Below are 112,261 nucleotides of genomic sequence, written 5' to 3'. Positions count from 1 at the left end.
GCGCCTGTTCCCAAACATACCGAAGATCCAGTTGTCACCCCGTTCCGATCCGGTACCTACCCGTCTTTTTTTCGTAAGCACCCCCGATCCAGCCGATTCCGTCTCAGAGGGCATACATGGTGAGTGTTCAATCGCCTCCCGGTGGCCGTGAACTTCCCTACGCACGCGTTCTGTTGGTGCCGTTCATACTGATGTGCGCGGCGACGGGGGCCGCCGTCGCCGTGCTCACCGGGCCGGCCCGGACCGCCGTCGGCTGGTGCGGGGCCATCGCCACGGTCCTGGTGACCGCCGTCGCGGCCGTGGCGGTCCACCGCGAACGCGCCCTGCGTGCGCTGCGCGCCGACTGCGCGGAGCGCACCGCCTTCCTGGAGCGGCGGATCGCCTCGCAGAACGACGACCTCGACTACCTCCGCACCGAGATCGTGCCCAGGGCGGTCGCCAAGCTGCGCGAAGCCATCTCGCCCGGACAGGTGCTCACCCAGCTCGTCGACGGCACCCCGGAGTTCCGCGGGATCCCCGACGCGCAGCGCCGGTTGCTGAAAACCGTGCTCCAGGTCATCGACCGTGAGATCGCGCGGCGTGACTCCGCGCTGCGCGCCTTCGTCCACATCGCCCGCCGCGTCCAGGCCATCGTCCACCAGCAGGCCAACGAACTGCGGGAGATGGAGGAGGACCACGGCCTGACCCCCGAGGTCTTCGACGACCTGCTGCGCCTCGACCACGGCAACGCGCTCATCGGTCGCCTCGCCGACTCCATCGCCGTCATCGGCGGCGGCCGCCCCGGCCGCAAGTGGCCCCAGCCCGTGCCGCTGTACAGCTGTCTGCGCGGCGCGATGAGCCGGATCCTGGAGTACCGCCGCATCGAGCTGCACTCCATCGCCAAGGTGAACATCAGGGGCGAGTCGGTCGAGCCGATCATCCACGCCGCCGCCGAACTCCTCGACAACGCCACGCGCTACTCGCCGCCCAACACCAAGGTGCACGTCACCGCCACCGAGGTGCAGACCGGTGTCTGCGTCGAGATCGAGGACGGCGGAGTCAGCCTCAGCGGGGAGAGCCGCGCCAAGGTCGAGAGGATGCTCGCCGAGGCCCAGGCCGGAGTGGACGTCCAGCAGCTCGGTGAGGCCCCCCGCCTGGGTCTTGCGGTCGTCGGCCGCCTGTCGTCCATGTTCAACATGGAGGTCTCGCTGCGGAAGTCGGCGTACGGCGGTGTCCGCGCCATCCTCGTCGTCCCGAACGACATGACGACCACCGACCCCGCCCCCGGACAGGCCCACGGCGTCGGCATCACCTCCATTCCGACCCTGGACAACGACGGCGTCGAGGGGCCCAAGCGCAAGGAGAAGCCCCGCCGCCCCACCACCGGGCCCCGGGTCCCGGAGCGGCTGTCCCTGGAGGACGACGTCCCCGTGGTCACCGAGTGGACGGCGGGCGGCCTGCCGCAGCGCCGCAGCCGGGTGAAGATCCCGCTGAGCCAGCAGATCGCCGAGGCGGCCGCCGCGGAAGCAGCCGCCCAGGCCATTCAGGCCAGGAGCCACGCGCCGGTCAGGCCCGAGCGCGAACGCAAGAAGAAGGACGAGCCGCCGCCCGGCATGTGGGTGGAGGCGTTCTTCGCCGGTCTCAAGGCCGACCCGGACCCGAACGCCTTCTCCTCCGGGCCGCCCGACGACGACGCGCACGCAACCACCAGCACCGACGAGCCGGCCGCTGCCCAGGCCGACGACGAGGGGGACCCGAAGTGATCCAGCAGCGAGGCAACCTGGACTGGTTGCTGAAGGAACTCGCCGACGGCGTGCCGGGCATCCACCAGATCGTGGTGCTCTCCGCCGACGGGCTGCGCATCGCCCGCCACGGCGGCGACCCGGACGCCGCCGACCGCGTCGCCGCGGCCTGCGCCGGACTGCAGAGCCTGGCCGGGGCGGTCGCGGCCGAGATGCCGGACAGCGACGGCCGGATGCGCATGGTCATCATCGAGATCGACGGCGGCTACTTCTACATGATGGAGGCCGGCCCGAACGCCTATCTGGCGGTGCTCTCCGACGTGGTCGCGGAGGCCGGCCTGATGAGCAACCGCATGCGCGATCTCGTCGTCCGCATCGGCGACCACCTGACGAGTCCGCCGCGACGGACCGGGCAGACCGTATGACTCCTCCGCAACGGCGCCGGCGCCATCCCCGGGAACAGCCTCCCCCGGAGCCTGTCACCGAAGGCGGCGCGGCGGAAGGCGAGGGGAAGCAGCCCGAGCGGCTGTACATCCTCGCCGGCGCGGCCGACGGGGGTGAACGGGCCCCCATCGACCTGGTCACCCTGATCGTGACCAGCGCCGACCCGCCGCCCGCCGCCACGCCCGAGCAGTCGGCCCTGCTCCGGCTCTGCCGGGCCCCCCTGTCCGTGGCCGAGATCTCGGCCTACCTCAGTCTGCCGTTCAGTGTGGTGACCATGCTGATCACCGACCTGCTGGCGGCCGAACTGGTCCAGGCGCGCGCCCCGATCGTCCGGCAGGCGGTGCCCGACCGTTCCCTCCTCGAAGCGGTGATGCATGGACTTCAAAAGCTCTGACACCGTCCCGGGGCCGCCCCCCGAGGACCACCTGCCGCATACCACGCAGGCCGCGGTCAAGATCGTCATCGTGGGCGGGTTCGGGGTCGGCAAGACCACCATGGTCGGTTCCGTCAGCGAGATCAGGCCGCTGACGACCGAGGAGACCATGACCCAGGCGGGCATCGGGGTCGACGACAACTACGGCTCCGACAGCAAGACGGCCACCACCGTGGCCATGGACTTCGGCCGGATCCGCATCACCGAGCAGCTGGTGCTGTACCTGTTCGGCACCCCGGGCCAGGAACGCTTCTGGTTCCTGTGGAACGGCCTGTTCGAGGGCGCGCTCGGCGCCGTCGTCCTCCTCGACACCCGCCGCCTCGAGGTCAGCTTCGATGTCATCGGCCGGCTGGAGGAGCGTGGCGTGCCCTTCGTGGTCGCCGTCAACTCCTTTCCCGACGCGCCTCGTTACCCCATTGAGGAGCTGCGCGGGGCACTCGACCTGCCCGTCGAGATCCCGATCATGGAGTGTGACGCCCGGCGTCGGGCCTCCAGCCGCGAGGTCCTGATGACGCTGGTGCGCTTCCTGCACTCCCTGGCGATGCGCCGCGCGCCCGTGTGAAGGCGCCCGCGCCCGCCGCGTGAAGCGCCCGTGCCGACCGCATGAAGGCGCCCGCGCCCCCGTGTGAAGGCGATCGCGACCGCTTGAGCACGCCCGCGTCGCCGTCCCCCTGTTCCGTGCCCATTCCCATCTCCACCTCGACCCCAAGACACAGGTTCGACCTGACGTTCCGGAGCGACCATCGTGACGCCTGAATCCCCCTCCCCGACCGGCAGCGACCACACCGGCACGGACGCCTCCTCGGCCGTCCCGCCGCCCGGCTGTCCGGCCCACGGCCTCGGCCCCGGCGGAGTGCGCCGGCTGTACGGTCCCGAGGCGGAGGACCTGGGAGCCCTGTACGAGAAACTCCGCGCCGACCACGGCCCCGTGGCGCCCGCGCTGCTCCACGACGACGTGCCGATCTGGGTCGTGCTGGGGCACGCGGAGAACCTGCACATGGTGCGCAGCCCCGCGCACTTCACCCGTGACAGCCGCATCTGGGCCCCGCTGGTGAGCGGCGAGGTCAAGCCCGACCACCCGCTGACGCCGCACTTCGCCTGGCAGCCCATCTGCTCGCACGCCGAGGGCGACGAGCATCTTCGGCTGCGCGGTGCGGTCACCGGCGCCATGTCGACCATCGACTACCGGGGACTGCGCCGGTTCATCAACCGCGCGACGCAGTACCTCGTCAACCGCTTCTGCGAACAGGGCCGGGCCGACCTCGTCGGCCAGTTCGCCGACCACCTCCCGATGGCGGTGATGTGCGAGGTGCTCGGCATGGGCGAGGAGTACAACGACCGGATCGTGCACGCCGCCCGCGACATGCTCAAGGGCACCGAGACCGCGATCGCCAGCAACCAGTACATCGTGGAGGCCCTCGGCCGGCTCGTCGCCCGCCGCAGGACCGATCCCGACGACGACTTCACCACCCACCTCATCAACCACCCGGCCCGGCTCACCGACGACGAGATCAGGGAGCACCTTCGGGTGGTCCTGATCGCCGCCTACGAGGCCACCGCCAACCTCCTCGCCAACGTGCTGCGGATGATCCTCACCGATCCGCGGTTCCGGGCGCAGCTCAGGGGCGGCCAGATGACGGTGCCCGAGGCGGTCGAGCAGTCCCTGTGGGACGAGCCGCCGTTCAGCAGCATTCTCGGCTACTTCGCCAAGCAGGACACGGAGTTGGGCGGGCAGCGCATCCGCAAGGGCGACGGACTGCTCTTCGCCATCGCGCCCGGCAACGTCGACCCGCGGGTGCGGCCCGACCTCTCGGCCAACATGCAGGGCAACCGCTCCCACCTCGCCTTCGGCGGCGGCCCGCACGAGTGCCCCGGCCAGGACATCGGGCGTGCCATCGCCGACACCGGCATCGACGCCCTGCTGACGCGGCTGCCCGACCTGGAACTCGACTGCGACGAGGACGAGTTGCGCTGGACCGCGTCCATCGCGTCGCGGCACCTGGTGCAACTGCCGGTGCGGTTCCAGCCGAAGCCGCCGCAGGACGTCACGCAGCAGCCGTCGCTGCGGCCGGAGCCGGCACAGCGCACCGACTGGGAGATCACGACGGCGTCCGCTGCCGGGAGCGCCACCGCCGTCCCGGACCCGCTGCCGGCTCCGCCCCCGCCGCCGGCCGCCCCGCCGGCGCCCTCCGAGCCGGCCGCCGAGCCGCGGCCCCGGCCGGGACTGTGGCGCCGGGTGCTGCACTGGTGGCGGAGCCGCTGAGCCGCTACCCGGCCCATGCCTCGTAGGAGGACCAGGCCTCGAGCACCCGCTCGCTGACGAAGCGGTGCGCACGTCCCGTGACCGGATCGGTGAACTCCAGCACCCGCGCCAGCAGTTGCAGCGGGCGCCGGAAGTCACCGGCCGGCGCGGGGGCGGCCACCACCGGATACAGCGGGTCTCCGATGATCGGCAGGCCCAGCGCGTTCATGTGCACGCGCAGTTGGTGGGTCTGCCCGGTGTACGGAAGCAGCCGGTAGCGGCCGAGCCCGGCGCGGTGCTCCAGCAGTTCGATCAGGCTGACCGCGTTGGGCTCGCCCGGCACCTCCCGGGCCGTCATCACCCCGCGCTCCTTCACGATGCGGCTGCGCACGGTGCGGGGCAGGGCGGCCTCGGGGTCGTACGGGGCGACGGCCTCGTACTCCTTGGTGACGCGCCGGTCCCGGAACAGCGACTGATAGGCGCCGCGCTCCTCGGGCCGGACGGTGAACAGCACCAGCCCGGCGGTGAGCCGGTCCAGCCGGTGTGCGGCGGTCAGTGTCGGGATGCCCAGGTCGCGCCGGAGCCGGGCGAGCGCGGTCTCGGCGACGTGGCTGCCGCGCGGGGTTGTGGCGAGGAAGTGCGGCTTGTCGGCGACGACGACGTGCTCGTCCCGGTACACCACGTCGACCGGATACGGCACACGCGGCTCGTCGGGCAACGCACGGTGGAACCACACATACATGCCCGGCACATAGGCCGCGTCCGGGGCGACGGGCCGTCCGTCCGCCCCCACGACGTGCCCCGCCTCGAGCATCCCGTCGATCACCCCGTCCCCGGCCGCGAGCCGGGCCACGAGATGCTCCCGCACGGTGGCCCATCCCCCGTCGAACGGCAACCGCACCCGCACGGGATCGACCCCGCTGCGCTGCGGCAGGGGAGAGGGCGGGGTACGGGGTCGGCGTCTCATGGGGCTCCAGCGTACGAGGCGGCCGGAGCGGGGCGCGAAGGCCCAGGGCCTCTCGTGTGGATCAGGCCCGCGAGCCCGGCATGATCCGAACGAGAGCCCTAGGCGGTCGCCTCCTGCACCGCCGCCTCCAGTACGGGAGCGGAAGCGGGGGTCCGTCTCCGGTACGCCCGGTAGGCGGCGCCGGCTGCGACCGTCGCCGTGAGGAACAGCAGCGTGAACCACCGGAAGTACCAGTGCCCGCCCGTGGGGTCGTACACCGCGGCTCGGGGCCAGGCCAGGTTGACGGTCATCAGGAGGCCGTAGACAAGGGCGAGGGCGTTCACGGGAATGCCCCAGCGGCCCAGCGAGAACAGCGGGGCCCCCGCCTCGTCCGTGCCGCCGGCCGGGAAGCCGCCGCGCAGGCGCCTCAGCAGCAGGGGGCCCGTCACCATCGCATAGGCCAGGTACAGCATCACGATGCAGGTGGTGCCGATGGCCAGGAAGGCGTCCGGGGAGACGAAGTCGAGGAGCAGGAGGGCGGCGGCGAGCACGCCGACCACCAGGGCCGGCGCGCTCGGCATGCCCGTGCGCGGGTTGACCCGCGCGAGCCGCCGCGCGAACGGCAGCCGGCCGTCTCGGGCCATGGAGAACAGCATCCGGCAGGCCGCCGTCTGGATCGCCAGCGTCGCCACCGCGATCGCCACCACCACGTCGGCGAGCAGCACCCGGCCCACCCCGTCGCCGAGGCTGCTGGTCAGGACATAGCTGAGACCGTCGGTGCCGAGCCGGCCGTCGGTCAGGCTCGGTGCCGCGAGAATGCCGCCGAGGACGATGAGCCCGCCGAGCAGGCCCGCCGCGCCGAGCGCGGTCAGGATGGTGCGCGGCGCGGTGCGGCGCGGGTTGTGGGTCTCCTCGCTCATCTCGCCGGCGCTGTCGAAGCCGATCATCACGTACGCCGCCGTGAACGACCCGACGAGCAGCGCCCCGAGCAGCCCGCCCGTGCCGGAGCCGGTGTGGAAGGTGATGCCGGGGGAGCGCCGGGAATGGGTGAGCAGCAGCACGACGATCAGGCAGGCGCCGATGATCTCGGCGGTGACCCCGATGCGGTTCACCGCGGACATCACCCGGTTGTCGACGACGTTCAGGAGCGTGGTGAGCACGAGCAGGATGACGCCGAGGACCGCCGCGTTCGCCGCGCCGGTGGGCGAGGTGGGTGACGGGTCGCCGCCCACCAGCTGGAAGCCGGACCACAGCGGCGGCATCACCATCTGCAGGGCCAGCGCCGCCGCGGCGACCACCACGATCTGCCCGATGACCATGATCCAGCCGGCGAACCAGCCGAAGGCGGCGTTCGACAGCCGTGAGGACCACTGGTAGACGGCGCCGGAGATCGGGTAGCGGGCGGCCAGCTCGGCGAAGCACGCGGCCACCAGCACCTGGCCCGCCATCACCACGGGCCAGGTCCAGAAGAAGACGGGCCCGCCGAACGCGTACCCGAACGCGAAGAACTGGAAGACGGTCGTCAGGACGGAGATGAAGGAGAACCCGGCCGCGAAGGAGGCGTACCGGCCCAGGCTGCGGTGCAGTTCCTGGCGGTAGCCGAAGCGCGCCAGGTCGGCGGCTCCCTCGGGGCCCGGAGGGTCGGGGCGGACGTCGGCGGGGGCGGTGCTCGTCATGGCGGCAACCTGCTTTCGCACTGCGCGCGAGAGTTCCTGTCGGGCGACAGAAATTGCTGTCGGGCGACCGAACGTAGGGAGCACCTGTTTCACCGGCGTCACGCCGGGGTGTCGGGGTGGGACCCAAGTCCTCACGCCCTCGCGAGAGCACCGCACGACAAGGCGGCGGCACCCGGGCATCCCCGGGGTGCCGCCGCCTTGGGTGTCCGGCCGCCGTGTCCTACGCGGCGGACGCGCCCTCCTGCTCCGCCTCTATGCGCGCGTTCCACTCCCGCTTCGACGCCTGCCAGCCGTCCTCGTTGTGCCCGAGGCGCCAGTAGCCGGAGATGGAGAGGTCCTCGCGGGGGATCCGGTGCTCGACGCGCAGCAGCCGGCGCAGTTCCTTCACGAAACCGGCCTCGCCGTGCACGAACGCGTGCAGTCGGCCCTCGGGGAACTCAAGCGCCCGTACGGCCTCGGTCAGTGCCGCGCCGACCGGCCGGTGCCCGCGGTGCAGCCAGACCACCTCCACATCGGAGTCGATCTTCTGCTCCTCCTCGGGGCCGGCCACCTCCACGAACGCGTGCACCCGGGCGCCGTCCGGCAGTGCCTCCAGGGCCGCCGCGATCGCGGGCAGCGCGCTCTCGTCACCGGCGAGAAGGTGCCAGTCGGCGCTCGCGTCCGGGGCGTAGGCGCCGCCCGGCCCCATGAACCGCACGGTCTCGCCCGGCTGCACCCGCAACGCCCACGGGCCGGCGAGCCCCTCGTCGCCGTGGATCACGAAGTCCAGGGTCAGCTCACGGTGCTCAGGATCCCAGGCGCGCACGGTGTACGTCCGGGTCACGGGCCACTGCTCGCGCGGCAACTCCTCGCGGATGCGCTGCAGGTCGAAGGGTTCCGGATAGGTGACGCCCTCGGCAGGGGGGAAGAGCAGCTTCACATAGTGGTCGGTGCAACCGCCCGCCGCGAAGTCGGCGAGCCCCTCGCCGCCGAGCACCACCCGCTGCATGTGCGGGGTCAGCCGCTGCGTGCGGACCACCTGCGCGGTGTGGGCCCTGCGCGCCTTGCCTGCGGGGCGCTCTGCCATGACGGCCTCCCGGTTCCCTGAGTTAGGTTCACCTAAGTTAGCATCTCCCGCCCGTCAACACCTCATTCCCGACTCTCCCCTGAGAACGGGATGACACTTCCTCCCGGAACCGTCACGCCCCCAGCGTGGTGAGCAGCCGCCTCAGTGAGCCGCCCAGACCCCAGCGGGCCTGAAGGGCGTCCAGTGCGGCCGGGTCGCGCGGCGTGCGCGGCAGCGCCGTGTCGACCTCCGGCAGCGGTACGTCCTCGGCGACCCGGACGACCGAGGGCGCGACCGCGACATACGGCCGGGCCTCGGCGAGCCGCTTGCGCTGGGCCGGTGTGAGCTTCGAGGCCGGGTCGTCGACCGCGGCCATGATCCCGGCCAGGTCGCCGAACTCGGCGAGCAGCTTCGCGGCCGTCTTCTCACCGATGCCTGCGACACCCGGCAGCCCGTCGCTGGGGTCGCCCCGCAGCAGCGCCAGGTCCGCATATCCCCGCCCGTCCACGCCGTACTTCTCGCGCAGCGCCGCCTCGTCGGTGAGCTGCAGCGTGCCGACGCCCTTGACCGGGTACAGCACCCGCACCCCGCGCGCGTCGTCGACCAGCTGGTACAGGTCGCGGTCGCCGGTGACGATGTCGACCGGACCCTTGGCGCGCGCCGTGAACGTGCCGATCACGTCGTCGGCCTCGTACCCCGCGACCCCCACGCGCGCGATGCCCAGCGCGTCCAGGACGTCCTCGATCACCGGCACCTGCGGGGACAGCGTGTCCGGCACCTCCTCCACGTCCGGTTCCGCCTCGTGCGCCTCGGCCACGCGGTGCGCCTTGTAGGAGGGGATCAGCTCCACCCGCCAGTGTGGGCGCCAGTCGGCGTCCATGCAGGCCACCAGGTCGTCGGGGTGGTGGTCCTTCACCAGGCGGTCGATGAAGTCGAGCAGCCCGCGCACGGCGTTCACGGGCGTGCCGTCGGGAGCCTTCATCGACTCCGGCACGCCGTAGTAGGCACGGAAGTACAGCGAGGCGGTGTCGAGGAGCATGAGCCGTCGAGTTCTCTGCGTCACGTTCCGCATCATGCCGTACGGCGCCGACAGTGCCCCTTCCGTGGGCATGCCGTGCACATACGTGGCAGAAGTAAACGCCTTGTGAACTGGGCCACCCTTGCGTTTGGCCTTGACGACCGGGGGCAGGGGCGCCTCGAAGCGATGCCGGTTGCAGTTTCAACGTTTGCAGCGGCTCGGAGGCTTCGAGACGAGAGGTACCTGTGTCTTCCAGGCTTGAGACCGAGCACCTGTACAAGGTGTTCGGCAGACGACCGGATCGGGCGGTGGAACGGCTCCGGCAGGGGGCCGACCGTGAGGAACTACGCGCCGACGGGACCACCGCGGCTGTGATCGACGCGTCCTTCACGGTGGAGCCGGGCCAGATCTTCGTCGTCATGGGCCTGTCCGGATCCGGCAAGTCCACGCTGCTGCGCATGCTCAACGGCCTGCTCGAGCCGACCGCCGGACACGTCCGTTTCGACGGCCAGGACCTCACCGCCCTCGGCCCCCGTGAGCTGCGCGAGGTCCGCGCACGGAAGATCAGCATGGTCTTCCAGCACTTCGCGCTCTTCCCGCACCGCAGCGTCCGCGAGAACGCCGCGTACGGCCTGGAAGTGCAGGGCGTGCCCCGCGCCGAGCGCCTGAAGCGCGCCGACGAGGCGCTCGCCCTGTGCGGCCTGGCCGGCTGGGAGAAGTCGTGGCCCGACGAGCTGTCCGGCGGCATGCAGCAGCGCGTGGGCCTGGCCCGGGCGCTCGCCACGGACGCCGACCTGCTGCTGATGGACGAGTCGTTCAGCGCGCTCGACCCGCTGATCCGCCGCGACATGCAGGACCAGCTGCTGCAGCTGCAGCAGACCCTGAAGAAGACCATCGTCTTCATCACCCACGACCTCAACGAGGCCATGCGCCTGGGCGACCGCATCGCCGTGATGCGGGACGGCCGCATCGTGCAGATCGGCACCGCCGAGGACATCCTGGTCCGCCCCGCCGACGACTACGTCGCATCCTTCACCCAGGACGTCGACCGCTCCCGGGTGCTCACCGCTGGCGCGGTCATGGACACCACGGTCACCGGCGACGACCCGGGCTGCGGCTGCGAGACCGCGACCCCCGACACGCCGTTCACCGAGTTGTGCGCGATCAGCGCCCGGCTCTCCCATCCCGTCGGGGTGGTCGACGAGGGCAACCGGCTCATCGGTGTCGTACCGCGGGAGCGGCTGGTGGGCTTCCTGGGCAACGAGGCCGCCGACCCCGCCCCCTGCGACAACAGGCGCGACGCCCACGGCGGGAAGGCGGTCGCCCGTGCCTAGGATCCCGTTCGGCGACTGGGTCAACTCCCTGGTCGACTGGCTGCTGCACCACATGGCGTGGCTGTTCGACTTCTGCAAGACCGTCTTCCTGGGCGCCTTCGACGGCATCAACGCCGTCCTGCAGGCACCCGAGCCGCTGCTGCTCGCGGGCATCTTCGCCGTGATCGCGTTCTGGCTGCGCGGCACGGCCGCCGGTGTCCTCGCCTTCGCCGGCTTCGCCTTCATCGACTCCCTGCGACTGTGGGACGACGCGATGGTGACCCTGTCGCTCGTCCTCGTGGCGACGCTCATCGCGCTCGTCGTGTCCGTGCCCGTCGGCATCTGGGCGGCCCGCTCCAGCCGGGTCGGCGGCCTTGTGCGGCCGGTGCTCGACTTCATGCAGACGCTGCCCGCGATGATCTACCTCATCCCGGCGATCCTGTTCTTCGGCACCGGTGCGCCCGCCGGCATCGTGGCCACCCTGATCTTCGCCCTCGCGCCCGGCGTCCGCATGACCGAGCTTGGCATCCGCCAGGTCGACAAGGAGCTGGTGGAGGCCGCGGAGGCGTTCGGCACCACCCCGCGCGACACGCTGCTGCGCGTCCAGCTGCCGCTCGCCCTGCCGACCGTCATGGCGGGCGTCAACCAGGTGATCATGCTGGGTCTGTCCATGGCGGCCATCGCCGGCATGGTCGGCACCGGCGGCCTCGGCGGCGACGTGAACGAGGCCATCGGCCAGCTCGACGTGGGCCTCGGCTCCGAGGCCGGTGTCGCCATCGTCATCCTGGCGATCTACCTGGACCGCATGACCAGCGCACTCGGCACCCAGGTCTCCCCGCTGGGCCGCCGCGCCGCCGCCCGGCTGCGCGCCGCGCGGGGTCTGAAGATCTGGTCCTACCGGCCCCGGCCCGCCGTGGCCGTGATCGGGGTGGTCGTGCTCGCGCTGGTCGCCGGCGGCATGGGCGTCTTCGCGGGCGGAGGCAAGTCCGCCACCGCCGCCGACGCGCAGAACGTCGGCCAGGGCAAGAAGATCACCATCGGCTACATCCCCTGGGACGAGGGCGTCGCCTCCACGTTCCTGTGGAAGGAGGTCCTGGAGCAGCGCGGCTTCCAGGTCGACGTCAAACAGTTCGACGCCGGTCCGCTCTACACCTCGCTCGCGCAGGGCGACATCGACTTCGAGACCGACTCCTGGCTGCCCACCACGCACCAGCAGTACTGGAAGAAGTACGGCAGCCGGCTCGACGACCTGGGTTCCTGGTACGGCCCGACGTCGCTGGAGCTGACCGTGCCCTCCTACATGAAGGGCATCGACTCGCTGGAGGACCTCAAGGGCAAGGCCGCCACCTTCGGCGGGAAGATCACCGGCATCGAGTCCAGCGCCGGTGAGATGAGCCTGCTCAAGAGCACGGTCCTCAAGAAGTACGGCCTGGACAAGGAGTACCAGGTCGTCGACAGCTCCACGCCCGCGATGCTCGCCGAGCTCAAGCGCGCCTACGGGCAGAAGAAGCCGGTCGTCGTCACGCTCTGGTCGCCGCACTGGGCGTACAACGACTACGACCTGAAGAAGCTCAAGGATCCCAAGGGCGCCTGGGGCAAGGGCGACTCGGTGCACACGCTCGCCCGCAAGGGCTTCGCCCAGGACAACCCGGTCGTCGGGACCTGGCTGAAGAACTTCAAGATGGACGAGAAGCAGCTCACCGGCCTGGAAGCGGATATCAACAAGGCCGGGAAGGGCAGGCAGCAGGACGCCGTGCGGGCCTGGCTGAAGAAGAACCCGGGCGTCGTCGACAAGCTCGCCCCGGTGCAGAAGTCCGCGGCCGGCAGCCCGGCCGAGGCCGAGCGGCCGCTGAACGTCGCCTGGTTCCCCTGGGACGAGGACGTCGCCGTCACCTACCTGTGGAAGAACGTCCTTCAGCGGCGCGGCTACCGGCTCGACCTGAAGCAGATGGACGTCGGCCCCGTCTACACGGGACTGGCGAGCGGCGACCTCGACCTCAACTTCGACGCCTGGCTGCCGTACGCCCAGAAGAACTACTGGGACAAGACGAAGGACAGGCTCACGGACCTGGGCACCTGGTACCAGCCGACCTCCCTGGAGATCGCCGTGCCCTCCTACGTCAAGGACGTGAAGTCCCTGGAGGACCTCAAGGGCAAGGCGAGCACCTTCGACGGAAAGATCATCGGTATCGAGCCCGGCACCGGGGAGATGAACCTGCTCAAGACGAAGGTCCTGCCCGGCTACGGCCTCGACAAGGAGTACCAGGTCGTCGACGGCTCCACGCCCGCGATGCTCGCCGAGTTGAAGCGCGCCTACGCGCAGAAGAAGCCGGTCGCCGTCGTCCTGTGGTCGCCGCACTGGGCGTACAGCCAGTACGGGCTCACCAAGCTCGCGGACGACAAGAAGCTGTTCGGTGAGGGCAACACGATCCGCACCATCGCCGCCCGGGCGTTCCCGGACCGGTACCCGCAGCTCACCAAGTGGATCAGGAACTTCAGGATGAGCGAGGCGGAGCTGGGCAGCCTGGAGAGCGAGATCAAGAACCGCGGCCAGGGCCATGAGGAGGCCGCCGTGGCCGCGTGGGTGCAGCAGCACCCGGACATCGTGCAGCGGATGACTCCGCAGTGACCCGCCCGTAGTGCTCCGGGAGGACACCCGGAGCACTCCCAGGACCGCGAGCCGCCCGGCGCCCTCACCGCGCCGGGCGGCTCCGTACTCCCGTACTCCCGTACTCCCGTACTCCCGTACTCCCGTACGAGCGCCGTACGAGGCCGTACGAGAAAAAATCCGGTCAACCCCGCAACGGCCCAATTCGCCGATCGTGACCGTAGGGCTCTCTTCCCTGACCGGTCCACGACGCATCCGGCACCTCGCGCGGGGCGCCAGACGCTCCTGGTCAGCCCTTTTCTGGCAGGTGAGCGCGGCGTGCGCGGGGAGGCGGGACCGCTCGTCCGGTGGCGCGAACCCTGGCCTTCACCACTCTTGTATATGACACCGATGTGACGGGCGCATGAAACGGTTTGCCGAACATGCGTAGGGTGCAGACAACTCAGAAGAAGCAGTGGACCGACGAGCGAGGGAGGGAGCCGGAGCGATGGGCGACCACAAAGAGCAGCCCCTTCGGGTGGGCGCGGCCGTACGGCGGCGCCGCCGCGCGCTGGAGCTCACCCTCGCCGTCGTGGCCGAGCGCAGCGGCCTGTCGGTGCCTTTCCTGAGCCAGGTGGAGAACGAGCGGGCGCGTCCGAGCCGGCCCTCCCTGGAACGGATCGCCGACGCCCTGCGCACCACCGCCGTCGACCTGCTGGCTGCGGCGGACCCTGCGTGCAGCGTGGACGTGCTGCGCGCCGACGACGAGGCGGTGCCGCCGGGGCAGGCCAGAGTGCGCCCGCTGGTGCGCGGGCACCACCAGCTGCACGCGATGGAGTTCATCGGGGACCACGACGAGGGACGCGAGTTCCAGCACCGCAACGACGAGTTGATGTACGTCGTCGAGGGCGCCGTCGAGATAGAGGCGGAGGGCCGGGCGCACCGGCTCGGGCGAGGGGACACGCTGTACCTGAGCGGGGGAGTGCGGCACCGCTGGCGGGCGACCGTCCCGGACACCCGCGTGGTGGTGGTCGCGGTCGCGGACCACATCGAGGCGGTCGAGGACCGGTCGCGCCGCCGCTGACCTGCTTGCCGTCACCGCCGGGGTCCGAGGAGGCAGGATGCGGGTCGTCTCACTGGTGCCGTCGCTGACCGAGGCCGTCACCGCCTCCGTGCCGGGCGTCCTGGTCGGCGCCACCGACTGGTGCACCCACCCGGCGGACCTCGACGTCGTCCGGATCGGCGGCACCAAGAACCCGAAGGTCGACCGGATCATCGGGCTCGCCCCCGACCTGGTGCTCGCCAACGAGGAGGAGAACCGCGAACCGGACCTCGCCGCCCTGTGTGAGGCGGGCCTGAACGTCCTGGTCACCGAGGTGCGGAACGTGCCGCAGGCCTTCCGCGAGCTGGAGCGGGTGGTGGCGGCGTGCGGCGCGCCGACCCGGCCCCGCTGGCTGGACGAGGCGGAGGCGGCGTGGTCACGGCTGCCGGAGCCGGGGGCCCGTAGGACCGCTGTCGTCCCCGTCTGGCGCAGGCCCTGGATGGTGCTGGGCCGGGACACCTTCGCCGGGGACGTCCTGGCCCGGCTCGGCGTCGGCAACCTGTACGGGACGCACCCGGAGCGCTATCCGAAGGTTCCCCTTCAGGAGCTGCGGGACGCCGCCCCCGACCTGGTGGTGCTGCCCGACGAGCCGTACCGCTTCACCGCCGACGACGGTCCGGAGGCGTTCGAAGGGCTGCCGTGCGCGCTGGTCAGCGGGCGTCACCTCACCTGGTACGGGCCCTCGTTGACCGAGGCGCCACACGTACTCGCCCAGGCGCTGCGAGCAGCTCGCCGCTGACGACGCCCCGGCCGGTCCGGACGGCGGCCACGGCCCACGCGGCGACGAGCAGCGCGTACAGGCCGACCGCGAGCCCGTCGAAGGCGGCGAGCCCCGTGCGCCGGGCCAGCGCCTCCGCTCCGGTGACGCAGGTGCCGACCGGGAACGTGAACGCCCACCAGGTCATGGCGAAGCCCATGCCCTGCCGCAGGGCCCGCGCCACCAGCGCGGCCGCGAGCGCCAGCCACAGCAGGGCGAATCCCATGACCGGGACGCCGTACAGCACGGCGAGGACGGCGAAGCCCTCGGCGTACGGGGCCGGCACGGCGCCGTGGGCGGCGGCGTCGGAGGCGGTGCCGACGGCGGTGGTGGACTGGCCGAGCGGGCCGAGCACCAGGAACAGGGTCGGTGTCAGGGGCAGCGGGAGCGGTCCCGAGGTGATGAGCCGGGTCAGGATCGGCGGCAGGGTCACGAGCGTGGCCAGCAGGCTCAGCCCGAACAGCGCGAGACAGGCGAGCAGCAGCGTCTCGCGGGGCCGGCCGGCGGGCAGGTGGGGGACCAGCAGCGGTCCCTGGGCCGCGGAGACCATGGGAGCGACCAGGGGCAGCAGCCACACGGGGCTCGCCTGGTCCGGCTCGATGCGGTGCCGGGCGACCATCAGATACGGCACGGCGACGGCGGCGACGAGACCGATGACAGTGCCTGCGGTGAACAGGACGGTGTCCACTGCGATGGCGGGGCCCGCCCCGATCCAGTCCCGGCCGACGGCCAGGGTGGCGCCGCCCACCGCGAGCAGGGCCATGGCCAGGCAGCCGTAGAAGGGGGCCACGGCGGGGTCGAGCAGATGGGCGCGGGCCTGGTCGCGGTGGTGGACCCAGTGCAGGGTGCGGGCGACGAGCAGGGCCGCGAGCAGGGCCGACGCCAGCGCCCAGACAGCCGTGCAGAGGGTCCGCAGTCCGGCCACGTGCACGGCCCCGGGCAGACCGGCGCCGGCGGTCGCCACGATCGCGGTGCCCATCACGGAGGCGTACCAGTTCGGTCCGAGGTACCGGACGGCGGGGGCACGTCGGGAGCGGGCGGGCAGGGGGAGGGCGCTCCTGACGGATCTCCGTGAGAAGGACCCTGGGGGCTGGGCTGCAGTGACCATGGATGCACGGTCCCGCCGGGCAGAGGCCGGCACCAGGGATCACGCCTCTATGTGGGCATAAGCTGTGTTTATGGCTGAGGGTGTTGAGGCGGGGCTTCCGGGGGCGGGTCTGGCGCATCGGGTACCGGATCTGGGTGCACTGGAGCTATTGCTCGCGGTGGCCCGGCTGGGCAGCCTGGGGCGGGCCGCGCGGGAGCTGGGGATCACCCAGCCGGCGGCCAGCAGCCGGATCCGCTCGATGGAACGGCAGCTCGGGGTGGCGCTGGTGGACCGTTCGCCCCGGGGTCCCGGCTGACCGCCGCGGGGGCGCTGGTCACCGACTGGGCGCGGCGGATCGTGGAGGCGGCGGAGGCGTTCGACGCGGGGGCGCAGGCGCTCCGGGGCGGCGGGACTCACGGCTGCGGGTGGCCGCGAGCATGACGATCGCGGAGTACCTGCTGCCCGGCTGGCTGATCGCCCTGCGCGCCCAGCGGCCCGACACGGCGGTGTCGCTGCTGGCCGGGAACTCGGCGGCGGTCGCGGAACGGCTGCTCGCGGACGAGGCCGACCTGGGCTTCGTGGAGGGACTCGCCGTACCGACGGGCCTGGACGAGGCGGTCGTCGCCCGTGACCGGCTCATCGTGGTGACGGCGCCGGGGCACCCGTGGGCCCGCCGCCGCAGGCCGCTCACGGCCGGGGAACTGGCCTCGACCCCGCTGATCCTCCGCGAGGAGGGCTCGGGCACCCGTCAGGTCCTGGACGCGGCCCTGGGCGGCCTCGCCCGCCCTCTTCTCGAACTGTCGTCCACCACCGCGGTGAAGGCCTCGGCGGTGAGCGGCGCGGGCCCCGCGGTCCTCAGCGAACTCGCCGTGGGCGAGGAGCTCTCGGCCCGCCGCCTGGTGAGCGTCCCGGTCGACGGCGTACGCCTGGACCGCGCGCTGCGAGCGGTATGGCGCACCGGACACCGTCCGACGGGCCCGGGACGGGACCTGCTGGGGCTGACGCGGCATAGAGGGCAGGGCTGACGCGGGACGGAGGCCAGGGCTGACGGGGAGTCAAGCGCCTGGGCTGACGCGGGACGGAAGCCGGGCTGACGCGGGGACGAGGCCAGGGCTGACGCGGGATGGAGGTCAGGGCTGACGGGGGAGTCAAGCGCCTGGGCTGACGCGGGACGGAGGCCAGGGCTGACGTGGGAGACAAGCGCCAGGGCCGACGGGACGGAAGCCGGGCTGACGCGGGGACGAGGCTGGGGCTGACGCGGCATGGAGGCCAGGGCTGACGGGGGAGTCAAGCGCCTGGGCTGACGCGGGACGGAAGCCGGGCTGACGTGGGGACGAGGCTGGGGCTGACGCGGCATGGAGGCCAGGGCTGACGGGGCAGACAAGCGCCTGGGCTGACGCGGGACGGAGGCCAGGGCTGACGCGGGAGTCAAGCGCCTGGGCTGACGCGGGATGGAGGTCAGGGCTGACGGGGAGTCAAGCGCCTGGGCTGACGCGGGACGGAGGCCAGGGCTGACGTGGGAGACAAGCGCCAGGGCCGACGGGACGGAAGCCGGGCTGACGCGGGGACGAGGCCAGGGCTGACGCGGCATGGAGGCCAGGGCTGACGTGGGAGACAAGCGCCTGGGCTGACGCGGGATGGAGGTCAGGGCTGACGGGGGAGTCAAGCGCCTGGGCTGACGCGGGACGGAGGTCAGGGCTGACGGGGGAGTCAAGCGCCTGGGCTGACGCGGGACGGAAGCCGGGCTGACGCGGGGACGAGGCCAGGGCTGACGCGGCATGGAGGCCAGGGCTGACGGGGCACCACAAGCGCCTGGGCTGACACGGGACGGAGGCCAGGGCTCACGCGGGAGACAAGCGCCTGGGCTTGACGCGGCCTAGACCCAGGCGGACGCCGCCTCCACCAGCGCCCGCATCACCCGGACGTCCTCGCCCATCTCCGGGTGCCACTGCACGCCCAGCACCCAGGCGGCACCCGGCACTTCGACCGCCTCCGGTGTGCCGTCCTCCGCGTACGCCGAGATCACCAGTCCGTCCCCGAGGCGGTCCACGGCCTGGTGGTGGTAGGTCGGGACCGACACCGACTCCGGCGCCACCTCGCCGTAGCGCGTGCCCGGCACCGGCTTGACCCTGTGCCCGCCGAACGCGCCGACCTGGACGACGTGACCGTCGAGGTGCTGCACGAGTGTGCCGCCCAGGGCCACGTTGAGCAGCTGCATCCCGCGGCAGATGCCGAGCAGCGGCGTGCCGGACGCGAGCGCCGCCCCGATCAGCGCCAGTTCCCAGGCGTCCCGTTCTGGCGCGGGCGGCCCGGTCCGCGGGGAGCGCTCCGCACCGTAACGGGCCGGGTCCACATCCGGGCCGCCCGCGATCACCACACCGTCCAGCCGGGCCACCGTCGCCGCCGCCTGCGCCGGATCGTCCGGCGGGAGCATCGCGGCGAGCCCGCCGGCCCGCTGTACCAGCCGCGGATAACCCGCCGGCAGCAGCGCCGCCTCCAGCTCCCAGACGCCCCAGCGCGCCCCGGCCTCCAAATACGTGCTCACGCCGATCAGCGGCCGTCCGGTCATACGGGCCTCCCAGAGCTCCAATGGTCAACGGTATTACCTTTGTGAGGGCGGTGCTCAGGCCAGGAAGCCCCGCAGCAGCGCCGCCGTCCCCGCGCAGTGCTCCCGCATGATCTCCCGCGCCCCGTCGGCGTCCCCGTCCAGTACCGCCTCCACCAGCGCCTCGTGCTGCCGCTGCGAGTGCTCCAGGTTGCGCACCAGCAGCGGGATGCAGTCCAGCAGGTCGTTCACCGAGGCCCGTACGGCCGCGTACTGCGCCGTCAGTGACGGTGACCCGGCGAGCTCCGCCAGTGTGAGGTGCAGCAGCGTGTCCAGGCGCCGGTACTCCGTCAGCGGCGCGTCCTGGGTGCGGACCAGGGCTTCCCGCAGCCGTGCCGCCTGCTCGTCGGTGAGGCCGTGCGTCGCGCACAGGCCCGCCGCCCCCACCTCCAGCACCTCACGGAACCGCAGCACGTCCTCGATGTCGACCCTCTCGATGCGCCGGCGCAGCTCGTCCTCGCCGCCCGCGTCCACGCGCGGCAGGACGAACGTGCCGCCGTAGCGCCCGCGCCGCGACTCGACGAGACCCTGGTCCTGGAGGACCTTCAGCACCTCGCGCAGCGTCACCCGGCTGATCCCCAGCCGCTCCGCCAGCTCCCGCTCTGCGGGCAGCCGCTCGCCGCCCGGCACCAGCCCCAGGCGGACCACCTGGAGGATCTGCTCCAGCGCCTCCTCGAAGCCGTTGCCCGCCCGCACCGGCCGCAGCACCGGCGTCAACCGGTCCCGCACGCCGGCGGCGAGGCCGTCGCCTTCCGCCTGCGACATCAGGCCGTGCCCCCTTCCCAAGCAATGGTTCTCGGAAATACCTTATGACTTCCGGCGGACCCGAAGGAGACCTCCCGTGGCAGACCGCACATCCCCGCTCGGCCTCGAGGAGCTGCACGCCCTCGTAGCGGGCGGCGAGATCGACACTGTCGTCCTGGCCTTCCCCGACATGCAAGGGCGCCTCCAGGGCAAGCGGTTCGCCGCGCGCTTCTTCCTCGACGAGGTGCTGGAGCACGGCACCGAGGGCTGCAACTACCTCCTCGCGGTCGACACCGAGATGAACACGGTCGACGGGTACGACATGTCCTCCTGGGACCGCGGCTACGGCGACTTCGCCCTCCACCCGGACCTGAGCACCCTGCGCCGGGTGCCCTGGCACGAGGGCACGGCCATGGTCATCGCCGACCTCGCCTGGAACGACGGCTCACCCGTGCTCGCCGCCCCCCGCCAGATCCTGCGCCGCCAGCTCGAGCGCCTGGCCGCCCTCGGCTACACCGCCCAGGTCGGCACCGAGCTGGAGTTCATCGTCTTCAAGGACACCTACGAGCAGGCCTGGGACGCGAACTACCGGGGCCTGACCCCGGCCAACCAGTACAACATCGACTACTCCGTACTCGGCACGGGCCGTATCGAGCCCCTGCTGCGCCGCATCCGCAACGAGATGGCCGGCGCCGGGATGACCGTCGAGTCCGCCAAGGGCGAGTGCAACCCCGGCCAGCACGAGATCGCCTTCCGCTACGACGACGCCCTGGTGACCTGCGACCAGCACGCGATCTACAAGACCGGAGCCAAGGAGATCGCCGCCCAGGAAGGCGTCTCGGTCACCTTCATGGCGAAGTACAACGAGCGTGAGGGCAACTCCTGCCACATCCACCTCTCGCTCGCCGACGAGCACGGCCGCAACGCCATGGCCGGCGGGCCCGGCGATGCCGGCGGGATGTCGGAGGTCATGCGGCACTTCCTCGCCGGACAGCTGGCGGCCCTGCGCGACTTCTCGCTGCTGTACGCGCCGAACATCAACTCCTACAAGCGCTTCCAGCCGGGATCGTTCGCCCCGACCGCGGTCGCGTGGGGGTACGACAACCGCACCTGCGCCCTGAGGGTGGTCGGCCACGGACGCTCGACGCGCTTCGAGAACCGGGTCCCCGGCGGCGACGTCAACCCGCACCTCGCCGTCGCCGGTCTGGTCGCGGCCGGACTGCACGGCATCGAGCAGAAACTGGAGCTGCCCGAGCCGTGCCCCGGCAACGCCTACACCGCCGAGTACGCGCACGTGCCCACCACACTGCGTGAGGCCGCCGAACTCTGGGAGAACAGCGCACTCGCCAAGGCGGCTTTCGGCGACGAGGTCGTTGCGCACTACAGCAACATGGCCCGCGTCGAGCTGGCGGCCTTCGACGCCGCGGTGACCGACTGGGAGCTGCGCCGCTCCTTCGAACGCATGTGAGGGGTTCTTTCGTGCCGAACGTCGTGTCGAACGAGCTCGATCTGCAGGTGCTGAATCCGGCCACCGAGGAGGTCGTCGCCACCGTCCCCGCCGCCACCGCGGCCGACGTGGACACCGCCGTCGTACGGGCCGCGCGGGCGCAGTCCCGGTGGGCGGCGCTCCCACCCGGCGACCGGGCCCGGCTGCTGCGACGGTTCGCCGGTGCAGTAGACGAACACCGCGAGGAACTGGCCGAGTTGGAGGTCCGCGAGGCGGGACACACGATCGGTAACGCCCGCTGGGAGGCCGGCAACGTCCGTGACCTGCTCGACTACGCGGCCGGCGGAGTGGAGCGCCTGACCGGGCGCCAGATCCCCGTCCCCGGCGGCCTGGACGTCACGATCCTCGAACCGCTCGGTGTCGTGGGCGTCATCGCACCCTGGAACTTCCCGATGCCGATCGCCGCATGGGGCACCGCCCCGGCGCTCGCGGCGGGCAACGCGGTGCTCCTCAAGCCCGCCGAGACGACCCCGCTCACCGCCCTGCGCCTGGCCGAACTGGCCCTGGAGGCGGGCCTGCCCGAAGGACTGTTCCAGGTGCTGCCCGGGCACGGTCCCGTCGCGGGCGCCGCGCTCGTCGAGCACCCGGGCGTGGCGAAGATCGTCTTCACCGGGTCGACGGCCGTGGGCAAACAGGTGCTGGCGAAGGGTTCGGCCCTGCTCAAGCGCGTCACTCTCGAGCTCGGCGGCAAGAGCCCCAACATCGTCTTCGCCGACGCCGACCTCGAGACCGCCGCGGCCACCGCCCCCATGTCGTTCCTCGACAACTCCGGCCAGGACTGCTGCGCCCGTACCCGCATTCTCGTCCAGCGCTCCGCCTACGACCGTTTCCTCGACCTGCTCGCCCCCGCCGTCGAGTCCGTTCTCGTCGGCGACCCGGCCGACGAGGACACCCAGGTGGGTCCGTTGATCTCCAGGACCCAGCTGGAGCGCGTCCGCTCGTACGTCCCCGCGGACGCCGAAGCGATCCGCGGCAAGGCACCCGAGGGGCGGGGCTTCTGGTACCCGCCGACCGTCCTCACCGGCGTCGACCCGCACGCGCGCGTGGCCGTCGAGGAGGTCTTCGGCCCGGTCGCCGTCGTCCTGCCCTTCGAGGACGAGGTCGACGCGATCCGGCTCGCCAACGACACGCCGTACGGGCTCTCCGGCTCCATCTGGACCCGGGACGTCGGCCGCGCGCTGCGCGTCTCCCAGGCCGTCCGCGCGGGCAACCTGTCCGTCAACTCCCACTCCAGCGTCCGCTACTGGACCCCCTTCGGCGGCTTCAAGCAGTCGGGGATCGGCCGCGAACTCGGCCCGGACGCCCTGACCGCCTTCACCGAGACCAAGAACGTCTTCATCAGCACGGAGGGCCCCGCACAGTGACAGCGACCTCGCAGACCCCTGACCACATCTGCCGCCGCCTGATCGGCCGCACCGCCGTCGTCACCGGTGCCGGCAGCGGCATCGGTCTCGCCAGTGCGCGCCGCCTCGCCGCCGAGGGCGCGCACGTCGTCTGCGGCGACATCGACGAGACCCGCGGCAAGGCCGCCGCCGAGGAGGTCGGCGGGCTGTTCGTGAAGGTCGACGTCACCGACCCCGAGCAGGTGGAGGCACTGTTCAAGGCTGCCTACGACACCTACGGGTCCGTCGACGTCGCCTTCAACAACGCGGGCATCTCCCCGCCCGACGACGACTCCATTCTCGACACCGGCCTGGAGGCCTGGAAGCGCGTCCAGGAGGTCAACCTGACCTCCGTCTACCTGTGTTGCAAGGCCGCCATCCCCTACATGCGGCGCCAGGGCAAGGGCTCCATCATCAACACGGCCTCGTTCGTGGCCCGGATGGGCGCGGCCACCTCGCAGATCTCGTACACGGCCTCCAAGGGCGGCGTCCTCGCCATGTCCCGTGAGCTGGGCGTGCAGTTCGCGCGGGAGGGCATCCGGGTCAACGCGCTGTGCCCCGGACCGGTCAACACCCCGCTTCTGCAGGAGCTGTTCGCCAAGGACCCCGAGCGGGCCGCGCGCCGTCTGGTGCACATCCCGGTCGGACGGTTCGCGGAGGCGGAGGAGATCGCCGCGGCGGTCGCGTTCCTCGCCAGCGACGACTCGTCCTTCGTGAACGCCACCGACTTCCTGGTGGACGGCGGAATCGCGGGCGCGTACGTCACGCCCCTGTAGCGGGCCTCGGCCCCCGTGTCCCAAGGTCACGGCGGCATCAGGGCGGCACCGGCGCCCGGGGCCGGTGCCGGTGGTCGCGTCAGAGGAAGGTGTGCCCCTCGCCGCGGTACGTCGGCACGGTCGCCGTGACCCGGTCGCCCTCGACCAGGTGGAGCGCGTCGAAACGCTCGCACAGCTCGCCCGCCTTGGCGTGCCGGAACCACACCTTGTCGCCGATGAGCAGGTCGTCGGCGGCCGAGCCCAGCAGCGGCGTCTGCACCTCGCCGGGTCCCTCCTGCGGGTCGTACTTCAGCCCCTCGGGCAGATACGGCACGGGCAGCCGGTCGGGGCCCGCGGCGCCCGACGCGGGGTAGCCGCCGCCCAGCACGGTCACCACCCCGACGCCCGGCCTGCGCACCACCGGCTGGGCGAACAGGGCGGCCGGACGGCCGCGGAACGAGGTGTAGTTGTCGAACAGCCGCGGCTGGTACAGCCCGGAACCCGCCGCTATCTCGGTCACCGCGTCCTCGGCGGCCGTGTACTGGACGCTGCCCGTGCCGCCGCCGTTGACGAACTCCAGGTCCGGCGCCACGTCCCGGACCGCGCGCACCACTTCCGCGCGCCGTCGGCCGATCTCCCTGCGCGCCGTGGCCTGCATCAGCCTGATGGCCCGAGACCGCACCGGACGCCCGGCCACCGCGTCGCCCACACCCGCGATGTGGCCCTCGTACGCCATGATGCCCACCAGCCGGAAACCGGGCGTACGGACCACCGTGCGGGCCGTCTCGGCGACCTGCTCGGGGGAGTGCAGCGGCGAGCGGCGCGCGCCGACGCGGACCCGGCCGCCGAGCAGCTTCAGCGAGGTGTCCAACTCCAGGCAGACGCGCACCTCTTCGGTGCCGCCCCGGCGGGCGTCGTCGATGAGGCGCAGCTGGGCCGGGTCGTCGATCATCACCGAGACGGCGGCGGCGAGCTTGGGGTCGCCGGTCAGCTCGGCGAACGCCTGGCGGTCGGCCGAGGGGTAGGCCAGCAGGACGTCGTCGAATCCGGAGCGGGCCAGCCACAGGGACTCGGCGAGCGTGAAGGACATGATGCCGGCGAAACCCTCCCGGGCGAGCACCCGTTCGAGCAGAGCGCGGCAGCGTACGGACTTGCTGGCGACCCGGATCGGCTTGCCGCCGGCCCGGCGGAGCAGGTCGTCGGCGTTAGCGTCGAACGCCTCGAGGTCCACGATCGCGACAGGGGCGTCGAGATGAGCGGTGGCCCGGTCGTAGCGGGCCCGGTCTGCGGCGCGGGCAGTCATGGACGCAGCCTGCCAGATGCGATTACCGCAGGGTAGGGGGACGATCCGGGCAGATGCCGCCGGTGACCTGGACCGGTTCCCGTTCGACGCGGATCAACCCGTAGAGTGACGCGCACGTGGGCAAGCGGCTGCTCCGCTCGGGCGCGTACGCCTGGGATGGGCGTCCGCGCGCGCGGGTATGTCTGCCCAGGACGGGCCGGCGTCCGCACCACGCCTACCGGCCGTCCGCCTGGGCGGTCGAACACCCGGGACGTCCCGGGAGGCCCGGCTACAGCGAAACGGGGGGTGCATGAGCACGGAAGCGCACCGCGCCTCCATCCCTCCGCGCCCCTCGACCCCGCCCCGCCCGGCCACGCAGCCGGGTGACCCCGTGCCCCCGCGCCGTCCGTCGACGGCACCCGACGAGCCGGCGACTGCGCCCCGCCCGACGACGCGCTCCGACGCCTCCGTGCCACCGCCGCGCCCGTCGACGCCGCCGGGTGTCCCGCCCGCGGGGTCGAACGGCACCTCCGCGCCCGGAGGCGACCGGCCTCGGCCGACGCAGCGCGACGGCTCCGCCGGAACGATCCCGCCCCGCCCCGGGCAGCCGCCCGCGCCGGCACCCCGCCCGGTCCGCAGGCCCCGGCCGAACCGCGGCGAACTCCGCCTGCCCGTACGCCCTTCCCGCCGCCCCGCCCCGCCCCGAGCAGCCCCCGGACGCGGCCCGCGGCCGGGTCCGGCGCCGCCAGGGCCCCGGTGCCGCCCGGCGCGGACGACTTCTTCGGCCGTTCCGCCGCGCAGGGCGGCTCTCGCCGGCCGGACACGGCGGAGGCCCCCGGGCACTCCGCCGCGGCCGGGCACCCGCCCCGTTCCGGTGCGGGCCGTCCCCCGGCCGGTCCCGGTGCGGTCGATGCGTCCGCCGGGACCGGTGCCGTCGCGCGGCCGTTCCGGCTCGGCGCGGGAGTGCCCCAGCGGCCCGCCGGCGTCTCCGAGGGCGCATCCGGTGGTGACCGTGAACCGTCGGCGCGGCCCGCCCCGAGTCCCGCCGGCACGCGGACGTCCGATCCGACCCGCACGCCGAGACCCCGGGTCCGCCCCGCCGGTGGCCACCGCACGCTTCCCCGACGCGCCCCCGGTCGTCGGCGCCGCCCCCGCCGCGGACGCCCCCGGCATCGTGGAGACCACCGCGCGGCTGCGCCCCGTCCAGCCGGCGCGGCCCTTCGTGACCCTCGCCCAGCCCGATACCCGCGGTGTCGAACCCCCCAGGCCGCGGCTGCACTTGAGCGCCCGCGTCCGGCCCCGGGTCGCCGCGTCCGCCGCCTGCCTCGTCCTCGGGCTCGGCCTCATCGGCGGTGCCGTGACCGGCAGTTGGCTCACCGGTGACGACTCACCGGACGGTGCGCGGGGTGCGTACGCCGTCGCCGGGACCCTGTGGCACAGCGTCCCCGTCGACCGTCTCTTCCCGCCCACCGTCAACGGCCCGGGCGCCGGTCCCGGCGGCGCCGACCGCATCTGGACCCGTGTCGCCGTCGCCCCCGACACCGGCTGCACGGACGCCTTCGACCCCCTCCTGCGCAAGGCCCTCGCCCCCGTCGGGTGTCTGCGCCTGCTGCGCGCCACCTACACCGACGCGACCAGCAGTCAGGTCACCACCGTCGGACTGCTGTTCACCCGGGCCGACGCCGCCGCCATGGGCGCCCTCGCCAGCCGATTCAAGGACGAGGGCCTGGACCGCCGCACCGACCTCATGCCCCGCCCGTACGCGGCCGAGGGCACCGTCGCGGCGGGCTTCGGCGACGCCCAGCGCGCGTCCTGGACGATATCCGTCCTCACGGACGCCCCCGTCGTCGTCTACGGCGTCTCCGGCTTCGCCGACGGCCGCACCGTCACCGAACCCGAGCCGGCCGAGAACGCCATGAAGACGGGTGCCACCACGGCCCCCGCCCAGGCGGGGCTCGGCAACGACGCGGCCGGCCTCGCCGACCGCATCGAGGCGGCCCTGCGCAAGACCTTCACCTCGGCCACGGAGAAGTCCTCATGAGCGCCCGCACGACCGGCGCGCGCCTGCTCACCCCCCTCATCGCCGCCGCCCTCGCCCTGCTGCCCGCCACCGCCGCCCACGCCGACGGCATACGGGCCCAGGAGTGGGCCCTCGACGCCCTGCACGTCCAGCAGGCCTGGCAGACGACCAAGGGCAAGGGCATCACCGTCGCCCTCCTCGACACCGGCGTCGACGACACCCACCCCGACCTGGTGGGCAACGTCCTCCCCGCCAAGGACCTGGTCGGCTTCGGCGCCCGGCGCGGCGACCCCGCCTGGGCCGTGCACGGCACCGCCATGGCCGGCATCATCGCCGGCCACGGCCACGGCATCGACGACTCCGACGGCGTCATCGGCGTCGCCCCCGAGGCGAAGATCCTCCCCGTGCGCGTCATCCTCGAGGACGGCGACCCGGCCCGTACGAAGGCCCGCAACACCCGCGGCAACGCACTGGCCGAAGGAATCCGCTGGGCCGCCGACCACGGCGCCGACGTCATCAACCTCTCCCTCGGCGACGACTCCAGCTCCGCGCACCCCGAAGCGGCCGAGGACGAGGCGATCCAGTACGCGCTGAAGAAGGGCACGGCCGTCGTCGCCTCGGCCGGCAACGGCGGCGAGCACGGCGACCACACCTCCTACCCGGCCGCCTACCCCGGCGTCATCGCGGCCACCGCCGTCGACAGCGACGGCACTCGCGCCTCCTTCTCCACCCGCCGCTGGTACGCCACGGTCAGCGCCCCCGGCGTCGACGTCGTCATCGCCGAACCGGACCGCAAGTACTACGAGGGCTGGGGCACGAGCGCTGCGTCCGCCTTCGTCTCGGGCGCCGTGGCGCTCATCAAGGCGGCCCATCCGGGACTCAGCCCGGCCCAGATCAAGCGGCTCCTGGAGAAGACGGCCCGCAACCCCCCCACCGGCGGCAGGGACGACTCCCGCGGTTTCGGCTTCATCGACCCCGCGGCAGCCATCAAGGCGGCGGCCGCCCTCAGACCGGACAACCTGCACCCGGCGGCGTACGGCAAGGAGTACTTCGGCTCCGGCCCGGACACGGCCGGCGCCGCCTCGGACTCACCGGGCTGGGCGGGTTCCCTGGCGGGCGCCCTGGGCGTGGCGCTGCTGGTGGCTTCGGTACTGCTGTGGAGAAGCCGCAGAAACGCCGGGTAGGCGACCCGCTGTGCCGCGGCGCTCTCACCCGAAGACGGCCACGGCCGCTCGCGCCGCGGCCTCCACCACCGAAATGCCCTTCTCCTTCGTCGAGTTCCCGTCGGACAGCGCCGCCACCAGGAAGTCGCGCCCGCCGGCCGTGACCCGTCCGATGCTGTTGACGTCCCACAGCCGGGTCGTGCTCCGCGCCAGCCATCCGTTCTTCAGCGCCCACGCGGAGCCGTCCGCCGCCGCGGAAACCCCCCACCGCTGATCCTCGGCGATGTCGCCCATGAGCCCCCGCAGGAAGGACCGCGAGGCCCCGCTCAGCTGCGAGTCGTCCTCGAACACCTGCCGGAGCAGGGTCAGCTGGTCCGCCGCCGTGGTCTGCGTGAGCCCCCACAGCGCGCCCTCACCACCGACCGTGTCCGTCAGGCCGAAGCGCTTGTTCGCGCTGTCCAGGCCGTCGGCGCCCCCGATCGCGGTCCACAGTTGCGACGCGGACGCGTTGTCGCTGTTCTCGATCATCGCCGTGGCGTACGCCTTCTCCTGCACGGTCAGGTGCCGGCCGGCGTCCTGCGCCTGGAGCAGCAGCGCCGCCAGGATGTCCACCTTCACGATGCTCGCCGTGTCGAAGGTGCCGTCGCCGTACGCGGCGCTCTCCCCGGAGTCCATCGAGAGGACCGCCACGGCCGCGTCCGCCGTGTCCTCGACGGCCACCGACGCCATCGCCCGCTTCAGCAGCGCGTCGCGGTCCATCGAGGGTTCCGCGGCAGGTTCCACCGATGCCTCCTGGCTCGACGAGGCCGACGCCGAGGGCGTCACCGACGACGCCGACGATACGGCGTCCGCGTCGGCGTGCGCCCGCTCCCTCAGGTAGACCGTCCCCGTCGCCGTACCGCCGGCCACGACGGCTGCCGCCAGCGCCGTACAGAACAACGACCGGCGCCGGCGGGCGCGGGCGCGGCGGCGACGGCGGGCTCTCGAGGACTCCATGGCCGCCGATGGTCTTCACCCGTGCTGTGCACGCCGTGGGACGGGCGTGAGAGGTGTGTCAGGAGACGCTGAGAAACCGGTGAGAGCGGTGACCGCCGTGCCTCAGGGGCGGCACGACTCCGGTGAAGACCCCCCGATAGGGTCGGTGACCGTGGCGAACAAGAACATTCCCGACTCCGGCTTCTCCGACGACGACGGTTCGGCCGACCCCCGGCTGAGCGCGGCGCTCGCCGCCTGGGCCGAGGACCGCACCGCCGTGGGGCCCGTTCTCGAGGCGCTGAAGGGCGCACGGCTCCTCGTCCCCGTCGTCGCGGTCCTCGGCGAGGTGGAGGAGGACGAGAAGGGGCTGCGCCGCGAGAAGACCAGCGAGATGGCCGTACCGACCCTGAAGGCCGGCGGCCGCACCGCCCTGCCCGCCTTCACCTCAACCTACGCGCTGGCCCGCTGGGATCCTGCGGCCCGCCCGGTCGCCGTCCCGCTGCACCAGGCCCTCCAGGCCGCCGCGCACGAGAAGGCCGACACGATCGTGCTGGACCTGTCCGGGCCGGTGCCGTTCGAACTGACCGGCCCCGCGCTGCTCGCCCTCGCCGAGGGCCGTACGACGACCGACCCGCTCGCCGATCCGGCCGTCACCGGCGCCGTACGGTCTGCCGTGGCCGCCGAGCCCGCCGTGCGGCGCGCCTACCTCGGCCCGGGCCGGGCCGACGGCATCCTCGCGCTCGTCCTGGACCCGGCGGCGGACCCGGCCCAGGCCGCACGCGCCGTGGCCGAGCGGATGGCCGCCGACGACACACTGAGGGCCCGCCTGGTGCGCGGCCTCGACCTGGCAGTCCTGCCGGCCGGAGCGACGCCTCCGGGCGAGCCCTTGTTCGTGCGTTCGTGACGATCTTCGTACGGTCGCGGGTAGGCGCTAGCCGTAGATCGGCCCGGTGTACTTCTCGCCCGGGCCCTGGCCCGGCTCGTCCGGGACGACGGACGCCTCGCGGAACGCCAGCTGCAGCGACTTCAGGCCGTCGCGCAGCGGAGCCGCGTGGAAGGAGCTGATCTCCGTCGCGCTCGCGTCGAGCAGCCCGGCGAGGGCATGCACCAGCTTGCGGGCCTCGTCCAGGTCCTTGTACTTGTCGCCCTCCTCGGTGAGACCGAGCTTCACGGCGGCGGCGCTCATCAGGTTGACGGCGACCGTCACGATCACCTCGACCGCGGGCACCTCCGCGATGTCGCGGGTCATGGCGTCGAAGTCGGGCTGCGCGGCGGAATCCGGGGATTCCGTGGGGGCCTCGGATTCCGAGGGGGAGGTGTCACTCATGCACCACACGATAGGTGCCGGACGTGCGTTCGCCTGAATTAGCCCTGGCCGACCGAAGCTGCTAGCCTTGACTGACGACCGGCCGGACACCTGGTTGCCCGGCCCACAAGTGGAGGCTCCGATCTCCCACCTGGCCGCCCCGTGGGGCGGCGGGTCACCGGTCAGGCGGCCACCACCGTTCCGTACGGACGGTGGAGTCGCCCGAAATCGCGCCCCGCGGTCCACCGCGGCGGTGCTCCGGAAGGTTCGGAGTCCCGCCTGTGTACCGTCCGGGGCATTTTTCATGCGCCGTGACGGTTGGTCCTTATGTCAACCCAGACATATACGCGGCCGTCCGCCAGGCGGCCGTAGGTGCTACCGAGGAGGATCCATCAGCGCCGAGCCCCGCATCAACGACCGGATTCGCGTTCCCGAGGTGCGACTTGTCGGTCCCAGTGGCGAGCAGGTCGGCATCGTGCCGCTTGCCAAGGCCCTGGAGCTTGCGCAGGAGTACGACCTGGACCTGGTCGAGGTCGCGGCGAACGCCCGTCCGCCCGTGTGCAAGCTCATGGACTACGGGAAGTTCAAGTACGAGTCGGCCATGAAGGCCCGTGAGGCGCGCAAGAACCAGGCGCACACGGTCATCAAGGAGATGAAGCTCCGGCCGAAGATCGACCCGCACGACTATGACACCAAGAAGGGTCACGTCGTCCGGTTCCTCAAGCAGGGCGACAAGGTCAAGATCACGATCATGTTCCGTGGCCGCGAGCAGTCCCGCCCCGAGCTGGGCTACCGACTGCTGCAGCGTCTCGCGGAGGACGTCCAGGACCTCGGTTTCGTGGAGTCGAACCCGAAGCAGGACGGCCGCAACATGATCATGGTTCTCGGTCCGCACAAGAAGAAGACCGAGGCGATGGCCGAGGCCCGTCAGGCGCAGGAGGCCCGCAAGGCGTCTGCGAAGGCCAACCCCGGCCGCTCGCAGAACCCCGCCGACGCCGAGACCGCCGAGGCCCCGGCCGAGGCATCCGCCGAGGCCTGATCCCGGGGCGTGAGCCCCGGGGGAGCCGGACGTACGGACGTACGACCGCCGCTGGGCGGACGTACGGACCCCGGAAAGCCCGGGACGCCAGTCCCAGGATGTAACCGATACAAGAGCGACGCTCCATCGTGCCCGGTTTAACGACCGGGCACCGGAGCGCCACCGACGAGGAGAGAACGGCGCTATGCCGAAGAACAAGTCGCACAGCGGTGCCAGCAAGCGCTTCAAGGTCACCGGCTCCGGCAAGGTGCTCCGTGAGCGCGCCGGCAAGCGCCACCTGCTCGAGCACAAGTCGTCCCGTCTGACGCGTCGCCTCACCGGCAACGCCGAGATGGCCCCGGGTGACACCAAGAAGATCAAGAAGCTTCTCGGCAAGTGACGCCACGGCGCTTGATCTTCTGATCAGTCCGCGCCGTACGTACGTCAGGACCGGGACCCAATCGTTTCGGGCCGTGTGAGGACCACCACGGCCCCGCTACAAGGAGTTAACAAGTGGCACGCGTCAAGCGGGCAGTCAACGCCCACAAGAAGCGCCGGGCGATCCTCGAGCAGGCCTCCGGCTACCGCGGTCAGCGTTCGCGCCTGTACCGCAAGGCCAAGGAGCAGGTCACCCACTCGCTGGTCTACAACTACAACGACCGCAAGAAGCGCAAGGGCGACTTCCGTCAGCTGTGGATCCAGCGCATCAACGCCGCTGCCCGCGCCAACGGCATCACCTACAACCGCTTCATCCAGGGTCTGAAGGCCGCGAACGTCGAGGTCGACCGCAAGATCCTCGCTGAGCTGGCCGTCAACGACGCGGGTGCGTTCGCCGCGCTCGTCGAGGTCGCGCAGAAGGCCCTGCCGTCGGACGTGAACGCGCCCAAGGCCGCGTGACGCCACGGCGCCGCGCCGGCTTCAGCCGGATGTGAACCGGACCCGCAGGCTTACGACGGCCTGCGGGTCCGGTTGTGTCTGCCCCCTGCGAGCGCCGGTAAGCGACGCCCCCCCGCGATACGGCACGACACGCTGCGCGTCGCGACGCCCAGTTCGGCACCTCCCCGCACTGCCTTGAGGGCGTGAGGGTCCCAGGTCCGCCGTCGTGGCTGGGAGCCGTCGCGGCGGAAAAGAGGCCGGCTGTCACGCCACAGAAACCCCTGAGCTTCCGAAAGTGAACCGCATGCCCCCCGCCACCCCCGAGCTCATCTCCCCCCGCTCCCCCCGCGTCGGCGCCGCGCGGCGGCTGGCGAAGCGGAACTTCCGGGGCAAGGAGCGGCTGTTCCTCGCGGAGGGGCCGCAGGCCGTACGGGAGGCCGCGGCGCACCGCAGCGGGGGCACGGCGACCCTCGTCGAGCTGTTCGCCACCCCGGAGGCGGCGGAGCGGTACCCGGACATCGTGGGGGCGGCCCGGGACGCCGGCGCCCGCGTCCACCTCGCCGCGGAGCAGGTCATCGCCGACATCTCCACCACCGTGACCCCGCAGGGCCTCGTCGGGATCTGCCGGTTCCTGGACACCGACTTCGACGCGATCCTCAGGGCCCGCCCCCGCCTGGTCGCGGTCCTCGCCCACGTGCGCGACCCGGGCAACGCCGGCACCGTCCTGCGCTGCGCCGACGCCGCCGGTGCCGAGGCCGTCGTCCTCACCGACGCCTCCGTCGACGTGTACAACCCCAAGGCCGTCCGCGCCTCCGTCGGCTCCCTCTTCCACCTGCCCGTCGCCGTCGGCGTCACCGTCGAGCGGGCCGTGGCCGGGCTCAAGGACGCCGGGGTGCGCATCCTCGCCGCCGACGGCGCGGGCGACCACGACCTGGACGACGAGCTCGACAAGGGCACGATGGGTGGGCCCACCGCCTGGGTGTTCGGCAACGAGGCATGGGGGCTGCCGGAGGAGACGCGGGAGCTGGCCGACGCCGTGGTCCGTGTGCCCATCCACGGAAGGGCCGAGAGCCTGAACCTCGCGACCGCCGCGGCCGTATGTCTCTACGCGTCCGCCCGTGCACAGCGCGCCCCCGGAGGGTGCCGCTCCGTCACTCACGGCTAGTAGGGTGGCGGGCTCGGGGCCCACGGCCTGACGAGAGGTGGGTACGGGGATGAGGGTCGGTACGAGCAGAGCACCGGAGGCACGGGACGCGCACCGCGCGCCCGGGTCCCGGCACGGCGATCTCGCCGAGCTCGCCATCGACCCGGACGACCTCCCCGACGGGCTCGTGATCGCCGACGAGCACGCGCGCGTCATCTGCTTCAACGCCGCCGCCGAACGCATCACCGCCGTCCGCGCCGCCGACGCCCTCGGACAGCGGCTCGACGGAGTCCTGCCATTAGAAGATCTCGAGGGGCGGCGCTGGTGGCAGCTGACCGACCCCTACGGGGGGCTCACGATCCGCGTACGGCAGCCGGAGCGCAACCTCCTGCTGCCCGGGGGGCGCGAGGTCCTCGTGTCCGCGCGCTATGTGCGCGCCCGCCCCACCGGGCCCATCCGTCGCGTGGTCGTCACCCTCCGCGACACCGAGGCCCGCCGCCGCACCGAACGCAGCCACGCCGAACTGATCGCGACCGTGGCCCACGAACTGCGCTCCCCGCTCACCTCCGTCAAGGGCTTCACCGCCACCCTCCTCGCCAAGTGGGAACGCTTCACCGACGACCAGAAGCGGCTCATGCTGGAGACCGTCGACGCCGACGCGGACCGGGTCACCCGGCTCATCGCCGAGCTGCTGGACATCTCGCGGATCGACTCCGGACGGCTGGAGGTGCGCCGCCAGCCCGTCGACATGGGAGCGGCCGTCGGACGGCACATCCAGGCCTACGTCGCCTCCGGGCAGCCCGCCGACCGTTTCCTGCTGCGCATCGAGCAGCCCCTGCCCGCCCTCTGGGCCGACCCCGACAAGATCGACCAGGTGCTCAGCAACCTCCTCGAAAATGCCGTGCGCCACGGGGAGGGAACCGTCACGATTGACGTCACGCCCTCGGTGTCGCCCCGCGAAGGTGAGGACACCGGCACGTCGGTCACGGTGAGCGACGAGGGCCCCGGCATCCCGGAGGAGTCCATGAACCGCGTCTTCACCCGCTTCTGGCGGGGCAGCAAGCGCGGGGGCACGGGCCTCGGGCTCTATATCGTCAAGGGCATCGTCGAGGCCCACGGCGGCACCATCACGGTCGGCCGCGCCCGCGGCGGCGGCGCCGAGTTCCGATTTACGTTGCCCGTGGGGGCACCGGCTTACCTGGCCTGAGCAACCCACGGGCGCATTCACTTTCCCCAGCCCCGTTAGACTCGGCCATTGGCACCTTTGCGTCCCAATATCCGGAGACGACTCGTCCACGAGTCGGTGACGGGGACCGTCAGCCAGCCAATCGGAAGCACGGGAAGAGATGTCGGCACCCAATAAGTCGTACGACCCTGTCGAGGTCGAGGCCTTGAAACCGGAAGAGATCGAGCGCATGCGGGACGAGGCGCTCGCCGCCTTCGCCGCCGCGGACTCCCTCGACGCGCTCCACGAGGCCAAGGTCGCCCACACCGGCCCCACCTCGCCGCTGGCTCTCGCCAACCGCGAGATCGGCGCCCTGCCCCCGCATGCCAAGGCCGACGCCGGCAAGCGCGTGGGCCAGGCCCGTGGCGCCGTGAACAAGGCCCTCGCCGGCCGCCAGGCCGAACTCGAGGCCGAGCGGGACGCCCGCGTGCTGGTCGAGGAGTCGGTGGACGTCACGCTGCCCTACGACCGCGTGCCCGCGGGCGCCCGCCACCCGCTGACCACGCTCTCGGAGCGCATCGAGGACGTCTTCGTGGCCATGGGCTACGAGGTCGCCGAGGGCCCCGAGGTCGAGGCCGAGTGGTTCAACTTCGACGCCCTGAACATCGGCCCGGACCACCCGGCCCGCGGCGAGGCCGACACCTTCTTCGTGCAGGCGCCCGACGGCGGCTCGGAGTCCGGTGTCGTGCTGCGCACCCACACCTCGCCCGTGCAGATCCGTTCCCTGCTCGACCGCGAGCTGCCGGTCTACGTGATCTGCCCCGGCCGCGTGTACCGCACCGACGAGCTGGACGCCACCCACACCCCGGTCTTCCACCAGGTCGAGCTGCTCGCCGTCGACGAGGGCCTGACCATGGCGGACCTGAAGGGCACGCTGGACCACATGGTCCAGTCGCTGTTCGGCGAGGGCATGAAGACCCGGCTGCGGCCGAACTTCTTCCCCTTCACCGAGCCGTCCGCCGAGATGGACATGGTGTGCTACGTCTGCCGCGGCGAGTCCGTCGGCAACCCCGACCGGCCCTGCCGCACCTGCTCGTCCGAGGGCTGGATCGAGCTCGGCGGCTGCGGCATGGTCAACCCGCGGGTGCTCACCGCCTGCGGCGTCGACCCGGAGAAGTACAGCGGCTTCGCCTTCGGGTTCGGCATCGAGCGGATGCTGATGTTCCGCCACAACGTCGAAGACATGCGAGACATGGTCGAGGGTGACGTCCGGTTCACCCGGCCGTTCGGGATGGAGATCTGATGCGGGTCCCGCTTTCTTGGCTGCGGGAGTACGTCGACCTGCCGGCGACGGAGACCGGGCGCGATGTGCAGGCCAAGCTGATTTCGGCCGGCCTGGAGGTCGAGACCGTCGAGCAGCTCGGCGCCGACCTCACGGGTCCGCTGGTCGTGGGCCAGGTGCTGACCATCGAGGAGCTGGAGGGCTTCAAGAAGCCGATCCGCTACTGCACCGTCGACGTCGGCAAGGCCAACGGCACCGGCGAGCCCCAGGAGATCGTCTGTGGCGCCCGTAACTTCGCCGTCGGCGACAAGGTCGTGGTGGCCCTCCCCGGCGCGGTCCTGCCCGGCGACTTCGCGATCGCCGAGCGCAAGACGTACGGCCGGATGTCGCGCGGCATGATCTGCTCCAGCGACGAGCTGAACATGGGTGACGACGGCACCAAGGGCATCATCGTGCTGCCGCCCGGCACCGAGGTCGGCAAGGACGCCGTCGAGCTGCTCGAGCTGGTCGACGAGGTGCTCGACATCGCCGTCACCGCCAACCGCGGCGACTGCCTCTCGATCCGCGGTGTCGCCCGCGAGACCGCCATCGCCTACGGCCTGCCGCTGCGCGACCCCGCGCTGCTCGACGTGCCGGCGCCGAACGCGTTCGGCCACCCGGTGAAGATCTCCGAGCCCCTCGGCTGCGACCGCTTCACCGCCCGCACGGTGACCGGCGTCGACCCCGAGGCCCGCTCCCCGATCTGGCTGCAGCGTCGGCTGCAGAAGGTCGGCATGCGCCCGATCTCGCTCGCCGTCGACATCACCAACTACGTGATGATGGAGATCGGCCAGCCGCTGCACGCCTACGACCGCAAGCTGGTCCAGGGCACGATCGGCGTGCGCCGGGCCGAGGAGGGCGAGAAGTTCACCACCCTCGACGGCGTGACGCGCACCCTGCACGCCGAGGACCTCGTCATCACCGACGACCGGGGCCCGATCGGCCTCGCCGGTGTCATGGGCGGCGCCAACACCGAGATCGCCGACCTCCCCCAAGCTCTCGACTCCGCTCGAGCAGGGGAGACCCCCATCGACCTCGAGAACGCCACCACCGAGATCGTCATCGAGGCCGCGCACTTCAACCAGGTCTCCATCGCCCGCACCGCGCGCCGTCACAAGCTGTCCTCCGAGGCGTCCCGCCGCTTCGAGCGCGGCGTGGACCCGCTGGCCGCCTCCGCCGCCGCCCAGCGCACGGTCGACCTGCTGGTGCTGCTCGCGGGCGGTACCGCCGACGCGGGCGTCACCGAGATCATCGCGCCGTCCGCCCCGCACACCATCGCCATGCCGGCCGACCACCCGGACAAGGTCGCGGGCGTGCACTACGGCCGCGAGACCGTCGTACGCCGCCTTCAGGAGGTCGGCTGCGACGTCTACGGTCAGGACGAGCTGATCGTCACCGTGCCGTCCTGGCGGCCGGACCTGGCGGAGCCGAACGACCTGGCCGAGGAGGTCATCCGGCTGGAGGGCTACGAGAACCTGCCCTCCACGCTGCCCAAGCCCCCGTCCGGGCGCGGTCTGACCCACCGGCAGCGGCTGCACCGCCGCGTCGGCCGGGCCCTGGCCGGGGCCGGCTACGTCGAGGCGCCGACCTACCCGTTCGTCAGCGAGCAGGTCTTCGACCAGTTCGCTCTGGAGGCCGACGACCCGGCCCGCCGCGTCGTCAAGCTGGTCAACCCGCTCAGCGACGAGGAGCCCGCGCTGCGTACGACGCTGCTGCCGGGCCTGCTCGGCGCGCTGCGCCGCAACGACGGCCGCGGCTCGCACGACCTGGCGCTGTTCGAGACCGGGCTGGTCTTCCACCCGCGCGAGGAGCGGCGTGTGGCCGCCCACCTGCCCGTCGACCGGCGTCCCACCGATGAGGAGATCGCCGCGCTGACCGCCGTGCTGCCCGAGCAGCCGCGCCACGTGGCCGTCGTCCTGGCGGGCGCCCGCGAACAGGCCGGCTGGTGGGGCAAGGGCCGCCCGGCCGACTGGGCGGACGCGATCGAGGCCGCCCGGACCGTGGCCCGAGAGGCCGGGGCCGAGCTGATCGTCCGCAAGGGCCAGTACGGTCCGTGGCACCCGGGCCGCTGCGCCGAGCTCGTGGTCGTCACGGACGGCGCCGAGCGGGTCGTGGGCCACGCGGGCGAGCTGCACCCGCGCGTCGTGAAGGCGCTGGGGCTGCCCGAGCGCACCTGCGCGACGGAGCTGAACCTGGACGCCCTGGAGGCGGTCGGCGACGGCACCCCGCAGGCGCCGGGCATCTCCACCTTCCCGGTCGCCACGCAGGACGTCGCGCTCGTCGTGGACCAGCCGGTGCCGCAGGCGGAGGTCGAGGCCGCGCTGCGCGAGGGCGCCGGTGAACTCCTCGAGTCCATCCGGCTGTTCGACGTCTACGAGAACGAGGAGCAGCTGGGGGAGGGGCGCAAGTCGCTGGCCTACGCGCTGCGCTTCCGCGCGGCTGACCGGACGCTCACGGTGGACGAGGCGTCGGCTGCGCGCGACGCGGCCGTCGCGCTGGCCGCTGAGCGCACGGGAGCAGTGCTGCGGAGTTAGTTCCGCGGAGGAGCGCCGGGGACGTGGGTAAGGGCCCCCACCAGAAGGTGGGGGCCCTTCCGGTACAGCCCCGAACCCCTTGGGGGCGCACCCCTTTTGGGACACGGCCACGCCGTCCGCCGGCCACGGAGTGTCGGGCAGGCAGCCGGTCGGACGGCGTGGAGGGGCCGCCGCACTGTACGAGGGGGAGCCGGCGGCCCGGCCGGCCTCTTGCGAGGGGTTTCAAGTCAAGCGCCCGGAAACTCTCCGCGACAGCGCACGCACAGCCCGGATTCGCGCACTCCGTTCACACCCCGTGTGAATCGGTTCGCACTACCCTGGCGAAACCGAGCCACCGGAGTGCACCCATGCAGCCCAACACTCTGCTCGACGCGATCCTCGACGAGGCCGGAATATCCCACGCGGGACTGGCCGCGCACGTCAACCAGGCGGGGCGGGCACGCGGCCTCGCTCTCAGATACGAACACACGGCCGTGGCGCGGTGGTTGAAGGGCCAGCGCCCGCGCGGCCAGGTGCCCGACCTGATCTGCGAGGTGCTCGCGGCCCGGCTGCACCGCCCGGTGACCCTCGACGACATCGGCCTCGGCGTGCCGGGCGAACCGGCCGCCCCCCACGGCTCCAGTCTCTCCGGTTTCGTCGAGCGCGCCACCGCCCTGTGGCGCTCCGACGAACAGCAGCGCCCCCACATCCTGGGCGCCCCGGCCGTGACCGGAACACCCGCCGTGATGCCCGTGTGGGAGTGGGAGAACCCGCCGGAGGACGTGGACGTCTCCCGCGGTGGCCGCCACCGGGTCACCCCGGCCGACATCGACATGCTGCGCGCGGCCCGCGCCCACTACGAGCAGATGTACCGCAAGGCCGGCGGCATAGCCACCCGTGCCCGTATCGTCGGCTTCCTCAACGCCGAGACGGCACCGTTGCTGCGCGGCGGCTACACCGATGCGATGGGCCGCCAACTGCACCGTGCCACCGGGGGACTTGTGGCGATCGCCGGTATCTGCGCGTACGACTCCGACGCCCACGGTCTCGCCCAGCGCTACTTCCACCAGGCCCTGCGCCTGGCCAAGGCCAGCGGGGACCGGGGGCTCGGCGCGTACGTCATAGCCCTGCTGGTCAACCAGTCGCTGTTCATGAGGGAGTACCGGCAGGCCGTGGCCTTCGCCGAGGCCGCACTGCGCGCCGCGGGCAAGCAGATCACCCCGGCGCTCGCCTCGGACCTGTACGCGATGCAGGCGAAGGCGTACGCGCACCTCGGGGACGCGTCGGGCGCGCTGTCCTGCATCCGGCGGGCCGAGTCGGCCGCCGAGCGCATCCGGCGCGGTCACGAACCGGACGAGACCGGCTACGTCCAGCCCGGCCTCGTCAACGTCCAGGTCGCCGAGGCGCTGCTCAGCCTCGGCGACCTGACGGCGGCCGGGGAGCACGCCGCGGCCGCGGTGGGCACGCCCGCGCACGACCGGGGCCGGGTGCACCGGCTCGCCATGCTCAGCCAGATCGAACTGCGCCAGGGCAACGCCGACAAGGCGGTGGCCACCGCGGTGGAGATGGCGGAGCGGGCGCGTGGAATGGAGTCCATGCGCCTGCGCGACAGACTCCGGGCGGTGCGCGAACACCTCGTCCGCAGCGGCTGTGCCGGAACGGCCGAGGCCGCCGAACTCATCGACGGGGCCCTGCGCGTACCGCTGTAGTCACCGCCCCACCCACTGCATGAGAGCCGCGCGATGTCCGTCGGCGCGGACGACTGCGCCCGCCGCTGCGCCGGGCGTGCGCCGCTGTGAGCCTGCTGAGTCGCCGCTCCTGCTGCGATATTGCCCCTTACTCGGCGGAAGGTGGCAGAACCATGCAGTGGACGAAACAGAACGAACAAACTGTGTATGCAAACCGCTGGTTCAGCGTCAACCTGGCGGATGTCGAACTGCCGGACGGCCGGCACCTCGACCACTTCCTGATACGGCTGCGGCCCGTCGCCGTGGCCACCGTCGTCAACGAGGCCAACGAGGTGCTGCTGCTGTGGCGGCACCGCTTCATCACCGACAGCTGGGGGTGGGAACTCGCGGCGGGCGTCGTCGAGGACGGCGAGGACATCGCCGACGCGGCGGCCCGTGAACTGGAGGAGGAGACCGGCTGGCGGCCGGGACCCCTGCGCCATCTCATGAGCGTGGAGCCCTCCAACGGACTCACCGACGCCCGGCACCATGTCTACTGGGCGGACGAGGGCGAGTACGTCGGGCACCCCGTGGACGACTTCGAGTCGGACCGCCGGGAATGGGTTCCCCTCAAACTCGTGCCCGACATGGTCGCCCGTGGGGAGGTCCCGGCCGCCAACATGGCGGCCGCGTTACTGCTTCTGCATCACCTCAGGCTGGGGCAGGACGCGATGCCCTGAGCCCCGTGCGGCAAGGCCCTAGTGGCCCAGGGCCTGCCAGACCGCCACGACGAGCGCGCCCACCGCCGTGAGGGCGGCGACGGCGGGCAGCGGCCAGCGTGCGTGTTCCAGCGTGATGAGGCGGGTGTGCAGTTCGTCCAGCTCCTTGGCAGTCTCCTCGGTGCGATGGCTGAGCAGCGCCAGCCCACCTTCGACGCGTGCGTAGGCCACGTCGAGTCGGCGGCGTAACTCTGCGAGTTCTCCATGGACGACGGGATGCTCGGGATCGGCGGTCACAAGTCCGCTCCTTTCCGTAGTCGTCTCACATCCCTTGCATGCGCATGCTGAGTCAACTCGCCTGGTGGGCGCGTGAGGAGAGTGTGCGAGCGGCATATGCGGGTCCGGCGCGCACACTCCGTGTGAATGGCGTGGGCCCGGCACCGTCCCACGGTGCCGGGCCCACGCGTACCAGGTCTTGACGCTGTGTAGTCAGGAATAGGTGTAGAAGCCCGAGCCGGTCTTGCGTCCCAGTCGGCCCGCCTCCACCATCCGCTGCAGCAGCGGGGGAGCGGCGTACAGGGGCTCCTTGTACTCGTGGTACATCGAGTTGGCGATCGAGACGACGGTGTCCAGCCCGATCAGATCGGCGAGCTTCAGGGGGCCCATCGGGTGGGCGCAGCCCATCTCCATGCCGTTGTCGATGTCCTCGCGCCCGGCGATGCCCGACTCGAACATACGGATCGCGGACAGCAGGTACGGCACCAGCAGCGCGTTGACGACGAAGCCCGAGCGGTCCTGGGCGCGGATGGCGTGCTTGCCGAGGAGCTTCTCCGTGAACAGCTGGGCCCGGCTCAGGGTGCCCTCGGAGGTGGTGAGCGCCGGGATCAGCTCGACGAGCTTCTGCACCGGGGCCGGGTTGAAGAAGTGGATGCCGATCACCTGGTCCGGCCGCGAGGTCGCCACGGCCAGCTTCACCAGCGGGATCGAGGAGGTGTTGGAGGCGAGGATGGCGTCCGGGCGGGTCACCACCTGGTCGAGCACCTGGAAGATCTCGGTCTTCACCTGCTCGTTCTCGACGACGGCCTCGATCACCAGGTCGCGGTCCGCGAACTCGCCGAGGTCGGTGGTGAAGGTGAGGCGCGCCTGCGTCGCCTCCCGCTCCTCCTCGGAGATCTTGCCGCGCTCGGCCGCCTTGGACAGTGAGTTGAACAGGCGGGTCCGGCCGATCTCCAGGGCCTCGCCGGTGGTCTCGGCGACCTTCACGTCCAGTCCGGCGCGGGCGCACACCTCGGCGATGCCCGCGCCCATCTGGCCGCAGCCCACCACTCCGACGCGTTCGATGTCGGTCACATCGTCCCTTTCGCTGATCTACGGCTGTGGCAGGTCCGATCGGGTTCCGGTCGCCTGCTCCGATCGTGCACGTTACTCCCAAGTATCGATGATCGATCGTCCGGGTGGGAGCATGCTGGGGCACCGGAACGATCCGTGACGAGGCGGGTCCGCAGAGTACGGGGGTGTGCCGATGGGCCGGTTGTCACGCCGGGCGTTCACGGTGGCCGCGCTGGCGAGCCTGGTCACGGCGGGCGACGCCGCGGCCGCACCGCGGGGCGCGGCGGCCGGGGAGATGCGGGGCATGTGGCTGGCCTGCGTGGCCAACCGCGACTGGCCCTCGCGTCCCGGTCTGACGGCGTCCGCGCAGCGCGCCGAGCTGTGCGCCCTGCTCGACGTGGCCGTGCGGCGCCGGCTGAACACGGTGTTCTTCCAGGTGCGCCCCACGGCCGACGCCCTGTGGCCCTCCCCGTACGAGCCGTGGTCCCAGTACCTGACCGGCGTCCAGGGGCAGGACCCCGGCTGGGACCCGCTCGGCACGGCCGTCACCGAGGCGCACGCGCGGGGCCTGCAACTGCACGCCTGGTTCAACCCGTACCGGATCGCCCTGCACGCCGACCTGTCCCGGCTCGCCGCCTCGCACCCCGCCCGCAGGAACCCCGACTGGGTGGTGGCCTACGGCGGCAAGCTCTACTACAACCCCGGACTGCCGGAGGTCCGCGCCTTCGTCGAGGACGCGATCCTGGACGCCGTACGCCGCTACCCGGTCGACGGCGTCCACTTCGACGACTACTTCTACCCGTACCCGGTCGCCGGGGAGGACTTCGACGACGACGACGCGTACGAGGAGTACGGCTACGACTTCCCGAGCCGGGCCGCCTGGCGCCGGGACAACATCGACCAGCTGGTGCGCGAGACCGCGCGTCGTGTCCGGCAGACCAGACCGCCCGCGAGCTTCGGTATCAGCCCCTTCGGGGTGTGGCGCAACGCCGGCACCGATCCCCGCGGCTCGGACACCCGGGCCGGGGTGCAGACCTACGACGACCTGTACGCGGACACCAGGACCTGGGTGAGGTCGGGATGGCTGGACTACGTCTGCCCGCAGATCTACTGGAACATCGGCTACGCCGCCGCCGACTACGCGCGACTCCTGCCCTGGTGGGCAGGTGTCGTCCAGGGCACGGGCGTACAGCTGTACGCGGGTGAGGCGCTGTACAAGGCCGGTGCCGCGGCCGAGCCCGCCGCCTGGCGGGACCCGGCCGAACTCTCCCTGCACCTCACTCTGGCCAGGCGTTACCCACAGGTCCGCGGGCATGTCTTCTTCGCCGCCAAGGACGTTGCCCGGGACCCGATCGGCGCGATGACGCGGGTGGTCGCCGATCACTACCGGCAGCCGGCGAAGCCCCCGCGCTGAACACGGTCCCTACTGTCCGATCGGCCGGCCGGCGTCCTCCTTGTGGCGGATCTCGGTGTCCGGGCCGGGTGAGCACACCCCTTCGTGCCCGTCCTGGAAGCGGACCCGGTACGGCGGGTTGCCGTCCGCGCCCATCACTTCGACGATCTCGCCGACCTTGTCGTGCTGTCCGACGATCCTGCCGTGCTGCACCAGCTTGTCGCCCACAGTTGCGCGCATCTGTTGGGCCCTCCTCGTCGCGTTGCGGGAGTATCGGTCCCATTTTCAGGCGGCTCGCCTCCGGTCATACAGCCCCTTCGGCTCACTCGCTGCGGCCGCGAGCCGCGGCCGGTGGCGCCGGTCGTCCCGGTCCGTCCCCCGCCCCGGTCAGCCCCGCGCCCGCTGGGTGACCGCGATGCACACGAGGACCGCGGCGGCCGTGAGCGGTGCGGCCGGGGTGAGGTGCTCACCGAGGAGCAGTACCGACCACACCAGTGTGAGCAGGGGCTGGGCCAACTGCAACTGACTCGCCTTGGGGATGCCGATGCCGGCCATGCCCCGGTACCAGACGACCAGCCCGAGGAACTGCGATCCGGCCGCCACCCACAGCAGCCCGGCCACGCTGTGCGCGGTGAGGTGGACCGGCTCGTACGACAGCGCCACGGCCGCGGCGGGCACGGTGAGCGGCAGGCACAGCACCAGGGCCCAGCCGATGACCTGCCAGCCGGGCATGACCCGGGCCAGCCGGCCGCCCTCGGTGTAGCCGGCGGCGCAGATCAGCAGGGCGCCGAAGAGGTAGGCGTCCGCGCCGGTCAGCGCGCCGCCGCTCTGCTGCACGGTGAACGCGATGACGGCGGCGGCGCCGGCGAGGGCGGCGAGCCAGAAGGTGCGGGACGGCCGGGTGCGGACGCGCAGTGCGGAGAGGAGGGCGGTGGTCAGGGGGAGCAGCCCGACGACCACGGCGGCGTGCGCGGTGGTCGAGGTCTTCAGGGCGAGGGTGGTCAGCAGCGGGAAGCCGAGCACCACGCCGGCCGCGACCACGGCGAGCCCCGCCCAGTGGGCCCGCGCGGGCACCGGGACACGGAGTGCCAGCAGGCACCCGCCGGCGATGAGGGCGGCGAGCACACTGCGCGCGGCCACGAGCGACCAGGCGCCGAATCCCTCGAGTCCCCAGGCGGTGGCGGGGAAGGTGAGCGAGAAGGCGACCACGCCGAGGGCGGCCTGGAGGGTGCCGGTGCGGCGGCGGGCCGAGTCGGCCCCTGTGACCGCCGCGGTCACTGCTATCGATGTGGGGGCAGTAGCGCTATCCTGTGTCCTCATGCAAGAGAGTAGCAGCGTCTCCGACCTGGCGAAACGCCTACGACCCGAGCTGAAGCGCTACTCGCCGGGGGAGAAGCTGCCGTCCAGCCGTGCGCTCGTCGACCGGTTCCGGGTCAGTCCGGTGACCGTGTCGCGCGCGCTCGCCCTGCTGGCCGCCGAGGGGCTGGTGGTCACGCGCCCGGGAGCCGGGGCCTTCCGGGCGGAACCGCGTGCGGCGGCCCCGGCCGTGGGGGACACCGCCTGGCAGGAGGTCGCGCTCAGCGCCGATGCCTCCGCCGAGCTCGTGCCGCGCAGCGTCGACGCGTCCGGAGTGGTCGTCTCGCTGGCCGCCCCGCCCGCCGGTGTCATCGAGTTCACCGGCGGCTATCTGCACCCCTCACTGCAGCCCGAGCGGGCCATGGCTGCGGCCCTCTCCCGCGCCGCCGCCGCCCCGGCGTCTGGGCCCGGCCGCCCGTCGAAGGCGTCGCCGAACTGCGCGAGTGGTTCGCGCGGGGCATCGGCGGCGCGACCACCGCCGCCGACGTGCTGATCACCGCGGGCGGCCAGTCCGCGCTGACCACCGCGCTACGGGCCCTCGCGCCGCCCGGCGCCCCCGTCCTCGTCGAGTCGCCCACCTATCCCGGCATGCTCGCCATCGCCCGCGCGGCGGCCTGAGGCCCGTACCCGTGCCGGTCGACGCGGACGGGGTCAAGCCCGCCCTGCTCGCCGACGCGTTCCGCGCGACCGGCGCCCGTGTCGTCGTCTGCCAGCCGCTGTTCCAGAACCCGACCGGCGCGGTCCTCGCCCCCGAGCGCCGACGCGAGGTGCTGCGCATCGCGCGCGACGCCGGAGCGTTCGTGATCGAGGACGACTTCGTCCGCCGACTGGTGCACGAGGACGCCGGTCCCCTGCCGCCCCCGCTGGCCGCCGAGGACCTCGACGGCGTCGTCGTGCACGTCAACTCCCTCACCAAGGCGACCTCGCCCAGCTTCCGGGTCGGAGCCCTGGCCGCCCGCGGCCCTGTCCTGGAACGGCTGCGCGCCATCCAGATCGTCGACACCTTCTTCGTGCCACGCCCCCTCCAGGAGGCCGCGCTGGAACTCGTCGGCTCGCCCGCCTGGCCGCGCCATCTGCGCGCCGTCGCCGCAGAGTTGAGGCACCGCCGCGACACGATGACCGCCGCCCTGCGCCTGCACCTGCCCGAACTCGCCCTGCCGTACATCCCGTCCGGCGGCTACCACCTCTGGGCACGCCTGCCCGAGGGCACCGACGAGTCCGCCCTCACGGCGGGCGCCCTGCGCGCGGGGGTCGCGGTCACCCCCGGCCGCCCCTACTTCAGCGCCGAACCCCCGGCCCCGCACCTGCGGTTGAGCTTCGCGGCCGCCGCGGGGGAGGGGGAGATCACGGAGGGCGTACGCCGCCTGCGCACGGCCTGCCACGAGGTGTTCCGGACCCGGTAGCGATCGCCATCCGTCCGAATTCGTTCGACAGCACCGCCCCGACCTGCGAGTCTCCCGTCATGACGGCCACCACCGACGCGCCCGGCCTCCCGGACGGCTACGAATTCTCCGCCGACTCCGCCCGGATCGACATCGACCGCACCCACCGCTGGCTCGCCACCGACGCGTACTGGGCGATCGACCGGCCCCGGGACAAACACGAGCGCGCCGTCGCGAACTCCCTCAACTTCGGGGTGTACGACGCCGTTTCGGGCGAGCAGGTGGCGTACGCTCGCGTGGTGACCGACGAGGCGTCCTTCGCCTGGCTCTGCGATGTCTACGTCGACCGTTCGGTACGCGGCAAGGGCATCGGCACCGCCATGGTCGGTGCCGTCCGCGACCAGCTCGCTCCGCTCGGGCTGCGCCGCGTCCTGCTGGCGACGAGCGACGCGCACGGGGTCTACGCCAAGCTCGGGTTCGAGCCGCTCGACCGGCCGGACCAGTGGATGGTGCACCGGTTCGACCCGTCGAACCCGGTCCGTGCGTGACGTCGGCGATACCCTTGGTAACTCCTGAGTAATCCCTCTTGACCTGCGCAGTTGCGCGCCCGACGATCGCCGCATGCATCTTCGGGTCACGTTCGTCGCCGCCGCGCGCAGTTCCTCGCTGCTCGCGGAGCGCTTCGAGGACGACCGGCCGCTGGACCAGGCCGGCTGGGACGAGGTGCAGCGTGTCGCCCCCGACCTGGTGCCGCTGGCGGCGGCCGAGCTGCGCTACTGCTCGCCCACGCCACGCAGCCGGGCGACCGGGGACGCGCTCGGGTACGCGCCGCTGGTGCAGCCGGCGCTGCGGGACTGCGACATGGGCCGCTGGCGCGGCTTCACGCTGGGCGAGGCGATGGCCCGGGAGCCCTCGGCGGTGGACGCCTGGCTCGCGGACCCGCGCTCCGCGCCGCACGGCGGTGAGTCGCTGCTGGCGTTCATCTCCCGCGTGGGCGGCTGGCTGGACACGCGCCCCGTGGAGGACGGCAGCCGTATCGTCGCCGTGGCGGAGCCTTCGGTGGTGCGGGCGGCCCTGGTGTACGCGCTGAGGGCGCAGCCGTCGTCGTACTGGAACATCGACGTCCGCCCCCTGTCGACGGTGACGCTGGCCGGGCACGGAGGCCGCTGGAACCTGCGCCTGGAGGCCCTGTCACATCAGCGCGTCTGACGTTTGGGAGGCCGGCGCTCGCGTGTAGTCGGTGGTCAGGAGCAGGTCCTTCGCGGGCCCGCCGACCCGCCACACCGTGCGCCAGTGGTCCTCGTCGTACACGGTGAACTCGCCTCGGTAGCGGTCCGCCGCGCACGGGTGCTCGGCGACGTGGTGACCGGTCGTGAGGTCGAGGTGGTGGAAGGGGCGGCCGTCCGCGAACGCGACGTCCGAGGTGCCCGGCGAGGCGCCGGGCAGGAACAGCAGCGTCCGCTCGGCGGGCCGGGACGCACCCTGCCAGAGGAAAGTGCCGGACTCGTGGTGCAGCAGCCCGCCGCCCTCCCTCGGTGAGAACACCGTCGTCCCGCTGAACCGGCCTTCCTCGCCGCTCGCGAGGTCCCGCACGGTGCGCTCCACGTGCCAACGCCCGGCCAGATGGGCCAGTACGTCCTCGACCGGCCAGAAGGTGTCCACCGCCATGGCTCTCTGTCCTCCTGTCCTTGCACGCCCCATTGACGCGATCATGCCGCCTCTCTATCTTGCCGTTCGAAGTGCTGACTTCTCCGGTGACGCCGCGAAGCGGACCCACATGGGCGGCGGCAGCTGGAGCATCCAGGACGGCCAGTACGTCCAGACGGACACCGCCGCCGAGAACACCATGGTGCAGGCCGGCGACCCCTCCTGGCACGACTACGACCTGCATGTGAAGGCCACCAAGAAGTCCGGCAAGGAGGGCTTCCTCGTCGCCTTCGGCGTCAAGGACACCGGGAACTACTACTGGTGGAACCTGGGCGGCTGGGGCAACACCCAGTCCGCGGTCGAGCAGGCGGCGGACGGTGGCAAGTCCACGCTCCTCTCCAAGCCGGGATCCGTCGAGACCGGCCGGGCCTACGACATCGACATCAAGGTCAGGGGCCGCCAGGTGACCCTGTACCTCGACGGTCAGCAGTGGGGCGGCTTCACCGACGACAAGCCGGCCGAGCCGTTCCGCCAGGTCGTCACCCGGGACGCGAAGACCGGTGAGCTGGTCGTCAAGGTCGTCAACGCCCAGGACGCGGCCGCCCGCACGGCGACCGACCTCGGCGGCGCGAAGGTCGCCCCCGGGCCCGGGTGACGACGCTCGCGGCGGCGCCCGACGCGGTGAACACCGAGTCGGACACGCCGGTCACCCCGGTCACGTCCACCTTAAGCGGGGTCGCCGACAGGTTCACCTACACCTTCCCGGCGGACTCGATCACCTTCCTCAGGATCAAGCAGAGGTAGCCGCGGCCTGTGCGGGCTGCTGCCCCGGCGGCAGCAGCCCGCGCTCGGCGAAGACCTTCTTCGCGGCGAAGGTCGCGTTCAGCGCCTTCGGTATGCCGCAGTACACCGCCGAGTGCAGCAGGGCCTCGACGATCTGCTCGGGGGTGAGGCCCACGTTCAGTGCCGCGTTCACGTGCACATCGAGCTGGGCCTCGCAGCCGCCGAGCGCGGTGAGCATGCCCAGCGTCACCAGCTGGCGGTCGCGCGGGGCGAGCCCGGGCCGGTCGTAGATCTCACCGAAGGCCCAGGAGACGATCTGGTGGCCGAGCTCGGGACTGATGTCGGCGAGCGAGTCGACGACCCGCTGCCCGGCCTCGCCGTCGACCTTCTTCAGGACCTCGAGACCGCGGGCGAAACGCTCGTCACGGGTGGTGCTCTCGCTCATGTCCGCTCATCCGTTCCCGGCTGCGTGGGCATGTCGCCCAGCAGCCGTTCGTAGTGGTCGATCTTGTCGTCCAGCGCGGCCGCGTTGCGGCGCAGCGTGCGAATCCGTTCCGCCAGCCCCGCGCGGTGCTCCCGCAGCATCGCCAGCCGGTCCGCGACCGTGTCGTCCCCCTGCGCCCGCAGCTGCGCGAAGCGCTGCATGTCGGCGATCGACATGCCCGTCTCGCGCAGCCGCAGCAGGAACTCCAGCCAGGCCAGATCGGCCGCGTCGTAGCGCCGCTGGTTGCCTGTGGTCCGGCCGACCCGCTCGATCAGGCCCGCCCTCTCGTAGTAGCGCAGGGTGTCGTGCGAGAGGCCGGTGCGCTCCGCGACCTGGGCGATGGTCAGGGTCGGTTGCCGATCCTGCGGGAGGGGTTGTCCGCTGGTCATGACAAGACCGTAGAACCTGGAGCGTGCTCCAGGTCAAGCGATGGCCGCAAGCGGTGGGTGTACATGTGGTCGTAGGCGCATCCGGCCACACGGCTCGTCACGGACCCGATCTCCAGGATTGCATAAACGTGCGGCGATACGTATAGTCATGCCATCCAGGAGGAGGTTCCATGACGGTACGTGCCGCAGTCGCCGGAGCGAGCGGATACGCGGGCGGAGAGGCTCTGCGTCTGCTCCTCGCGCACCCCGAGGTGGAGATCGGCGCCCTCACCGGCAACTCCAACGCCGGCCGGCGGCTCGGTGCGCTGCAGCCGCATCTGCTGCCCCTGGCCGACCGGGTGCTCGCCGAGACCACCCCCGAGGTCCTCGCCGGGCACGACGTCGTCTTCCTCGCCCTGCCCCACGGACAGTCCGCCGCCGTCGCCGAGAGGCTCGGGCCCGACGTCCTCGTCATCGACATGGGCGCCGACTTCCGGCTGAAGGACCCGGCCGACTGGGAGAGCTTCTACGGCTCCCCGCACGCCGGTACCTGGCCCTACGGCCTCCCCGAACTGCCGGGTGCCCGCGCTGCGCTGGAGGGGTCCAAGCGCATCGCGGTACCCGGTTGCTATCCCACGGCCGCCTCCCTGGCGCTCTTCCCCGCGTACGCCGCCGGGCTCGCCGAGAACGAGGCCGTGATCGTCGCCGCCTCCGGCACCTCCGGCGCGGGCAAGGCGCCCAAGCCGCACCTGCTGGGCAGCGAGGTCATGGGGTCCATGTCCCCGTACGGCGTCGGCGGCGTCCACCGGCACACCCCCGAGATGATCCAGAACCTCAGCGCGGCCGCCGGAGAGCCGGTCACCGTCTCCTTCACGCCCACCCTCGCGCCGATGCCCCGAGGCATCCTCGCCACCTGCACCGCCAAGGCGCGGCCCGGCGTCACCGGCGAGTCCCTGCGCGCCGCCTATGAGAAGGCCTTCGCCGACGAGCCCTTCGTGCACCTGCTCCCCGAGGGGCAGTGGCCGGCCACCGCGTCCGTCTACGGTTCCAACGCCGTTCAGGTGCAGGTCGCGTACGACGCCGCCACGCACCGCATCATCGCGATCAGCGCCATCGACAATCTGACCAAGGGCACCGCGGGCGGTGCCGTGCAGAGCATGAACATCGCGCTCGGCCTCGACGAGACCACCGGGCTTTCGACGATCGGAGTCGCACCGTGAGCGTCACGGCAGCCAAGGGATTCCAGGCTGCGGGCATCGCCGCCGGAATCAAGGAGAACGGCAACCCGGACCTGGCCCTCGTGGTCAACACCGGGCCGCGCCGCGCCGCCGCGGGCGTCTTCACCTCCAACCGTGTGAAGGCCGCGCCCGTGCTGTGGTCCGAGCAGGTCCTCAAGAGCGGCCAGGTCTCGGCGGTCGTCCTCAACTCCGGCGGCGCCAACGCCTGCACCGGCCCCAAGGGCTTCCAGGACACCCACGCCACCGCCGAGAAGGTGGCCGAGGTGCTCGGCCGCGGCGCCATCGAGGTCGCCGTCTGCTCCACCGGCCTCATCGGTGTGCTGCTGCCCATGGACAAGCTGCTCCCGGGCGTGGAGACCGCCGCCGCCCAGCTCTCCGAGCACGGCGGCGAGAAGGCCGCCATCGCCATCAAGACCACCGACACCGTCCACAAGACGTCCGTCGTGACGAAGGACGGCTGGACCGTCGGCGGCATGGCCAAGGGCGCCGGCATGCTCGCCCCGGGCCTCGCCACCATGCTGGTCGTCCTCACCACCGACGCCGACCTCGACAGCGAGACCCTGGACAAGGCCCTGCGCGCCGCCACCAAGGTCACCTTCGACCGTGTCGACTCCGACGGCTGCATGTCCACCAACGACACCGTGCTGCTGCTCGCCTCGGGAGCGTCCGGGATCGCCCCCGGGTACGACGAGTTCGCCGAGGCCGTGCGCGAGGTGTGCGCCGACCTCGGCCGGCAGCTCATCGGCGACGCCGAGGGCGCCAGCAAGGACATCAAGGTCGAGGTGATCAACGCCGCGACCGAGGAGGACGCCGTCGAGGTGGGCCGCTCCATCGCCCGCAACAACCTCCTCAAGTGCGCCATCCACGGCGAGGACCCCAACTGGGGCCGCGTCCTGTCCGCCATCGGCACCACCCGGGCCGCGTTCGAGCCCGACCAGCTCAACGTCGCCATCAACGGCGTGTGGGTGTGCAAGAACGGCTCGGTCGGCGAGGACCGCGAACTGGTCGACATGCGCTACCGCGAGGTCCACATCGTGGCGGACCTCGCCGCCGGCGCCGAGACCGCCACCATCTGGACCAACGACCTCACCGCCGACTACGTCCACGAGAACAGCGCGTATTCCTCATGAGCGACACTTCTCCCAAGTCCGGCACGACGCGCAAACACACCGCGCTGCCCAAGGCCGAGATCCTCATCGAGGCGCTGCCCTGGCTGACCCGCCACCACGGCAAGATCGTCGTCATCAAGTTCGGCGGCAACGCGATGGTGAACGAGGAGCTCAAGGCCGCGTTCGCGCAGGACGTCGTCTTCCTGCGGCATGCCGGACTGAAGCCGGTCGTCGTGCACGGGGGCGGCCCCCAGATCAGCGCCGCCCTCGACCGGCACGGCATCGTCAGCGAGTTCAAGGCGGGCCTGAGGGTCACCACCGAGGACGCCATGGACGTCGTACGGATGGTGCTCGCCGGGCAGGTGCAGCGCGAACTGGTCGGGCTGCTCAACCAGCACGGCCCGTTCGCCGTCGGCCTCACCGGCGAGGACGCGCACACCATCACCGCCACCAAACACACGCCCGAGATCGACGGCGAGTCCGTCGACATCGGACGGGTGGGCGAGATCACCGAGATCGACACGGGCGCGATCGAGGCACTGCTCGCCGACGGCCGTATCCCGGTCGTCTCCTCCATCGCCCGCAGTCAGGACGACGGACATGTCTACAACGTCAATGCTGATACGGCGGCTGCGGCACTCGCTGCGGCACTGGGCGCCGAAACCCTCATGGTCCTCACCGACGTCGAGGGCCTCTACGAGGACTGGCCGAACTCCGACGAGGTGATCAGCCGCCTGACCGCCTCCCAACTGGAAAAGCTGCTGCCGGAGTTGTCCTCCGGCATGGTGCCGAAGATGGAGGGCTGTCTGCACGCCGTGCGGGGCGGCGTCCGCACTGCACGCGTCATCGACGGCCGGGTACAGCACTCGATCCTGCTGGAGATCTTCACCGACGAAGGCATCGGCACGATGGTCGTGCCCGACGAGAAGCCGGACGAACAGGGGGAGTCGTGAGCAATGAGGAACTGACCGCGCGGTGGCAGGGCGCGCTCATGAACAACTACGGCACCCCGCGGCTGCCCCTCGTCCGCGGTGAGGGCACCCAGCTCTGGGACGCCGACGGCAAGCGGTACCTCGACTTCGTCGGCGGCATCGCGGTCAACGCCCTCGGTCACGCCCACCCCGCGGTCGTCGAGGCCGTGAGCAAGCAGATCGCCTCCCTCGGCCACGTCTCCAACCTGTTCATCGCCGAGCCGCCCGTCGCCCTCGCCGAACGGCTCCTTCAGCTTTTCGGCCGCGACGGCAAGGTCTTCTTCTGCAACTCGGGCGCCGAGGCCAACGAGGGCGCCTTCAAGATCGGCCGGCTGACGGGCCGCCGGCACATGGTCGCCACCCAGGGCGGCTTCCACGGCCGCACCATGGGCTCCCTCGCGCTGACCGGTCAGCCCGGCAAGCAGGAGCCGTTCCTGCCGCTGCCCGGCGACGTCACCCACGTCCCCTACGGCGACGCGCAGGCCCTGGCCGCCGCGGTCACCGAGGAGACGGCACTCGTCATCATCGAGCCCATCCAGGGCGAGAACGGGGTCGTGGTCCCGCCCGCCGGCTACCTGAAGGCGGCCCGCGCGATCACCGCCGCCACCGGGGCGCTGCTCGTGCTCGACGAGGTGCAGACCGGCGTCGGCCGTACCGGGCATTGGTTCGAGTACCAGGCCCACGAGGGCGTCCTGCCGGACGTCGTCACCCTCGCCAAGGGACTCGGCGGCGGGCTGCCGCTCGGCGCCACCGTCGCCTTCGGCCGCGCCGCCGAGCTGCTCCTGCCGGGCCAGCACGGCACGACCTTCGGCGGCAACCCCGTCGCGTGCGCCGCCGGCCTCGCCGTGCTCGACACCATCGCGGGTGAGGGCCTGCTGGAGAACGTCAAGCGGCAGAGCGAGAAGCTGCGGGACGGAATCGAGTCGCTGGGCCACCCGTTGATCGAACATGTCCGGGGCGCGGGCCTTCTGCTGGGTATCGTGCTCACCGAGCCGCTCGCGCCACAGGTGCAGCAGGCGGCTCAGGACGCCGGCCTCCTGGTGAACGCGCCCGCCCCGAACGTCGTACGGCTGATGCCGCCGCTGAACCTCGGCGACGACGAGGTGCAGGCGTTGCTCCAGGCGCTTCCCGGTGTCCTCGAGGCAGTGCACCCAGTGAATGGGGACGGACGATCCGGAGAATGAGACGACGATGAGTCAGGCGCAGGACCACGAGCACACGGGGCCTGCCGTGCCGCAGACCCGCACCGCACGCCACCGCCGGATCGTGGACATCCTCAACCGGCAACCGGTGCGCTCCCAGAGCCAGTTGGCGAAACTCCTCGCCGACGACGGGCTGAGCGTCACGCAGGCGACGCTCTCCCGGGACCTGGACGAGCTGAACGCGGTGAAGATCCGCAACACCGACGGCGACCTGATCTACGCGGTGCCGAGCGAGGGCGGTTTCCGCACGCCTCGCGCGCCGCTGGGGGGGTCGGCCAAGGAGGAGCGGATGCGACGGCTCTCGCAGGAGCTGCTGATCTCGGCGGAGGCCTCCGCGAACCTCGTGGTCCTGCGCACCCCTCCGGGGGCCGCGCAGTTCCTGGCGTCGGCGATCGACCAGGCGGAACTGCACGACATCCTGGGGACGATCGCGGGGGACGACACGGTGCTGCTGATCAGCCGGGAGCCGACGGGAGGGCAGGCGCTGGCGGACCACTTGCTGCGGCTGGCGCAGAACGGGCACTGAGCCCGACGCAGCTGCGGGCAGTCGTGCCTCCCCCAGTGCCTCGACGGACTGGGGACCCCAGGCGCGGCACGGGTGGGCGCTGGGGATCCCCCTGTTCGAAGAGCTTGAGGGAGGCTCCGCAGGCGCGGGCATGCGAAACCCGCCCCGGCCGGCCCCGGCCGGGGCGCCCCAGTCCCGATGCTCACCCCAGGCGCGCGGCGAGACCCCCCGTGCACCGCACCTCGTCACCGGCGGTGATCAGCAGCGCCTCCACGTCCGGCAGTGACTCCAGCCACGCCAGCCCCGCCCGTGACCCCATCGCGAACGCCGCCGTGGCCCAGGCGTCCGCCCAGGTCAGGCTGGGGCCCACCACCGTCACCGCCACCAGGTCGGTCACCGCGGAGCGCCCCGTGCGCGGGTCCACGATGTGCGCGCCGCGCTCCGCGGTCCCCGAGGTGGCCACGGCCAGCTCCTCCACGCCGGCCGCGGACACCACCGCCGCCAGCCCGCCGGGCCGCAGCGGGTCCGACACACCGACCCGCCAGGGCCGGTGCGGTTCCGGCATGCCGTACATCTGCACGTCCCCGCCGCCGTTGACGCTCACCCCGCTCGCCCCGGCCGCCGCCAGCCGCCGGGCCGCGCGCTCCACCGCCCAGCCCTTCACGATCCCGGTCGGATCGATCCGGCCACCGAACCGGGTGCTGAACCAGCCGTCGCTGATCTGCTCCGCCTCCGCTCCCAGGGCGAGCACCTCGGCGACCTCCGGGTCACAGTCCTCCACACTCACCTCACCGCGGGCGAGCCGCGATATCTGGCTGTCCTCGCGGTAGGGGCTGAACACCTCGTCCACCCGGTGGAGATGGGCGATCGCCTCCTCCAGCGCGGTCTGTACGGCCTCGGGTTGGCCGCCGCGCACGTCGAAGGAGAAGACGGTGCCCATCACCTCCTCCGCGTGGCGCAGCACGGGCGGTGCCTCGGGGTCGGTCACCTGGTCCGCCACTCAGCCACCGGCCTTGTCCAGCGCCGACTGCAGGGACTGCTTGTATCCGGTGCTGGTATAGGTCGCGCCGGAGACCGCGTCGATGTTCGCACTCTGTGCGCTCACCGCCTCCTGGTTGAGTTGGGGCACGGCCATGGCGGTCTTCTGGTCGCTGAGCCCGCCCTTGGGCGCCTGCACCGCCTCGGCCCTGGTGATCTTCCCGCCGCTCACGGTCACGCGGACCTGGACGGGGCCGTACTGCGTCTGCGCCACGTTACCGGTGACCGTACGCGCCTGGGCCGCCGCCCCCGCCGCCCCTGACGAACCCGACGCCCCGGAACCGCCCGCGGACCCGGACGAGGCCGCGCCGCCGGAGGTGGCCTTCGCCTTGTCGAGCGCCGACTGCAGGGACTGCTTGTACCCGCCGCTCGTGTACGTGGCGCCGGAGACCGCGTCGATCTGCGCGCTCTGCGCGGCGACCGCCTCCTGGTTGAGTTGGGGCACGGCCATGGCGGTCTTCTGGTCGCTGAGCCCGCCCTTGGGTGCCTGCACCGCCTCGGCCCTGGTGATCTTCCCGCCGCTCACGGTCAGGCGCACCTGCACCGGGCCGTACTGCGTCTTGGCCACCTCACCGGTGACGGTCCGGGTGCCGGTCTGCTGTCCGCTGCCGCCCTGCGGCGACTCCTGGGCGGCGGCGGTCTGCTGCGGTGCGGCACCGCCCCCCGCCTGGGCCGAGGCGGGACCCGAGGCCGGCTTCAGGGACAGCAGCAGCACGATCCCGGACACGGTGGCTGCGGTGGCGAGCACGACGCGCCGCACGGGGTGGCTCTTCCTCATCTTCTTCCAGGCTCCTGGTTTCCCGTCGCTCACATCTCGAACGACTCGTGATGGATGCGGCGGGCGGGGACCCCCGCGCCGCGCAGTGCTTCGTACACCTGCTGCGCGAAGCCGGGCGGCCCGCACATGAAGACGTCGTGGCGGTCGATGTCCGGCAGCTTCCGGCTCAGGGTCTCCGCCGAGATGTCGGGGCGTTCCCCGTCCGGGCTGTTGACCGCGTACATCAGCCGGGCGCCGCGCTCCTCCGCGATCTGCGCCAGCTCGTCCCACAGGGCCAGATCATGGGTGGTGTTGGCGCGGTAGAGGAGCGTGATGTCGCCGGGGGCGCCCGGCAGCGTCTCGAACAGGGCCCGCATCGGCGTGATGCCGACACCTCCGGCCACCAGCAGCACCTTGCCCCTGCTGCGCCGGTCGGCGGTCAAGGCACCGTACGGGCCCTCCGCCCACACCCGAGTCCCGGGCTCGAGGTCCCGCAGCGCGGAGCTGTGGTCACCGATGGCCTTCACCGTGATCCGGAGCATGTTCGGGCGGGGCGCCGCCGACAGCGAGTACGGGTGCGAGCTGAACCGCATCCCGGGCGCGAGGAACCGCCAGCGGAAGAACTGCCCGGCCTCCGCGCCCATCCGGTGCAGCTTCCGCCCCGTCATCAGCACCGACACCACCCCGGGCGTCTCCTCGATGACCGCCTCCACCCGCAGCCGGTGCCGCAGGTTGAGCCGGATCGGCGTGAGGATCCGGTACCAGATCACCAGCGCGGTCACCGACCCGTACAGCGCGTACCAGGCGGTCTTCGCCTCCGGCTGCACGGCGAACTCGTTGCCCGTCGACAACTGGTGCCAGAACGACAGGTACGTGGCCGCGTAGGTGAGCAGATGGATGTGGTACCAGAGGTCGTAGGAGATCCTGCGCCGGACCGGTCCGATCGAGAGCAGGCCGATGAGGACCAGCAGGCCCGTGCCGATGGCGGCCTTGCCCACATCCGGCAGCTGTTCGATCGAGTCGACGGTCTGCTGGACGATCCCACCGAGCCCCCTGCCGCTCTGCAGGGCGTAGCCCCACATCGTCAGGAACAGATGGGCGAGGACCAGGCAGACGGTGTACCGGCCGGTCATGGCGTGCCAGCGGGCGACCCGGTCGGAGCCGACCCGGCGCTCCAGCGCGGGCACCCGGGCCATCTGCAGCACCACGAGGGCCATCAGATAGCCGGCGAGCAGGCCGGTGATCCGCCCCGCGTTGAGGATTCTGCTGTTGTTGTCGGCGATGGACGGCGTGTTCGTCCACCACAGCCAGACGACGCCCGCCGCGCCCGCCCAGACGGCGAGCAGCAGCGGGACGGCGGGGGAGCGGCGTGGGCGGATGGCGCGCATCGTCTGGCGCCGCGCGGCGCGGCCACCGGCGATCGTGGACACGGTCTCCTCCGTGATCCTCCATGGGACGGGTGAGGCCAGTGGCCCCCTTGGCCCAGAGGTACGTCGCGGAGCCGCCGTGCGTTCAACCCTTCACGGAGTCCAGCGCCGACTGGAGTGACTGCTGGTAACCCTGGCTCGTGTAAGTGGCACCGGAGACCACGTCGATGTTCGCGCTCTGCGCCGTCAACGCCTCCCGGTTCAGCTGGGGGACGGCGTAGCTGTTGATCTCCTGGTCCCTCGGGTTGTCCTGGGGGTATTCCACGGCGGTGACGTCGGTGAGCTTGCCGTTCTTCACCGTGATCCGCACCTGGACGGGGCCGTAGCGGGTCTGGGCCTCTTCTCCCGTGACGGTCTTGGTGCCGGTGGACCCGGCGGATCCGTTCGTGCTGCCCGAGCCGCTGGAACCGGTGGATCCGTTGGAGCCGGTCGAGCCGCTGGACCCACCGGACCCGCTCGACCCGGCCGCACTGCTCGACGGCGCGGGCGCGGCCACGGCGATGCCGGGCGACGAGTGCGGCTTCATCGACAGCAGCAGCACCATCCCCGAGACGGTCGCGGCGCTCGCCAGCACGATCCGGCGCAGCGGGCTGTTCCTCTTCAACGCGTGCATGACGGCCTCACAGCTCGAACGACTCGTGGTGGATACGGCGGTCGGGGACCCCGGCCGCCCGCAGCGCCTCGTACATGTCCTCCGCGAACCCGGACGGGCCGCACAGATAGACGTCGTGATCGGCGAGTTCGGGCACCGCGCCGTGCAGCGCGCCGGGGGTGAGGCGGGGCCGCGAGCCGTCCTCGCCGTTGAGGGCGTACAGCACCTTCGCGCCGCGCCACCGTGCTATGGACTCCAGCTCGCCGCCCAGCGCCAGGTCCTCCGCCGAGCGCGCCCGGTACAGCAGCGTCACCTCGCCCGGCAGCGTCTCGAACAGGGCGCGCAGCGGGGTGACGCCGACGCCGCCCGCGATCAGCAGGGACCTGCCGGTGGTCTGCCGGTCGGCGGTCAGCGACCCGTACGGGCCCTCCGCCCACACCCGGGTGCCCGGCTGCAGCAGGGCCACCGAGGTGCTGTGGTCCCCGAGCGCCTTGACGGTGATGCGCAGCTGGGTGCGGCGGGGCGGCGCCGACAGCGAGTACGGCGTGGACGTCCAGCGCAGCCCGTCCGTGAGGAACCGCCAGCGGAAGAACTGCCCCGGCTCGGCGCCCAGTTCGTCCAGGTGCCGGCCGCGCATGACGACGGACCACACGCCCGGCGCCTCCTGGTGCACCGACTCCACCCGCAGCCGGTGCCGCAGGTTCAGCCGCACCGGGGTGAGGAGGCGGAACCACACCACCAGGGCCGCGACGCCCAGGTACAGCGCGTACCAGGCGGCCTGCGCGACCGGGTTCCCGGTGAACTCGGCGCCCAGCGCCAGCTGATGACCGAAGGCGAGGAACACCGCCGCATACGTCAGCAGGTGCACGTAGTACCAGAACTCATGGCCGACCTTGCGGCGCACGGCCCGCGCCGAGGTGATCCCGACGGCGAACAGGATGATCGTGCCGATGGTGGCCTTCAGCATCTCCGGGTAGTCCCACACCACCGTGACCGTCTCGTGCACGAGCGAGGCCCGGTCCTGAGCGGCGTACCCGGTCAGGATCAGCACGATGTGCGCGACCAGCAGACAGACCGTGTACCGCCCGGCCATGGCGTGCCAGCGCGCCACCCGGTCCGAGCCGATCCGCCGCTCAAGCAGCGGCACCCGGGCCATCAGGCCCACGAGCACCGCACAGGAGTACCCGCACAGCAGTCCCGCGATCCGCCCGGCCCCGGTCAGCCAGCCCGCCGTGCCCACCACCGAGCCGGTGCTCTGCCACCACAGGGCGACCACGGCGGCGGCCCCGGCCCACAGCAGGGCCAGCAGGGGGGCCGCCGGAGAGCGCCGGACGACCGGCGACAAGGGTGGCGCCTGCTGCTGGTAGACCGTGGTCATGATCTGTTCCTTTCGGGCGTTTCGACGCCGCAACTGTGCAGGCGGAACTTCTGAGGCGGCTCTGAGGAGTCTGAGCCTGCGCTGAAGACGGCGGCGGGGAAGCGCCCTGGTCAGGGAATCTCGGCGGGCGTGCCCGAGACGCTCATAGGGAACTCAGAGCGGCCCGCGTCCTCGGCCGCTGCCGGCAGAGTGGATCCTTGTAAGTGCGATGAACACATCCCGCTCCGGCCGCCCCGCCCTCGCCCGCCCCGACGGCACGCCCCTGCGCGTCCTCGTCGTCGACGACGACCCCGACCTCGCCGAGGTGCTGTCCGGGGCCCTGCGCTACGAGGGCTGGGAGGTGCGCACCGCCGGTGACGGCGCCGCCGCCGTCGCCGAGGCCCGTGACCTGATGCCCGACGCCGTCGTCCTGGACGTGATGCTCCCCGACACCGACGGCTTCGCCGTGCTGCGCGAGCTGCACCATGTGAAACCGGACGTGTGTGTGCTCTTCCTCACCGCCCGCGACGCCGTCGAGGACCGCATCGCCGGCATCACGGCGGGCGGCGACGACTACGTGACCAAGCCGTTCAGCCTGGAGGAGGTCGTCGCGCGGTTGCGTGGCCTGCTGCGCCGGGCCGGCATGGCCCGGCAGCTGGAGGACGGGCCCCGGCTGACCGTCGGCGACCTGGTCATGGACGAGGAGGCCCGCGAGGTCACCCGGTCCGGCGAGCTGATCGAGCTGTCACCGACCGAGTTCGAGCTGCTGCGCTTCCTGATGCGCAACCCGCGGCGCGTCCTCAGCAAGGCCCAGATCCTCGACCGGGTCTGGTCCTACGACTTCGGCGGCCAGGCCCATGTCGTCGAGCTGTACATCTCCTACCTGCGCAAGAAGGTGGACGCGGGTCGCGAGCCCATGATCCACACGGTGCGCGGCGCCGGCTACGTCCTGAAGCCGGTGGCCCGGTGAGGGCCCGGCTGCGCGAGGCGGTACGGCGCCTGCCCCGGCCGCGGACCCTGCGGGCCCGTCTCACCGCCGGGCTCGTGCTGCTGCTGGCGCTCAGCTGCGCCGCCGTCGGGGTGGCCGCCGTGGTCGAGCTGAACGGTTTCCTCACCGGCCGGCTGGACCAGCAGCTGCGGGACGTCGGCCCGCGGTTCGCGGCGAGCCTGGAGCACGGCGTCAAACCGTCGGACCACGACGGCGACGAGCACGCCGACACCCGCAAACAGTCCTTCGGGACCTTCGGCGCCCGGCTGGTCGGGGGCAGGGTCACCAATGTGGGGCTGGTGCACCCCGGCAGCGACAGCACCGATCTCAGCGCCCCGCTGAACGCGGGGGACGAGCGCACGCTCGCCGCGGTGCCCGTGGACGGCAGGGGCCACAGCGTCTGCCTGTCCTCGCTCGGTGAGTACCGCCTCGTGGCGAGCAGCGGCATGGACGGTGACGTACTGATCACCGGACTGCCGCTCGAGCCGGTGGATGCCGCGGTGCACCGCCTGGAACTCGTCGCCGCGGTCGTCTTCGGGGCGGCCCTGGCGGTCACCGGTGTCGCGGGCGCCCTCTGGGTGCGGTGGTCCCTGCGTCCGCTCAGCCGCGTCGCCGCGACCGCCACCCGGGTCAGCGAACTCCCGCTCGCCAGCGGCGAGGTGGCGTTGCCACCGCGCGCCCCCGAGAGCGACCCGCGCAGCGAGGTGGGCCGGGTCGCCGGCGCCTTCAACCGCATGCTCGGCCATGTCGAGGACGCGCTCACCAAGCGGCACGCCAGCGAGGAGCGGCTGCGCAGCTTCGCCGCCGACGCCAGCCACGAGCTGCGCACGCCGGTCGCCTCGGTCCGGGGGCACGCCGAGCTGGCGCTGCTGCATCCGGGTCCGGTGCCGCCGGAGGTGACCCGCGCCCTGGAGCGGATCGCCGCGGAGTCGGGGCGCATGGGCGAGATGGTCGACGATCTGCTGCTGCTGGCCCGCCTGGACGCGGGCCGCCCCCTGGAGCGGCGTCCTGTCGACCTCACTCGTCTGGTCCTCGACGCGGTCACGGACGCGCGGGCCGCCGGTCCCGGCCACGGCTGGACGATGGAGCTGCCGGAGGAGCCGGTGACGGTGACGGGGGACGGCTACCGCCTCCATCAGGTGCTGGCGAACCTGTTGGCCAACGCGCGTTTGCACACACCTGTGGGCACCAAGGTGACCGTATCCCTGGAGACGGACGGCACGGAGGCCGTCCTCACGGTCCACGACGACGGGCCGGGAGTCCCCGCCGAGATCCAGTCGGGGGTGTTCGAACGCTTCACCCGGGCCGAGCACCGCCGCCGCCCGGAACACCGGGGCGGCGGAGCGGGCCTGGGCCTGTCCATCGTGGCGGCGGTGACGGAGGCGCACGGCGGGAGCGTGAGCCTGGAGTGCCGTCCGGGGGCGACGACGTTCACGGTGCGCCTGCCTGTCGGCGGCCCGGGCCGCTCTAGTAACGAGTGATCGCGGTCGTCCCGCCTGCCGTCCCGATAGCGATGTGCGGCCGGCGCCCGGGATCCGCCCATGTCAGGATCCGCTCCATCGCGTCCCCCGGCACCGACACACAACCCTCCGTCGCCCCCTTGCCGTTGACGTGGAGGAAGATGCCGGCGCCACGGCCGCGCACCGGCAGGTCGTAGTTGAACCCGATGACGAGGGCGTAGTCGTACTGCGGGTCGTACGCGATCAGGTGTTCCGACTCGGAGGCGCGGCAGTCGCCCGGGAGGGGTTCCGTCCAGCGGTTGTACGAGAGCGAGTCGTTGTCCTGGCACCACCAGGTGTCCTGACGCACCCGCCGGTAGGGCGCCCTCGCACCCGAGGGCGCGGTCTTGATGCCGAACGCGAACGGCAGGTCGTACAGACCCGTCGGTGTCGTGCTCGTGCCCTGCCGGCGTGAGCCGCCCTCGACGAGCCCCTTCGCCCCGAAGCGCGCGGGTGCCGAGCCCGCCTTGATCCACCGCCCGCCTGTGCGGTCCCACCAGCTGACCGTGCCCGAGGTCGCTCCGGTCGTGGCGGCCTCCGCGGTGATCAGCTGGGTGCCGCCGCCGGTGTCCGCCATCCGCTCGGGCAGCGGGGCGTCCTCGGCGGGGTCCGGTGCGGCACCGAGCAGGAGGAGGGAGGCGGAGGCGAGAGCGGCGACGACACCGGGGCGCATGCCTCAGAACGTAGACGGAGGCAGGGGCAACGGCAGTCCCGGCAGGCCGTCGAGACTCGTTCGGACGTGTTCTTTCCTCCGGAAGTACTCATCGAGGGAGGCGTCGTCCTCGCGCGCGAAACGCTTGGCGTGCAGGTCGCGGTCCTCTTCATAGGCCATGAAGGGCACCGCGTAGCCACAGGTGTCGCGGATGAGCTCGGCCGTCACGACGATGACGGCGCGCAGACCGTGCAGGGTGGGATCGATGTCCGGGAAACGCGTGAGCAGTTCCTCGAAGCGGGGGTCGTCGCGGAAGACCGGCTCGCCGCGGCCGTGCACGCGCACGATGTTGGGCGGGCCCTGGAAGGCGCACCACATGAGGGTGATCCGGCCGTTCTCGCGCAGGTGCGCGATCGTCTCGGCGTTGCTTCCGGCGAAGTCCAGATACGCCACGGTGCGTTCGTCGAGCACGGCGAACGAGCCCTTGAGGCCCTTGGGGGAGAGGTTGACCGTGCCGTCGGCCGACAGGGGAGCGGTCGCGGTGAAGAACACGGGTTGTGCCTCGATGAACGTGCGCAGTCTGCCATCTATGCGCTCATAGGTCTTTCCCATGTCCACGAGTATCGGGGCGCATCGTTCGACTGTCTAAGGAATTCGTCGGAATGGCCCGGGCCCGCCTCCAACGGCGGCGTCCGGTCGCTCGTGGCCGCCCCGGCCGCGCGCGCGGGCGGCCACGACGCCTGTCACGTCACTTGGTGAGCGTGCAGGCGGCCAGGGAGTCCAGGCCCTGCGGCTTGGCGGACGTCCGGCCGATCGCGATGGCGATGCGGTCGATGGTGGACTTCCGCTTGTCCGCCAGCGGGCCGAGGATCGCGTTCTGGACGAAGTTGGGTCCGCCCTGGCCCACCGAGGAGGCGAGCCGCTTGTCGGCCTCGGCGATCTGGGTGTCGAGCAGGGTCAGGTTGCGGTCGACCTCGGCCTGGGCGGAGGCGGGGATCGCGGGCAGCTTCGACTTGACGTCGGGGCAGGAGATGGTGCCCGCGGCGCCGGCGGCGTTCCCGTTCTTGCCGGCATTCCCGGCGTTCCCGTTGCCCGCCTTCCCGTTGCCCGCCTTCCCGTTGTTGTTCTTCCCGCCGGCCTGCTGGGTCGCCATCGCGCCCGGGGCGGCGGTGTTCGTGCCGCCGCCGCTCGCGGCCCCGCCGGCGTTGAGCGCGCACGGCGCCAGCGCGTCCAGTCCCTGCGGCTTGACGGCGGTGCGGCCGATCGCCGTCGCGATGCGGTTGATCGTCGCCACCCGCTTGTCCTTGAGGGGACCGAGGATCGCGTTGTTGACGAAGTTGGGTCCGCCCTGGCCCACGGTGTCCACCAGGCGCTTGTTGGCCTCGGCGATCTGGGTGTCGAGCAGCTGGAGGTTGCGGTCCACCTCGGCCTGGGCGGAGGCGGGGATCGCGGGGAGCTGTGACTTCACGTCCTGGCAGGTGATCGTGCCGGGCCCCGCGGCCAGGGTCCGGGCGCCGTTGCTCTTGGACGTCTCCCCGGCGAGGGCGGAACCGGCGATGACCGCGCCGGAGAGCACCACGGCGGCGGCGCCGCCGATGATCGCCACGCGGCGCTTGTTGTACTTCGGAAGAGCCCTGGACATGAAGATGCCTCACTCGGGTCGGGGGTGACTGCTGTGACGGACACGGCGGTCACGGTGTGACTGCCGTGAAAACGCGGCGCCTGCGTTCGGCGAGAGATACGGGAAAGCGATTGCTCCCGTTCAACGGTTTCGCAAAGAGCCGGTCGCACAGCAGGTCGCGAGCGCGTCACATTGACGAATCATGCATAGTTCTGCATACTCATGCATGTCAGTGAGCGCAGTGTGAGGAGAACCCCGTGACCGAGCGCGTCGTACTCGCCTACTCGGGCGGTCTGGACACCTCCGTCGCCATCGGCTGGATCGCCGAGGAGACGGGCGCCGAGGTCATCGCCGTCGCGGTGGACGTCGGCCAGGGCGGCGAGGACCTGGACGTCATCCGCAAGCGCGCGCTCGCCTGCGGTGCCGTGGAGGCCGAGGTCGCGGACGCCAAGGACGAGTTCGCCGAGGAGTACTGCCTTCCGGCGATCAAGGCCAACGCCCTCTACATGGACCGCTACCCGCTGGTCTCCGCGCTGTCCCGGCCGACGATCGTCAAGCACCTCGTCGCCGCCGCCAAGAAGCACGGCGCCACCACGGTCGCCCACGGCTGCACCGGCAAGGGCAACGACCAGGTCCGCTTCGAGGCCGGCATCGTCGCCCTCGCACCCGACCTGAAGTGCATCGCCCCGGTCCGCGACTACGCGATGACCCGCGACAAGGCCATCGCGTTCTGCGAGGAGAAGAACCTCCCCATCGCGACCACCAAGAAGTCCCCGTACTCCATCGACCAGAACGTCTTCGGGCGCGCGGTCGAGACGGGCTTCCTGGAGGACATCTGGAACGCCCCGATCGAGGACATCTACGAGTACACCTCCAACCCGGCCGTCCCCCGCGAGGCCGACGAGGTGGTCATCTCCTTCAAGGAGGGCGTCCCGGTCGCCATCGACGGCAAGCCCGTCACCGTCCTGCAGGCCGTCCAGCAGCTCAATGAGCGCGCCGGCGCCCAGGGCATCGGCCGGATCGACATGGTCGAGGACCGCCTGGTCGGCATCAAGTCCCGCGAGGTCTACGAGGCTCCCGGCGCGATCGCCCTGATCACCGCCCACCAGGAGCTGGAGAACGTCACCGTCGAGCGCGAACTCGCCCGCTACAAGCGGCAGGTCGAGCAGCGCTGGGGCGAACTGGTCTACGACGGCCAGTGGTTCTCCCCGCTCAAGCGCGCCCTGGACGGCTTCATCAACGAGGCCAATCAGCACGTGAACGGCGACATCCGGATGACCCTGCACGGCGGCCGCGCGGTCGTCACCGGCCGGCGTTCCGAGTCGTCGCTCTACGACTTCAACCTCGCGACCTACGACACGGGCGACACGTTCGACCAGTCCGCGGCCAAGGGCTTCATCGACATCTACAGCCTGTCGTCGAAGATCGCGGCACAGCGCGATCTCGCAGGCGAAGCCTGACGCGGATACGGCCGGACCGGCCCACCGGCCTGACGACCGCCTCCTCACCAGCCGCGGGGAGGCGGTGGCACACCGACACCCTCTAGGAGCGACCCAAGTGAGCAGCAACACCGGTGACGTACGGCTCTGGGGCGGCCGTTTCGCCGACGGCCCCGCCGAGGCCCTGGCGAAGCTGTCCGCGTCCGTCCACTTCGACTGGCGGCTCGCGCCGTACGACATCGCCGGCTCCCGGGCCCACGCGCGCGTGCTGCACAAGGCGGGGCTCCTCACGGACGACGAGCTGACGCGGATGCTGGCGGGGCTCGACCGGCTCGAGGCGGACGTCGCCGACGGCTCCTTCACCGGCACGATCGCCGACGAGGACGTCCACACGGCCCTGGAGCGCGGTCTGCTGGAGCGCCTCGGCCCCGAGCTGGGCGGCAAGCTGCGCGCGGGCCGCTCCCGCAACGACCAGGTCGCCACGCTGTTCCGTATGTACCTGCGCGACCACGGCCGGATCATCGGCGGTCTGATCGCCGACCTCCAGGACGCCCTGATCGGCCTGGCGGAGGCCCACCCGGACGTGGCGATGCCCGGCCGCACCCACCTCCAGCACGCCCAGCCGGTGCTCTTCGCGCACCACGTGCTCGCCCACGTCCAGTCGCTGTCCAGGGACGCCGAACGGCTGCGCCAGTGGGACGAGCGGACGGCGGTGTCGCCGTACGGCTCCGGCGCCCTGGCCGGGTCCTCCCTCGGCCTGGACCCGGAGGCGGTCGCCGAGGACCTGGGCTTCGAGCACGGCAGTGTGGCCAACTCCATCGACGGCACGGCATCCCGTGACTTCGTCGCCGAGTTCGCCTTCATCGCCGCGATGATCGGCGTGAACCTCTCCCGGATCGCCGAGGAGGTCATCATCTGGAACACGAAGGAGTTCTCCTTCGTCACGCTCCACGACGCCTTCTCCACCGGCTCGTCGATCATGCCGCAGAAGAAGAACCCGGACATCGCAGAGCTGGCCCGCGGCAAGTCCGGCCGCCTGATCGGCAACCTGACGGGCCTGCTGGCGACCCTCAAGGCCCTCCCGCTCGCGTACAACCGCGACCTCCAGGAGGACAAGGAGCCGGTCTTCGACTCCATCGACCAGCTGGAGGTCCTGCTCCCGGCCTTCACCGGCATGATGGCCACGCTGACCGTGCACCGCGAGCGCATGGAGGAACTGGCCCCGGCCGGGTTCTCGCTCGCCACCGACATCGCCGAGTGGCTGGTCAAGCAGGGCGTGCCGTTCCGGGTGGCGCACGAGGTGGCCGGTGAGTGCGTCAAGGTCGCCGAGGCCGAGGGCAAGGAGCTGGACGAACTCACGGACGAGCAGTTCGCGAAGATCAGCGCCCACCTCACCCCCGAGGTGCGCTCCGTCCTCAACGTCCCCGGCGCCCTCGCCTCCCGCAACGGCCGCGGTGGCACGGCCCCCGAGGCGGTCGCCGTGCAACTCGCCGAGGTGAAGGCGGACCTCGCCGTGCAGCGGACGTGGGCCACGGCCAAGCAGGCGTAGCAGGATCTCCCTCCGAAGGGCCCGGACATCGCGTCCGGGCCCTTCGTGCTGTCCGGCCGCGCTCTCCGGTCGGGCCGGGTAACGGATGGGTTTCAGCCACTGTCCGGATTCTTGACGTCCGTCTACCCGGAGGTAACTATTCCGGTGCGGTCGGCATTGCCGAACAGCGGTCGGCCCACACCGAGCACGAAAGGGACATCATGCGCGGACCAAGTGGACGAAGTGGACGGCGAACAGCCCGGCTCCTCGCCGTCGCCGCGACCGCGGCGCTGTGCACCATCGGTATCGCGGCCCCGGCAGGCGCGGACACCGTCGACATCGCGCCACCGGGCGCCAACGACTGGTCGTGCAAGCCGGACTCGGCCCACCCGCAGCCGGTGGTCCTGGTGAACGGCACCTTCAAGACCTCGTACGAGAACTGGCTGACCCTCTCGCCCGCGCTGGTGAACGCCGGTTACTGCGTCTTCTCCTTCGACTACGGCGACATGGAGACCGCCCCGATCCCGGACTCGGCGGCCCAGTTGCGGGACTTCGTGAACGCCGTGCTCGGTGCGACCGGCGCCAAGAAGGTCGACATCGTCGGCCACAGCCAGGGCGGCATGATGCCCCGCTACTACGTCAAGTTCCTCGACGGTGCGACCAAGGTCGACGACCTCGTCGGCATCGTCCCCTCCAACCACGGGACCACCAACCCGCTCGCCCTCGCGGCCGGCGCCACCGTCTGTCCCTCCTGCGTCGACCAGACCGCCGGCTCGGCCTTCCTGGCGAAGCTCAACTCGGACCCGGAGACCCCGGTCGGTCCGGACTACACGGTGATCACCACCCGTGACGACGAGGTCGTGGTTCCGTACACCAGCGCCTTCCTCGACGGCCCGGCCTCGTACGTCACCAACGTGCTGCTCCAGGACCGCTGTCCGCTCGACACCACCGAACACGACCAGGCGCCCAAGTCGCCGCTCGTCGAGCAGTGGGTGCTCAACGCCCTGAACCGGAAGGGTCCGGCCGACCCGGCCTTCGAACCACGCTGCGTCAGCACGGGCTGAATCGGAGCGCCGGTAGATTGGGGCGGGTCACCGGGTCCGCCGAGAGTGCAAGGAGCCCGCCATGCCGTTCAGCCTTCCCCAAGCTCTCGGCTTCGCTCGAGCAGGGCAGACCCCAATGGACGCCGCCACCACGGCCACCCCGCACATCGGACTCGGACTGGCCGCCGTCGGCCGCCCGGGCTACATCAACCTCGGCCGTGACCGGGACCTTCCCGCCCACCGCACCGTCGACGCCCTGCGCGAGCGCACGCACGAACTCCTGGACGCCGCCTACGCGCAGGGCGTCCGCTACTTCGACGTGGCCCGCTCCTACGGCCGCTCGGAGGAGTTCCTCGCCGAGTGGCTGTCCGCCCGCCCCGGCATCGACGACGTGGTGGTCGGCAGCAAATGGGGCTACACCTACACCGCGCAGTGGACCACCGACGCGGAGCAGCACGAGGTCAAGGACCACAGTGTCGCCACCTACGAGCGGCAGCGCGCCGAGACCGCCGCCCTGCTCGGCGACCGGCTCGACCTCTACCAGATCCACTCCGTCACTCCTGACAGCCCGGCCCTGACCGACAAGGAACTCCACGCCCAACTGGCCGAGGCCGCCGCGCAGGGGCTCACCGTCGGTTTCTCCACCAGTGGCCCGGCGCAGGCCGACGCGATCCGCGCCGCGCTCGCCGTGACGGTCGGCGGCGAGCCCCTCTTCCGTGCCGCCCAGTCCACGTACAACCTGCTGGAGACCTCCGCCGGGCCCGCCCTCGCCGAGGCCCACGACGCCGGGCTCACAGTGATCGTCAAGGAGGGCATGGCCAACGGACGGCTGGCGGACCCGCACGCGCCGGACGCCTTGAAGGCCGTGGCCGCTCAGACGTCCCTCGGCTGCGACGCGGTCGCCCTCGCCATGATCCTGCGCCGGCCCTGGGTGGGCGTAGTCCTCTCCGGCGCGGCCACCACCGGCCAGCTCGCCTCGAACCTGCACGCCGCCGCCGTCGACCTCGACGAGGACCAGCTGGCCCGCCTCGAGACGCTCGTCGAGGACCCGCGCGCGTACTGGGAGCGCCGCGGGCAGTTGCCCTGGCACTGAGATCACGCCGAGTCCGGTTTGGTGAGACGTACATGCCTGGTGTGAGACAACAATGTCTCACATGGCTTATGGTTGTCTCATGGCCGTCGACCGTGACCACGTGCTGCGCAGCGCAGCCGCCCTGCTGACCCGCAAATCCACCGCGACCATGGACGAGGTCGCCAAGGCGGCCGGGATCAGCCGGGCCACGCTGCACCGCCACTTCGCCGGGCGTGACGCGCTCGTACGTGCCCTTGAGGTGCTCGGTATCGAGGAGTGCGAGGCGGCGCTGGACGCGGCCCGGCTGGACGAGGGCTCGGCGACCGACGCCGTACGCAGGCTCGTGCGCGAGATCCAGCCCGCGGCCGGGCTGCTCGCCTTCCTCTACGGCGAGAACCAGCTGTGGGAGGGCGAGGGCCAGAACGAGGGCTGGTTGCGGATCGACACCCGGATCACCGCGGTCTTCCTGCGCGGTCGGCACAGCGGCGAATTCCGCGTCGACCTCCCCCCGGCCTGGCTCACCGAGGCGCTGTACGGACTGATCGCCTCGTGCGCCTGGGCCGTACTGGACGGTCGTGTGGCCGCCAGGGACTTCCCCATCATGATCGCCGAGCTGTTGCTCGGCGGCGCCCTACGGAGAGAGGAACCATGACCAGCACCCTGCAGCATGGGGGTGCCCCCTGCTCGAGCGAAGCCGAGAGCTTGGGGGACACGGAGTCGCAGGCGGAGAAGCGCCCGGGCCGGTGGCTCGCGCTCTGCGTCCTCGTGCTCGCCGTGCTGCTGGTGGCCGTGGACGCGACCGTCCTCGGCCTCGCGACTCCCTACATCAGCGAGGACCTGAAGCCCTCCGGCACCCAGCTCCTGTGGATCGGCGACGTCTACTCCTTCGTCATCGCCGGTCTGCTCGTCTCCATGGGCAGCCTCGGCGACCGCATCGGCCGCAAGCGCATCCTGCTCGGCGGCGCCACGGTCTTCGGCGCGATATCCGTCCTGAACGCCTACGCCCAGTCGCCGGAGACCATGATCCTGGCCCGGGCGCTCCTCGGCGTCGCAGGCGCGACCCTGATGCCCGCCACACTCGCCCTGATCCGCAACATCTTCCACGACCCGCGCGAGCGCAGCCTCGCCGTCGGCATCTGGGGCGCCACCGCCTCGGCGGGCACGGCGGTCGGCCCGATCGTCGGCGGTCTGCTGCTCGAGCACTTCTGGTGGGGCTCGGTCTTCCTCATCAACCTGCCGGTGATGGCGGTCCTGGTTCTGGTCGGCGTCAGGACCCTGCCCGAGTCCCACGACCCGGACCCGGGCCCGTGGGACCTGCCGAGCGTCGCCTTGTCGCTCGTCGGGATGATCGGCGCGGTGTACGCCGTGAAGGAGGCGGCCGCCCACGGATTCACCTGGCCGGCCGTGGGCACCGGACTCCTCGGTGCCGCCGCGCTCCTCGGCTTCGTACGCCGCCAACTGACGCTGCCGGTCCCGCTGCTGGACATGCGGTTGTTCCGGCGCCGGGGCTTCAGCGGTGCGGTGCTCGCGGACCTGCTGACCGTGCTCGGCATGTCCGGACTGGTCTTCTTCCTCTCCCAGTACCTGCAACTCGTCCAGGGCAGGCGCCCCTTCGAGGCCGGTCTCGCCGAACTGCCCGCCGCCCTCGGCGCGGTGGCGGCGGGGCTGGTCGCGGGCGCGGCGGCCCGGCGCTTCTCGGTACGGGCGGTGGTCTCGGGCGGCCTCGCCGCGGTGGGCCTGGCGCTGGCCGCCCTGACCCTGCTCGACCGGACCACGGGCTACTCGCTGATCGGGACCGCGCTGCTGGTCGTGGGCGTCGGCGCGGGCCTGTCGTTCACCGTCACCGCCGACGTGATCCTCGCCGGCGTGCCCAAGGACCAGGCGGGCGCCGCCTCCGCGGTCTCGGAGACGGCGTACGAACTCGGCGCTGCCCTCGGCATCGCCCTGCTCGGCTCGATCGTGACCGGGACCTACCGGGACTTCCCGGCGCCACCGGGCACCCCGGCCGAGGCGCACGCATCACTGGGCGGCGCGGTGGAAGCGGCGGCGAACCTTCCGCCGACCACCGCCCAGGCACTGCTGACGTCGGCCCGCGAGGCGTTCGTCGAGGGCCTCAGATGGGCGACGGGTGCCGGAGCGGTGATCCTGCTCGCGACGGCGGTGGCAGCGTGGTTCCTGCTCCGGGGCCAGCGGCTGGAGAGTGCGTCGTAAGCCGTTGCGGGCCGTGCGCCTTGCGGCTACGCCGCCTTCGCCTTCGTGGCGTACATGTCCACGTACTCCTGTCCCGAGAGCCGCATGACCTCCGTCATCACGGAATCGGTGACGGCCCGCAGCACATAGCGATCCCGGTCCATCCCCTCGTACCGGGAGAACTCCATCGGCTCACCGAACCGCACGGTGACCCGCCCCGGACGGGGCATCCCCCGCCCGCCGGGCTGCAACTTGTCCGTGCCGATCATCGCGAACGGCACCACGGGCGCCCCGGTCATCAGCGTCAGCCGCGCGATACCGGTGCGGCCCCGGTACAGCCGCCCGTCGGGCGAGCGTGTGCCCTCCGGGTAGATGCCGAAGACCTTGCCCTCCTCCAGCACGCGGCGCCCGGTCATCAGCGCGGCCACACCGCCGCTCGCGCCGTCCCGGTCGACAGGGATCATGCCGACGCCCGTGAAGAACCAGGCCATCAGCCGGCCCTTGATGCCCTTGCCCGTGACGTACTCGTCCTTGCCGATGAAGAACACCTGCCGCTTGGTCACCAGCGGCAGCACGATCGAGTCGATGAACGTCAGGTGGTTGCCGGCCATGATGACCGGGCCGTCGGCCGGGATGCGCTCCGCGCCCTCCACCTGTGGGCGGAACATCAGGCGCATGATCGGTCCGAGCACTGCCTTGATGAGCACGAAGCGGGACAACGGGCCCTCCGGTGTCAAGGGATGCGGTATGAGTCTGTGCAGGTGAGGACGATACTCGTGACGACCGGGGTGTCGCACACCGGGTTCACCGAGTGGATACGCGTCATTGACGAGTGTTTACCTGCGATGGTGGTTTTGTTGCACGTTCGTCATCCGCCGGACGGGTGTGGCGAACGCCGCACGGACGATTGACGGGTCGTCATCCGGGGTACCTCACAACACCGTCGTCATCCACCCTGGAGGACGGCCCCCGTGCGCCGCGCGTTCCCGCACACGTCTCCCGGCCGTCACCCGTCCGCACCTACGATCGACCCGCTTCGAACAGGTGTGGCGAGAGGAACACATGGGCGCGCAGGAGTCTTACGAGCAGGGGCAGGGGCAGGGGCAGGGGCAGGGGCAGGGGACGGGCGGCGGGCGCTGCTCGGGGCCGCGGTGCTCGGCGCCGGCGGAGCGGTCCTCGGACTGCCCGGCGTCGCGAGGGCGGACGCGCGGCACACGGGCGGCGGGCTGAAGGGCCTGCCTGTGCCGACGATCATCGGTCACCGCGGAGCCAGCGGCTACCGTCCCGAGCACACGTTCGGCTCATACGATCTCGCACTCGACCTGGGCGCCGACATTGTGGAGGCCGGTGACCTGGTGCCCACCAAGGACGGCCACCTGGTGTGCCGGCACGAGCCGGAGATCGGCGGGACCACCGACGTCGCCGACCACCCCGAGTTCGCCGACCGCAGGAAGACCAAGGTCCTGGACGGTGTCTCCACCACCGGCTGGTTCACCGAGGACTTCACGCTCGCCGAGCTGAAGACGCTGCGCGCGATCGAGCGCATCCCGGCCACCCGCCAGCACAACACCCTCTACAACGGCCGCTGGGAGATCCCCACCTTCGAAGAGGTCCTGAAATGGCAGGACGAGCAGACCCGCAAGCGCGGCAAGCAGGTGTGGATCTACCCCGAGACCAAGCACCCCACCTACTTCCGCAAGCAGGGTCTCGACATGGAGCGGTTGCTCTCCAAGGCCCTGCGCAAGCACGGCAAGGACCGGAAGAACTCACCGGTCGTCATCCAGTCCTTCGAGCCGAGCAGCATCCAGCGCCTGGACAAGCTCGTCGACAACCCGCTCGTGGTGCTCCTGTCCGCCGCGAACACCCGCCCCTTCGACTTCGTCGAGTCGGGCGACCCGCGCACGGTCGCCGACCTCATCACCCCCAAGGGCCTGAAGGAGATCGCCTCCTACGCCCAGGGCATCGGCCCCACCCTCGACCTGGTCGTCCCGAAGGACGCGAAGGGCAACCTCACCGAGCCCTCCACTCTGGTCGCCGACGCACACGCCGCGGGCCTGATCCTGCACCCGTACACGATGCGCGACGAGAACGCCTTCCTGCCCACGAACTTCCAGAAGGGCACCGATCCGACGGCCTACGGCGACGTCTTCGGCGCCTTCAGGACCTACTTCGCGACCGGCATCGACGGTGTCTTCACCGACAACGCCGACACAGGCGTGCTCGCCCGCGAGGACTTCCTGCGCGGCTGAGCGGTCGACACGCGCCACGAGTACCCCGTCGGGGTGACTCGCGTCCGCCCCGGCAACCCGCAGCCGGGGCGGACGCGTCCCGTCGCGTATGAGGCACGAGATGGTCAGCACCCTGCGTCCGCTGCTCGCCGCCGAGGCCTCGGCGGAGGCACACGCGACCGGGATGGAGCCGAGCGATCTGGAACAGGCGGTGTGGCTACGGCTCCTGGAACGGCTGGAGGCCGACCGGCCGCTCGCCGACCCGCAGGAATGGCTGCGCCGCGCGGTCCGTCTGGAGGCACGCCGCGGCCGACGCGCCGCCCGCCTGGAACTGCCGTACCGCGGTGACCCGGCCGACGACACCCGACCCGGCCCCGAGCAGCAGGCGCTTCTCGCGGCCCGCCGCCGGGCACTGCACGCCGCCGTACGCCGCCTGCCCGGCCGCTGTCCCCGCCTCATGGCGGCGTTGCTCTCTCCGCAGGACCTGACCTATCGGGAAATTGCAGGGGAGTTGGGTATCTCACAAGGGAGTCTTGGTCCGGAGCGCTCCAAATGCCTGGGATGTCTGCGTCGATTGCTTGCGGCGGAGGTTGCGGCGCTCGAACCGCGGGGATAGGAGTGAGGGACGACCGGTGATCAGGTGAGCGGGAGGCGTGCGCACATGGGCATGAGCGTGACCATCTCTGTGGCGACCGAGCAGGACGCCGAGCAGATCTTCAGGCTGCAGTACCTCTGCTTCCAGAGCGAAGCCGCGCTGTACGGCAACTACCGCATCGACCCGCTCGTCCAGACCCTGGACTCCGTCCGCGAGGAGGTCGCCTCGGACTGCGTCTTCGTGGCGCGGCTGGGCGAGGAGGTGGTCGGCTCGGTACGCGGCAGCGTGACGGAGGACGGGGCCGCCTCGATCGGCAAACTCTGCGTCCACCCGCGGCTGCAGGGCCACGGCATCGGCGCCCGGCTGCTGCGCGCGGCCGAGGCGGCACTGGTGGAGCGGCACGGCGCGAAGAAGTTCCGCCTCAGCGCGGGCCACCGGAGCGAGGGCAACCTGCGCCTGTACCGCCGGGTCGGCTACGAGACGGTGGGCACGGCTCAGGGAGCGGACGGCGTACCGATGATCGTCCTGGAGAAGCCGGCGAGTACGTACGCCACGACGGCCTAGGGGAGGAGCGCCCCGAAAGGGGCGCGTCCCGCCGGGCTCAGGCCGCCTCCGCCTGACGCGCGGCCCCCTTCCGCAACCAGTACATGGCCGACAGCGGCAGCAGCACCGGAATGAAGACGTACCCCATGCCGTAGTCCGACCACACGGTCGCGTCGGGAAAGGCGGACGGCTCGACCAGGGTCCACGTACCGACGGTGAGCACACCGACCAGCTCGGCCGCACAGCACACCAACGCCGCCCGGCGGGCCGTCTCGCCGCCACGCACCAGCGAGTACGTGATGAATCCGTAGACGACGCCGGCGACCGCGGACAGGGCGTATGCGAGCGGAGCCTTGTCGAACTGAGTCGCGATCTGTACGACCGACCGCGACACCGCCCCGACCACCATCACCCCGTACAGCCACACCAGCAGCATGCCGGGCCCGCCGATGAGCCGCGTCCTGGCCGGCCTCTCCTGCGTGGACGTCATCTCAGCCTCCCCAGATGTCATAGAGCCGCACCTCCAGCACGGCGAGGACCACACCGCCGGCCGCGACCGTCACCGAACCCCACCGGGTGCGCTCGGCCAGTGACATGAAGCCCGCCGCCGGGATGCACGCGAAAGCGCCCAGCAGATACGCCACGAAGATCGTCGTGCCCTGCGCCGGCTTCTCGCCCCTCGCCAGCTGGACGATGCCGACGACCAGCTGGACGAGGGCCAGCAGCGTCACCACGGCCATGCCGATGAAGTGCCAGTCCTTCGTGGGCTGATCACGGTACGCGGCCCAGCCGCACCAGGCGGCGAGCAGCAGCGCGGCGACACCGGTCGCCAGCGTCAGGGCATCAAGCATGCCGCGACCCTATTACGGGCCAAAAGCACTGATGTCCCCGCCCCCGTGGCCGACCGCGGCACCGCCCCACCGGCCGTGGTGTTGACCACAACCGGCGCCATCCGTCCGCTATTCGGACAGTCGTGTCAGGTCCCGGTCCGGCGTCTGCTTTACTTGCATCCATGACCACGACGAGCTGCCGCACTGTTGCGACCGAGGCGACCATGACGCCCGGTGCTCGTTGTATGTGTCGAATGTGCGCCTGCTAGAGGGCCCCCGCACCACCCAGAGACTCGCGCCCCGAAGCGAGACCGCCGTGGCATGTCCGTACGCACGCGTCGTACGCGACTGACCCCCCCCGCGCACACGTTCTCCCCGGTTCCATCGCCCTTGCGAGAACCGTGCCGCGTCGCCATGCACGCACCCGTGCCCGGCGCACACCCACGCCCTGCACTCGACAGTGACGGAAACCCAGTGATCACCACATCGGGCCTGACGAAAATCTACCGGGCCGACCGTTCGCGCGACCGCGAGGTGACCGCCCTCGACGGCGTCGACCTGCACGTACGCGAGGGCGAGGTGTACGGCGTCATCGGCCAGTCCGGCGCCGGCAAGTCCTCGCTCATCCGCTGCGTCAACCTCCTGGAGCGCCCCACCTCCGGCACGGTCACCGTGGCCGGCCAGGACCTGACCGCGCTCGCCGGTCGCGGACCACGCGCCGGCAGGGAGCTGCGCACGGCGCGCAGCCGGATCGGCATGGTCTTCCAGCACTTCAACCTGCTGTCCTCGCGCACCGTCCAGGACAACGTCGAGCTGCCTCTGGAGATCCTCGGCAAGTCCGGGAAGGAACGCTCCCGTAAGGCCCTCGAGCTCCTCGACCTCGTCGGTCTCGGCGACAAGGCCAAGGCCTACCCGGCCCAGCTCTCCGGCGGCCAGAAGCAGCGCGTCGGCATCGCCCGCGCCCTCGCCGGCGACCCCAAGGTGCTGCTCTCCGACGAGGCGACCAGCGCCCTCGACCCGGAGACCACCCGTTCCATCCTCCAGCTGCTGCGCGACCTCAACCGGCAGCTCGGCCTGACCGTCCTGCTCATCACCCACGAGATGGACGTCGTCAAGAGCGTCTGCGACTCGGCCGCCCTCATGGAGAAGGGCCGCATCGTCGAGTCCGGCACGGTCGGCGAACTGCTCGCCACCCCCGGCTCCCAGCTGGCCTCCGCCCTCTTCCCGGTGGGCGGTGAGGCATCCCGCGACGACCGGACCGTCGTCGACGTCACCTTCCAGGGCGAGACCGCCACCCAGCCCGTCATCTCCCAGCTGTCCCGCACCTACAACATCGACATCTCGATCCTGGGCGCCGCCATCGACACCGTCGGCGGCCTCCAGGTCGGCCGGATGCGCATCGAACTGCCCGGCCGCTACGAGGACAACGTGGTGCCGATCGGCTTCCTGCGCGAGCAGGGCCTGCAGATCGACGTGGTGGGGCACGAGCGCGCACTGGTGAAGGAAGGTGCCAAGTGACCTGGTCCGATTTCTCGGCGATGCAGCCCCTGCTGTCGCAGGCCTCCTGGGACACCCTCTACATGGTCGGGTGGTCCACCCTCATCGCCGTCGTCGGCGGCCTGCCGCTCGGCGTGCTGCTGGTGCTGACCGACCGTGGCGGACCGCTCCAGAACATCGTGGCCAACAAGGTCCTCGGGCAGGTCGTGAACATCGCCCGCTCGATGCCGTTCATCATCCTGATGGTCGCGCTGATGAACTTCACGCGCTGGGTCACGGGGACGACGATCGGCCGCGAGGCCGCCATCGTGCCGCTCGCCATCGGCGCCATCCCGTTCTTCGCGCGCCTCGTCGAGACGGCTGTCCGCGAAGTGGACGGCGGCCTCGTCGAGGCCGTGCAGGCGATGGGCGGCAACACCTGGACCGTCGTGCGCAAGGTCCTCGTACCGGAGGCCCTGCCCTCCCTGATCTCCTCCGCGACGACCACCGTCGTCGCCCTCATCGGCTACTCGGCGATGGCCGGCACGGTCGGCGCCGGCGGCCTCGGTGACATCGCCATCCGCTACGGCTACCAGCGCTTCGAGACCCAGCTGATGTGGATCACCGTGGCGGTCCTGGCCGTCGTCATCTCGCTCATCCAGTTCGCCGGCGACTTCGCGGCCCGCGCCCTGCACCGCCGCGGCGGCCGCTCCGGACCGGCGCCGAAGCTGCGGCTGCTGAAGGCGAAGGAGCCCGCGACGGCCGATGTGAGCAAGGTCGCCTGAGCCCCGCCACGCCCGCATATCCCCCGAACTCCCCGTGAACCATGACGGGGTTGTACCACCCATAAGGAAAGGCACTTTTCGTGCGTAACACCGCCAAGATCACCACCGCCGTCCTCGCCGCGGGAGCCCTCACCTTCGGGCTCGGCGCCTGCGGCTCCGGCAAGAGCAGCTCCGCCTCCTCCGGCTCCGACGGCCCGCTCATCGTCGCCGCGAGCCCCACCCCGCACGCCGAGATCCTCGACTTCGTCAAGGACAACCTGGCGAAGAAGGCGGGCCTCGACCTCCAGGTCAAGGAGTTCACCGACTACGTCACGCCGAACACGGCGACCGAGGACGGGTCGGTCGGTGCCAACTACTTCCAGAACCAGCCGTACCTCGACGACTTCAACAAGAAGAACGGCACCCACATCGTGCCCGTCGTCACGGTGCACCTGGAACCGCTCGGCCTGTACTCCCACAAGATCAAGAAGGCCGACGAGCTGAAGAGCGGTGCGACCGTCGCCATCCCCAACGACACGGTCAACGAGGCGCGTGCGCTCAAGCTGCTCGACGCCAACGGGCTCATCACGCTCAAGAGCGGCGTGGGCAACGAGGCGACCCCGCAGGACATCGCCAAGAACCCGAAGAACCTCAAGTTCAAGGAGCTGGAGGCGGCCCAGACCCCGCGCTCCCTGGACGACGTGGACGCCGCGGTGATCAACGGCAACTACGCCATCTCCTCCGGCCTCAAGCCCGCCAAGGACGCCCTCGTCCTGGAGTCCGCGAAGGACAACCCCTACGGCAACTTCCTCGCGGTCAAGAAGGGCAACGAGAACGACCCGCGGGTCAAGAAGCTGGCCAAGCTCCTCGTCTCGCCCGAGGTCAAGAAGTTCATCGAGGACAAGTACCAGGGATCGGTCATCGCGTCCTTCTGATCCCGCCCGTCGACTGCCGTCGGCGCCGCGTACAACCGCGTACACGGCGTATCGCCACGCACCGGGTCCGCTCCCTCACCGGGTGTGGACCCCGTGGTGCGTTTCGCCGCCTCCATGCTGCATGCTGGGCAGTTCAGCAGGCCCTGACGGTTTTTCGAAGGTTACGGAGCGGCGCAATGACGAGCACCTTTCCCAACGTCTCCATCAGCACGGAGCGTTTGGTCCTGCGCCCTCTCGACGAGGACGACGTCCCCGCGCTGGCCGAGATGATGAACGACGAGCTGGTCGGCGCCTGGACCGACGTGCCCCAGCCGTTCACCGAGGAGGGCGCCCGCACCTGGATCACCGAGCACGCGCCCGCCGAACGCGCCGCGGGCCGCGGCCTCGACCTCGCCGTCACCGAGTTCCTCACCCAGCGCCTGGTGGGCGTCATCCAGCTCACCAAGACCAACTGGCATGTACGGTCCACCGAACTGTCGTACATCATCGCGCCCTGGGCCCGCGGCGAGGGCTACGCCTCCGAAGCCGCGCTCGCGACCGCCCAATGGCTCTTCGGCGACCAGAACTTCGAGCGGATCGAACTGCGCACCGCGGCCGACAACACCGCCTCCCAGCAGGTCGCCCAGAAGATCGGCTGCATCAGCGAGGGCGTCCTGCGCAACGCCTGCATAGCGCACGTCCGTGCGGAGGACGGCACCTGGACGGACGTACGGACCGACTTCATCGTGTGGAGCCTGCTGCCAGAGGACCTCGACGGGGTCAGCGACGAGCTGGCCGACACAGGGGGTTTCACGTCGTTCCCGAACTGGAACTGACGGCGAGGGACCGCTCCCACGGACCGAGCCCGGGGCGAGTGCACCCGGCCGAACGGGATACCCTCACGGAGCCCGCCGTACGGGCTGCCCCCTGACGACCTGCGCGAAAAACCTGGAGACTGACGACGATGGCCGACCGGGTCACGGTGATCGGCTGGGACGGCTCGCCGCTGACCGCCGCGGCGCGCTCCGCCCTCGGGGCCGCCACGCTCGTCGCCGGCGCGGCCCACCACCTCGCCCTTCCCGAAGTGCCTCCGGCCGCCGAGCGCATCCGCCTCGGCAGTGTCGCCCTCGCCGCCCGCCGTATCGCCGCCCACCGCGGCACCGCCGTCGTCCTCGCCGACGGCGACCCGGGCTTCTTCGGTGTCGTACGCACGCTGCGCGCCCCCGAGTACGGCCTGGAGGTCGAAGTCGTCCCCGCGGTCTCCTCCGTGGCCGCCGCCTTCGCGCGCGCCGGGATGCCCTGGGACGACGCACAGGTGGTCGTCGCACACCGCCGCACCCTGCGACGCGCGGTCAACGTATGCCGCGCCCACACCAAGGTCGCGGTCCTCACCTCACCGGGCGCCGGACCCGCCGAACTCGGACTGCTCCTCGACGGCGTCCACCGCACCTTCGTCATCTGCGAGGAGCTGGGCACCGGACGCGAACAGGTCACCGTCGTCACCTCGGACAAGGCCGCCGACCACACCTGGCGCGACCCCAACGTCGTCATCGTCATCGGCGGGCCGGTCACCGCGGCCGACGGCGGCTGGATCGCCGGCCGCGACCCGGGCGCCGGACCGCGCGGCTGGGCTCTGCCCGCCGAGGCGTACGGCGGGGGACTCGGCGAAGGGGAGACGGATCTGCTGCGGGCCACCCAACTCGCCCGCCTCGGGCCCAGGGTGGGCGACCTGGTGTGGGACATCGGCAGCGGCAGCGGCGCGTTCGCCGTGGAGGCCGCCCGCTGCGGGGCCGCCGTCATCGCCGTCGACCAGGACCCCGACGCGTGCGGCCGTACCACTGCCGCCGCACGCCACTTCGGTGTCCAGCTGCAGGTCGTGCACGGCACCGCCCCGCACATCCTGGAGAACCTGCCGGAACCGGACGTCGTCCGCGTCGGCGGCGGGGGAGCGGCGGTCGTCTCCGCGGTCGCCGACCGCCGTCCGCAGCGCATCGTGACCCACGCCGCGACCCGCGACGCGGCCGAACTCGTCGGCAGGGACCTCACGGAACACGGCTACGACGTCGAGTGCGCTCTGCTGCAGTCCGTCGAACTCGACACGCGGGCCTGGACGGAGAAGGAGCGGAGCGTCGCGTTCCTGCTCAGCGGCCGATTGGCCGAACGCTCCCCGTGATCCGGTTGTCGTACCGGCGCGGTAGGCTGGCCGACCGTCGTACCGTACTCGGGTGATCCGGCATTCATCAGTCAATGTCCGGAAAGCGCACCTCTTTTGGGGTGGAGGCGGTACGGCCGGACCGGAGGGCGCGCAACGTGGCGCAGTCCACAGCGGGCCGTCGCGGATCACCCTGTCGCGACGGCGGGACGACCGGGACAATGCCGTTCAATGGCTTTGTCGTCATTGTGGGCGGGTCGTTCGTGCCGCTGGGCACGCACGCTCGTTCTTCACTGCGGGCGGTCGGCGTGCCGTTCCGGGCCAGCTGGTCGTAGAAGCACTAACCGATGGGCGAGGGGTACGCATGACCGACACCGGCCAGGTCCCGGGCGAGGGGCTGCCGGAGAACGCAGGCATGGTGGAGCAGCCGGGCGTCCTCGCGCCGGGCGCGTACACCTACCTCGACCCTTCCGACAGCACTCCCGAGGACGACGACCTGCTCCTGATGCCGGGCCAGCAGGGCGCGTGGGGCAACGAGATGCCGCAGCACGCCCCGGCTCCGGCGCCGTATCCCCACGAGCCGGGTCCGCACGAGGCGGCCGGCCGGGACAGCGGCTCCATCGACGTCGGCGCGGTCCGTACGCCGGCTCCGGGGCCCGCGCCGCAGTCGACTCCGCGCCGCCCGCTGCACCTCGGCCCGCCCATCCCGGACACCTCCGCGAGCCCGGTGCGCACGCTCTCCGACCGTGGTCCGGCGGACGCCCCGATGCGCTTCTCAGGGCCGCCCACGACCGGTCCCGAGTACCTCGACGTGCCGCAGTCGGGGGAGAACTCCCCGCAGGGAGCGGTCCCCTGGGGGCCTCCGCCGCAGCAGCACGCCGTGCCGCCGGTGGGCACCGAGGGCGCGACCGCAGAAACGGTCGTTCCGGCACCGGCGCCCGAGTCCGCGCCGACGGTTCAGCCGACCGCCGCGCCGGTCGCCCCGGAGGCCGCGCCCGTGACCGCCGAGGCCGCGCCCGAGGCCCCGCAGGGCTCCGGCCCGCTGGTCGACTCGGTGCCGCAGCCGACGCCGGAGGCCCCGCAGTCCGCGCACGGCGTGCCGGCCCCGGAGGGAGCGCTCGGCATGCCCGAGCAAGGCCGGGCCGAGGTGTTCGACGACGCCGGGCACGTCCTGCCGCACGGGGTGCTGAACGACGGCTCGCAGGGCGACGCCTGGCACAACGACGGCTCGCAGCATCCCGGAGCCCTACCGGCACCGGATGCCGCACCGGCGCAGGACGGGACCCCCGCCGGGCTCGCCCCGCAGGTCCCGGACGCCGTGCCCGTGGCGGATGCCGCCCCGGACTTCCGGGTCGTAGCGCCCGTGGACGGGGACCCGCACATCGGCGTGCCCGCGCCCGCGGCCGAAGCAGCGCCGCCCCGCAGACCGCGCAGGTCCCCGTTCCGGCACCCGCCCCGCACCCGACGGCCCCCGCCGAGGACCACGAACCCGTCGCCGGGGCCCCGGTCCAGCAGGAGGTCCACGATCCGGGCCAGGCCCCGGCCGAGCAGGTCGACAACACCGGCGGGACCCCGGCCGAGCAGGTCCACGACGCAAGCGGGACCCCGGCCGCGGCACCGGCAGCGGACCAGCACGCGCCCCTGACGGACACCGAAGCCCAGACATCTGACGCCCCGGCACTGTTCGCCGAGCCCGCGCCGCAGCAGGCCCCCGAGGAGGCGCAGCCCGTGGTCACCGAGCCCGCGGAGGCCCTGCCGGTGGGCGGACCCGCCCAGGCGCACGGCGAGCAGGAGGCGGGTGGCGAGCCGCCGCCGCACCCGGTGCGCCCGCCGACGCGCCCGGCGTCCCGGCCGATACCGCCGGTGTGCAGGCCGAAGCGCCTGTGGAGCCCCAGGCGGACCAGTCGTTCGGCCGGTTCGTGCCCGTCGAGGGCACCGTGCCGACCACCCCGCACCTGGCCCCCACCCCGCCGCACGCGCTGACCGTGCCGCCCCTGCCCGTCCAGGAGCAGCAGCCCGCCGAGGAATCCGCTCCGGCCGTCGCCCAGCAGGAGGAACCGGCGGTGCAGGAGCCCGTCGCCATGGTTCCCGGCCCCCGCGAGGGCGAGGCGCCCGCCCCGGAGCCGCATGCCGAGGACCTGGAGACCGTAGTCGCACAGCAGGCGGACGACCTCGACACCCGGGCCGCCGACCAGGAAGAGAGCACGGCCGCCGTGGAAGAAGCACGACAGTCCACCGGCCCGGCGGCGCCCGGATACGACGACGCCGAGCGCGAAGCCGTCCTGCGCGTGATGCGCGAGCGCCGCGACATCCGCAACGGCTTCCGCAGCGACCCGATCCCGCACGACGTGCTGCTGCGCGTCCTGGAGGCCGCCCACACGGCACCCTCCGTGGGCCACTCCCAGCCGTGGGACTTCGTCGTCATCCGATCCGCCGAGACGCGCCGCACGATGCACGAACTGGCCATGCGCCAGCGCGAGGCGTACGCCAAGTCGCTGCCCAAGGGCCGGGCGAAGCAGTTCAAGGAACTGAAGATCGAGGCCATCCTCGACACACCGGTGAACATCGTGGTCACCGCCGACCCCACCCGGGGCGGCCGCCACACCCTCGGCCGGCACACCCAGCCGCAGATGGCGCCGTACTCCTCCGCGCTCGCCGTCGAGAACCTGTGGCTCGCGGCCCGCGCCGAGGGCCTCGGGGTCGGCTGGGTCAGCTTCTTCGACGAGCGCGAGATGGTCCGCGCCCTCGGGCTGCCCGAGCACCTGGAGGTCGTGGCGTACCTGTGCGTCGGGTACGTCGACGAGTTCCCGGAGGAGCCCGAGCTGATGCAGGCGGGCTGGTCCAAGCGCCGCCCGCTGTCCTGGGTCGTGCACGAGGAGACGTACGGCCGTCGCGCGCTGCCCGGCGAGGAGCCGCACGACCTGCTCGCTGAGACCGTCGCCGGCATCCGCCCGCTGGACGCCAAGGCGCTCGGCGAGGCCTGGGAGCGGCAGAAGCGGATGACCAAGCCCGCGGGCGCCCTCGGCATGCTGGAGATCATCTCCGCGCAGCTGTCCGGCCTGTCCCGGCAGTGCCCGCCGCCGATCCCGGAGCCCGCGGCCGTCGCCATCTTCGCGGGCGACCACGGCGTGCACGCCCAGGGCGTCACCCCGTGGCCCCAGGAGGTGACGGGCCAGATGGTCGCCAACTTCCTGGGCGGGGGAGCGGTCTGCAACGCCTTCGCGGGCCAGGTCGGTGCCGAGGTCTGTGTCATCGACGTGGGTGTGGCCGCCGACCTGCCCGCCACCCCCGGCCTGCTGCCGCGCAAGGTCCGCGCCGGCACGGCCGACATGACGACCGGCCCCGCGCTCACCCGCGAGGAGGTCAAGCAGGCGATCGAGGTCGGCATCGAGACGGCCCGCGACCTGGTGGCGGCCGGCAACCGCGCGCTGCTCACCGGTGAGATGGGCATCGCGAACACGACGGCCTCGGCCGCCCTGATCGCCGTCTTCACGGACACGGACCCGTCCGAGGTGACGGGCCGCGGCACCGGCATCAACGACGAGACGCTCGCCCGCAAGACGGAGGTCGTGCGCCGCGCCATCGAACTCCACCAGCCGGACCCGGCCGACCCGATCGGCGTCCTGGCGGCGTTCGGCGGCCTGGAGCACGCGGCGATGGTGGGCCTGCTGCTCGGCGGCGCGTCCCTGCGCACGCCGGTCATCCTGGACGGCGTCAGCGCGGGCGCCGCCGCCCTGGTGGCGCGCGCCATCGCCCCCGAGGTGCTCGCGGCGTGCATCGCAGGCCACCGCAGCGCGGAGCCGGGCCATGTGGCCGCCCTGAACAAGCTGGGCCTTCGGCCCCTGGTCGACCTGGACCTCCGCCTGGGCGAGGGCACCGGCGCCCTACTGGCCCTGCCGCTGGTCCAGAGCGCGGCGAGGGCGATGCACGAGGTGGCGACGTTCGACTCGGCGGGCGTCACGGAGAAGTAGCACCACGCCACGTCCGAGTGCAGGGGCGGCTCAGCCTTCGACCAGGTGAGCCGCCCCTGACGTCCGCACCATAGAATTCCGCACGTCAGGCCCCTCCAAAGCCGCAGAGGCCGCCGTCCCACCGCCGCACGAGGAGCCGCACCTCCATGGCCGAACACCCCCCTTACCCCGTAGGGCTCCGCCTGACCGGACGCCGCGTCGTCGTCCTCGGCGGCGGCCAGGTCGCCCAGCGCCGCCTCCCGGCGCTCATCGCGGCAGGCGCGGACATCGTCCTCGTCTCCCCGGAAGCGACCCCCTCGGTCGAAGCCATGGCGGACGCGGGTGAGATCACCTGGGAGCGGCGCCCGTACGAGGAAGGCGACCTCGCGGACGCCTGGTACGCCCTGATCGCCACCAGCGACCCCGAGGCGAACTCCCGGGCCTCGGCGGAGGCAGAGGCGAACCGGGTGTGGTGCGTCCGCTCCGACGACGCCGACGCGGCCACCGCGTGGACCCCCGCGACCGGCCACAGCGAGGGCGTCACGGTCGCCGTGCTCACCACCGAGGCCAGGGGCCGTGACCCCCGGCACACCGCCGCCATCCGTGACGCCGTGGTGGAGGGGCTGCGCGACGGCACCCTGGTCGCCCCGCACCACCGCACCCGCACCCCCGGTGTGGCGCTCGTCGGCGGCGGCCCCGGCGACCCGGACCTGATCACCGTCCGCGGGCGGCGGCTGCTCGCCGAGGCGGACGTCGTCATCGCCGACCGCCTCGGCCCCCGCGACCTGCTCGCCGAACTCCCGCCGCACGTCCACGTGATCGACGCGGCGAAGATCCCGTACGGCCGTTTCATGGCCCAGGAGGCCATCAACAACGCGCTGATCGAGCACGCCAAGCAGGGCAAGTCGGTGGTCCGTCTCAAGGGCGGCGATCCCTACGTCTTCGGCCGCGGCATGGAGGAGGTGCAGGCGCTCGCGGAGGCGGGCATCCCGTGCACGGTCGTCCCGGGCATCTCCAGCTCGATCTCCGTGCCGGGCGCGGCCGGCATCCCCGTCACCCACCGCGGTGTCGCACACGAGTTCACGGTGGTCAGCGGACACGTCGCCCCTGACGACGAGCGTTCGCTGGTCGACTGGCCGTCCCTGGCGCGGCTGACGGGCACGCTCGTGATCCTTATGGGCGTCGACAAGATCGGGAAGATCGCCGAGGCACTCGTCGCCCACGGCAAGGCGCCCGACACCCCCGTCGCCCTGGTCCAGGAGGGCACGACGGCCGCCCAGCGCCGGGTCGACGCGACGCTGGCGACGGTCGCGGAGACCGTACGGGAGAAGGACGTGAAGCCGCCTGCGGTCATCGTCATCGGCGAGGTCGTGACGGTGGGGCCGCGGCCGGTCGAGTAACCCGGGGTAACACGTCCCGTTCCAGCCGTTGGCACCGCTCCCCCGACAAGGCAGTATCACCCTGTGGCCGATCTCATCACCGTTGAGGATCCCGACGACCCGCGCCTCACCGACTACACGGGTCTGACCGACGTGGAGCTGCGCCGCAAGCGCGAACCCGCCGAGGGACTGTTCATCGCCGAGGGCGAGAAGGTCATCAGACGGGCCAAGACGGCCGGCTACGAGATGCGTTCCATGCTGCTGTCCTCGAAATGGGTCGACGTCATGCGGGACGTCATCGACGAGCTCCCTGCCCCGGTGTACGCGGTCAGCCCGGAACTGGCCGAGCAGGTCACCGGCTACCACGTGCACCGCGGCGCGCTCGCCTCCATGCAGCGCAAGCCACTGCCGACGGCGGACGAACTCCTCGCCTCCGCCCGTCGGGTCGTGATCATGGAATCGGTGAACGACCACACCAACATCGGCGCGATCTTCCGCTCGGCCGCCGCCCTCGGCATGGACGCGGTCCTGCTGTCGCCCGACTGCGCCGACCCGCTGTACCGGCGCAGCGTGAAGGTGTCCATGGGCGCGGTCTTCTCGGTGCCGTACGCCCGCCTCGACACCTGGCCGAGGAGCCTTGAGTCGGTCCGCGAGGCCGGCTTCACGCTTCTCGCGCTCACCCCCGACGAGAAGGCCAAGACCCTCGACGAGACGGCTCCCCACAAGATGGACCGGGTCGCGCTGATGCTCGGCGCGGAGGGCGACGGGCTCTCCACGCAGGCGCTGGTCGCCGCGGACGAATGGGTTCGCATCCCCATGGCCCACGGCGTCGACTCCCTGAACGTGGGCGCGGCGGCCGCGGTCGCCTTCTACGCGGTCGCCACCGGCCGCCCCCGGTCCTAGGGCCCCGTCTTCCGGGTCGGCCCGGTCGGTGGCCCCCGGTCGGCCGCCTGCGCCCGGTCGGCCGCCTGCGCCCGGTCGGCCGCGTGTGCCCGGTCAGCCGTCGCGGTCGAGCTCGCTGTGGTACTGCTCGGCCATCAGGTCGCCGGTCAGAGGCCTGTACGACTGCTCCGGTCGTACGTCCTTGCGTACGTGTCCGTCGTCCATGCCGCGCGCCGGCCCCTGGCACCCCTGGGCCGCCGCGATGCCCAGCGCCACCAGCAGCGTGACCACCACGAACACGAAGATCCGCTGGCGCAGCAGCCGCGGGTTGGCCGGGCGCCGCCCCGTGCCGGTGGTACGGGCGCGGGCCGCCCGGCGCCACTGCGCGGTGCGGGACGGCCGCCGGAGCGGGTCGAGGTGACGCGCTGCGCGGGCGTCGGTCGCGACCCCGGCCGCGAGCCGCTGCTGCGGGGCGGGGAGTGCCCGGCCCCTGCGGGCGGCGCACGGTGCGCTGCTCCGCGTACTGCTGCGCGAGCCGCCCCGAGGGCCGGTCCACCTCGCCGCGCCGGTCGGACGGCCGCACGTCCGTGAGGCCCTGGGTCTCCCGGGCCGCGATCTCCTTGAGTCTGAGCGAGAGTTGGAGGGTGCTCGGCCGTTCGTCGGGGTCCTTCGCGAGACAGGCGCGGACGAGCGGAGCCAGGGCATCCGGCACGCCGTGCAGCTTGGGCTCCTCATGCACCACGCGGTAGAGCATCACCTCGGAACTGCCGTGTCCGAAGGGCGAGTCCCCGGTCGCCGCGTACGCCAGCGTGGCGCCCAGCGCGAACACGTCCGTGGCAGGCGTGACGGCGGCCCCCCGCACCTGCTCGGGGGCGAGGAAGCCGGGCGACCCCACGGCCGTGCCGACGTGGGTGAGCGTCGAGGCGCCGGTCGCCCAGGCGATGCCGAAGTCGATGATCCGGGGCCCCTTCGGCGACAGCAGGATGTTGGACGGCTTCAGATCCCGGTGCACGACCCCGGCCTCGTGCACCGCCACAAGACCCTCGGACAGGGCGGCCCCGACGGCGGCCACCTCGGCGGCCGTGAGGGGGCCCTCCTCGGCGACCTTGTCGTGCAGCGACGGCCCGGGCACGTACTGCGTGGCGAACCACGGGCGATCCGCCTCCAGATCGGCTGCCACCAGCCGCGCCGTACACCCGCCACGAATCCGCCGTGCCGCCGAGACCTCACGTGCGAACCGCGACCGGAACTCCTGGTCCTCCGCGAGATCCGGCCGGATCACCTTCAACGCGACCCTCTGGCCCCGCTTGTCGGAGCCCAGGTAGACGACGCCCATCCCGCCCGCGCCGAGCCGCCGGTGAAGCCTGAACGAGCCGACGACACGCGGGTCCTCACGCCTCAGGCGCATCATCGCCATGTCCATCCCCGCTGCCCGGTCCGTTTGACGAGCCACAGCTTACGTTTCCACGGCCGGGTGCGCGCAGAGGCCGCGCCCTCTCGCCCCGATCGATTGTCAGTGCCCCGTGGGAGACTTGAGAGGTGGTCAGGACAGGCGCGAGCAGGTCCGTATCGCGCCGTCCATGATCCCAAACACCCGCTGGTGAAGGGGGATTGAACCCGTGAAGGGTGATCGTGTGGAGATAGTCGTGGACGCGGGGGACACGACGCGTACGTACGAGGTGGTGGCGAGCAGGGCGGGCCGCCGAGTGGAGACGGCGGTGCGCAGGGGGGTGGTGGAAGTGAGCGAAGTCACGCGTTCCGGGACGGTCGTACGGACCGCCCGCTTCATGGCGAACCGGGTGCTGGCGCTGGTGGAGCAGCCGGTTCCACGGGAAGACGGGTCAGAGCAGAAGGGGTACACCGGGCGTCCCCTCCGGGAAGACCCTGAGACCTAGGACCTCGTCTCCACCCAGGGGAGTACGCCGCAGGCCATTGCTCCTCCTCGGGGAGGCCAGGGAATCGATACGAGGGCATGACGACCGGGGATCGCCCGAAGCCTAGATTTGAGGTCAAGCGGCGGGTGCAGCACTCGTCCCCCGAGGTCAGACACCCGCCGCTGCCAACGACAACAGCACCACGGTCAGGAGAGGGACCATGGCCCAGACGGCACCGCGGACACTGATCCGCACGCAGGGGCGCAGGGCGTACGCCGCGTTCGGCACCCGCCGCCAGGGCCGCCGCCACCCCCTGGTGGCGACCGCGATGGTCCTCCCCCTGGCGGCCCTGCTCGTGTACGCCTTCGGCGGCTGGGATGCAGTGGTCACACAAGCGTCGTCCGTGGGCGTGATGCTGGGGCGCTGAGCGGCGCCCCAGGCCCGGAAGAGCGGTCCGGGCGGGGACATCCACCCATGCAACCCCGTGGGGACGGGGGTACGACGGACGGCACCAACGCCCGCGCAGCTGGGGAGCTGCGCGGGCGTTTTTGCGCTGCTTCTGCGCCTGAACCGGCGCCGCTCTCCGGGACCTGGCCGGACGCCGTCGTCCTGGGTGAACGACCACGGGCTCCGGCGTCCTACGTACGCTCTGGGGCGAGCCCGTACTACCCAGGGAGACCCGTGACCGCCGACGTACTGTCCGCCCTCACCGCCACAGCCCGGTGCGCGGCTCATCCTCGAGGGGGAGGCTGTGGGCATCCGGACGCCGTGCTGGCCGAGAGGGAGGACGGCACGGTCGTGCGGCACGGTGGCACGGTCGCCAAGGCGCATGCCCCGGACACGGACCTCGGGGAGCTCTCCCTCCGTCTCGGGATCGCCGCCGACCTCCCCGAGATCTTCCTGACGCCCCTCCGCTCCGTGCCTGCCGACCTCCACGGTCGCCCGGTGACCGTCTGGCCGTACGGCACCCCCGTGGACCCCGAGACTCCGGACGCCGCCCCGTGGGAGGCCGCCGCCACCCTTCTCGCCCAGCTGCACCAGGCCCCCGCCCCCACCGGCCTCCCGGCCATGCGCGGCCCCGTCAAGGCCGCCCGCGCCATCCAGCGCCTCCGGGCCGCCGGTCCCCACCCGGCCGCCGCAACCGTCCTCCGCGCCTGGGCCGGCCTGCCGGGGTGGGCCCGAGCCGAGGCGCCCATGTCCTCCGCGCGCTCTCTCTGCCACGGCGACCTCCACCTCGGCCAGCTCGTGCGCCACCCCGCGGAGACCGGCCCCTGGCTCCTCATCGACGTCGACGACCTGGGCCTCGGCGAACCGGCCTGGGACCTGGCCCGACCGGCCGCCTGGTACGCCTGCGGTCTGCTCCCGCCGGACGAGTGGGCCCGGTTCCTCGACGCGTACCGCAGGGCGGGCGGTATCGCGGTCCCCTCCACCGGCGACCCCTGGCCGGCCCTGGACGTTCCCGCCCGCGCCCTCACCGTGCAGACGGCCGCCCGGGCCGTCGCCAAGTCCGCCGCCGCAGGCCGCGCCTTGGACGATGTGGAACAGGCCGTGGTCGACGCCAGCGCCCGAATGGCCCCGATTCCTCCGTAGTTGGCAAAGTGATCTGCCCCTCGGGTTGCAACCGTTCCGGCCCGTACCGAGTCCCTATCTGGCGAAGCCCCACCGACCGGCGAGGAGTTGAGCCGAGCATGCAGTGTCCGAAGTGTCATGCGCCGATGCACACGTACAACCGCAACGGCGTTCAGATCGAGCAGTGCAGCGGCTGTCGCGGCATCTTCCTCGACTACGGGGAGCTGGAGGCGCTCACCCGCCTGGAGGCCCAGTGGGCACAGCCCGCCCCGCCGCCCCCGCCCGCCTATCCGTCCGCTCCCGCCTGGGGCGCCCCGCACGGCGGCCACCACGAGGGCCATCACGGGGGCCACGGTCACTACGGCCACCACCGCCACAAGAGCTTCGGTCACATGCTGTTCTCCAGCTGAGCCCACGAAGAAGCCCCCGGCCGCGCGGCCGGGGGCTTCGATGTGTGGACGATACTGGGATTGAACCAGTGACCTCTTCCGTGTCAGGGAAGCGCTCTCCCGCTGAGCTAATCGTCCTCGGGAACCGCGATCCGAAGATCACGGGCAGTGCGTGCGCGATACTGGGATTGAACCAGTGACCTCTTCCGTGTCAGGGAAGCGCTCTCCCGCTGAGCTAATCGCGCGGGGGATCCGAAGATCCAGTGGACGATACTGGGATTGAACCAGTGACCTCTTCCGTGTCAGGGAAGCGCTCTCCCGCTGAGCTAATCGTCCTTGGAGGTGGAGACGGGATTTGAACCCGTGTAGACGGCTTTGCAGGCCGTTGCCTCGCCTCTCGGCCACTCCACCAGGAGTGCAGGGGCTCGGGACGATCCCCTGGTTCCTTCGAGCGGACGACGAGGCTCGAACTCGCGACCTCAACCTTGGCAAGGTTGCGCTCTACCAACTGAGCTACGTCCGCTTGTCGTTTGTCGGTCCGCTTCCGCGTCCCGGCGACGTGTTGAACTCTAGCGGATTCCCGGGCCAGTACAAAAACGCGTTTGCGCAGCGTGCTGCCTTGCGCCTGGTCAAGGACACGGCCGGACCACCGCCGGGACACTCGCGGGCCACCCGGGGGACACCCGCCCTAGACTCGACAGCGTGCCCGACCTGCCTCCTCTCGCCCGTTTCGGCGACCGCGTAGCCACCGGTCTCCTCGACGTCACCAGTGACCCGGCCGCCCTCGACTCCACCGGTTTCTGGGCGGTCTGCGCGGACTACGAGGGGCGTCTGACCTGCGCCCGCTTCGCGGACGTACGGGAAGAGCCGGTGCCCGCGCCCGTGCCCGGCCGATGGCGGGGCCCCGAGGCCGGTCGCTGGACGTCCTCCCTCGACCGCGCCGCGTACACGGCGGGCGTGCGCCGGATCCGTGAGCACATCGCCACCGGGGAGGTCTACCAGGTGAACCTCTGCCGTGTGCTGTCCGCGCCGCTCGAGCCCGGCGCCGACGTGGACGCCCTGGCCGCCGTGCTGGCCCGCGGCAATCCCGCCCCGTACGCAGGAACGATCCGCCTCCCGGAACACGGTGTGGAGATAGCCACCGCGTCCCCCGAGCTGTTCCTGCGCCGCGCCGGCCGCACCGTCGAGTCCGGCCCGATCAAGGGCACCGCCCGCAGCGAGGCGGAGCTGCTGAAGAAGGACTACGCCGAGAACGTGATGATCGTGGACCTGGTCCGCAACGACCTCGGCCGCGTCTGCGTCACCGGCAGCGTCGCCGTCCCCGACCTGTGCGCCGTCGAGAAGCACCCCGGTCTCGTCCACCTCGTCTCCACGGTCCGCGGCGAGCTGCGCCCGGACGCCGGCTGGCCGGAGCTGCTCGCCGCCGCCTTCCCGGCCGGCTCGATCACCGGCGCCCCCAAGTCGAGCGCGCTGCGGATCATCGACGCCCTGGAGGCCGCGCCCCGCGGCCCCTACTGCGGCGGCATCGGCTGGGTCGACGCCGACCGGGGCGTGGGCGAGCTGGCCGTCGGCATCCGCACCTTCTGGATCGACCGGAGTGCCGACGGCGCGGCCGTCCTGCGGTTCGGCGCCGGCGCCGGCATCACCTGGGACTCCGACCCGGAGGGCGAGTGGCGCGAGACCGAACTGAAGGCGGCCCGGCTGCTCGCGGTAGCGTCGGGGGAGTACCAGGAGCTGGGACCGGAATGACCCTTCATATGCGGCACACGTCCAGGGCTCCGCGGCTCGGCCACGGGCCGGACGACACGACGCACGACGCTTTGGCCACGATCTTGCGAGGTAAAGACCAGTGAAGCTCTGGCTCGACGGCGGGCTGCAGGACATCGAGTCCGCCCGCGTCTCCGTCTTCGACCACGGACTGACCGTCGGCGACGGCGTCTTCGAGACCGTCAAGGCCGTCGAGGGCCGGGCGTTCGCACTCACCCGCCATCTCGACCGGCTCACCCGCTCCGCCCGCGGACTCGGCCTTCCGGACCCGGACCTGGACGAGGTGCGCCGCGCCTGCGCCGCCGTCCTCCAGGCCAACCCGATGCCGCTCGGGCGCCTGCGCATCACGTACACCGGCGGCCACGGCCCGCTCGGCTCCGACCGCGGTGACCAGGGCCCCACCCTCGTCGTGGCCCTCGGCGCGACCACCCGGCGTCCCGACTCCACGGCCGTCATCACGGTTCCGTGGACCCGTAACGAGCACGGTGCGCTGACCGGCCTGAAGACCACCTCGTACGCCGAGAACGTCGTCGCACTCGCCCGGGCGACCGGGCAGGGCGCGACCGAGGCCCTGTTCGGCAACACGGCCGGCCGGCTCTGCGAGGGCACGGGGTCGAACGTCTTCGTCGTTCTCGACGGCGAGATCCACACCCCTCCGCTCGCCTCCGGCTGTCTCGCGGGCATCACGCGCGCGCTCACCGTGGAGTGGACCGGCGCCAAGGAGAGCGATCTGCCGTTGGACGTCCTCGAGCACGCGGACGAGATCTTCCTCACCTCCACGCTGCGGGACGTGCAGGCCGTGCACCGGGTCGACGGCCGGGAACTCGCGGGCGCGCCGGGTCCGGTGACCGCCAAGGCCATGCGGATCTTCGACGAGCGGTCCGGGAACGACCTGGATCCGTGAGCCCCGGGAAAACCGGCTGACGCGGGTTGCCGACCGCGGGTAGAACACCCGTGATGACCACGACCCTGCGGCCGACCGAGCCGCTTCAGCATCACACCGACGGGACGCGTTCACGTCGCTACCAGGTGTGCGTGAACAGCCGTCCCGTCGGGGTGATACACCTCGGCACCTCGCCGTCCCTGGGCGAGTCGGTGGCCCGCATCATCGACCTGAGCATCGAGGAGTCCGACCGCCGGCGCGGCCGGGGCACCGTGGCCGCGCTCGCCGCGGAGGAGGTGGCGCGGGGCTGGGGCTGCCGGCAGATCGAGGCCCGGGTCCCCGCCGATGCGCGGGCCGCAGTGCGGCTCACCGAGACGCTCGGTTATGTCCTGCGCAACCGCGGCATGGAGAAGCGGCTCGGTGACACCCCGCCCCCGCTGCGCGAGGGCAGCCGCGCACGCCCCATGACCGAGGCGGAGTTCACGGCCTGGCAGGAGTACCAACAGGAGCACTACGCGCGCACGTGGATCGAGCGCGGCGTGCCCGAGGCCGTGGCGCACGCCAAGGCGCGACGCGACCACGAGCAGCTCCTGCCGCAGGGCCTGCGCACCGAGGGCATGACGTTCAGCGTGCTGGAGCACGAGGGCACACGCGTGGGCACCCTGTGGCTGGCGGTGCGCGAGGACGATGCGTTCGTCTTCGACGTGGAGGCCGACGCGGCCCACCGCGGGAGGGGACACGGCCGCGCCCTCATGCTCCTGGCGGAGGCCCAGGCGCTCACTGCCGGTCGGCAGGTCCTCGGACTGAACGTGTTCGCGAGCAACACCCCGGCCGAGCGCCTCTACGAGTCACTCGGCTACCGGACGACGGAGTACGCCTTGTACAAGCCCCTGCTGTAGGACCGGGCGGGATCAGTCCCCCTGCCCGGCCAGCAGCCGGTCCGCGATCTCCTCGATCCGCTCGCGCAGCCCCTCCTGGCTCTTGCCGCCGTCGAGGCGCTCACCGTCGATCACATAGGTCGGAGTGCCGGTCACGCCGATCGCCTTGCCCTCGGCCTGGTCGGCGTCGACGATCAGGATGTGCCGGCCGTCGATCAGAGCCGTGTCGAACTCCTCGGCGTCCAGCCCAAGTTCGCGGGCCACCTCGATGAGGAACGCCTCTCCCTCGCGGTCCAGCTCCTCGACCCGGCCGAGCACGGCCTCCACGTACGGCCAGCCCTGCCCCTGCGCCAGCGCCTCCTCGGCGGCCTGCGCCGCGGCGAAGGCGTGCCGGTGCTTCTCCAGCGGGAAGTGCCGCAGCCGCAGCTCCAGCCGGTCGCCGTAGCGGTCGCGCAGCGCGCGCAGATCGTCGAGGGCGGTACGGCAGTCGGGGCACTGGAGTTCGCACCAGACGTCCAGGGCGGGGGCGGCTGCGCGGGCTGGGGAGGAGTCACTCATGGTCACAGTCTTCCAGTACCCGTGACGGCCCCCAAACGGGATCTCCGCACCCGGAGGTGGGCGGGGTGGGGAGCACCGGTGAGGTCAGGGGTGGAGACGGGGCCGCACCCTGGGGAGGAGCCGACCCCGAGGTTTCACGGAGATGTCCCTGACGTGCGTCCGGACCGTGGCCCGCGGGGCGTGGGGCGGTGCAGGATGGAAAGGACGAACCGCCCGACCGACCCCGCCCCACCGATCTCCGCTTGGAGGACCGGATGATTGCCGAGACAGTCTGTTCCGCCGCCTCCGTGGCCGGCCTCGGCATCGCCGCGGTCACGGCCTTCCGCAAGCGTTTTCTGGCGGCTGCCCGCACCGCCGCGTACGCGTTGGTGCCCATCGGCCTGGTGATGACAGGGGTGGTGGGCTGGCTGGCCGACACCGCGTTCAGCCCCACGGCCTGGGCGGGCTTCGGCGTGCTCGGGATCGCCTGGCTGCTGTTCGCCACCACCCGGGCCGTGGAACGCAGGCGCGGCGGCACCCGCAAGGAGCGAAGGGCGGCGCGTGCCGCGCAGCGGGAGGCGGGTGCCCCCTCGTCCTCCGCGCCGGCGCTCGGCGCCGGGGGCCCTCCCGCGGTTCGTCCCACGGCGGGGCCGCGGGCGGCCAATTCCACGGACGACTTCAGCGACATCGAGGCCATCCTGAAGAAGCACGGCATATGACGCCTCGCCCGGCGCGGGCCGGATGGGAAACGGCTGAGCGGTCGGGTCGCGGCTCCCCGGCGATCAAGGGTGGGCACGCCTAGATCATCTTCGCTCCGCACCTCGCGGAATCGGCGATCACATCGTCATGCCGTGCGTGTTGATCGCACGGCGGGTGCGGGCTGCGCCATCATCACCGCGAGATGCTGGACACAACCCAGAGCGACGCCGCCGCTCCTCCTGAGGATCGTCGGGGTTGTCTCTTCGCGCTTTCCCAGCCACCGCTGATGATCTTCCTTGCGGTGATCGGCTGTCTGCTGCTCATGGCATCGCTGCACGATCTGCTGCTGCTTTGAGCCGTATGCGGAGCCCCTGGCGCCACCCGCCGAGGGCTCCGTCAGCCCACCGGATGAGCGACGAAGGCGGACCACATGTCTGGTCACGCACGGTGAGTGTCTGCGCGGGTCCGGCTCCTCAGGGCCTCCGGCCTCACGGCTTCTCCCGCCCCTCGCGGCTTCTCGGGCCTCACAGCTCCTCCGGCCTCGCGGCTTTCCCAGCCCCTCGCGGTCGGCCGCGCCGTCCGCACCGCACCTGTGGTCCGGAAGGAGCCCCGCTCAGCCGGCCGCCTCCTTGCGGCGCGCCCGGTAGGCGGCCACGTGGAGGCGGTTGCCGCAGGTGCGGCTGTCGCAGTAGCGCCGTGAGCGGTTGCGGGAGAGGTCCACGAAGGCGCGTCGGCAGTCGGGCGCCTCGCAGCGGCGCAGCCGCTCCTGCTCCCCGGCCACCACGAAGAACGCCAGCGCCATCCCGCAGTCCGCGGCGATGTGATCGGCCAGGGAGGCGCCGGGGGCGAAGTAGTGCACATGCCAGTCGTAGCCGTCGTGGTCGGTGAGCCGGGGCGTGGTGCCCGCCGCCGCGACCAGTTCGTTGATGAGGCCCGCCGCGGCCCGGGCGTCCGTCGCGGCGAAGACCGCGGCGAACCGTCCGCGGATCTTGCGCACCGCCGACAGGTCGAACTCCGACAGAACGCCGAGATCGCTCACCGCGTGTCTGCGCGCGAAGTCGTCGAGGGCGGCGACATCCGGGAGCCCGTCAGGCTCGTCGCCCTCCGGTGTGGTGTTCACGAGGTCCACCACGAGGTCGAGCGCGCACCGGGTGTCATGGGTGATCAGCACGTGTCGCTCCCTGGCCTGGGGTCGGGCGGACGCCCGCCGATGCTGGCCGAGCCTAGCGGCTTCCCGCCCCGAGAGGACCGCCGCAGGGTCGGCTTCGGACAGGTCACGCAACGCGGCAAGAGCGTCACTCTCCGTAGAAGGCCATGGCGCCGCCTCCGCGAGGGGTCGCGGTGACGGCGCCCGGGTGTGCCGTATGCGGTTGTCCTGACCCGAGCCGTCTCCCCGAGTGGACGGCGCCGGGTGGCGTGGCTGTCTTGCGCTAGCTCTCGGCCAGGATGTGGGAGAGCTCCGTGTCGAGATCGAAATGGCGATGCTCCGTGCCGGGCGGCACGGCCGCATCGGTTCGCTTCAGGAACGACTCCAGGGCCCGCGCCGGGGCCTCGAGCAGGGCCTCGCCCTCCGGAGAGCTCAGGGCGATGCAGACGACGCCCTGACCGTGGCTGCGGGACGGCCAGACCCGGACGTCGCCGGTCCCTGTGGGCCGGTGCAGGCCCTCCGCGAGGAGGTCGCGGGCGAACACCCACTCGACGGTCTCCTCGGCTCCGGTGTGGAAGGTGGCGTGCACGGCGTAGGGATCGGCCGTGTCATACCGCAGTCCCGCGGGTACAGGCAGTGAGGACTCGCTCGACACAACGAGGCGCAGGTGCAGCTCGCAGCTGACCGTGGTGTTCATAAGCGCCAGGGCCTTTCGCTCAGTGTGCGCTCGGGGATTCGCACGTCGGCGAAATCGACATGCCACCTACGGTGCCGTTGTAAACCCCTCTGAGTGTTTTGCCTGTCTTTACGTAGCTCGTCCGGCCGAGACATCGTTCGTGCGATGCGGCCATTCCGGTGACCGGTTTCTCTCGGGTAGGTTTGGCTGTATGAATACGCGGAGTGACGAGCGGGGTGAGGCCGCCGTGGCCGCTGAGGAGCCGAAGACCGAGCGGGGGCTCGGTTCCAGGGCACCGGAATTCATCAAGGCCCGACGGGCGCTGCACCTCAGCTGGCAGGTCGGCGTTTTCGTGATCGGCCTCGCGGTGGTCGCGGGCGGCGTGCTCCTGCTTCCGCTGCCGGGCCCGGGCTGGCTGGTGATCTTCGCCGGCATGGCGATCTGGGCGACCGAGTTCGTCTGGGCCCAGCTGGTGCTGCGCTGGACGAAACGCAAGGTCACGGAGGCGACGCACCGCGCGCTCGACCCCAGGGTGCGCCGGCGCAACCTCCTGCTCACGACCGTCGGCGTGGCGATCGCGGCCGCGCTGGTCGGCGTGTACGTCTGGAAGTTCGGCTTCGTGACGCCCTGGAACATCAGGGAGGAGTGACCGGCCCGTGGTCGGGGGCATCCGCTGACATGCGGTAATGTTCTTCCTGCGCCCGGGCGATTAGCTCAGCGGGAGAGCGCTTCGTTCACACCGAAGAGGTCACTGGTTCGATCCCAGTATCGCCCACAAGATCGAGGGCGGCGCCGCTCAGGAGATGGGCGGCGCCGCCCTCGGCGTATGCCCTTGTGCGGGCCCCGGTGCTGATCAGCGCTTCCTCGCGCCCGTCCCCGGTGTGCCGCTGCGCGGCGAAGCCGGACCTCCGGGCCTGCCACGGCACCGGCCGGCCGAATCCGGCGTCCGGCTCTCGGCGCCGCACCGACCGAATCCGGCGTCCGACTCTCGGCGCCGCACCGACCGAATCCGGCGTCCGGCTCTCGGCGCCGCACCGGACGACCTCGGCGGTGTCGCCCCTCGCGACCTGCGCGCTTGTTGTTCCCGGCCCGAACTCGCCCTCCTGCGGTGCCTGTTACCGCCCGACCTCACTCTCACCAAATCCTGTCCGAATCATTGACGAGGCCGGAGGGCCTCCGTACCTTGTGCCAGCAAGCGCTTACTTGAAACGATTCATGAGCGGCGGCGTTGCTGCGGGGAGGGGCCTGACTGTGGGTACCGGGAATGTTGAGAGGCGCACGATCCTGAAGGCGGCGGGAGCCTCGGTGGCCACCCTGGGGCTGGCCGCGACGACGGGCTGCGGTGGTGACGGCGGCACCTCGGCGGACGGGACCGTGACGATCCGTTACTCGTGGTGGGGTGCCGACGAACGGGCGAAGAAGATCAACGAAACCATCAAGCTCTTCGAGAAGAAGCATCCGAAGATCAAGGTCAAAACTGACTTCCAGGACTACCAGTCTTTCTGGGAGAAGTTCCAGACGCAGGCGTCCGGCGGAAATCCCCCGGACGTATTCCAGAACGCCGTCACATTCCTTCGGAAATACGACAAGAGAGGTGTCCTCCTCGACCTCGAGTCACAGATCGACGCGGGCAATATCAGCCTGAGCAACTTCCGCGCCGGTGTCACGAAGGTCGGCGAGGTCGACGGCAAGCAGCTCGGCATTCCCGTCGGCTCCAACACCATGTCGCTCGTCGTCGACAAGAAGGTCTTCCAGAAGGCCGGTGTCGAGCCGACGGCGGGCTGGACCTGGGACGAGTACTTCAAGGCCCTCAAGACCATCCACGACAAGACCAAGGTCCCCGGGGACACGGGCTACTTCAGCATCATGTACCTGTACGACCTTTACCTCCGGCAGAACGGCAAGGCGTTCTACACCAAGGACGGACTCGGTTTCGACAAGGCCGATCTGACGGAGTGGTGGCAGGACGGCTACAACCGCGTGAAGGCCGGGATCGTCACAGACCCGAAGATTGTCGCCCAGGACCGGCCCAAGTCCTCGCTCTCGGCCGGGCACGGGGCGTCCGAATTCACCTGGGACAACTTCACGGTCCGTTACACCGCCGAGGGGAACAGCACCTACGGTCTAGCGCCGATCCCCACCATGGACGGCAAGCACACCGGCCAGTACCTCGCCTCCCTGATGCTGAGCGCCTCCGCGCGCACCTCGCACCCGAAGGAAGTCGCCCAGTTCATCAACTTCATGGTCCATGACCCCGAGGTCGGCAAGATCATGGGCTACGACCGCGGCATCCTCGCCAGCACCGAACAGTACGAGGCCTTCAAGCCGACCGACGAGGTCAACAAGGAGATCGCGCAGTACGAGGACGACACCGCCAAGGCCGGTGTCCTCGGCACGATCACCCCGCACCCCTCCGGCGCCGACACCATCGAGGCCGCCTTCCTGCGCATCGGTGGCGACCTGGGCCTGGGCAAGGTCAAGGTCGCCGACGCGGTGAAGCAGTTCTTCGACGAGTCGCAGGCCGCGTTCCAGGCCTGACCGGAACCGACCGGAACTGATGGGAACCCCCGTGACGCTCGTCAAGGACTCGCCTCTCGACACCCGGAAGACCCGTTCCGCCGCTCCCGCCGCCCTCAAGCGGCGGGGCCGCCGGGAGAACCTCGCCGGCTACCTCTTCATGTCCCCGTGGATCGCCGGCTTCGTGCTCCTGACCGCGGGACCCATGGTCGCCTCGCTGTACTTCGCGTTCACCGACTACAACCTCTTCAACACACCGAAGTGGGTCGGCCTCGACAACTTCACCAGGATGTTCGACGACCCCCGGTGGCAGAAGTCGGTGGAGGTGACGGCGAAGTACGTCGTCATCGGCACGCCGCTGAAGCTGCTCCTCGCCCTCGGTGTCGCTCTGCTCCTCGCGCAGAGCCGCCGCGGACAGGCGTTCTACCGGGCCGCGTTCTACGCCCCCTCGCTCATCGGCGCCAGCGTCTCGGTCGCCTTCGTCTGGCGGTCGATCTTCTCCGACGACGCCATCGTGGACCGCACGATGTCCGTCTTCGGCATCCACGTGGGCGGCTGGGTCGGCAACCCCGACTGGATTCTGTACTGCCTGGTGGCGCTCACCGTCTGGCAGTTCGGCGCGCCCATGGTCATCTTCCTGGCCGGGCTCAAACAGGTGCCGAAGGAGCTCCACGAGGCGGCGGCGATGGACGGCGCCGGAGCCTTCCGCAGATTCTGGAACATCACGCTGCCGATGATCTCCCCGGTGCTCTTCTTCAACGTGCTGCTGGAGACGATCCACTCGTTCCAGATCTTCGCCTCGGCCTACGTCGTCTCCAACACCTACTGCGGCCCGGCCGACGCCACGCTCGTCTACACCTGCTACCTGTACCAGCAGGGGTTCAAGAACGCCCAGATGGGCTACGCCTCCGCGATGGCATGGATGCTGCTGCTCGCCGTGGCCCTCGTGACGGCGGTCCTCTTCTGGTCCCAGAAGAAGTGGGTGCACTACGAGGAGGACGCCCGATGAGCACCACCACGACCACCGTCCGCAGGCCGCTCGGCGGCCCCGGCCGCAGGCGCGCCGGTTCGCTCGCCTGGCACCTCGGTGCCCTGCTGGTCCTCGCGGTCGTCCTCTATCCCGTCCTCTGGGTGATCGGGGCGTCGTTCAAGCCCAGCAAGGACATCATCAACAGCCTGCAGCTGTTCCCCGTCCACCCCATCCTCGACAACTTCAAGGGCCTGGCCAAAGGCATAGCCGACATCGCCATCTGGACCTTCTTCCAGAACTCCCTCCTGTACGCCGTCGGCGCCGTCGTCGGCATCCTGATCTCCTGCTCGCTGACGGCGTACGCCTTCGCACGGATCAGGTTCGCGGGCCGCAACCTGCTGTTCTCGCTCATGATCGGCACGCTTCTGCTGCCGTACCACGTGCTGCTCATCCCGCAGTACGTGATGTTCCAGAAGATGCAGCTGATCAACACCTATGTGCCGCTGCTGCTCGGCAAGTACCTGGCCACGGAGGCGTTCTTCGTCTTCCTCATGGTGCAGTTCATGCGGAGTCTGCCGAAGGAACTGGACGAGGCCGCCAGGATCGACGGCTGCGGGCACCTGAGGACCTACTGGTCGATCGTGCTGCCGCTGTGCCGTCCCGCCCTCATCACCAGCGCGATCTTCACGTTCATCAACGCCTGGAACGACTTCATGGGCCCGCTGATCTACCTCAACGACCCCGGCAAGTACACCGTGTCCCTCGGCATGATGATGTTCCGTGACTCCGACGGCGTGGCCGCCAACTACGGCGGCATGATCGCGATGTCCCTGGTCGCGCTGCTGCCCGTGCTGCTCTTCTTCCTCGCCTTCCAGCGCTACCTCATCGACGGCATGGCGACCTCCGGACTGAAGGGCTGAACATGGCCACCGACCACGCCCGCCCGAAGGCCCGCCGCGAGTCGCTGCTCGCCGAGAGGTTCGCCCTGTTCGCCGAGTGCCTGCTCACCGGTGTCTGGATCGCCGCGGCCTCGCTGCCGCTCGTCACCTACCCCGCCGCATTCGCCGCCGGCGCCCGCCATCTGCGCCGGCGCACGGCCCACGAGGGCGGTGGCTGGCGGGAGTTCGCCGGGGACTTCGGCTCGGCCGCGCGCCGCGGCTGGATCGTCGGGCTGGGCGGCTGGGCGGCGGCGGCCGCGGTCTGGGTGGACGTCCAGGCCGTCCGCGCCGGACTGCCCGGCGGGCCGCTCGTCGGCGCGGTCGGCGTCTTCGCCCTGATCGGCGCCGCCGTCGCCGGGCTGCGTGCGGCGGCGACCTGGACGCCGGGCGCCTCCTGGCGGGCCCTGCTCGCGGCGGCCGGCCGTCGCACCGTCCTCGACCCGGCCGGGTCCTTCCTCCTCGTCGGCGGAGCGGCCCTGGTGCTCTGTTCGGCCTGGTTCGTCGCGCCGCTCGCGGTCCCCGTCCTCGGGGCCGTGGCGGCGGCCGCCGTCGCCGTCGAGGAGCGACACCGGCGCCGCTGACGCCGGCCGGCACATCCCCTCGGGTCGGTGCCCCGGCGCCGCACCTCGCTCTGTCATGCCCCTGACCTCCCTGCATCACCCGCCAGGAAAGGAAGGCTGCATCTCTGATGTCTCCCATCCCCCGCAGGTCCCTCCTCAAGGCCGCCGCCGTCGCCGGAGCCGCCGCCCAGTTCAGCTGGGCGCCAGGGGCCAGGGACGCGCAGGCGGCGCCCAGAGCCGAGGCGGCCGACGCCGATCCGGTGACCCTCGACTGGCTCGAGGACGGCGGTCGCGGCGCCGCGCCCGGCTCCACCGTCGGCGTGCCCTGGCCGAAGGGCGCCTATCAGGAGGACCAGACGTTCGCCCTGACGGACGAGAACAGCAAGGCCGTACCCGTTCAGTCCTGGCCGCTCGCGTACTGGCCCGACGGCTCTCTCAAATGGACGGCTCATGCGGTCAGTTCCGGCAGCGGCAAGCTCACCCTCACCGCCGGGGCCCCCGCCGCCCCCGACAAGAAGGTCACCGTCGACAAGAGCGGCGACACCATCGACATATCGACCGGCGTCATCACCGCCAGGATCGGCAAGTCAGGCTCCACGCTGATCAAGTCGGTCACCCGCGGCTCCACCGAGATCGCCAAGAACGGCCGACTCGTCCTCATCCGCCAGCCGGAGATGGAGGACGAGGACCAGGGCACGGTGAAGACCGAGCGCTTCGACGGTGCGATCTCCGAGGTCACCGTCGAACAGGAAGGCCCCGTCCGGGCCGTCGTCCGCATCGACGGCAAGCACCGCAAGGGCGACCGCGGTTGGCTGCCGTTCTCCATCCGGCTCTACTTCTACGCGGGCGCCGACTCCTTCCGCATGGTGCACACCATCACCTACGACGGGACCCAGGAACCCGGCAAGGCGAGCGGCGACTTCATCCGCGGGCTCGGCGTGCGCTTCACCGTGCCGATGCGGGACGCCGCCTACGACCGGCACATCCGGATCGGCGGCGAGGGCACCGGTCTGCTGCGCGAGGCCGTGCAGGGCATCACCGGACTGCGCCGCGACCCGGGCGCGGCCGTGCAGGCGGCGCAGTACGCCGGACAGAGGCTGCCCGACCCCTCGACGTGGGACCAACGGGTCACGACCCGGCTCCAGTACATCCCGCACTGGGGCGACTACACCCTCTCGCAGCTCTCCGCCGACGGCTTCACTCTGCGCAAGCGCACCAAGAAGGGCTACGGCTGGATCGGCGCGGGTGGTGGCAAGCGGGCCTCCGGCTTCGGCTACGTCGGCGGACCGAGCGGCGGATTCTCCTTCGGCCTGAGGGACTTCTGGGAGAAGTTCCCCGCCCAGCTCGACATCCGCGACGCCCACACCGACGAGGCCGAGGTCACCCTCTGGCTCTGGTCGCCGGAGGCGCAGCCCATGGACCTGCGCTTCTACCACGACGGCATGGGCCAGGACACCTACGCCAAACAGCTCGAGGGCCTCAACATCACCTACGAGGACTACGAACCGGAGTTCGGCACCCCGTACGGCATCGCCCGCACGTCCGAACTCCTCTTCTGGGCCAACGCCGCCACCCCGACCCCCGACCAGCTCGCCGACCAGGTCAAGGCCGTCCGGACGCTGCCGCAGCTCGCCGTCCCGCCGGGGCAGCTCATCAAGGCCAAGGTCTTCGGCCCGGGCCTGTACTCCGAGCCCGACCGCTCCACGCCGGCCAAGGCGAAGATCGAGGATCACCTCGACTTCCTCTTCACCTACTACAAGGACCAGGTGGAGCAGCGCCGCTGGTACGGCTTCTGGGACTACGGCGACATCATGCACACCTACGACACCGTCCGGCATGTGTGGCGGTACGACATCGGCGGCTACGCCTGGGACAACTCCGAGCTGTCGCCCGACCTGTGGCTCTGGTACGCGTACCTGCGCAGCGGCCGCGCGGACATCTTCCGCTTCGCCGAGGCGATGACCCGGCACACCGGCGAGGTCGACGTCTACCACATCGGCAAGTGGGCCGGGCTCGGCACCCGGCACGGCGTGCAGCACTTCGCCGACAGCGCCAAACAGCAGCGCATCGCCAACACCACCTACCGGCGCTTCTACTACTTCCTCACCGCCGACGAGCGGGTCGGCGACCTCATGCGGGCCAACGTCGACTCCGACGAGACGTTCCTCGTCCTCGACCCGCAGCGCAAGGTACGCACCGACCCCTACACCCCCGACCGGCACGCCTTGTCGATCGGCTTCGGCACGGACTGGAGCGGCCTGGTGTCGGCCTGGCTGACCGAGTGGGAGCGCAAGGGCCCCAAGTGGGAGAAGGCCAAGGCGCGTGTCCTCTCCACGATGGAGGGCATCGCGGCCCAGCCCAACGGCTTCGTCCAGGGCAGCGGGCTGTACGACCTCGACACCGGCAAGTTCGCCGTCGCCGACAAACCGGTGGTGTCCGTCTCCCACCTCTCGGCCGTGTTCGGCCTCAACGAGCTGTGCGCCGAGCTCAACTACCTGGTCGACATGCCGAAGTTCAAGGAGGCGTACCTGGACTACTGCCGCTACTTCAACGCCACCAAGGCCGAGCAGAAGGCCCGCTACGGCTCAGACTTCGGCAGCCTGCTGCTCTTCCAGGGCCACTCACGCCTCGACGCGTACGCCGCCGTCCAGACCGGCGACGCGACGCTCGCCAAGCGGGCGTGGAGCAAGTTCTACAACTCCGACGGCTACTCCGAGTCCTCGCCGTGGAAGACGGAATCGCTGAGCGGCCCGGCCACGCTCGTCGCGGGCAGTGAGGCGGCCTGGGTGTCCACCAACGACACCGCGCTCTACGGCCTCGCCGCCATCGAGAACCTGGCTCTGCTCGGGGACAAGATGCCGTCGTAGGCGGCAGGTGGGGGAGCGCCGCCGCACGGGCGGCGGCGCTCGCACCCGTCAGTGTGGCCCCCGTCACTTCCCACGGCATGAGTACACGTACTCAGATACCGGGGGCCGACCCGGGAAGACTCTGCACATGGACCGGAGCCGCTACCGCTTCCGCAGCCTGTGGGCCCTGCCCGCGCCGCCCGCCGCCGTGTACGCGGTGCTGGAGCGGCCCGAGCAGTATCCGCGCTGGTGGCGCCAGGTGCGCGCGGTGACCCGGCTCGACGACACGACCGGTGTCGTCCGGGTCCGCTCCCTGCTGCCGTACGACCTGACCTTCATGATGCGCGAGGCGCGGCGCGACCCGGCGGCCGGGATCCTGGAGGTCGCGCTGTCCGGTGACGTCGACGGCTGGGCACGCTGGACGGTCACCGCGGCCGGCTCCGGCACCCTCGCCCGCTACGACCAGGCAGTTCACGTGAACAAGCCGCTGCTCAGGAGGTTCGCCGTGCCGGGGCGGCCGGTCTTCCGCGCGAACCACTGGCTGATGATGCGGTCGGGGCGGCGCGGACTCGTCGCCCACCTGGAAGCGGTTTGAAGGAACCCGTCGGGGGCCTGTATTGTTCAGTGCGTTCCCGGGCGATTAGCTCAGTGGGAGAGCGCTTCGTTCACACCGAAGAGGTCACTGGTTCGAACCCAGTATCGCCCACCGGGAGAGAGCCGGTCCGCATGATGCGGACCGGCTCTTTTTGTTCGCCCGTGACCGGGATACGCTTCCGATCTTCGCGGGGGCTGGGGAGGCGTCCGCGGCAAGAGGGGGGATCTCCTTGGGTGCTGCAAAGGGCGACAGAAGCAAGCCGATCGGGACCCTGACGAGGGGACGCAGGCGCTTCACCTGGCTCAAGGTCTTCTTCGTCGCGCTGCTGCTCGGCGGTGTCGTCGCGCTCTTTTGGACGGGCGGGAACGTGGAGCGTGTCACCACGATGTGGGTGGGCGCCGAGGTCGCGGCCGACGGCAGCATCCGCGTCACCGAGGTCATCGACTACGACTTCGGACACCCCGGCACCACCCGGCACGGCATCTACCGCGATCTGCCGGACCTGATGGACGACCAGGAGTACGCCAAGGTCGCCGCCACCATGGACGGCCACCGGGTTCCGTGGGAGTTCGACGTCGGCGACTACTACGAGGCGCCGGACGGCCAGCGGGAGATCGCCACCCGGATCAAGGTGGGCGACCCGGGCGGCTCCGTCACCGGCGTGCACCGCTACCGCCTTCAGTACACGCTCACGGACGTCGTGAAGAAGGGCAGGATCGCCTGGGACGCCGTCGGCACCGGATGGCGGGTCGACCGTTCGAACGTGCAGATCCACGTCGTGGCCCCTTACGAACTCACCGGCACACGCTGCGTGCGGGGCACCAACGGCTCCCAGGACCCCTGCACCGCCCGCGAGGACGGGCCCGGCCGGCTCCACGTCACCCTCGACCGGCTCAAGGGACACGAGGGCGTCACCCTCTACGCCACCGGTGGCCGGAAGCTGACCGGAGCGAGGCCTGCCCTGCCCGCGCCGCCTTCCGGGAAGGCCGTCGGCACGACCGTGGGGAGCCCGTGGCGGGTGGCCCTGCTCGCGTTCGCCCTCACGCTGGTCGGCGCCGCCGCCATGATCTGGCTGCTGCGCCTCATCGGCCGGGACCGGATCGCCGAGGAAGCACCCGACGGCACGCCCGGCCGCACGCGGCGCGTCGCCCTCGAACGGCGCGCCGCCTCGCTCACTCCGTCCTCCGTGCCCCCGGAGGGTCTGTCACCGGCCGAGGGTGGGATCCTGCTGGCCGAACGCGTCGAGAGCCACCATCAGGTGGCCTGGCTGCTCGGCGCTGCGATCGAGGGGCGCATCGCCATCGAGGGGAGCGAGGAGCATCCCACCCTCAAACGCCGTGAGCCGGCCGACGCGTCCTATGACGCGGTCGCCAGGGTCGTGCTGGGCAGCATCTTCTCGGGGCGCGACTCGGTCACCCTGGGTCTGCGCGACGCCCGCTTCAGGTCGGCCTGGCAGAGCCTCCACCACGAGCTGACGGCCTGGCACGAGAGCAGCGACCTGTGGGACCAGACCTCCGCGCGCCTGGCCCGCGCCGGACGCCGCGTCGGCATTGCCGCCACCCTGCTCGGCGTCATCACGACGGCCGTCGGGGCCCTGCTCGGCGGCGGCCGGAACGCGGCCGGCTGGCCGGTCCTCGTGGCGGGCGTGATCGCGGTGGGCGCCGGGCTGGCGTTGTGGCTGCGCTCCTGGGAGCTGTACGCCCGCACCCCCCGCGGCACCGAGCTCTGGCTCCGGCTGGAGGCGTTCCGGCGCTACCTCATGGACCCGTCCTCCCACCAGGGCGACGAGCCCCTCGACGAGGGACGACTGGAGCTGTACACCGCGTGGGCGGTGGCCCTGGACGTGGCGTACGCGTGGGACAAGGCCATCGCCGGCTCGACGGTCGCTCCCCGGCGCCGATCCACGGCGACTTCGGGTTTCGTCACCGGCTACGCCCTCGGCCTGATGACCGCCTCCTCGTCCTCCAGCGCCGCCCCGCCCTCCAGCAGCAGCCGCGGCGGCGGTGGAGGAGGCGGGGGATTCGGCGGGGGCGGGGACGTCGGCGGAGGCAGCGGAGGCGGGGGCGGAGGCTCCTGGTGACGTAGGCCGTGTGACACCGGGCGCCTGTCCCCGGCAGGCGCCTTCCCCATGGTTCCTACGCCGCCGCCGGCAGCTCCGGCCGCAGCGGCCACTCCGTGCTGACGATCTCCTCCGAGCCGCTGCGCGCGAACCACGCCTGAAGCCCGCGCGCCTGCGCCGCATGCCAGTTGGCCTGGAGCGTGTGCAGCTCCGCGGGGGAGAGACGTTCCAGTCGGGTCGCGAAACGGCGGCCGAGGGCCCGCACGACCTCCATCGCGGCCAGCGCGTCCGCCGCCGCGTCGTGCGCCCCCTCCAGCGCCACCCCGTAGTGCGCGCACAGGTCGGTGAGCGTGCGGCGGCCCTTGCGGTAGCGGTCCAGGTGCTTGTCGAGCACCCGCGGGTCGAGCACGCGCAGCGGCGCCGACACGAACCAGCGCTCCAGCGAGGACGCGCGATGACGCCGCAACTCCCGGTCCAGCAGCGTCAGATCGAACGGCGCGTTCATCACCACCAGCGGCCGGCCCCGCATCGCCTGCTCGCCCAGCTCCCGGGCTATCTCCTCCATCACCGGCGACGGCCAGCGGCCGTTGCGTTGCAGGTGCTCCTCCGTCAAGCCGTGCACTGCCGTCGCCTCCGCGGGCACCGGCACCCCCGGGTTCACCAGCCAGCGGCTCAACCGCGGCCGGGTTCCCGGAGCGTCCTGGACGACGACGGCGGCCGACACGATCCGGTCGGTCTCGACGTCCACGCCGGTGGTCTCCGTGTCGAACGCGGCGAGCGGGCCCTCGTACCAGAACGTCATGCCTACTCAACTCCTCGTTCACCCGTGGCAGCTGACGTACCGTCTTCTGCCCGTTTGGTGATACCCGGGCTGTTTGCGTCGTACGCCGGGAGGAGACAACAGGAGTACGGGTCTTTGCAGTTCAGGGGGCTCGGGCGGGGATTCACTGCGCAGGGAAGGCTGTTGGTCATGGCGATAGCGCAGCCCGAGCGGGGCGGGCTGCTGCCCGAGCGGACGGCACCCCATCGCGGCACACTCGCGACCACCGCCTGCATGGAGACACTGCAGGTCGGCTATCTGCACGCGGTCGCCGCGGCGGCCGGCTGCTCGCTGTCCCAGCCCTTCCCGGACAACGGCATCGACTGGCACGTCAGCCACAGCGCACCCGGTCACACGGTCGACGACGAGGTCACCATCAAGGTGCAGCTGAAGTGCACGTACCAGATACCGCCGAACCCCCCGGGCCGCTTCTTCTCCTTCACGCTCGACAACGAGCACCTGCGGAAGCTCGCCCGCACCCCCGTCGCCGTGCACAAGATCCTCGTCGTGATGATCGTCCCCCGGACCCAGGACCAGTGGCTGCGGGCCGGTCACGACCGCCTGGACCTGCGGCACTGCTGCTACTGGACCAACCTCGCCGGACACCCGGTCACGGGCCGGCACCGCACCACCGTGCGCGTGCCGACCTCGCGCATCTTCGACGACCGCGCCCTGTGCGAGATCATGACCCGGGTCGGAACGGGAGGCAGACCGTGACACACCGTCCCCTCGACGAGCAGTCCCGCACCGTCCGGCCGCACCCGGCCGAGCCGCTGTGGAACCGGCCGTCCGACCCCGACCAGGTCGACCCCGCGGTGCTCGGCGCCCTGCTGCACCGCCACGGCTGGCAGCGCCGCGGCGGGGCCCCCGGCCGCTACGGCCGCTGGACCCCGCCAGGCCCCGGCGGCAGTGGTACGAGCCTGCTGGTGCCGGAGAGCCGCGCCTTCCCCGACTGCGACGACCTGATCGGCGAGGCCCTCCTGGCTCTGGCCCGCAGCGGCTCGCCCTCCGCCCGAGACGTGCTGGTCGGCCTGACCGTGCCCGGCGACGAGATCCACTGGTGGCGTGACGTGCCGACGGGACCCGTGGGTGCCGCTCCCTGGGACGTCGAGGACCAGCTGCGCACCGCTGCCCGCCGGATGCTGCTGGCGGCCGCCCTCGCCACCCGCGCCCGGCTCGGCTACTACGGTGCCCGGCACCGCAGGCCCGCCGCCGCGTCGCTCGAGCACGTCCTGATCGGCGCGGCCACCGGCGGCCGCGAGCTCACCGCCTTCGTCCCCGTCGCCACGGGCCGGCCGCTCGCCGTACGCCTGCACCAGGCGCTGTACGCCGCCCGCGAGGCCATCGACTACCAGCGGGCCACCGGTGGCATGGATGCCTTCGACACCGCCGTCGAGGCCGGCGTGAGCCATGAGCTGACCGAGGCGCTGGTCGCCCTCGTCCGCGGGTCCTCAGGCGCCCGGATCGCCGTCGCGTGGGCGCCCGCCGCCGGCGTCCCCGAAGGGGGTGCGACGCCCGCCGAACCGGTCGAGTTCTCCCCGGGTGACCTGCCCGCCCTGCGCGAGGCCGGAGCCCGCTACCTGCGCGAGGAACCGTCCGTACCGGTGCGGATCACGGGCGCCGTCGTCCGCCTGCGCCGTTCGGGACCGCGCGGCGAGGGCACCGTACGGCTGCGGGTCCTCGCCGGGGCCGAGGTGCCGCACGTACGGATGACCCTGGACGAGGAGTCGTACCGCATCGCGGGCCACGCCCACCTCGTCGGACTGCCGATCAAAGTGCACGGGCGGCTGGAGAGCCGGGGCGGCTTCCGGCGCCTCGCGGCCGCGTCAGGGGTGACGCCGGTGCAGGTCGACGACGCCGAGCGGGACCGGCTGATGAAGTCGCTCCAAGAGAACCTGGACTTCTTCGAGGAGGCGTGCGGCGGGGACTGAGCCCTCGGGGCACCGGAACCGTTTCGCGGTGGGCGGCCGTGGGTCGGTACGATCCCAGTCATGCGCGCGCTCCAGGTATGGCGCCGCATCCACCAGCAGTCAGGAGAGTCCGGTGTCAGACGTCCGTGTGATCATCCAACGCGATTCCGAGCGGGAAGAGCGCGTGGTGACGACGGGCACTACGGCCGCCGACCTCTTCGCAGGCGAGCGTTCGATCATCGCCGCGCGCGTGGGCGGTGAGCTGAAGGACCTCGCCTACGAGGTGAAGGACGGCGAGACCGTCGAGGGCGTCGAGATCTCCTCCGAGGACGGCCTGAACATCCTGCGCCACTCCACCGCGCACGTGATGGCCCAGGCCGTGCAGGAGATCTTTCCCGAGGCCAAGCTGGGCATCGGCCCGCCCATCCGGGACGGCTTCTACTACGACTTCGACGTGGCCGAGCCGTTCACGCCGGACGATCTCAAGCGCATCGAGAAGAAGATGCAGGAGATCATCAAGCGGGGCCAGCGCTTCTCGCGCCGGGTGACCACGGACGAGGACGCCCGCGAGGAACTGGCGAACGAGCCGTACAAGCTCGAGCTCATCGGCCTCAAGGGCAACGCCGCGCAGGCCGCCGAGGGCGCCGACGCCGAGGTCGGCGGCGGCGAGCTGACGATCTACGACAACTTGGACGTCAAGACCGGCGAGTTGTGCTGGAAGGACCTCTGCCGCGGTCCCCACCTGCCCACCACCCGGATCATCCCGGCGTTCAAGCTGATGCGCTCGGCCGCCGCCTACTGGCGCGGCAGCGAGAAGAACCCGCAGCTCCAGCGCATCTACGGCACCGCCTGGCCGTCCAGGGACGAGCTCAAGGCCTACCTGGACTTCCTCGCCGAGGCCGAGAAGCGCGACCACCGCAAGCTGGGCGCCGAGCTGGACCTGTTCTCCTTCCCCGAGGAGCTGGGCCCCGGCCTGGCGGTGTTCCACCCCAAGGGCGGCGTCATCCGCAAGGAGATGGAGACGTACTCGCGGCGGCGCCACGAGGTCTCCGGCTACGAGTTCGTGAACACGCCGCACATCTCGAAGGAGCGGCTGTTCGAGATCTCCGGGCACCTGCCGCACTACTCGGACGGCATGTTCCCGGCCATCGAGTTCGACGAGCAGAACTACCGCCTCAAGGCGATGAACTGCCCGATGCACAACCTGATCTTCAAGTCGCGCGGCCGTTCCTACCGCGAACTGCCCCTGCGACTCTTCGAGTTCGGGACCGTGTACCGGTACGAGAAGTCGGGCGTCGTGCACGGCCTGACCCGCTCGCGCGGCTTCACCCAGGACGACTCGCACATCTACTGCACCAAGGAGCAGATGCCGCAGGAGCTCGACACGCTCCTGACCTTCGTCCTCGACCTG

Annotated in this window: 104 protein-coding genes, 7 tRNA genes and 4 pseudogenes (1 of these 115 cut by a window edge); 77 read left to right on the top strand and 38 right to left on the bottom strand. The window is 71.6% G+C overall.

All coding sequences use genetic code 11. The features are described 5' to 3' along the window. Positions 1-116 precede the first annotated feature (116 nt). From N8I84_RS08895 to N8I84_RS08875, 5 genes are all read left to right on the top strand, one after another. A complete protein-coding gene (locus N8I84_RS08895) occupies positions 117-1,742 on the top strand; it encodes an ATP-binding protein (RefSeq protein WP_263229025.1) in 1,626 nt (541 codons plus the stop codon). After that, complete coding sequence (locus N8I84_RS08890; protein WP_263229024.1) at positions 1,739-2,146, top strand: roadblock/LC7 domain-containing protein; 408 nt, start codon at positions 1,739-1,741, stop codon at positions 2,144-2,146. The genes N8I84_RS08895 and N8I84_RS08890 overlap by 4 nt, the downstream gene beginning before the upstream one ends. Continuing rightward, positions 2,143-2,559, top strand: a complete 417-nt coding sequence (locus N8I84_RS08885) for a DUF742 domain-containing protein (protein ID WP_263229023.1) — start codon at positions 2,143-2,145, stop codon at positions 2,557-2,559. The genes N8I84_RS08890 and N8I84_RS08885 overlap by 4 nt, the downstream gene beginning before the upstream one ends. Continuing rightward, positions 2,540-3,160, top strand: coding sequence for a GTP-binding protein (locus tag N8I84_RS08880; protein ID WP_200421317.1), 621 nt, complete (start codon positions 2,540-2,542; stop codon positions 3,158-3,160). The genes N8I84_RS08885 and N8I84_RS08880 overlap by 20 nt, the downstream gene beginning before the upstream one ends. Before the next feature lie 183 nt (positions 3,161-3,343). Beyond that, complete coding sequence (locus tag N8I84_RS08875) at positions 3,344-4,861, top strand: cytochrome P450 (RefSeq protein ID WP_263229022.1); 1,518 nt, start codon at positions 3,344-3,346, stop codon at positions 4,859-4,861. A gap of 4 nt (positions 4,862-4,865) precedes the next feature. On the opposite strand, the gene N8I84_RS08870 is transcribed toward N8I84_RS08875, so the two are convergent. From N8I84_RS08870 to N8I84_RS08855, 4 genes are all read right to left on the bottom strand, one after another. Beyond that, on the bottom strand, positions 4,866-5,807 hold the full coding sequence (locus tag N8I84_RS08870) for an RluA family pseudouridine synthase (protein ID WP_263229021.1): 942 nt from the start codon (positions 5,805-5,807) through the stop codon (positions 4,866-4,868). A gap of 98 nt (positions 5,808-5,905) precedes the next feature. Next, a complete protein-coding gene (locus N8I84_RS08865) occupies positions 5,906-7,462 on the bottom strand; it encodes an amino acid permease (protein ID WP_263229020.1) in 1,557 nt (518 codons plus the stop codon). A 220-nt stretch (positions 7,463-7,682) separates the two neighbouring features. Continuing rightward, positions 7,683-8,528, bottom strand: coding sequence for a siderophore-interacting protein (locus N8I84_RS08860; RefSeq protein ID WP_263229019.1), 846 nt, complete (start codon positions 8,526-8,528; stop codon positions 7,683-7,685). Positions 8,529-8,640: 112 nt separating this feature from the next. Continuing rightward, a complete protein-coding gene (locus N8I84_RS08855) occupies positions 8,641-9,579 on the bottom strand; it encodes a 5'-3' exonuclease (RefSeq protein ID WP_263234705.1) in 939 nt (312 codons plus the stop codon). A gap of 191 nt (positions 9,580-9,770) precedes the next feature. On the opposite strand from N8I84_RS08855, the gene N8I84_RS08850 reads away from it, so the two are divergent. The 4 genes from N8I84_RS08850 (at position 9,771) to N8I84_RS08835 (ending at position 15,266) form a co-directional block, all read left to right on the top strand. After that, complete coding sequence (locus N8I84_RS08850) at positions 9,771-10,859, top strand: quaternary amine ABC transporter ATP-binding protein (protein ID WP_263229018.1); 1,089 nt, start codon at positions 9,771-9,773, stop codon at positions 10,857-10,859. After that, the gene (locus N8I84_RS08845) at positions 10,852-13,467 is read left to right on the top strand and encodes an ABC transporter permease/substrate binding protein (RefSeq protein WP_263229017.1); all 2,616 of its coding nucleotides are present in this window, start codon (positions 10,852-10,854) and stop codon (positions 13,465-13,467) included. The genes N8I84_RS08850 and N8I84_RS08845 overlap by 8 nt, the downstream gene beginning before the upstream one ends. A gap of 466 nt (positions 13,468-13,933) precedes the next feature. Next, positions 13,934-14,509 (top strand): helix-turn-helix domain-containing protein, encoded by a 576-nt coding sequence (locus N8I84_RS08840; RefSeq protein WP_103845299.1) that lies wholly within the window; start codon positions 13,934-13,936, stop codon positions 14,507-14,509. Between the two features lie 37 nt (positions 14,510-14,546). Beyond that, complete coding sequence (locus N8I84_RS08835) at positions 14,547-15,266, top strand: helical backbone metal receptor (protein ID WP_263229016.1); 720 nt, start codon at positions 14,547-14,549, stop codon at positions 15,264-15,266. Here N8I84_RS08835 and N8I84_RS08830 read toward each other — a convergent pair. Further along, positions 15,193-16,392: a TDT family transporter gene (locus tag N8I84_RS08830; RefSeq protein WP_263229015.1), complete on the bottom strand. Its 1,200-nt coding sequence runs from the start codon at positions 16,390-16,392 to the stop codon at positions 15,193-15,195. The genes N8I84_RS08835 and N8I84_RS08830 overlap by 74 nt on opposite strands. Positions 16,393-16,462: 70 nt before the next feature. On the opposite strand from N8I84_RS08830, the pseudogene N8I84_RS08825 reads away from it, so the two are divergent. After that, positions 16,463-17,396: pseudogene (locus N8I84_RS08825) on the top strand (LysR family transcriptional regulator). Positions 17,397-18,247: 851 nt separating this feature from the next. Here the strand turns inward: N8I84_RS08825 and N8I84_RS08820 are convergent. Both N8I84_RS08820 and N8I84_RS08815 read right to left on the bottom strand, forming a co-directional pair. After that, entirely contained in the window at positions 18,248-18,940 is a 693-nt protein-coding gene (locus tag N8I84_RS08820) for a gamma-glutamyl-gamma-aminobutyrate hydrolase family protein (RefSeq protein WP_263229014.1), read from the bottom strand. 54 nt (positions 18,941-18,994) lie between these two features. Next, positions 18,995-19,741 carry a FadR/GntR family transcriptional regulator gene (locus N8I84_RS08815; RefSeq protein WP_263229013.1) on the bottom strand — a complete coding sequence of 249 codons (747 nt, stop codon included), beginning with the start codon at positions 19,739-19,741 and terminating at the stop codon, positions 18,995-18,997. A gap of 76 nt (positions 19,742-19,817) precedes the next feature. Here N8I84_RS08815 and N8I84_RS08810 point away from each other — a divergent pair, with 76 nt between their 5' ends. From N8I84_RS08810 to N8I84_RS08800, 3 genes are read left to right on the top strand one after another with little or no spacing between them, the layout of a single operon-like run. Then, positions 19,818-21,188 carry a glutamine synthetase family protein gene (locus tag N8I84_RS08810; protein WP_263229012.1) on the top strand — a complete coding sequence of 457 codons (1,371 nt, stop codon included), beginning with the start codon at positions 19,818-19,820 and terminating at the stop codon, positions 21,186-21,188. A gap of 23 nt (positions 21,189-21,211) precedes the next feature. Beyond that, complete coding sequence (locus N8I84_RS08805) at positions 21,212-22,591, top strand: aldehyde dehydrogenase family protein (RefSeq protein WP_263234704.1); 1,380 nt, start codon at positions 21,212-21,214, stop codon at positions 22,589-22,591. Beyond that, positions 22,588-23,385 (top strand): 3-oxoacyl-ACP reductase, encoded by a 798-nt coding sequence (locus N8I84_RS08800; protein WP_263229011.1) that lies wholly within the window; start codon positions 22,588-22,590, stop codon positions 23,383-23,385. Before N8I84_RS08805 ends, N8I84_RS08800 begins: the two co-directional genes overlap by 4 nt. 79 nt (positions 23,386-23,464) lie before the next feature. Here the strand turns inward: N8I84_RS08800 and N8I84_RS08795 are convergent, their stop codons facing one another. Next, entirely contained in the window at positions 23,465-24,667 is a 1,203-nt protein-coding gene (locus N8I84_RS08795; RefSeq protein ID WP_263229010.1) for an amino acid deaminase/aldolase, read from the bottom strand. Positions 24,668-25,748: 1,081 nt separating this feature from the next. Between N8I84_RS08795 and N8I84_RS08790 the strand changes: the two genes are divergently transcribed. Continuing rightward, positions 25,749-26,687, top strand: a complete 939-nt coding sequence (locus N8I84_RS08790; protein WP_263229009.1) for a hypothetical protein — start codon at positions 25,749-25,751, stop codon at positions 26,685-26,687. Further along, positions 26,684-27,850, top strand: a complete 1,167-nt coding sequence (mycP, locus tag N8I84_RS08785; RefSeq protein ID WP_263229008.1) for a type VII secretion-associated serine protease mycosin — start codon at positions 26,684-26,686, stop codon at positions 27,848-27,850. Before N8I84_RS08790 ends, mycP begins: the two co-directional genes overlap by 4 nt. 24 nt (positions 27,851-27,874) lie before the next feature. Here the strand turns inward: mycP and N8I84_RS08780 are convergent, their stop codons facing one another. Further along, positions 27,875-28,825: a class A beta-lactamase-related serine hydrolase gene (locus N8I84_RS08780; RefSeq protein ID WP_263229007.1), complete on the bottom strand. Its 951-nt coding sequence runs from the start codon at positions 28,823-28,825 to the stop codon at positions 27,875-27,877. A gap of 151 nt (positions 28,826-28,976) precedes the next feature. Here N8I84_RS08780 and N8I84_RS08775 point away from each other — a divergent pair, with 151 nt between their 5' ends. After that, complete coding sequence (locus tag N8I84_RS08775; protein ID WP_263229006.1) at positions 28,977-29,708, top strand: SseB family protein; 732 nt, start codon at positions 28,977-28,979, stop codon at positions 29,706-29,708. Between the two features lie 27 nt (positions 29,709-29,735). Here the strand turns inward: N8I84_RS08775 and N8I84_RS08770 are convergent, their stop codons facing one another. After that, positions 29,736-30,131 carry a DUF1844 domain-containing protein gene (locus N8I84_RS08770; protein ID WP_200421299.1) on the bottom strand — a complete coding sequence of 132 codons (396 nt, stop codon included), beginning with the start codon at positions 30,129-30,131 and terminating at the stop codon, positions 29,736-29,738. Between the two features lie 370 nt (positions 30,132-30,501). Between N8I84_RS08770 and infC the strand changes: the two genes are divergently transcribed. From infC to N8I84_RS08725, 9 genes are all read left to right on the top strand, one after another. After that, on the top strand, positions 30,502-31,149 hold the full coding sequence (gene infC / locus N8I84_RS08765; RefSeq protein ID WP_103845041.1) for a translation initiation factor IF-3: 648 nt from the start codon (positions 30,502-30,504) through the stop codon (positions 31,147-31,149). Between the two features lie 184 nt (positions 31,150-31,333). Next, a complete protein-coding gene (gene rpmI, locus N8I84_RS08760; protein ID WP_103845027.1) occupies positions 31,334-31,528 on the top strand; it encodes a 50S ribosomal protein L35 in 195 nt (64 codons plus the stop codon). Between the two features lie 113 nt (positions 31,529-31,641). Next, complete coding sequence (rplT, locus tag N8I84_RS08755; protein WP_004002577.1) at positions 31,642-32,025, top strand: 50S ribosomal protein L20; 384 nt, start codon at positions 31,642-31,644, stop codon at positions 32,023-32,025. 283 nt (positions 32,026-32,308) lie between these two features. Next, entirely contained in the window at positions 32,309-33,169 is an 861-nt protein-coding gene (locus N8I84_RS08750) for a TrmH family RNA methyltransferase (protein ID WP_263229005.1), read from the top strand. 49 nt (positions 33,170-33,218) lie between these two features. Further along, complete coding sequence (locus tag N8I84_RS08745; protein ID WP_263229004.1) at positions 33,219-34,355, top strand: sensor histidine kinase; 1,137 nt, start codon at positions 33,219-33,221, stop codon at positions 34,353-34,355. A 139-nt stretch (positions 34,356-34,494) separates the two neighbouring features. Next, positions 34,495-35,616 (top strand): phenylalanine--tRNA ligase subunit alpha, encoded by a 1,122-nt coding sequence (gene pheS, locus N8I84_RS08740; RefSeq protein ID WP_200421296.1) that lies wholly within the window; start codon positions 34,495-34,497, stop codon positions 35,614-35,616. Beyond that, on the top strand, positions 35,616-38,168 hold the full coding sequence (locus N8I84_RS08735) for a phenylalanine--tRNA ligase subunit beta (RefSeq protein WP_263229003.1): 2,553 nt from the start codon (positions 35,616-35,618) through the stop codon (positions 38,166-38,168). The genes pheS and N8I84_RS08735 overlap by 1 nt, the downstream gene beginning before the upstream one ends. Positions 38,169-38,515: 347 nt before the next feature. Beyond that, complete coding sequence (locus N8I84_RS08730) at positions 38,516-39,856, top strand: transcriptional regulator (RefSeq protein WP_263229002.1); 1,341 nt, start codon at positions 38,516-38,518, stop codon at positions 39,854-39,856. Positions 39,857-40,008: 152 nt separating this feature from the next. Next, positions 40,009-40,554, top strand: a complete 546-nt coding sequence (locus tag N8I84_RS08725) for an NUDIX hydrolase (RefSeq protein ID WP_263229001.1) — start codon at positions 40,009-40,011, stop codon at positions 40,552-40,554. Between the two features lie 18 nt (positions 40,555-40,572). On the opposite strand, the gene N8I84_RS08720 is transcribed toward N8I84_RS08725, so the two are convergent. Together N8I84_RS08720 and N8I84_RS08715 are read right to left on the bottom strand one after the other, a co-directional pair. Next, positions 40,573-40,830, bottom strand: a complete 258-nt coding sequence (locus N8I84_RS08720; RefSeq protein ID WP_200421292.1) for a hypothetical protein — start codon at positions 40,828-40,830, stop codon at positions 40,573-40,575. 192 nt (positions 40,831-41,022) lie between these two features. Then, positions 41,023-41,883 carry a 3-hydroxybutyryl-CoA dehydrogenase gene (locus tag N8I84_RS08715; protein WP_263229000.1) on the bottom strand — a complete coding sequence of 287 codons (861 nt, stop codon included), beginning with the start codon at positions 41,881-41,883 and terminating at the stop codon, positions 41,023-41,025. 172 nt (positions 41,884-42,055) lie between these two features. Here N8I84_RS08715 and N8I84_RS08710 point away from each other — a divergent pair, with 172 nt between their 5' ends. Beyond that, positions 42,056-43,276: a glycoside hydrolase family 10 protein gene (locus N8I84_RS08710; protein WP_263228999.1), complete on the top strand. Its 1,221-nt coding sequence runs from the start codon at positions 42,056-42,058 to the stop codon at positions 43,274-43,276. Between the two features lie 9 nt (positions 43,277-43,285). Here the strand turns inward: N8I84_RS08710 and N8I84_RS08705 are convergent, their stop codons facing one another. Both N8I84_RS08705 and N8I84_RS08700 read right to left on the bottom strand, forming a co-directional pair. Then, positions 43,286-43,495 (bottom strand): DUF1918 domain-containing protein, encoded by a 210-nt coding sequence (locus N8I84_RS08705; protein ID WP_263228998.1) that lies wholly within the window; start codon positions 43,493-43,495, stop codon positions 43,286-43,288. 147 nt (positions 43,496-43,642) lie between these two features. Then, the gene (locus N8I84_RS08700; RefSeq protein ID WP_263228997.1) at positions 43,643-44,575 is read right to left on the bottom strand and encodes a DMT family transporter; all 933 of its coding nucleotides are present in this window, start codon (positions 44,573-44,575) and stop codon (positions 43,643-43,645) included. On the opposite strand from N8I84_RS08700, the pseudogene N8I84_RS08695 reads away from it, so the two are divergent. The 3 genes and pseudogenes from N8I84_RS08695 (at position 44,574) to N8I84_RS08685 (ending at position 47,202) form a co-directional block, all read left to right on the top strand. Next, a pseudogene (locus tag N8I84_RS08695) lies at positions 44,574-46,014 on the top strand (aminotransferase-like domain-containing protein). The gene N8I84_RS08700 and the pseudogene N8I84_RS08695 overlap by 2 nt on opposite strands. 59 nt (positions 46,015-46,073) lie before the next feature. Further along, positions 46,074-46,541, top strand: coding sequence for a GNAT family N-acetyltransferase (locus N8I84_RS08690; protein ID WP_263228996.1), 468 nt, complete (start codon positions 46,074-46,076; stop codon positions 46,539-46,541). Positions 46,542-46,614: 73 nt separating this feature from the next. After that, entirely contained in the window at positions 46,615-47,202 is a 588-nt protein-coding gene (locus N8I84_RS08685) for a histidine phosphatase family protein (RefSeq protein WP_263228995.1), read from the top strand. Here N8I84_RS08685 and N8I84_RS08680 read toward each other — a convergent pair. Beyond that, a complete protein-coding gene (locus N8I84_RS08680; protein WP_263234703.1) occupies positions 47,185-47,655 on the bottom strand; it encodes a DUF6314 family protein in 471 nt (156 codons plus the stop codon). The two genes, N8I84_RS08685 and N8I84_RS08680, sit on opposite strands and share 18 nt — an antisense overlap. Before the next feature lie 76 nt (positions 47,656-47,731). On the opposite strand from N8I84_RS08680, the pseudogene N8I84_RS08675 reads away from it, so the two are divergent. Further along, positions 47,732-48,444, top strand: a pseudogene (locus N8I84_RS08675) (alpha-L-arabinofuranosidase C-terminal domain-containing protein); the annotation flags it as partial. On the opposite strand, the gene N8I84_RS08670 reads toward N8I84_RS08675, so the two are convergent. Both N8I84_RS08670 and N8I84_RS08665 read right to left on the bottom strand, forming a co-directional pair. Then, the gene (locus N8I84_RS08670) at positions 48,431-48,868 is read right to left on the bottom strand and encodes a carboxymuconolactone decarboxylase family protein (protein ID WP_263228994.1); all 438 of its coding nucleotides are present in this window, start codon (positions 48,866-48,868) and stop codon (positions 48,431-48,433) included. The pseudogene N8I84_RS08675 and the gene N8I84_RS08670 overlap by 14 nt on opposite strands. After that, a complete protein-coding gene (locus tag N8I84_RS08665) occupies positions 48,865-49,296 on the bottom strand; it encodes a MerR family transcriptional regulator (RefSeq protein ID WP_263228993.1) in 432 nt (143 codons plus the stop codon). The genes N8I84_RS08670 and N8I84_RS08665 overlap by 4 nt, the downstream gene beginning before the upstream one ends. Before the next feature lie 170 nt (positions 49,297-49,466). Between N8I84_RS08665 and argC the strand changes: the two genes are divergently transcribed. From argC to N8I84_RS08640, 5 genes are read left to right on the top strand one after another with little or no spacing between them, the layout of a single operon-like run. Then, positions 49,467-50,495 (top strand): N-acetyl-gamma-glutamyl-phosphate reductase, encoded by a 1,029-nt coding sequence (gene argC, locus N8I84_RS08660; protein ID WP_263228992.1) that lies wholly within the window; start codon positions 49,467-49,469, stop codon positions 50,493-50,495. Then, positions 50,492-51,643 carry a bifunctional glutamate N-acetyltransferase/amino-acid acetyltransferase ArgJ gene (argJ, locus tag N8I84_RS08655; protein WP_263228991.1) on the top strand — a complete coding sequence of 384 codons (1,152 nt, stop codon included), beginning with the start codon at positions 50,492-50,494 and terminating at the stop codon, positions 51,641-51,643. Before argC ends, argJ begins: the two co-directional genes overlap by 4 nt. Continuing rightward, positions 51,640-52,575, top strand: coding sequence for an acetylglutamate kinase (gene argB / locus N8I84_RS08650; protein WP_263228990.1), 936 nt, complete (start codon positions 51,640-51,642; stop codon positions 52,573-52,575). Before argJ ends, argB begins: the two co-directional genes overlap by 4 nt. Continuing rightward, positions 52,572-53,777, top strand: a complete 1,206-nt coding sequence (locus tag N8I84_RS08645; RefSeq protein WP_263228989.1) for an acetylornithine transaminase — start codon at positions 52,572-52,574, stop codon at positions 53,775-53,777. Before argB ends, N8I84_RS08645 begins: the two co-directional genes overlap by 4 nt. A 7-nt stretch (positions 53,778-53,784) precedes the next feature. Next, positions 53,785-54,321, top strand: a complete 537-nt coding sequence (locus tag N8I84_RS08640) for an arginine repressor (RefSeq protein ID WP_200421278.1) — start codon at positions 53,785-53,787, stop codon at positions 54,319-54,321. A 181-nt stretch (positions 54,322-54,502) separates the two neighbouring features. Here the strand turns inward: N8I84_RS08640 and N8I84_RS08635 are convergent, their stop codons facing one another. From N8I84_RS08635 to N8I84_RS08615, 5 genes are all read right to left on the bottom strand, one after another. Continuing rightward, entirely contained in the window at positions 54,503-55,240 is a 738-nt protein-coding gene (locus tag N8I84_RS08635; protein ID WP_263234702.1) for an FAD:protein FMN transferase, read from the bottom strand. A gap of 60 nt (positions 55,241-55,300) precedes the next feature. Continuing rightward, complete coding sequence (locus tag N8I84_RS08630) at positions 55,301-56,116, bottom strand: FMN-binding protein (protein ID WP_263228988.1); 816 nt, start codon at positions 56,114-56,116, stop codon at positions 55,301-55,303. A gap of 29 nt (positions 56,117-56,145) precedes the next feature. Continuing rightward, on the bottom strand, positions 56,146-57,483 hold the full coding sequence (locus tag N8I84_RS08625) for a ferredoxin reductase family protein (RefSeq protein WP_263234701.1): 1,338 nt from the start codon (positions 57,481-57,483) through the stop codon (positions 56,146-56,148). 124 nt (positions 57,484-57,607) lie between these two features. Then, the gene (locus tag N8I84_RS08620; RefSeq protein WP_263228987.1) at positions 57,608-58,135 is read right to left on the bottom strand and encodes an FMN-binding protein; all 528 of its coding nucleotides are present in this window, start codon (positions 58,133-58,135) and stop codon (positions 57,608-57,610) included. Between the two features lie 7 nt (positions 58,136-58,142). Continuing rightward, a complete protein-coding gene (locus N8I84_RS08615) occupies positions 58,143-59,492 on the bottom strand; it encodes a ferredoxin reductase family protein (RefSeq protein WP_263228986.1) in 1,350 nt (449 codons plus the stop codon). 208 nt (positions 59,493-59,700) lie between these two features. Between N8I84_RS08615 and N8I84_RS08610 the strand changes: the two genes are divergently transcribed. Together N8I84_RS08610 and N8I84_RS08605 are read left to right on the top strand one after the other, a co-directional pair. Beyond that, positions 59,701-60,441, top strand: coding sequence for a response regulator transcription factor (locus N8I84_RS08610; RefSeq protein WP_263228985.1), 741 nt, complete (start codon positions 59,701-59,703; stop codon positions 60,439-60,441). Further along, entirely contained in the window at positions 60,438-61,940 is a 1,503-nt protein-coding gene (locus N8I84_RS08605; RefSeq protein WP_263228984.1) for a sensor histidine kinase, read from the top strand. Before N8I84_RS08610 ends, N8I84_RS08605 begins: the two co-directional genes overlap by 4 nt. On the opposite strand, the gene N8I84_RS08600 is transcribed toward N8I84_RS08605, so the two are convergent. The 3 genes from N8I84_RS08600 to N8I84_RS08590 all read right to left on the bottom strand — a co-directional run bounded on the left by N8I84_RS08600 (position 61,927) and on the right by N8I84_RS08590 (position 64,252). Next, positions 61,927-62,631 carry a L,D-transpeptidase family protein gene (locus N8I84_RS08600; protein WP_263228983.1) on the bottom strand — a complete coding sequence of 235 codons (705 nt, stop codon included), beginning with the start codon at positions 62,629-62,631 and terminating at the stop codon, positions 61,927-61,929. The two genes, N8I84_RS08605 and N8I84_RS08600, sit on opposite strands and share 14 nt — an antisense overlap. 3 nt (positions 62,632-62,634) lie before the next feature. After that, complete coding sequence (locus N8I84_RS08595) at positions 62,635-63,222, bottom strand: pyridoxamine 5'-phosphate oxidase family protein (protein WP_263228982.1); 588 nt, start codon at positions 63,220-63,222, stop codon at positions 62,635-62,637. Between the two features lie 136 nt (positions 63,223-63,358). Continuing rightward, a complete protein-coding gene (locus N8I84_RS08590) occupies positions 63,359-64,252 on the bottom strand; it encodes a hypothetical protein (protein ID WP_263228981.1) in 894 nt (297 codons plus the stop codon). 236 nt (positions 64,253-64,488) lie between these two features. On the opposite strand from N8I84_RS08590, the gene N8I84_RS08585 reads away from it, so the two are divergent. From N8I84_RS08585 to N8I84_RS08560, 6 genes are all read left to right on the top strand, one after another. After that, positions 64,489-65,691: an argininosuccinate synthase gene (locus tag N8I84_RS08585; RefSeq protein WP_263228980.1), complete on the top strand. Its 1,203-nt coding sequence runs from the start codon at positions 64,489-64,491 to the stop codon at positions 65,689-65,691. A gap of 97 nt (positions 65,692-65,788) precedes the next feature. Further along, complete coding sequence (gene argH / locus N8I84_RS08580) at positions 65,789-67,219, top strand: argininosuccinate lyase (protein WP_263228979.1); 1,431 nt, start codon at positions 65,789-65,791, stop codon at positions 67,217-67,219. A 200-nt stretch (positions 67,220-67,419) separates the two neighbouring features. Further along, the gene (locus tag N8I84_RS08575; RefSeq protein WP_263228978.1) at positions 67,420-68,262 is read left to right on the top strand and encodes a lipase family protein; all 843 of its coding nucleotides are present in this window, start codon (positions 67,420-67,422) and stop codon (positions 68,260-68,262) included. A 115-nt stretch (positions 68,263-68,377) separates the two neighbouring features. Beyond that, positions 68,378-69,334 carry an aldo/keto reductase gene (locus tag N8I84_RS08570; protein ID WP_263234700.1) on the top strand — a complete coding sequence of 319 codons (957 nt, stop codon included), beginning with the start codon at positions 68,378-68,380 and terminating at the stop codon, positions 69,332-69,334. Positions 69,335-69,413: 79 nt separating this feature from the next. Next, positions 69,414-69,965, top strand: coding sequence for a TetR/AcrR family transcriptional regulator (locus tag N8I84_RS08565; protein ID WP_263228977.1), 552 nt, complete (start codon positions 69,414-69,416; stop codon positions 69,963-69,965). After that, entirely contained in the window at positions 69,962-71,524 is a 1,563-nt protein-coding gene (locus N8I84_RS08560) for an MFS transporter (protein WP_263228976.1), read from the top strand. Before N8I84_RS08565 ends, N8I84_RS08560 begins: the two co-directional genes overlap by 4 nt. 26 nt (positions 71,525-71,550) lie before the next feature. Here the strand turns inward: N8I84_RS08560 and N8I84_RS08555 are convergent, their stop codons facing one another. Then, a complete protein-coding gene (locus N8I84_RS08555; protein ID WP_236041779.1) occupies positions 71,551-72,180 on the bottom strand; it encodes a lysophospholipid acyltransferase family protein in 630 nt (209 codons plus the stop codon). A gap of 474 nt (positions 72,181-72,654) precedes the next feature. Here N8I84_RS08555 and N8I84_RS08550 point away from each other — a divergent pair, with 474 nt between their 5' ends. From N8I84_RS08550 to N8I84_RS08540, 3 genes are all read left to right on the top strand, one after another. Further along, positions 72,655-73,752: a glycerophosphodiester phosphodiesterase gene (locus N8I84_RS08550; protein WP_263228975.1), complete on the top strand. Its 1,098-nt coding sequence runs from the start codon at positions 72,655-72,657 to the stop codon at positions 73,750-73,752. 88 nt (positions 73,753-73,840) lie between these two features. Continuing rightward, a complete protein-coding gene (locus N8I84_RS08545) occupies positions 73,841-74,347 on the top strand; it encodes a sigma-70 family RNA polymerase sigma factor (RefSeq protein WP_263228974.1) in 507 nt (168 codons plus the stop codon). A gap of 45 nt (positions 74,348-74,392) precedes the next feature. After that, entirely contained in the window at positions 74,393-74,890 is a 498-nt protein-coding gene (locus N8I84_RS08540) for a GNAT family N-acetyltransferase (protein WP_103840837.1), read from the top strand. 37 nt (positions 74,891-74,927) lie between these two features. Here the strand turns inward: N8I84_RS08540 and N8I84_RS08535 are convergent, their stop codons facing one another. Both N8I84_RS08535 and N8I84_RS08530 read right to left on the bottom strand, forming a co-directional pair. Then, positions 74,928-75,359: a hypothetical protein gene (locus N8I84_RS08535; protein ID WP_263228973.1), complete on the bottom strand. Its 432-nt coding sequence runs from the start codon at positions 75,357-75,359 to the stop codon at positions 74,928-74,930. 1 nt (position 75,360) lies between these two features. Further along, the gene (locus N8I84_RS08530) at positions 75,361-75,720 is read right to left on the bottom strand and encodes a hypothetical protein (RefSeq protein ID WP_103840841.1); all 360 of its coding nucleotides are present in this window, start codon (positions 75,718-75,720) and stop codon (positions 75,361-75,363) included. Positions 75,721-76,173: 453 nt separating this feature from the next. Between N8I84_RS08530 and N8I84_RS08525 the strand changes: the two genes are divergently transcribed. The 9 genes from N8I84_RS08525 to N8I84_RS08490 all read left to right on the top strand — a co-directional run bounded on the left by N8I84_RS08525 (position 76,174) and on the right by N8I84_RS08490 (position 87,237). Further along, complete coding sequence (locus N8I84_RS08525) at positions 76,174-77,217, top strand: methionine ABC transporter ATP-binding protein (RefSeq protein WP_263228972.1); 1,044 nt, start codon at positions 76,174-76,176, stop codon at positions 77,215-77,217. After that, entirely contained in the window at positions 77,214-77,960 is a 747-nt protein-coding gene (locus tag N8I84_RS08520; RefSeq protein ID WP_263228971.1) for a methionine ABC transporter permease, read from the top strand. Before N8I84_RS08525 ends, N8I84_RS08520 begins: the two co-directional genes overlap by 4 nt. An 80-nt stretch (positions 77,961-78,040) precedes the next feature. Continuing rightward, positions 78,041-78,874, top strand: a complete 834-nt coding sequence (locus tag N8I84_RS08515; protein WP_263228970.1) for a MetQ/NlpA family ABC transporter substrate-binding protein — start codon at positions 78,041-78,043, stop codon at positions 78,872-78,874. Between the two features lie 176 nt (positions 78,875-79,050). Continuing rightward, entirely contained in the window at positions 79,051-79,689 is a 639-nt protein-coding gene (locus N8I84_RS08510) for a GNAT family N-acetyltransferase (RefSeq protein WP_200421254.1), read from the top strand. 128 nt (positions 79,690-79,817) lie between these two features. Next, on the top strand, positions 79,818-81,026 hold the full coding sequence (cbiE, locus tag N8I84_RS08505) for a precorrin-6y C5,15-methyltransferase (decarboxylating) subunit CbiE (protein WP_263228969.1): 1,209 nt from the start codon (positions 79,818-79,820) through the stop codon (positions 81,024-81,026). A 343-nt stretch (positions 81,027-81,369) separates the two neighbouring features. Next, the gene (locus N8I84_RS43095; protein WP_390898871.1) at positions 81,370-82,650 is read left to right on the top strand and encodes a hypothetical protein; all 1,281 of its coding nucleotides are present in this window, start codon (positions 81,370-81,372) and stop codon (positions 82,648-82,650) included. 220 nt (positions 82,651-82,870) lie between these two features. Continuing rightward, a complete protein-coding gene (gene cobT / locus N8I84_RS43090) occupies positions 82,871-84,976 on the top strand; it encodes a nicotinate-nucleotide--dimethylbenzimidazole phosphoribosyltransferase (protein ID WP_390898870.1) in 2,106 nt (701 codons plus the stop codon). Between the two features lie 146 nt (positions 84,977-85,122). Continuing rightward, positions 85,123-86,355: a uroporphyrinogen-III C-methyltransferase gene (gene cobA, locus N8I84_RS08495; RefSeq protein ID WP_263228968.1), complete on the top strand. Its 1,233-nt coding sequence runs from the start codon at positions 85,123-85,125 to the stop codon at positions 86,353-86,355. 63 nt (positions 86,356-86,418) lie between these two features. Then, the gene (locus N8I84_RS08490) at positions 86,419-87,237 is read left to right on the top strand and encodes a TrmH family RNA methyltransferase (protein ID WP_263228967.1); all 819 of its coding nucleotides are present in this window, start codon (positions 86,419-86,421) and stop codon (positions 87,235-87,237) included. Positions 87,238-87,330: 93 nt separating this feature from the next. On the opposite strand, the pseudogene N8I84_RS08485 reads toward N8I84_RS08490, so the two are convergent. Next, positions 87,331-88,639, bottom strand: a pseudogene (locus N8I84_RS08485) (serine/threonine-protein kinase). Positions 88,640-88,835: 196 nt separating this feature from the next. On the opposite strand from N8I84_RS08485, the gene N8I84_RS08480 reads away from it, so the two are divergent. The 4 genes from N8I84_RS08480 (at position 88,836) to N8I84_RS08465 (ending at position 91,069) form a co-directional block, all read left to right on the top strand. Beyond that, on the top strand, positions 88,836-89,111 hold the full coding sequence (locus tag N8I84_RS08480; RefSeq protein ID WP_200421248.1) for a hypothetical protein: 276 nt from the start codon (positions 88,836-88,838) through the stop codon (positions 89,109-89,111). Between the two features lie 199 nt (positions 89,112-89,310). After that, complete coding sequence (locus N8I84_RS08475; protein ID WP_263228966.1) at positions 89,311-89,517, top strand: hypothetical protein; 207 nt, start codon at positions 89,311-89,313, stop codon at positions 89,515-89,517. Positions 89,518-89,771: 254 nt separating this feature from the next. Then, positions 89,772-90,680 (top strand): aminoglycoside phosphotransferase family protein, encoded by a 909-nt coding sequence (locus tag N8I84_RS08470; protein ID WP_263228965.1) that lies wholly within the window; start codon positions 89,772-89,774, stop codon positions 90,678-90,680. A 98-nt stretch (positions 90,681-90,778) separates the two neighbouring features. Further along, complete coding sequence (locus N8I84_RS08465; RefSeq protein WP_103840864.1) at positions 90,779-91,069, top strand: TFIIB-type zinc ribbon-containing protein; 291 nt, start codon at positions 90,779-90,781, stop codon at positions 91,067-91,069. A gap of 45 nt (positions 91,070-91,114) precedes the next feature. Here N8I84_RS08465 and N8I84_RS08460 read toward each other — a convergent pair. The 5 genes from N8I84_RS08460 to N8I84_RS08440 all read right to left on the bottom strand — a co-directional run bounded on the left by N8I84_RS08460 (position 91,115) and on the right by N8I84_RS08440 (position 91,571). Beyond that, positions 91,115-91,186, bottom strand: a tRNA-Val gene (locus tag N8I84_RS08460). Between the two features lie 35 nt (positions 91,187-91,221). After that, a tRNA-Val gene (locus N8I84_RS08455) sits at positions 91,222-91,293 on the bottom strand. A gap of 19 nt (positions 91,294-91,312) precedes the next feature. After that, a tRNA-Val gene (locus tag N8I84_RS08450) sits at positions 91,313-91,384 on the bottom strand. 1 nt (position 91,385) lies between these two features. Beyond that, positions 91,386-91,459 (bottom strand) — tRNA-Cys (locus tag N8I84_RS08445). A gap of 39 nt (positions 91,460-91,498) precedes the next feature. Further along, positions 91,499-91,571 (bottom strand) — tRNA-Gly (locus N8I84_RS08440). Positions 91,572-91,750: 179 nt separating this feature from the next. On the opposite strand from N8I84_RS08440, the gene N8I84_RS08435 reads away from it, so the two are divergent. The 3 genes from N8I84_RS08435 (at position 91,751) to N8I84_RS08425 (ending at position 94,597) form a co-directional block, all read left to right on the top strand. After that, positions 91,751-92,797 (top strand): chorismate-binding protein, encoded by a 1,047-nt coding sequence (locus tag N8I84_RS08435; RefSeq protein ID WP_263228964.1) that lies wholly within the window; start codon positions 91,751-91,753, stop codon positions 92,795-92,797. A 100-nt stretch (positions 92,798-92,897) separates the two neighbouring features. Further along, positions 92,898-93,719 (top strand): aminotransferase class IV, encoded by an 822-nt coding sequence (locus N8I84_RS08430; protein ID WP_263228963.1) that lies wholly within the window; start codon positions 92,898-92,900, stop codon positions 93,717-93,719. Between the two features lie 53 nt (positions 93,720-93,772). Continuing rightward, the gene (locus N8I84_RS08425; protein WP_263228962.1) at positions 93,773-94,597 is read left to right on the top strand and encodes a GNAT family N-acetyltransferase; all 825 of its coding nucleotides are present in this window, start codon (positions 93,773-93,775) and stop codon (positions 94,595-94,597) included. Between the two features lie 12 nt (positions 94,598-94,609). Here the strand turns inward: N8I84_RS08425 and N8I84_RS08420 are convergent, their stop codons facing one another. Continuing rightward, positions 94,610-95,134: a DsbA family protein gene (locus N8I84_RS08420; protein ID WP_263228961.1), complete on the bottom strand. Its 525-nt coding sequence runs from the start codon at positions 95,132-95,134 to the stop codon at positions 94,610-94,612. A 254-nt stretch (positions 95,135-95,388) separates the two neighbouring features. On the opposite strand from N8I84_RS08420, the gene N8I84_RS08415 reads away from it, so the two are divergent. Next, the gene (locus tag N8I84_RS08415; RefSeq protein WP_263228960.1) at positions 95,389-95,832 is read left to right on the top strand and encodes a hypothetical protein; all 444 of its coding nucleotides are present in this window, start codon (positions 95,389-95,391) and stop codon (positions 95,830-95,832) included. 182 nt (positions 95,833-96,014) lie between these two features. Beyond that, on the top strand, positions 96,015-96,167 hold the full coding sequence (locus N8I84_RS08410) for a hypothetical protein (RefSeq protein ID WP_263228959.1): 153 nt from the start codon (positions 96,015-96,017) through the stop codon (positions 96,165-96,167). Between the two features lie 258 nt (positions 96,168-96,425). Here the strand turns inward: N8I84_RS08410 and N8I84_RS08405 are convergent, their stop codons facing one another. Further along, entirely contained in the window at positions 96,426-96,983 is a 558-nt protein-coding gene (locus N8I84_RS08405; protein WP_263228958.1) for a CGNR zinc finger domain-containing protein, read from the bottom strand. Between the two features lie 259 nt (positions 96,984-97,242). Further along, the gene (locus N8I84_RS08400) at positions 97,243-97,656 is read right to left on the bottom strand and encodes an SsgA family sporulation/cell division regulator (protein ID WP_003959770.1); all 414 of its coding nucleotides are present in this window, start codon (positions 97,654-97,656) and stop codon (positions 97,243-97,245) included. Between the two features lie 190 nt (positions 97,657-97,846). On the opposite strand from N8I84_RS08400, the gene N8I84_RS08395 reads away from it, so the two are divergent. The 10 genes from N8I84_RS08395 to N8I84_RS08350 all read left to right on the top strand — a co-directional run bounded on the left by N8I84_RS08395 (position 97,847) and on the right by N8I84_RS08350 (position 108,141). After that, a complete protein-coding gene (locus N8I84_RS08395) occupies positions 97,847-98,284 on the top strand; it encodes a TIGR02611 family protein (protein WP_263228957.1) in 438 nt (145 codons plus the stop codon). Between the two features lie 54 nt (positions 98,285-98,338). After that, positions 98,339-98,410: transfer RNA gene (locus N8I84_RS08390), tRNA-Val, on the top strand. 530 nt (positions 98,411-98,940) lie between these two features. Continuing rightward, the gene (locus N8I84_RS08385) at positions 98,941-100,173 is read left to right on the top strand and encodes an ABC transporter substrate-binding protein (RefSeq protein WP_263228956.1); all 1,233 of its coding nucleotides are present in this window, start codon (positions 98,941-98,943) and stop codon (positions 100,171-100,173) included. Positions 100,174-100,192: 19 nt separating this feature from the next. Further along, a complete protein-coding gene (locus N8I84_RS08380) occupies positions 100,193-101,161 on the top strand; it encodes a carbohydrate ABC transporter permease (protein ID WP_374707199.1) in 969 nt (322 codons plus the stop codon). Further along, positions 101,158-102,042 (top strand): carbohydrate ABC transporter permease, encoded by an 885-nt coding sequence (locus tag N8I84_RS08375; RefSeq protein ID WP_263228955.1) that lies wholly within the window; start codon positions 101,158-101,160, stop codon positions 102,040-102,042. The genes N8I84_RS08380 and N8I84_RS08375 overlap by 4 nt, the downstream gene beginning before the upstream one ends. Before the next feature lie 2 nt (positions 102,043-102,044). Then, positions 102,045-102,641 (top strand): hypothetical protein, encoded by a 597-nt coding sequence (locus tag N8I84_RS08370; RefSeq protein WP_263228954.1) that lies wholly within the window; start codon positions 102,045-102,047, stop codon positions 102,639-102,641. Positions 102,642-102,748: 107 nt separating this feature from the next. Then, on the top strand, positions 102,749-105,487 hold the full coding sequence (locus N8I84_RS08365) for an exo-rhamnogalacturonan lyase family protein (protein ID WP_263228953.1): 2,739 nt from the start codon (positions 102,749-102,751) through the stop codon (positions 105,485-105,487). 127 nt (positions 105,488-105,614) lie between these two features. Then, entirely contained in the window at positions 105,615-106,061 is a 447-nt protein-coding gene (locus N8I84_RS08360; RefSeq protein ID WP_263228952.1) for an SRPBCC family protein, read from the top strand. A gap of 39 nt (positions 106,062-106,100) precedes the next feature. After that, positions 106,101-106,172: transfer RNA gene (locus tag N8I84_RS08355), tRNA-Val, on the top strand. 118 nt (positions 106,173-106,290) lie between these two features. Then, positions 106,291-108,141 carry a DUF2207 domain-containing protein gene (locus tag N8I84_RS08350; RefSeq protein ID WP_263228951.1) on the top strand — a complete coding sequence of 617 codons (1,851 nt, stop codon included), beginning with the start codon at positions 106,291-106,293 and terminating at the stop codon, positions 108,139-108,141. Positions 108,142-108,196: 55 nt separating this feature from the next. Here N8I84_RS08350 and N8I84_RS08345 read toward each other — a convergent pair whose 3' ends face one another. Next, complete coding sequence (locus N8I84_RS08345; protein WP_263228950.1) at positions 108,197-108,922, bottom strand: 3'-5' exonuclease; 726 nt, start codon at positions 108,920-108,922, stop codon at positions 108,197-108,199. 168 nt (positions 108,923-109,090) lie between these two features. On the opposite strand from N8I84_RS08345, the gene N8I84_RS08340 reads away from it, so the two are divergent. The 3 genes from N8I84_RS08340 to thrS form a co-directional block, all read left to right on the top strand. Beyond that, positions 109,091-109,657: a DUF4365 domain-containing protein gene (locus tag N8I84_RS08340; RefSeq protein ID WP_263228949.1), complete on the top strand. Its 567-nt coding sequence runs from the start codon at positions 109,091-109,093 to the stop codon at positions 109,655-109,657. Then, positions 109,654-110,871: a hypothetical protein gene (locus N8I84_RS08335; protein ID WP_263228948.1), complete on the top strand. Its 1,218-nt coding sequence runs from the start codon at positions 109,654-109,656 to the stop codon at positions 110,869-110,871. The genes N8I84_RS08340 and N8I84_RS08335 overlap by 4 nt, the downstream gene beginning before the upstream one ends. Positions 110,872-110,983: 112 nt before the next feature. Continuing rightward, positions 110,984-112,261, top strand: the 5' portion of a protein-coding gene (thrS, locus tag N8I84_RS08330) for a threonine--tRNA ligase (protein WP_263228947.1). It continues 702 nt past the right edge of the window; only the first 1,278 of its 1,980 coding nucleotides appear in the window; it begins with the start codon at positions 110,984-110,986; the stop codon falls past the right edge of the window.

This window comes from Streptomyces cynarae, from assembly GCF_025642135.1.
Classification (GTDB): Bacteria; Actinomycetota; Actinomycetes; order Streptomycetales; family Streptomycetaceae; genus Streptomyces; species Streptomyces cynarae.
This window is presented reverse-complemented; position numbering and strand designations above follow the sequence as displayed.

What these genes read in the sequence shown, in the direction of transcription:
- N8I84_RS08895 (WP_263229025.1), top strand. Translation starts at nt 117, where the DNA reads ATGGTGAGTGTTCAATCGCCTCCCGGTGGCCGTGAACTTCCCTACGCA.
- N8I84_RS08885 (WP_263229023.1), top strand. Translation starts at nt 2,143, where the DNA reads ATGACTCCTCCGCAACGGCGCCGGCGCCATCCCCGGGAACAGCCTCCC.
- N8I84_RS08880 (WP_200421317.1), top strand. Translation starts at nt 2,540, where the DNA reads ATGGACTTCAAAAGCTCTGACACCGTCCCGGGGCCGCCCCCCGAGGAC.
- N8I84_RS08870 (WP_263229021.1), bottom strand. Translation starts at nt 5,807, where the DNA reads ATGAGACGCCGACCCCGTACCCCGCCCTCTCCCCTGCCGCAGCGCAGC.
- N8I84_RS08865 (WP_263229020.1), bottom strand. Translation starts at nt 7,462, where the DNA reads ATGACGAGCACCGCCCCCGCCGACGTCCGCCCCGACCCTCCGGGCCCC.
- N8I84_RS08860 (WP_263229019.1), bottom strand. Translation starts at nt 8,528, where the DNA reads ATGGCAGAGCGCCCCGCAGGCAAGGCGCGCAGGGCCCACACCGCGCAG.
- N8I84_RS08855 (WP_263234705.1), bottom strand. Translation starts at nt 9,579, where the DNA reads ATGCGGAACGTGACGCAGAGAACTCGACGGCTCATGCTCCTCGACACC.
- N8I84_RS08840 (WP_103845299.1), top strand. Translation starts at nt 13,934, where the DNA reads ATGGGCGACCACAAAGAGCAGCCCCTTCGGGTGGGCGCGGCCGTACGG.
- N8I84_RS08835 (WP_263229016.1), top strand. Translation starts at nt 14,547, where the DNA reads ATGCGGGTCGTCTCACTGGTGCCGTCGCTGACCGAGGCCGTCACCGCC.
- N8I84_RS08830 (WP_263229015.1), bottom strand. Translation starts at nt 16,392, where the DNA reads ATGGTCACTGCAGCCCAGCCCCCAGGGTCCTTCTCACGGAGATCCGTC.
- N8I84_RS08820 (WP_263229014.1), bottom strand. Translation starts at nt 18,940, where the DNA reads ATGACCGGACGGCCGCTGATCGGCGTGAGCACGTATTTGGAGGCCGGG.
- N8I84_RS08815 (WP_263229013.1), bottom strand. Translation starts at nt 19,741, where the DNA reads ATGTCGCAGGCGGAAGGCGACGGCCTCGCCGCCGGCGTGCGGGACCGG.
- N8I84_RS08795 (WP_263229010.1), bottom strand. Translation starts at nt 24,667, where the DNA reads ATGACTGCCCGCGCCGCAGACCGGGCCCGCTACGACCGGGCCACCGCT.
- mycP (WP_263229008.1), top strand. Translation starts at nt 26,684, where the DNA reads ATGAGCGCCCGCACGACCGGCGCGCGCCTGCTCACCCCCCTCATCGCC.
- N8I84_RS08780 (WP_263229007.1), bottom strand. Translation starts at nt 28,825, where the DNA reads ATGGAGTCCTCGAGAGCCCGCCGTCGCCGCCGCGCCCGCGCCCGCCGG.
- N8I84_RS08770 (WP_200421299.1), bottom strand. Translation starts at nt 30,131, where the DNA reads ATGAGTGACACCTCCCCCTCGGAATCCGAGGCCCCCACGGAATCCCCG.
- rpmI (WP_103845027.1), top strand. Translation starts at nt 31,334, where the DNA reads ATGCCGAAGAACAAGTCGCACAGCGGTGCCAGCAAGCGCTTCAAGGTC.
- N8I84_RS08750 (WP_263229005.1), top strand. Translation starts at nt 32,309, where the DNA reads ATGCCCCCCGCCACCCCCGAGCTCATCTCCCCCCGCTCCCCCCGCGTC.
- N8I84_RS08745 (WP_263229004.1), top strand. Translation starts at nt 33,219, where the DNA reads ATGAGGGTCGGTACGAGCAGAGCACCGGAGGCACGGGACGCGCACCGC.
- pheS (WP_200421296.1), top strand. Translation starts at nt 34,495, where the DNA reads ATGTCGGCACCCAATAAGTCGTACGACCCTGTCGAGGTCGAGGCCTTG.
- N8I84_RS08735 (WP_263229003.1), top strand. Translation starts at nt 35,616, where the DNA reads ATGCGGGTCCCGCTTTCTTGGCTGCGGGAGTACGTCGACCTGCCGGCG.
- N8I84_RS08730 (WP_263229002.1), top strand. Translation starts at nt 38,516, where the DNA reads ATGCAGCCCAACACTCTGCTCGACGCGATCCTCGACGAGGCCGGAATA.
- N8I84_RS08725 (WP_263229001.1), top strand. Translation starts at nt 40,009, where the DNA reads ATGCAGTGGACGAAACAGAACGAACAAACTGTGTATGCAAACCGCTGG.
- N8I84_RS08710 (WP_263228999.1), top strand. Translation starts at nt 42,056, where the DNA reads ATGGGCCGGTTGTCACGCCGGGCGTTCACGGTGGCCGCGCTGGCGAGC.
- N8I84_RS08705 (WP_263228998.1), bottom strand. Translation starts at nt 43,495, where the DNA reads ATGCGCGCAACTGTGGGCGACAAGCTGGTGCAGCACGGCAGGATCGTC.
- N8I84_RS08700 (WP_263228997.1), bottom strand. Translation starts at nt 44,575, where the DNA reads ATGAGGACACAGGATAGCGCTACTGCCCCCACATCGATAGCAGTGACC.
- N8I84_RS08690 (WP_263228996.1), top strand. Translation starts at nt 46,074, where the DNA reads ATGACGGCCACCACCGACGCGCCCGGCCTCCCGGACGGCTACGAATTC.
- N8I84_RS08685 (WP_263228995.1), top strand. Translation starts at nt 46,615, where the DNA reads ATGCATCTTCGGGTCACGTTCGTCGCCGCCGCGCGCAGTTCCTCGCTG.
- N8I84_RS08670 (WP_263228994.1), bottom strand. Translation starts at nt 48,868, where the DNA reads ATGAGCGAGAGCACCACCCGTGACGAGCGTTTCGCCCGCGGTCTCGAG.
- N8I84_RS08665 (WP_263228993.1), bottom strand. Translation starts at nt 49,296, where the DNA reads ATGACCAGCGGACAACCCCTCCCGCAGGATCGGCAACCGACCCTGACC.
- argC (WP_263228992.1), top strand. Translation starts at nt 49,467, where the DNA reads ATGACGGTACGTGCCGCAGTCGCCGGAGCGAGCGGATACGCGGGCGGA.
- argB (WP_263228990.1), top strand. Translation starts at nt 51,640, where the DNA reads ATGAGCGACACTTCTCCCAAGTCCGGCACGACGCGCAAACACACCGCG.
- N8I84_RS08640 (WP_200421278.1), top strand. Translation starts at nt 53,785, where the DNA reads ATGAGTCAGGCGCAGGACCACGAGCACACGGGGCCTGCCGTGCCGCAG.
- N8I84_RS08635 (WP_263234702.1), bottom strand. Translation starts at nt 55,240, where the DNA reads ATGGGCACCGTCTTCTCCTTCGACGTGCGCGGCGGCCAACCCGAGGCC.
- N8I84_RS08630 (WP_263228988.1), bottom strand. Translation starts at nt 56,116, where the DNA reads ATGAGGAAGAGCCACCCCGTGCGGCGCGTCGTGCTCGCCACCGCAGCC.
- N8I84_RS08625 (WP_263234701.1), bottom strand. Translation starts at nt 57,483, where the DNA reads ATGCGCGCCATCCGCCCACGCCGCTCCCCCGCCGTCCCGCTGCTGCTC.
- N8I84_RS08620 (WP_263228987.1), bottom strand. Translation starts at nt 58,135, where the DNA reads ATGCACGCGTTGAAGAGGAACAGCCCGCTGCGCCGGATCGTGCTGGCG.
- N8I84_RS08615 (WP_263228986.1), bottom strand. Translation starts at nt 59,492, where the DNA reads ATGACCACGGTCTACCAGCAGCAGGCGCCACCCTTGTCGCCGGTCGTC.
- N8I84_RS08610 (WP_263228985.1), top strand. Translation starts at nt 59,701, where the DNA reads ATGAACACATCCCGCTCCGGCCGCCCCGCCCTCGCCCGCCCCGACGGC.
- N8I84_RS08600 (WP_263228983.1), bottom strand. Translation starts at nt 62,631, where the DNA reads ATGCGCCCCGGTGTCGTCGCCGCTCTCGCCTCCGCCTCCCTCCTCCTG.
- N8I84_RS08595 (WP_263228982.1), bottom strand. Translation starts at nt 63,222, where the DNA reads ATGGGAAAGACCTATGAGCGCATAGATGGCAGACTGCGCACGTTCATC.
- N8I84_RS08590 (WP_263228981.1), bottom strand. Translation starts at nt 64,252, where the DNA reads ATGTCCAGGGCTCTTCCGAAGTACAACAAGCGCCGCGTGGCGATCATC.
- N8I84_RS08575 (WP_263228978.1), top strand. Translation starts at nt 67,420, where the DNA reads ATGCGCGGACCAAGTGGACGAAGTGGACGGCGAACAGCCCGGCTCCTC.
- N8I84_RS08570 (WP_263234700.1), top strand. Translation starts at nt 68,378, where the DNA reads ATGGACGCCGCCACCACGGCCACCCCGCACATCGGACTCGGACTGGCC.
- N8I84_RS08565 (WP_263228977.1), top strand. Translation starts at nt 69,414, where the DNA reads ATGGCCGTCGACCGTGACCACGTGCTGCGCAGCGCAGCCGCCCTGCTG.
- N8I84_RS08560 (WP_263228976.1), top strand. Translation starts at nt 69,962, where the DNA reads ATGACCAGCACCCTGCAGCATGGGGGTGCCCCCTGCTCGAGCGAAGCC.
- N8I84_RS08555 (WP_236041779.1), bottom strand. Translation starts at nt 72,180, where the DNA reads ATGCGCCTGATGTTCCGCCCACAGGTGGAGGGCGCGGAGCGCATCCCG.
- N8I84_RS08545 (WP_263228974.1), top strand. Translation starts at nt 73,841, where the DNA reads ATGAGGCACGAGATGGTCAGCACCCTGCGTCCGCTGCTCGCCGCCGAG.
- N8I84_RS08540 (WP_103840837.1), top strand. Translation starts at nt 74,393, where the DNA reads ATGGGCATGAGCGTGACCATCTCTGTGGCGACCGAGCAGGACGCCGAG.
- N8I84_RS08535 (WP_263228973.1), bottom strand. Translation starts at nt 75,359, where the DNA reads ATGACGTCCACGCAGGAGAGGCCGGCCAGGACGCGGCTCATCGGCGGG.
- N8I84_RS08530 (WP_103840841.1), bottom strand. Translation starts at nt 75,720, where the DNA reads ATGCTTGATGCCCTGACGCTGGCGACCGGTGTCGCCGCGCTGCTGCTC.
- N8I84_RS08510 (WP_200421254.1), top strand. Translation starts at nt 79,051, where the DNA reads ATGACGAGCACCTTTCCCAACGTCTCCATCAGCACGGAGCGTTTGGTC.
- cbiE (WP_263228969.1), top strand. Translation starts at nt 79,818, where the DNA reads ATGGCCGACCGGGTCACGGTGATCGGCTGGGACGGCTCGCCGCTGACC.
- N8I84_RS43095 (WP_390898871.1), top strand. Translation starts at nt 81,370, where the DNA reads ATGACCGACACCGGCCAGGTCCCGGGCGAGGGGCTGCCGGAGAACGCA.
- cobA (WP_263228968.1), top strand. Translation starts at nt 85,123, where the DNA reads ATGGCCGAACACCCCCCTTACCCCGTAGGGCTCCGCCTGACCGGACGC.
- N8I84_RS08475 (WP_263228966.1), top strand. Translation starts at nt 89,311, where the DNA reads ATGGCCCAGACGGCACCGCGGACACTGATCCGCACGCAGGGGCGCAGG.
- N8I84_RS08465 (WP_103840864.1), top strand. Translation starts at nt 90,779, where the DNA reads ATGCAGTGTCCGAAGTGTCATGCGCCGATGCACACGTACAACCGCAAC.
- N8I84_RS08425 (WP_263228962.1), top strand. Translation starts at nt 93,773, where the DNA reads ATGACCACGACCCTGCGGCCGACCGAGCCGCTTCAGCATCACACCGAC.
- N8I84_RS08420 (WP_263228961.1), bottom strand. Translation starts at nt 95,134, where the DNA reads ATGAGTGACTCCTCCCCAGCCCGCGCAGCCGCCCCCGCCCTGGACGTC.
- N8I84_RS08415 (WP_263228960.1), top strand. Translation starts at nt 95,389, where the DNA reads ATGATTGCCGAGACAGTCTGTTCCGCCGCCTCCGTGGCCGGCCTCGGC.
- N8I84_RS08410 (WP_263228959.1), top strand. Translation starts at nt 96,015, where the DNA reads ATGCTGGACACAACCCAGAGCGACGCCGCCGCTCCTCCTGAGGATCGT.
- N8I84_RS08400 (WP_003959770.1), bottom strand. Translation starts at nt 97,656, where the DNA reads ATGAACACCACGGTCAGCTGCGAGCTGCACCTGCGCCTCGTTGTGTCG.
- N8I84_RS08395 (WP_263228957.1), top strand. Translation starts at nt 97,847, where the DNA reads ATGAATACGCGGAGTGACGAGCGGGGTGAGGCCGCCGTGGCCGCTGAG.
- N8I84_RS08380 (WP_374707199.1), top strand. Translation starts at nt 100,193, where the DNA reads ATGGGAACCCCCGTGACGCTCGTCAAGGACTCGCCTCTCGACACCCGG.
- N8I84_RS08375 (WP_263228955.1), top strand. Translation starts at nt 101,158, where the DNA reads ATGAGCACCACCACGACCACCGTCCGCAGGCCGCTCGGCGGCCCCGGC.
- N8I84_RS08370 (WP_263228954.1), top strand. Translation starts at nt 102,045, where the DNA reads ATGGCCACCGACCACGCCCGCCCGAAGGCCCGCCGCGAGTCGCTGCTC.
- N8I84_RS08365 (WP_263228953.1), top strand. Translation starts at nt 102,749, where the DNA reads ATGTCTCCCATCCCCCGCAGGTCCCTCCTCAAGGCCGCCGCCGTCGCC.
- N8I84_RS08360 (WP_263228952.1), top strand. Translation starts at nt 105,615, where the DNA reads ATGGACCGGAGCCGCTACCGCTTCCGCAGCCTGTGGGCCCTGCCCGCG.
- N8I84_RS08345 (WP_263228950.1), bottom strand. Translation starts at nt 108,922, where the DNA reads ATGACGTTCTGGTACGAGGGCCCGCTCGCCGCGTTCGACACGGAGACC.
- N8I84_RS08340 (WP_263228949.1), top strand. Translation starts at nt 109,091, where the DNA reads ATGGCGATAGCGCAGCCCGAGCGGGGCGGGCTGCTGCCCGAGCGGACG.